The following is a 112781-nucleotide window of genomic DNA, read 5'->3' on the forward strand; positions in this document are numbered from 1 at the left end:
ATCTGGGCAGTCGAGTGGCGTCCACTCCGCAGAGCAATGCAAGCTCCTCTGACATTGCCTCCGCGCCCAAGGATCGTTCGGATCAGTCCAGCCCATCGCTTGGCGCAGTATCTGGCGAGAGCGAGCGGAGACGCGAAGGATCCGACCTAACAACTCTGCGCTAACCGATCCATGTGTCCTCGTTCAGACTGCTACCCAGAAAAGACAGGCCAGACCGAAGCCCCTCTCGCGTGATGGAGCCGCCGAGGCAGATGCGCAGATGTTCGTTCGGCGCGCCCGAAACGGTAAAGGCATCCGACGGCATCAGCCCGATCCCCCGCCCGTTCATGCGGCCCATGATCTCGGCCCGGCCCATGCCTGCGGGCACCGTGAGCCAAAGGTTAAAGGCATGGCGATCCGAGGTGAACTCAAACCCCTGCAAAAGACGCGCGGCGATATCCTGGCGGGCGGCGCTTTCGGCGCGGATGAAACGGCAGATTCGATCGGCCGTGCCATCCTCGATCCAACGCGTCACCAGCGCCATCGCAAGGGGAGAGGCCATGACATTGGCCACCCGCAGATTTTGGGCCAATTGAAACGCGGCCCGGCTGTCGGGCGCGATGGTGAAGGCCAAGCGCAGACCCGCGCCGATGCATTTGGCCAGCCCGGTGATATGCCATGTCAACTCGGGCACCAGCGTGGCAAAAGGCGCAGGGGCGTGGGGATGCACGAAACCGTAGGCATCATCCTCGATCAACGGCAGGCGATGGCGTTGCAGGGTTTCGGCGATCTCCATCCGGCGGGCGGCGGGGATCGTCAAGGTGGTGGGGTTGTGCAAGGTGGGGTTCAAATACAGCGCCTTGGGTTTGTGGCGCTGGATCGCGTCGGCAAGCGCATCGGGAAGGATGCCCTCCGCATCCATCGGCAACCCGACCAGCACCAGCCCAGCCCGCGCGGCGATGGCCCTGATGCCGGGATAGGTGATCGCCTCGCACAGGATCGTGTCGCCGGGGGCGGCCAGGATTTGCAGCACCGCCGCCATCGTGGCATGGGCGCCCGGCGTCACGGCGATGCGATCTAGGTTGGGCACCATCCCGCGCATCGACAGCCATGACAGCGCGGCCGAGCGGTCCATTTCCGACCCGACCGTGGATTGATAGCGCAACAGCGCCACCAGATTGGCACCCACCGTGTCCAGGCCCTGGCGCATCGCCGCCAGAAGCGCCGGATCGTCGGGTTCCGGCGGCAGGTTCATCGCCAGATCCTGTTCGCGCGCCCGTCGGGGGTCGGACACCGGCCCCGTGGCACCGGGGCGCGCACGCACAAAGGTGCCACGCCCGACATGGCTGTCGACCAGACCGCGCGACTGCGCCTCGGTATAGGCGCGGCTGACTGTGGTGAAATCCAGCCCCAGCACATCCGCCAGCCGCCGCTGCGGCGGCAGTTGTGCGCCCGCCTTCAAGACACCGCTACTGGCATCCCGCTCGATCGCGTCGGCGATTTCCAGATAGCGCGGCTTGCCGCTTGTGCTGAAGCTGGGCACCCAGGATGTCATTGCACACTCCGGTCATCACAAATTGACTGCATATGTATGCATCCCGGCAAAGGGCCGAAAGCGCAAGCCGATTCTCATGGGAACGTTGCAATAACCTAGGTCGATGCTGCATTTCCGTGCAATTCTGTGTGGATTTCGCCCAGCATTCCAGCGATCAGCAGAAATTGCCTGCTAAATTGTATGGATAATTGATTCAGATATTGGCTGCATGGCCCGCGCGAGCATCCTTCTCCCATATCCCATCCAGACAGGAGAGGCCGATGCCCACAGTCACCAAAGACGCCCACAAACCCGGCGACTATTTTGTCGATTACGAGAGCAAGGTTTTTGAGGATGTGAAGGCCGACCCGGGCGAAAAGGCGCTGGTGACCTTTCACACCATGGCCTTCGAAGGCTCCATCGGTCTGGTCAACATCCTGAACGCGATCCGGCTGAACAAGAAGGGCTATGAGACGTCGATCCTGCTCTATGGTCCCGGTGTTCTGCTGGGCGTACAGCGCGGCTTCCCCAAGATCGGCGACGAGGCCTTTCCCGGCCACCAGAACTTCAACAAGAACCTCGAACGGTTCATGGCTGAAGGCGGCAAGGTCTATGCCTGCCGTTTTGCGCTGCAGGCGCTTTATGGCAGCGGCGAACCCGCGCTGATCCCGGGGATCACCCCGATCATGCCGCAGGACGTGCTGGACTGCATCCTGCTGCACAAAAAGGCCAATGCGGTGATCATCGACACCTGGACAGTCTGACATCTCCGGCCTGCCCCCATCCCGGGGCAGGCCAATCCCCCGCACGCCGGAGAAGACCATGCCCGCCAAACCCGTTGTCCGCGCCGCCGCCGTGCAGATCGCACCCGACCTAACCTCGCGTGCGGGCACGATGGAACGGGTGCTGAACGCAGTCACCGAGGCGGCAGACAAAGGGGCGGAGTTCATCGTCTTCCCCGAAACCTTCGTGCCCTTCTACCCATATTTCAGCTTTGTCCTGCCCCCCGTGCAGCAGGGGCCGGAACATCTGCGCCTGTATGAAGAGGCGGTCACCATCCCCTCGTCAGAAACACGAGCCTTGGCCGAAGCGGCGCGCAAGCGCGGCGTCGTGCTGGTGGTGGGGGTCAACGAACGCGACCACGGCTCGCTTTACAACACGCAACTGATCTTTGATGCCGATGGCACGCTGGCGCTGAAACGGCGCAAGATCACGCCAACCTATCATGAGCGGATGATCTGGGGCCAAGGCGATGGTGCGGGGCTTAAGGTGGTCGATACCACCGTGGGCCGCGTGGGCGCGCTGGCCTGTTGGGAACATTACAACCCGCTGGCGCGCTATGCGCTGATGACCCAGCATGAGGAAATTCATGCGTCCCACTTCCCCGGCAGCCTTGTCGGGCCGATCTTTGGCGAACAGATCGAGGTGACGATGCGCCATCATGCGCTGGAGGCCGGGTGTTTTGTCGTCAACGCCACCGGCTGGCTGTCCGAAGATCAGATTGCGTCGATCCACTCCGACCCAAAGCTACAAAAAGGCCTGCGCGATGGCTGCATGACCTGCATCATCACGCCCGAAGGCCGACATGCCGCGCCGCCCCTGACCGGGGGGGAAGGCATGGTCATCGCAGACCTCGACATGAAGCTGATCACCAAACGCAAAAGGATGATGGACAGCGTGGGCCATTATGCCCGCCCCGAACTTCTTCGCCTGTTGCATGACACCCGCCCCGCCCAGCCCAGGCAAGATTGGGCCCCCGAACCGATAGACGTTGAGGAGCCGAGCGATGCTTGATGCAGACCTGATCAACGAGTTGCAGACGCGCGGCGCGCGGCTGGTGGACCCCTCGGTTGGGCATGAAAGCCGACGTGGCGGCGCGGGCCCGTCGGACCACAAGGCGATGACGCTGGCGGGGCAGACGGTGATGGTGCCCGTGCACACCGCCCCCGCCTTTGACAGCCCCTATGTGATCGACGCGCCCGACGGCACAAAGGGCGAGGCGCGCGTGCTGCGCGACGGGGCCGAGGTAGGGCGCATCAGCTTTCCCACGCGGCCCAAATTCTATGACCTGACCACCGCCGATGGCACCCCCTATTCAAAGATCGCTGTGCTGCATGGCCGCGATGTGCTGGCAACGACGGTGTTGCAGACATGCATCCGTTACGAGTCCCGCAAGAAGACCTGCCAGTTCTGCGCCATCGGCCAAAGCCTTGCCGCCGGGCGCACGATTGCCCACAAGACACCCGCTCAACTGGCCGAGGTGGCCAAGGCGGCGGTCGAATTGGACGGCGTCAAGCATATGGTCCTGACCACCGGCACACCCAAAGGGTCGGACCGTGGGGCCGCCGTGCTGGCCGACAGTGCGCGCGCCATCAAGGCGGCGGTCGATCTTCCCATCCAGGCGCAATGCGAGCCGCCCGAGGATGACGTCTGGCACCAACGCATGTTCGACGCGGGCGTCGACACGCTTGGGATGCATCTGGAGGCCGTGACGCCAGAGGTGCGCGCCCGGATCATGCCGGGCAAGGCGACGGTGCCGCTTGAGAAGTACTTCTCCAGCTTCGCGGCGGCGGTCCGGGTCTTCGGGCGCGGGCAGGTATCGACCTATATCCTGGCAGGTCTGGGCGATACCGCCGAGGCGATCCTTGAAATGTCGGAAAAGCTTGTGGCCATCGGGGTCTATCCCTTTGTCGTGCCCTTCGTCCCGATCTCGGGCACCCCATTGGAAAGCCATCCGGCCCCGTCATCGGCCTTCATGGCGTCGATCCTGAACCCGCTGTCTCGGATGACGGTCAGCGGCGGCATGCAGGCCAGCCACATCAAGGCCGGCTGCGGCAAATGCGGCGCATGCTCGGCCCTGTCCACCTACGAAAAGCTGAGGCAGGCATGACCCACCAGACATCCGAGGCGCGGTTCCTGCAAAGCTATCGCATCTGCGCGGCGCAGGGTGAATGGATGAACCAGGGCGCTGCGCGGTTGCGTGCACAGGTCTTCGTGCAGGAACAGGGCGTGTTTGCGGGCCATGACCGCGACGCGATAGACGCGGTTGCGCTGCCCCTCGTGGCGATTGCCGAGGATGCAACGGGCGGGCCGCGCGTGGTGGGCACGGTCCGCATCCATGAGGCGGAGCCGGGCGTCTGGTGGGGATCGCGCCTCGCCGTAGCGCCAGAATGGCGGCGGGTCGGAAAACTGGGATCGGAACTGATCCGGCTGGCCGTCGGCACGGCGCGGGCACGGGGCGCGGTGGAATTTCACGCCCATGTGCAGCGCCAAAACGTGCCGCTGTTTCGCCGCCTCCATTGGGCCACGACGGCCGAGGTTGAACTGCACGGCCGTCCCCATGCGCATATGCTGGCCAGTCTTGTGCATTATGCCCCGATCGCCGACCCGACGACTGGCTGGCAGGTGCAGGCCCCCGGCGCCGTGGAGGACGGGGCATGAGCCTTCAGGCCTTGGCGGCAGGCCTTGCGGTGCATCCGTCGATCCTGGGCAAGCTGGACATTGCGCAAGCGACGCGTGCCCTGCAGCTGACCGGGGACAGCACCGGCCAGCCCGGCGATGATGCCGCTGCCCTGCCAAGGCCTGACGGCGGCTGGGATCTGTTTGCTGCCGAAGGCTTCATCCCCGGCTTTGTTGGGGATGATCCGTGGTTCGCTGGCTGGTGCGGGGTCATGGTCAACCTGTCTGACATCGCCGCGATGGGCGGGCGCGCCACCGCCATCACCGACATGATCTGGGCCCCCGATGCCGACTGCGCCGCCCCCATGCTGGCCGGGCTGAAACAGGCCGCACAAGCTTATGGCGTGCCCATTGTGGGCGGGCATACGAACCTGCACGCGCCGGCGCTGAACCTTGCCGTGGCGGTGACAGGGCGGGCGGACGCCCTGATTTCCAGCTTTGACGCTCAGCCCGGTGATGCCTTGATCGCGGCGGTCGATCTGCGCGGCGCGTGGCGCCCCCGGTTCGACAACTGGTTTGCCGCCGCTGACGCGCCCCCGTCCCGCTTGCAGGGCGATCTAGCCCTGTTGGCCGATCTGGCGGAAGCGGGACTTGTGCGCGCCGGTAAAGACATCAGCCAAGGCGGTATCGTCGGCACCAGCCTGATGCTGGCCGAATGCTCCGCCTGCGGGTTCGAGATTGACCTTGCCGCCGTGCCAATGCCTCCAGGCACGGACCCCGCCCGCTGGCTGCGCGCTTTCCCCAGTTTCGGCTTTCTGCTGTCGGTCGCTCCCGACAGGGCTGCCGAGGTTTGCGCCCGTTTCGCCGCGCGCGATCTGGCGGCTGCGATCATCGGCCATGCCACCGGGACACCTGCCATCGACCTGCGCCAAGGCACCGACCGTGCCCGATTCTGGGATTGGCAGGCCCAGCCCTATCTGGGCCTGCACGCCAAGGCGGTGGCCCATGCCTGAGGTGATCTTTCACATCCGCTGGCCCGATGGCGTGGAAGAACGCTGCTATTCGCCCTCGACAATCATCCATGACCATCTGACCGCCGGGCATAGCTATCCGCTGCCGGATTTTGTCGCCCGTGCCCGCGCGGGCCTGAACGCCGCATCTGACCGGGTCGCCGCCCGTTATGGCTATGCCTGTTCCAGTGCGATGGACCAACTGGCCCGGATCGAGGCCACCGCGAAACGCCACAGCGCTGACGGCCCGCCGGTCGTCTGCCTGTCCCTGTCATGAAAGCGATCCCCATGCCGCAGAGCCAATCATCCCATGTGTCGGTCGTCATCATCGGTGGTGGGCAAGCGGGCCTATCGGTCAGCTGGTATCTGACCCGAGACGGCATCGACCATGTGGTGCTGGAACGCCACCGCGCCTTTCATTCCTGGCGCGAAAACCGCTGGGACAGCTTCTGCCTCGTCACTCCGAACTGGCAGTGCCGCCTGCCGGGCCACCCTTATCAGGGCAACGATCCCGACGGGTTCATGCTGCGCAACGAAATCGTGGACTATCTGGACGGCTTCGCCGCCAGCTTTGACCCGCCCCTGCGCGAAGGCGTGTCGGTTACCCGCGTCAGCCCGATGCCGGGCGGCTACCGCGTGGAGAGCACTGCCGGGGTCTGGACCTGCGAACAAGTGGTGGTGGCGACGGGCGGCTATGACCAGCCCATCGTGCCGCCCTATGCCGGTGCTATTGCACCGGATGTAATGCAGATGCATTCGGCCCAATATCGCCGCCCCGCACAACTGCCCGCGGGCGGCACGCTGATTGTAGGCACCGGCCAGTCAGGCGTGCAGATCATGGAGGATCTGCACCGCGATGGCCGCGACGTGCATCTGGCGGTTGGCCCGGCCCCGCGCAGCCCGCGCAAGTATCGCGGGCGCGATGCCACCGACTGGCTTTATGACATGGGCCATTACGCCATCACCATCGACCGCCACCCCGACCCGATCAAGGCGCTGACCCAGACCAATCACTACATGTCCGGCCGTGATGGCGGCAAAGAGATAGACCTGCGCCGCTTTGCGCTGGACGGCGTGCACCTTTATGGATCGCTTTCGGGGGCAGAGGGCACGCGGCTGCGCTTCCTGCCCGATCTGGAAAAGAACCTCGATGATGCTGACCGCAGCTATTGCGGCATCCGCGACCAGATCGACGCCTGGATCGCAGCCCAAGGCATCGACGCCCCGCCTGCCCCGATTTTCCACAAAGTCTGGCGACCAGAGGCAGAGGTGACCGAGATCGACTGCGCCGCGCTTGGCATTACCTCCATCGTCTGGGCCATCGGCTTCCGGCCCGATTATAGCTGGCTAGAGGTTGATTGCTTTGATGCCCAGGGCCGCCCGCTGTATCGGCGCGGTGTGACGGATGTGCCGGGCGTCTACTTCATCGGTCTGGGCTGGCTGAACACTTGGGGATCAGGCCGGTTCCTCGCCGTGGCGGATGATGCGCGTCACCTTGCCGAACAGATCGTGCAACGCACCCACGCCGGGGCTCAGGCGGCCGAATGAAGCACGAATCCTTCTCCAACGCCCCGCGTGTGGCCCAGCATCGGTTGGGCATGGCCGAATGCGGCTGGCGCGGCCTGTCAGAAGGCTGGCTCTTGCGGCATCTGGGCGATGTGCACTGGTCCCAGATCGCGCAGGCCATGGGCCAGCCCGTCGCGGTGTTTCGAGATGAAGCGGGCGCTCCGGTCTACGCCGCCTTTTGCGCCATCGGGATCGACATTGCACAGCCCTTGGCGGCGCAACCCGGCGTGGTCCTGACGATCGCCTCCCGCTTGCAGCGCCTGTCGACCACGCGGCTGATCTCTTTCCACGACCTGTCCGTGGAGGATGCCACCTTCGGCAAGGTAACGATGATCACCACCTTCGTGCGCCATGATCCGACAGGGCGCAATGCCCAGATCCAGAGGGTGCAGCCGCGCGGCGTTCTGACCGTGCCGATGATGGACCCCGATGCCGATGCCGGCTTGGTCGATGAGGCAACGCGCCTCGCGCGCCAGACACCCGACCGCAAAGCCGGACTTCAGGCTGACGTAACCCCCTGCCCCACAACCGATTTCAACGCCGCAGGGCTTCTTTATTGCGCAAGCTACCCGGCCCTTGCCGACCGTGCCGAATGGGCGCTGTCGCGCGCTTCGGCGCAAGGTTTTCTCACCCGTCGTCGGATCGTCTTTCTGGGCAATGTCGATGCGGCAGAACCCGTCACCGCGCGGCTGTGGCACGACACGGCACAGGTGGGGCAGCATCACATCACCCTGTCCTCCCGCGACCGCCTGATTGCACAGATCACAACGCAGAAGCGGGTCTGAGGGTGGCGCCACGGCAAGCCCGGCCCTCTCTGACGCGCGCCCTCTAACGCGATTGTGATGACGCAAATCCCCTAGACCAAAGCCGCATCGACGCGCGGCACATAGGGCAGTAACCCCTTTGCTGCTCTGATCCACAGCGGGTTGCTCACCTTTCGTCCAACCCGCCCACCCGCAGCGCGAAGGGAAGGCAAAGACAGACCCATCGTTGATCGACACCCCCGTTGCGCTAATTGACCATCCTCAAAATGACATAAGGCATATCATGAACCCGAACTTCTCTCGCCGCACCGCGCTGTTCGGCGGCGCTCTTGCCCTCGGCGCACCGCTTCTAAACGCGCGCGTCGCCATCGCGCAGGAAAGCGAAACACCCAAGGTCGCCTTGCCCAGCTTCTATGACCGGATGGTTGGCGATCTGCGGGTGACGGCGCTGGTGGACGGGTATTTCGATCTTGGCCGTCCCCTGATCACCAACGCGACGGCCGAACAGATCGACACGGGCATGGCACAGGCATACCTCCCCCCCGGCGACTTGATCCGCCTGCCCATCAGCATCCATCTTGTGCACGGCCCGGACGGCATCACCATGATCGACGCCGGATCGGGCAGCGCCTTTGGCCCCACCGCCGGGCGGGTTGCAGGTGCGCTTACCGCCATGGGCATCGACCCCGCCAGCGTGACCCGCATCGTCCTGACGCATATGCATCCCGATCACATTGGCGGTCTTCTCGCTGCGGATGGGGCAGCGGCCTTCACAGGCGCCTCCCTGCATGTCCACGAGGCCGATTTGAAGTTCTGGACGGATGAGTCCATCGCCGCCTCCGTCCCGGACGATTCAAAGCCTTTCTTCGGATTGGCACGCGGCGTCGCAGCCGCCTATGGCGGGCGCTTGGCGCCGTTCTCCGGTGCCGCCGATCTTGGCGGTGGACTTTCCACCCTTGAGGCGTTCGGGCACACCCCAGGGCATTCGGCGGTGCGCGTGTCCAGCGGGTCGGATCAACTCATGATCCTTGGTGACGCGGTGGCCATCGCGGCCGTGCAATTCGCGCATCCGGACGCCGGAATTGCGTTTGATGCTGACGGCGCGCAGGCGGCGGTGACGCGCAAGGCGATCTTTGACATGGTCTCGGCCGATAAGATCGCTGTGGCCGCCACCCATCTTCCGTTCCCGGGTGTCGGGCATGTGGAAAAGAAGGATGGTGCCTATGCCTGGGTGCCAGAACATTGGCAGGTGATGTGAAGATACTTTGAAAATCAAGCTGGGCGGCACCAGTCGCCCAGCTTTTGCGGTTATGTTTCCGAACGGCGCTGCATCTGATGCAATGTAATCCGTCGGATGACTCCAGAATCCGCAGAACAGGGATTTGTTCAATTCAGTGACAAACCTATGGGGCTGGTTGGTCAGAAGATCTCCACTCTTCCGGTCAAGAGAACACGCTTTCCACCTCGAAGCCGCTTCCACTGCGGAAATCAGCGAATGACTGCTCTTCCGCCCTCTCGGACGCTCCCGCTACAGGCTTCTTTCGGCCCAGAGCGGGCAGTCGCACGAGGCCTGGGTCATCCGTGTGTCTTGCCCTAAAAGAGAAACAAGATACCTCTGGCCGCCACCAGAACAGGTTAGCCGAGATGCAGACGGCGGCCGTCCAGGAACACGCATAGACGATTTGTCGGCACGGCTATCGAAACTGCCTCGCCAATACGGGCCGGGCTTGTGCCGCTGACGCGCACCTTAACGCGATGGGCGTTCCAATCGATACCCAAAACCTCGTCCGCCCCCTCGAACCAGATCCGGGTTACCTTGCCCTCCAGATCGCCAGCCATTGGGCTAAGCGTGGCGTGTTCCGGGCGGAATCCGATTTTCAGATTGCCCTGAGGCAAGGCTGCAGGGGCGGCGACGGATAGATCGGTGCCTGGCACGATGATCCGATCCTTTTCAAGCAAAGCCGGCAGGAAATTCATGGCGGGTGATCCGATGAACCAGCCGACATGCTCGGTTTCTGGGCGTTCGAACAATTCGGTCGGGCTGCCCATCTGCACCACTTCGCCGTGGTTCATCACCACGATCTCTTCGGCGAATGTCAGCGCTTCGGTCTGGTCATGGGTGACCAGCACCATGGTCAAGCGGAATTCCTCGTTGATTTCCTTGAGGATACGGCGCAGGTCGAACTTTAGCTGCGGGTCGATCACCGTCAGCGGCTCGTCGAGCAGGATGGCCGCCACATCCTCGCGCACCAGCCCGCGGCCCAGCGACACCAGCTGTTTCAGATCCGCCGTCAGCGCGTTGGCGGGTTTCGACAGGATCGGCGCAAGGCCAAGGCGCTCAGCCACAGCCTCCACCCGCGCCTTGATCTTGGCGGCAGGCGCGCCGCGGCACACTAGCGGAAAGCCCAGGTTTTCGCCCACTGTCATCGACTTGTAGATCACCGGCACCTGAAACACCTGCGCGATGTTGCGCACGCCGGTATCAAGCGCTGTCACGTCGCGCCCGTCGAACAGCACCCGCCCCTCGGACGGGCGGAGCAGCCCCGAGATGATGTTGAGCATGGTGGATTTGCCGCAGCCGGACGGCCCCAGCAGCGCATAGGTGCCGCCGTTGCGCCATGTCAGCTGAAGGGGCTTCAGCGCATAGGGCGCGCCCGGCGCATAGGCATGGGCAAGACGTTCCAGCACGATTTCAGCCATGAACCGGCTCCTTTTCGATCAGACGGCCATGGGGGTCGAAGATCAGCGCATCATCCAGATGCAGGGCCAGATGCAGAGTGCTGCCGATGGCATGGTTGGTCACCGTGCGTTCCAGCATCACCAGCGCCTGACCCGCGGCCTGCAAGTGCGTGACTGTTTCCGACCCCGACACCTCGGACAGTGCCACGCGGGCCGGGAGGGTGCCGCCCTGGCGCAGGCAATGGGCGCGCAGGCCCAGCGTATAGCGGCCCGGCGGCAGATCGCGCCCCAGGGCCGTGCGCGGCAGATCGGCCAGCCGCTCAAGGCGCAGCGCGTCCCCGGTCACCTCCAGCCCGATCAGATTTATCGGTGGGTCGCTGACCACCTCGGCCGCGCGGGTGGTGGCAGGGTGGGCATAGACGGTCTGCGGCACGCCGGACTGGATCGCCCTGCCCTCGGCCATCAGGATGATGTCATCCCCCATCTGAAGCGCCTCTCGCGGGTCGGTCGAGGCATAGATCACGATGGTGTCACGCTCGGCCTGCAACAGGTCGATCAGTTCCTCGCGCAGGCCTTCGCGCAGCTTGTAGTCCAGATTGACGAAGGGCTCATCGAGCAGGACCACGGGGGCTTTTTTCACCAGAGCGCGGGCGATGGCGACGCGCTGTTGCTGGCCGCCCGACAGCTGGCTGGGGCGGCGGTCGACCATCGCGGCAAGGCCGACCCGGCCCAGCATGTCGCGCGCTGCCTCACGCGCGCGGTCTTGCGGGACGTTTCGGCGCACCAGCGGGAAGGCCACGTTATCCAGCACCGACAGATGCGGATAGTTGATGAACTGCTGCGTCACCATCGCAACCGGGCGCTGCCACGGCGCCAGCCGCGACCAATCGGCCCCGTCCAGCCGCACCTGGCCTGCATCGGGCAGCGCCAGCCCCGCGATGATACGCATCAGCGTGGTCTTGCCCGCGCCGGTGCGACCCAACAGCGTGGTCAGCCGCCCCTTGGCAAAACGCACCGACACATCGGCCAGATGTGGCACGCGGCCTTCGGTCAGGGAAATTCCAGTCAGTTCAAGCATCAGCGCACCGCCCCGGCCAGACCGCCGCGCGACAGGAACCGCTCGACCACAAAGGCCAGCACCGCCAGCGGCGCGACAGAGACAATCGCCGCTGCCGACAGCGACCACCACGGCGTGACGGATGAATTCAACGCCACGATGGAGACGGGCAGCAATTGCACCTCGGTAAACGTCATGGTGAAGGCAAAGAAAAAGTCGTTCCAGCCAAAGATCACGCAGAACATCGCCGCCACCACCAGCCCCGGCACCGCATTGGGCAGGATTACCCGCACAAAGGTGGTGACCGGCGCGCAGCCATCCATCCACGCCATCTCGTCAAGGCCCCGCGGCACCGAGTTGAAAAAATCAACCATCACCCAGACCGCAATCGGCATCAGCATCGCCACATAGATCAGGATCAGCCCCGGCAGCGTGTCGAGAAGCCCGAGGAAGCGCAGCATCAGAAAGAACGGGATCGCCAGCACGATTGGCGGCATGATCCGCTGGCTGATGAAGAAGAATGTGATGTCGCCATTGCCCAACGGCCCCGCCTTGAACGTGAACCGCGACAGCCCGTAGGCCGCCAGCGTGCCCAGCACCAGCGCAATGGCCGACCCTGACAGGGTGACGATGCCGGAATTGAGATAAGGCTTGACGATGTTGATCCCGCCTACCCCACCAAACAGTGATTGCCAGCCGGCCAGCGACGGCTCGAACTGCACCCAAGGCAGCCATTTCGCCCCCGCCGTCACCGCATTGGCGGTCTTAAAGCTGGTAGACAGCATCCACAGGAACGGAAAGATAACGAAGGCCGACCACAGAACAACGGCAAGGTATTTGAGGGAAAGGTAAAAGGTTCTCATGTCCGGTCCTTCACCATAAGACGGATCAGCGCCTTGGCGATCAGCGTCAGGGCCACGCTCATCACGATCAGGTAGGTCAGCGACAGCGAGGCCGAATAGCCGATCTGAAAGTCGCGCATCCCGCGGATGTAGATGTAATAGCTGGTGGTTTCGGTCGCGGTCCCTGGCCCGCCCGAGGTCAGCACATAGACCGTCTCCATCAGCTTTGACGCCTCGATCAGCCGGATCAGGATGGCCCCGACCGAGATCGCCCCCATCATCGGTAATGTGACTGACAGAAAGGTGCGGATCGGCCCCGCGCCGTCGATCCTCGCGGCCAGAAATGGCTCGTTCGGCAAGGACAGCAGGCCCGCAAGAAGCAGAAGGAACATGAAGGGGGTCCATTGCCAGACCTCGACGATCATCACCGCCGCCAGCGCAAAGCCTGCATCGCTCAGCCAGGGCTGCGCATCGATGCCGATGGCCTCGAGGATCGGGTTCAGGGGGCCGAGGCTTTCATGAAAGATCGTGCGCCAGATCACCGACATCACCACCGGCGTGGTCATCATTGGCACAAGAAACAGCACACGGAAAAACCGCCGCGCCGCGATGTCGCGCCACACGAGAAGCGCCAGCGCAAAGCCGAGCGTATATTGCAGCGTCACTGTGGCCACAGTCAGAAAGGTCAGCCGGATCAACGCCTCCCAATAGCGGGCGTCCTCCCACAGGCGGGCGTAATTCTCGCCGCCGATCCAGTTCAGGCCGGGGTTGTAAACATCCCAGGACGAAAAGCTGACACGGATGGTGAACAGCAGCGGAAACAGGATAATCGCCACAAGGACCAACAGGCCCGGCAGCAGGAAGATGTATTTCTGGCGATACATGGGGCCCCCCAAGGCAAGGGGGCCGCGTGATGGCGGCCCCCCTGATGCGGTCAGGATCAGTTGTCTTCGAGTGCGACCACGTTGGCATAAGCCTCGCGCACACGGTCGACGCCGATACGGTCGACAATCGCCTTCCACTCGGCGGCAACACCGTCGAGTGCCTCTTGCGCCGAGGCCTCGCCCGATTGCGCCCGCGCCACACCGGCGGCCAGCGACGACATGAACTCGCCCACACCCGGCACGCGCAGGTCAAAGACCTGGTTCTGGCCGCCATCAATGGCTTTCAGCGTGTCGGTGTAGGTGGTCGCCACATTCGCATCCCAGCCCAGCTCAGTCTGATAGAACGCCGGGTCGAAATGCGCCTCGCGGTAGGGGTTCACGCCGAACCGGCCGATCTGCAGGTCAGCCAGCGTGTTGGCCTCGTTCGAGAAGAAACACAGGTAGTCGAACGCCATGTCCTGATTTTGCGACCCGGCCGCCACCGCCGACGACCAGCCCCAGGTGACATAAGGCGCGGTGTTGGGCGTCTCGAACGTATCCCACTGGCCGGTGGTGCGGTTCCAGACCTCGCGCGCGCCGGGCAAGGGGGCTGCGGCCACCTTGTTACGGATCGGGCTGTCAGCCTGCATCGCCTGGATGAACGCGTCATCCCAGCTGTAGGACATCAGGGTCTGCCCACCGCCGAACGAAAAGATCTCGTCGCCCAGACCAAAGGACGTACCACCCGGCGGCATCGAGGCTTGGGCCGCCACGAATAGCTCCAGCCCGCGCACCCAGCCAGGGGTGTTGACGAGGGGTTCCATCGTTTCAAGGTCAAAGAAGAAGCCGCCCTTCACGTCCGGGTGCTTGGCATAGGGTGCGACCCGGCTGATGAAGGCCGAGAACATCAGGTCGTCGCGTTTGGTGACCTCGGCGGTGCCGAAGTTTGGCGCGCCGTCGCCGTCCCAGTCCATGTTGTTGAACACGGCGGCAACCTCGTTGTATTCCTCCCACGTGGCGGGAACGGTTAGGTCGCGCCCGGTCTTTTCCTTGAACAGCGCCTGCATCTCGGGGTTGTCGAACACATCCGAGCGGAACTTCAGGTAATGGCGGTCGCCGTCCATCGTGTAGTTAAGCATCTTGCCGTTCCAGCTGGCGACGCCCTTGTAGGTGGGGGTCACCGACTGCATGCCCGACACCTCTTGATAGGCCTGCGGCACCTCGGCGAGGTAGGCATTGAAATCCCCCAGCCAGAGCGAGGCGAAGAACAGCACATCATAGGCCTGCTGCCCGGTCTGGAACGGGATCATGATGCGCTGGAACAGATCGCCAAAGGGCACATGCACCACATTCACCGTCGCCCCGGTCAGTTCCTGGAACTGCTGGGCGTGCAGCGCGGTCGGCTCACCGATCACCGGGATCGCATGGGTGATGATGTTCAGTGTGCGGCCCGAATAATCCTTGGCATCAATCGAGGCAAAGGAGCACGCGCCCGGCACATCCTCCTTGATGCCAAAACGGGTGTAATCCTCGGCGAGTGCCGCGCCCGCCGAGATCAGGATGGCCGACGTGGTCAGCATGGCCCCCCGAAGGGTGGTCTTGGTCTTCATTCTCTCTCCTCCCAAGTCTGTCTTTTCAGTGATGGTCTGTCAGGGGTCAGCCTCAGGGCACGAGAACCGCGCGCCCCTTGATCAGCCCGTTATGCAGGTCTTTCAGCGCCTGATTGGCATCGGCCAGCGCATAGTGCTTGGTGTGCAGCTCCACGAGGCCACGGTCGGCCAGCGCCATCAGCTCGGTCAGCTCGGCCCAGGTGCCGACAAGGTTGCCGATGATGTTCTTTTCGGTGATCACCATGTCGACAGTGGGCACCTGGATGTCTTCGCCGTAGCCGATGACGTAATAGCTGCCCGCGGACCGGGTCATGTCGATGCCCTTCTTCGTGGTGCCCTTTTCGCCCACGAAATCCAGCACCGCCTCGGCGCCCTTGCCGCCCGTCAGCGCCTTGACCGCCTCGACCTCGCCGCCGTCCGCCTTGACCAGATGATCCGCCCCGCCCATGGCCGCCAGCTCCAGCGCCTTGTCCGAGATATCGACGACGATGATGCGCGCGGCACACATCGCCCGCAGCACCTGAATGCCGATATGGCCAAGGCCGCCCGCACCGATCACCACCGCCGACTGGTCGGGCAGCAATTGCTGGGCGGCCTTTTTCGCCGCGCGATAGGCCGTCAAGCCCGCATCGGCATAGGGTGCCACATCCTTAGGCGCCAGCGTCTTTGGCAGCGCGATCAGGTTGCGCGACGCGGTGTGCAGATATTCGGCATAACCGCCATGCGAGTCGAGGCCCGGAAACTTGCCGTCGCCATGCATGTCATGGCCCCGGCGGCAGGCGATGCAGGTTCCGCCCGTCACCTTGGGGTGCACGATCACCGGATCGCCCTTCTTGAAGCCTTCGACCTCGGGGCCAATCTCTTCGATCCAGCCCGCGTTTTCATGCCCCATGATCAGCGGCAAGAGCGCGCTGCCGGTCGGGTCGGTGTGCGGCCGCCAGATGCCTTCGATGATGTGCAGGTCGGTGCGGCACACGCCCGCGCCACCGATCCGCACGATCACGTCGGTCGATTTGTGGATTTTGGGGTCAGCCACATCCTGCATCGTCACCCAGGTTGGTGCGGTCAGGGCGGGATCGTAATGGTGAAGAACCTGTGCTTTCATCGTCATGCGCCTTGGATAGACCGCCCCGAACCGGCGGCACGGCGGCTGGTATGGCCCAGGGTGCCGCGATCCCAAACGCCGCGCCGCAGCATAGGCCGCGCGCGCACAATCGCTGGACAGAGGCCTGCGCGCGGTGTTCAGAAAGCGGACAGCCATGCCATCGCCCGGCCCGCGCCCGGCCCGCGCGCGGCGTTCTGCGACCCGACTGTCCAGTTTCTGAACAGATCGTCCGCGAATCAGCCCGCGCATTGACTTTGGCCCGCAAACCGCCACCTTCCCCGCACGGCCGAGGATCGGGGAGGTGACTTGGCATGGAAGTCCGCACCACCGCGCTGATGCGCGCGCGTCACATGCTGGAAAGCCAAGGCCGGTTTCCCGGCGGCGCGCTGCCCGGCGATATTTCGGACAGCTGGCTGCGCAGCCTGTCGCACGGGCTTGACCCTCTGGCCCGCCACGAGGCGATGACGCTGACCGATACCGAGTTTCGCCTCTCGCAGGACCGGCATGCCGATCTGATCCGCTTTGCACGGCCCGAACTGGAGCTGCTCTTTGACCAGATCGCCGGGTCGAATTTCATGATCGCGCTCGGTTCGCCCGAGGGCGTGGTGCTGGAAACACTGGTCGACACGCAATTTGCCGACAGCGATGCGGGCAAGGCGGTGGTGCCCGCATCGGTCTGGACCGAGGAGTTGCGTGGCACCAATGCGCTGGGTCTGTGCATCTCGACCCGCCGTCCGGCGCAGGTTTACGGCGGCGAGCATTTCCTGCGCGCGCATTCCGACGTGTCGTGCATCAGCGCCCCGATCTTTGACGGGCGCGGCGGGCTGGCGGGGGTGCTCGATGCGTCCTCGCGGTCCACGGTGCGCCAGCAGCACACGGCGGCGCTGGTGCAGATGTCGGCCAGCAATATCGAGAACTGCCTGATCCGGTCGGCGCATGACCGGCGGATCGTGCTGCAATTTCACCCGCGCCCCGAATACCTTGGCACCCTGTCGGTGGGCATGCTCGTGCTGGAAGATGACGGCGCGGTGCATGCGGTCAACCGCAAGGGCGAGATGTTTCTGGCTGGCATCCGCAACTTGATCGGCACCGGGTTCAACGCGATCTTCGAACAGCGGTTCGAGGATGTGGCGCTGCGTCTGGCGCAGGGCGAAACCTTGCGGGTGCGCGATCGCATGGGGTCGGCGGTGTCGATGCGCTGCGTGGCCAACCGCGCCAGTTTTGCGCTGGCGGTGCGGCTGTTCTCGGCCGCCAACCTGCCACAGGCGCGCCCCACCCCGTCTCACCCGCCCGAGACGAGGAACCTGTTTCGCGATGTGGTGATCGAGGACGAAGAGCTGATCCGCCGCCTGCGCCCCCTGCCAAAGGTCGCCACCACCGGCACGCCGATCTTCATCATGGGCGAGACCGGGACCGGCAAAGAGATCACGGCGCGCCTTGCGCATGCGGCCTCGGGGCGCAGCGGTCCCTTTGTGGCGGTCGATGCCCGCACCCTTGGGGCCGAGGCCGAGGCGGCGCTGCTCGGCCGTCCGAATGGCGCAAAAGGGCTGCTGGAGCAGGCCGCATCCGGCACGTTGTGTATCGACGAGGTGTCATGGCTGCCGCATCCGGCCCAGGCCACGCTGTTGCAGGTGCTCGATCACGGGTCCTTCCGCCACCCCGCCGATGGACGAGAGATCCGCTGCCCTCTGTTTTTCATCAGCACCTCGGTCAGCAGCCTGACCGAGGCGGTGGCGTCAGGGCGGCTGCTTCCGGCACTGCGGTTCCGGATCGAAGGCTTCTCGATCCAACTGCCACCTTTGCGTGACCGCAGCGATATGGACGCGCTGGCGCGGCGGTTTGTGCGGGCACAGGATGATCGCGCCGACATTGATGCCGACGCGCTTTACCTGCTGGGACGGCATGACTGGCCCGGCAATCTGCACGAGCTGCGCTCGGTGATCGCGCAAGCGGTCCTGCGGGCCAGCGGGCTTTGTCTTACGGTCGAGGATTTTGGGGGGCTGGTCCCGGTCGCGGCCGAGCCCCTCGCGCATGCGGCGGCCTGCCCGCAGTGTGCGGGCGTCCCGTGGAAGGAAAGCCAGTGCCGTTCCATCCGCGATACGGTGCGCCAAAGCGGCGGCATTGCGCAGGCTGCCCGCACCCTGGGCATCTCGCGGACGACGATCTACAAACACCTTCTGGCGCAAGCCTGAGAAAGGGAAATAGTCACAATCATGAGGCTCCAGACTCATGGATCGTCAAAGCCAGAACAGGACGGTAGCGGCCAGGGCGACGGCGGATAGGAAGGTCTTCGCGCACCTGTCATAGCCTGTGGCGATGTCGAGCCATTGTGGCGCCATTGGTTCAAGCCCAATGGCGAGGGCCAGTCCTTCAACCTGCCGAACATGATCTCGATGCGGTTGCGGCGTTTGTTGCGGCGCTTGTCGTAGCGGACGGCCTTGCCGCGAGACTTCCGGCCTGGGGTGAAGGGCGATCAGATTTGATCCAGTGGATCAAATCAGCCCTGAACGGGCTCTATCCCTCTGTCTTTCGAAGACTCCCTGAACCAGTCGGCATCGTAGCCCCGGTCGGCAATCCGCCATTCGGCAGCCGGCAGGCTGCCCAGCAGGGCGGCGGCACCGGTGTAGTCATTGACCGCGCCCGCCGTCATGAAGAACCGCAACGGGCGGCCATCGCGTCGGTCACGGCGTGCAGCTTGGCATTCAACCCGCCCTTGGTCCGCCCGATGAGGCGGCCGCGCTTGTCGTCGGGCCCCCCTTTTTACCAACAGGTTTGAGGCCGTGCGGTGCGCCTTCAAATACGTCGCGTCTATCATGACGACCTTCTCCCCGCCGCCTTCGGAGGCCAGCCCCTCCATCATCCGAGCGAAGACCCCCATATCGCCCCACCGCTTCCATCGGTTATAGAGCGTCTTTGGGGGGCCATACTCACGGGGCGCATCACACCACCGCAACCCATTGCCATTGATGAAGATTATGCCGCTCAAAACGCGCCGGTCATCCACCCGCGGCTTGCCATGGCTCTTCGGGAAGGACGGCTTCAACCGCTGCATCTGTTCGTCGGCAAGCCAGAAAAGGATGCACATCTTCACCCCCGTCAGTTCACGGGCTTGAATCACGCAGGCCGGGCAGCCTCAACCAGATGAATGGGTCCTGACCCTAGGGGCCTGCGACAGGCATTTTTTCCTTCACCAAGTCTGCAAGCTTTCGATCAACCTCAGTACACCCCTCATCATACCGACGGAAATACTCCATATCCCGTACATGTTCGTGCCTTGGCGTTGCCGCATCACCTCGGGTCATCTTGACCGAGGTGAAGAAACTCAAGCTCTGTATTGGATAATGGTTCAATTGAAATCGAGTGATGTCAGACACCGTGCGGCTCGAATCGGCTCCTTTGACCTTATGTATGCCAACTGAGGATTGACGCTTCAGAACGCTGGTCCGGCACATATACTTCGTATTGATATGCCAGTTCACTCCCGGCTTTCGCAACACAAAGGACATCCTGACACTTTCTGGCTGCTCAACAAAACCACCGCTTCCAAACATCACCCAATTGGAATAAATCACGTCGAAATTGCTAAACTCCCGCAAAGCATCTGGGATGCTATCACCACTTGGACAGAACCAGTACTCGTCAAGATCAGCGACCAGCAACCAATCACAGTTTTGCTTGATTTTGAAATGCTTTATTGCAGTCCAATAATGCTGAGTCTGTTTATACTTTTCGGGCAACTCAATTACGCGAACACGACCGCCTTTCTCCCATTGCCGTGCTTTCTGCAAAGTATCGTCTGTGCTTCCGTTGTCGATGAGATAAATCATGTGAGCACCAACCCAGAGGTAGTGCTCAATCCATTCATCAATACTGATGGATTCATTCTTCATAATTGCCAAGACGCCAAATTTAATTGGACGCGCTAAAGTTTCTTCGCGCCTCTTAGCGAGCCATTCACGTCTCCGCCTCTTTGCATAAGAAATAAGTCCTTGAAGCAAAATATTTCTCCAGCTTCCTTTGAACGACTACGCACTTATCAGATAGATTAGTTGGGGTACTGAGTGGTTAACATGCGGCGCAACCCACCGAAGAACTAAGTGTTGATGACGTAAACAGTGTTCTCTGCGATTCGACAAGTTTAGGATAGCTTGTCGCCAAGCTAATTGGATCGGGCCAGTTTAAAAAGCGCTTTTCGCCCCGAGCGCCCTCGGTATCCTTGCAACCAACTGCATTCGGAGGATTCAACCGTACTTCCGAAAAAATCTCACACGGCATGCCATCTTTTCACAGCGCAGAACAACTCCATGCGGCTACTATTACCTGTAGGAACTAGTTTGCCAAACGGCAATCAAAATGACCCGCGTAAATTTGACAAAGCAGACAAAAGTCCCACGTAACCGCCGCTTTGGGCGCGGCGGGGATACACGCTAACCTGACCTGTTCGGGGTAGGCCGGGGGGTGGGGGTGGCCCCGCCCCTGCCGGACCAGCCCCGCGTCCGGTGTCTACGTCCGCAGCCGAGACGCCACCGTTGGCTAGCCCAGCCACGTTCGCGCCCCTCCCCGGCGCGGCAGCCGTCCGAGGAGGGGGAAATAGCCTTAACCGGGCAACGTCCGGGGAATGACAAGGCCGCCCCTGCCGGATAGCGTGGAGGGATAGTCAGGAGGAAATTGGATGCTGCGCCGGTTGATCGCCCCCGCCTTGGCCCTTGACCTTCTGCCCGGCATGGGCGCTGCCAGCGAAGAAGGCGCGAAGGCCCCGCGGGCGATGTGGACGGCTTTTGAGTGCGGCACCTATGCTGAGTTGGCAAGGAAGGCAGATCGAGCCAGTGACCACTACGCGACCGGGCTAGACGCCGGGCGGCGGTTCTATGCTGCCTTGGAAGCTGGGACGATCACCGACGAAGAACTCAGCCAGCATGCCCCCATGATCCTCGGTTCTCTCAACGCCGGGCCTTCGGTGGACTTCATCCTGGGCAGAGTGTTCCATTATGCGACGGACGCAGCACGATCCGACGTGTCGCAAGAAGACCAACACGGGCTTCCACTGCCAATCAAAGACTGGCTTCTTGAGCCGGAACTGATCGCTACGAAAGCGAACATGCTCTACAGCGCGGGCAACTGCGACCTTCTCTGACGGCCCGGCAGTGCGCCCAGATCGGGCCGGGCTGCCCAACTGCCCCTGCCGGGGAAAGGTGCGACAGCCTGCCACACCCAAGCCCAGAGCCGCCCGACACGGCAGACACGGCCCAGCGCATGCGCCTTTAGTGCCCATTTAGTGCCCCTAGCGGGAAGCGCCAAATTTCTCAATCATTTCGATAGTATTGGCGGACAGTGAGGGATTCGAACCCTCGAGACGGTTCCCCGCCTACACACTTTCCAGGCGTGCGCCTTCGACCACTCGGCCAACTGTCCTTGCGGCACTCCTTAAGCGGTGAAACTTGGCGGCGCAAGGGGCTCGACGGATCAATCCATCAAGGTGATCGACACGCGGCGGTTCTGGCGGCCTTTCTTTTCGATCCGGCCAATCTCCACCCGGCCGATTTCGGCCGTGCGGGCGACATGGGTTCCGCCGCAGGGTTGCAGGTCCACCTGCGTCGCGCCCTCGCCGATCCGCACCAGCCTGACCCGCCCCTGCCCCATCGGCGGCTGGACCGACATGGTCTTCACCAATCCCGGATTCCTCAGCAACTCGTCATCACTGATCCAGCTGTCGGTCACCGGCAGATCCAGCCCGATCAGCGCATTCAGCCGATCCTCCAGCATCTGCACATCCGCCGGCGGATCAGGCATATCGAAATCCAGCCGTCCCCGTTCCGTTCCGATCTGTCCACCTGTCACGGGCAGCGGGATCACGACCGACAGGAGGTGCAGCGCCGTGTGCACGCGCATGTGGCGATGACGGCGGTCCCAATCCAGGATCTGGGTCACGATCGCGCCCATAGGCGGCATGCCCGCCGGTTCGGCCGGCACCAGCGCGATGCGGCCGCCCTCGGCCTTGACGGCGGTCGCGATGGGCAAGCGCCCGCCCTCCCAGACCAACCAGCCGGAATCTCCCGGCTGCCCCCCGCCGGTGGCGTAAAAGAGGCTGCGGTCGCAGATTACGCCGCCCTCGGCGGTATGGGCGATCACCGTCGCCTTGGCCTCGCGCAGATAGGCGTCGCTGCGAAACAACGGCTCGGTCATCCTGCGGCCTCCTCACTCCCGCTGTCGCGCGCCCGGGTGGCGGTGCGTGGCATCGGATCCCCGGCCTCTTGCGCCGGCGAGGCAGGTGCCAACCCGCGCAGTGCGCGACCCAGGGCATCCACGTTGCGCAGGTAAACCTCGGTCTGCGCGAAGGGGATCTCGATCCCTTCTTCTTCGAAACGCTTGACGATCTGGTGGTTCACCTCGGTGCGCACCGACAGCGAGAAGTTCACATCCCGCAGGATCATGCGGATTTCGAAATTCATCGCATCGGCGCCAAATCCCATGAAGGCCACCAGTGGCGGCGGGTTCAGCACGGCCAGTGGTTGCGCCTCGGCAATCTCGCGCAGGACACGCTCCACCTTGCGGGTGTCGGTCCCGAAAGCCACCGAAACGGGCACGATCAGCCGCCCGGAAAGGTTGAACCTTGTCCAGTTCGTCACCTGCTGCGTCACCAGATCGGCATTGGGTACGATGACATCCGAACGGTCGAAGGTCTGGATCCGCGTGGAACGGACCGAGATGGATTTCACCGTCCCCTGAACCTGCCCGACCTCGATCCAGTCGCCTTCGCTGACGGGGCGTTCGATCAGAAGGATGATGCCCGACACAAAGTTCGACACGATGTTCTGCAGGCCGAAACCGATGCCCACAGACAGCGCACCGGCAACGATGGCAAGGCCCGACAGATCAATCCCGGCAAAGTTGATGGCGATGAGCGCGGCAAGGAAAATGCCGATATAGCCCACCCCCGACACGATCGCATTCTGCCCGCCCTGATCCAGCGTCGTGCGGGGCAGCACCGATCCGCGAAGCGCCCCCTGGAACAGCCGCGTCACGGCATAGCCCACGGCGAAGATCACGGCAAAGATCAGGAAATCGGTGGGCGAGACGCGCGTCTGGCCGATCTGGAACCCGTTCAGGAAGCGCTGCCACAACTCGGTGATATCGGCCAGCCGCGCCCCCCAGACCAGCGCGAACAAAGGCAGCGATGCCAGCGTCATCGCAAAGCCGATCAGCACGGGGATCAGCCCGTCCTGATCCGCGGCATCGGATTTGGTGACCAAGCCGTAAAGATCGCCCACCAGACGTTGGGCTACGAACAAAAGCGCCACCAGACCCAGCGAGATCACCGAAGGGAAAACAAGCGCGGTCGCGGCTGCAATATAGCCGATCGCCCCCAGCACCACGCCGGCAAGGCCCGTCAGCATCACCCCCCGCGCCAAGAGGCCCAGCACGCGCAGGCCGATGCTCGGCCCTTCTTCCCCGGCCGCCACGCTGCGCACATGGCGGCGCAACAGCTGCCCCATGCGGAAGATCAGCACCGCCATCGTGGCAAGCAACGGAAAACCCAGCACCGCATTCGCGGTATCGCTGGCCCGCAACTCGGCCATGACAACCTGCAAGACAGCCTCAACCCCCAGCACAAGGCCAATGGTGCGGGCCAGAAACCGCCCCTCGGCCCTGCGCTCGGGCACCTCGATGCCGGACAGGTCGATCCCGTCATCGAAGGGAAAGATCGTGGTGCCCAGCCAGTTCGCCGCCACCATCGTGAAGACGACGCCCGGCAGCAGGACGGCCAGTTCCGATCCGACCCGCCCGAACAGCCCGGTCAAAAGCAAGGCCTGGCTCAGGGCAATCGCGCCAAGCGTGGGCAGTACGACCTGCATCATAGAAAGAAGCAGCAGCACGACCCGCCGCCCGCGCGCCGTGCGCGGCAGGGGCAATCTGCGCTGCAACGGCGCCAGCACGCGCCGCGATTGCGAGATGAGGGCAAGGCCAAGCGCACCCAGCAGCACGATCAGCGGCAGATTGTCCACCAGCGCCTCGCGCCCATCCCCTTGCGTCCAGCGCGAGCTTGTCTCGGTCCATAGCGCCACGGTCGCATCGCGCAGGAACGCCAGCCCGGCCGGCCAGTTCGCCGGATTGATGGGCGAAGGCCAAAGCTGCAAAAGCTGGCTCGCCTGCCGCTCGCGCAGCACACGGTCCACTTCGCCGATCAGGCCATCGGCGCGGCGATAGGCCTCTTCCGCGGCAATGCCCGGCGCCTGCAATCGGACAAGCTGATCGGAAAGCTGCTGCCTTCGCGTCGCGATTTCGGCCGCCTCCGTTTCGCCCTCGGCGGGCGCAGGGCCAAGGGCGGCGATCTGGTCGCGCAGGGTGGCGATGCGGGTGGAGTTGGTGTTCTGCGCCACCAGAAAGGCGGCGCGCCAATCCACGATCTGCGTGCGCAGGTTATCAAGGATCCGGCTGTCGACATCGGGATTTGCCAGCACCGACTCGGCCCGCTCGGCCGCACGTTCCCATGCCGCGTAATCAAGCGTCGAACCGCTGCGCCCCTGCCCCTTGGACACTACCACGGTGGTGCCCTGCGGCGTGACGGTGACGGTCGGTGCGGCTGCCGGGGGGCTCTGGGCGGGAGCTTGCCCCGTGGGTGTCTCTGCCGTGGCGCCGGGCTGTGCGCTGTCGTCCTGCGCCGCAGGGGCATCCGCAGGGGCCTCCTGCTGCGCAAGGGCGGGCAGCGCGGGGCCAAGCGCCACAGCCATCACCATGACCGCCAGCCATGACCGCCACCCGGCAAGGGCCTTGCGTCCGGCCTCGTGCCTCAGGTCCCGGGGCGCGCGCCCATCGCGCAGGTCCTGCGCTGTCATGCGTCCTCGAACACCGTGGGGATCGCCCGCGGCGCACGGTCAAGCCAGGCCGGAACCGGCAGGCCTTTTTCCTTCAGGAACGCGGGGTTGTAGAGCTTTGACTGATAGCGGTTGCCGTAGTCGCACAGGATCGTCACGATCGTGTGGCCCGGCCCCATGTCGCGCGCCATGCGGATCGCGCCCGCGATGTTGATGCCCGACGATCCGCCAAGGCAGATGCCTTCTTCCTGCAACATGTCAAAGACAAGGGGCAGCGCCTCGGCATCCGGGATGCGATAGCTGAAATCCGGCTTGAACCCTTCGAGGTTCGCCGTGATGCGCCCCTGCCCGATCCCTTCGGTGATCGACGTGCCGGGGCTTTCCAACACGCCCGTGGTGTAGAAGGAATGCAGCGCCGCGCCCTCGGGATCGGCCAACCCGATCTTCACGCCCCGGGGTTGCAACGCCATGCCGACACCGGCAAGCGTGCCGCCCGATCCCACCGCGCAGATGAAGCCATCCACCTTGCCCCCGGTCTGATCCCAGATTTCCGGCCCCGTCGTTTCGATATGCGCCTGACGGTTGGCCACGTTGTCGAACTGGTTCGCCCAGATCGCCCCGTTCGGCTCTGTCCGTGCCAGAGCCTCGGCCAGACGGCCGGAATAGCGGACATAGTTGTTGGGGTTCTTGTAGGGCGCGGCCGGCACCTGCACCAGTTCCGCCCCGGCCAGCCGCAGCATGTCTTTCTTTTCCTGGCTTTGCGTTTCGGGGATCACGATCACCGTGCGGAACCCCATCGACGCCCCCACCAGCGCCAGCCCGATGCCGGTATTGCCTGCTGTCCCCTCGACGATCGTGCCACCGGGCTTCAACGCGCCCCGCGCCACCGCGTCCCGGATGATGTAAAGCGCGGCGCGATCCTTCACCGATTGCCCCGGATTGAGAAACTCGCACTTGCCCAGAATGGTGCAGCCCGTCATTTCGCTGGCATGCTTCAGCTTGATCAGGGGCGTGTTGCCGATCGTCTCGGCCAGATCGCTGTAAATCCGCATCGGGGCTGTCCTTCACCTTTTGCCCAACGTGTAGGCGCAGGCGGCGGGAATCTCAAGCCATGCAGGGCAATCGAGCGGTTTCACCCCACGCTTCCCGCCCAAACAGTTTCAAATAATTTCAGTGAGCGGATGCTGACAGCCGGCCCTATCGTGCACGGCTACCGAAAGCCCGGCGAAAAGACCGGGCGCACTAACCGGACCGCTCGCCCGAGGGGGGCCGCGGAGACGGCGCGAAGAACAGCACCCCTCAGGGAAAGGAACGAAACGCATGACCCAGGCGGTCCATCCGGTAGACGAGGTTCTACCAACCCCCAAGCTCTTCACCCTTGGTCTTCAGCATGTGCTTGTGATGTATGCCGGCGCCGTTGCGGTGCCCCTGATCATCGGACGCGCGCTGAAACTGGAACCGGCCGATGTGGCCTTCCTGATTTCGGCCGATCTCTTTGTCTGCGGCCTTGTCACGCTGATCCAATCGCTGGGCGCGACGCAATGGTTCGGCATCCGCCTGCCGGTGATGATGGGCGTGACCTTTGCGGCCGTAGGGCCGATGGTGGCCATGGCGAACACGAATGGCGGGCCAGAAGGCGCGCGGGCGATCTTTGGCGCGATCATGGCAGCGGGCGTCATTTCCATACTCGTCGCGCCCTTCATCAGCCGGATGCTGCGCTACTTTCCGCCAGTCGTGACGGGGACGATCATCCTTGTGATCGGCGTCAGCCTGATGCGGATTGGCATCAACTGGATCTTCGGAAACCCCGTCGGCCCCACCGCGCCGCAGATCGTGAACCCGGCCCATGCGGCGTGGCTCTCTTCCGTGACAGAAGGGCTGGCCGCTGGAAGCGCGACGGGCATCGCCCCGCCACCGGAAGGGCTGGCGCTGGCGGCACGGATGGACAATCCTGCCTACGCGCCCTTGGGCAACATCGCCGTGTCCACGGTCGTGCTGCTATCAATCCTTCTGATCGCCCGCTTCGGCAAAGGCTTCGTGGCAAACATCTCGGTCCTCCTCGGGATCGTCGTCGGGGCGGTGATTGCGGTGGCGACGGGCGCCATGACCTTTGACAAGGTGGGAGAAGCAGCATGGTTCGGGCTGATCACGCCGTTCCACTTCGGGGCGCCGATCTTTGATCCCGTGATGATCCTGACCATGGTTCTGGTGATGATCGTGGTGATGATCGAATCAACCGGCATGTTCCTTGCGTTGGGCGACATGACGGGACGGAAGGTCAGCCAGCCGATGCTGTCGGCCGGGTTGCGAACCGATGGTCTGGGCACGTTGATCGGGGGCATCTTCAACACCTTCCCCTACACTTCCTTCTCGCAAAACGTGGGGTTGGTGGGCGTCACGGGGGTGCGGTCGCGCTATGTCTGCGTGGCCGGGGGCATCATCCTGATCGTGCTGGGCCTTGTGCCGAAGATGGGTGCGCTGGTGGAAAGCGTGCCGACCATGGTGCTGGGCGGTGCGGGGCTGGTGATGTTCGGCATGGTCGCGGCGACCGGCATCCGCATCCTTGCGGGCGTCGATTTCGCCCGGAACCGAAACAACCTGTTCGTCGTGGCGGTCAGCCTTGGCTTCGGGATGATCCCGCTGATCGCCCCCAACTTCAAGATGTGGATGCCCCATGCGATCCACCCGCTGATCGAAAGCGGCATTCTGCTTGCCTCTGTCGCGGCGGTGCTGCTGAACGCCTTCTTCAATGGCGCGACCCTGAACGAAGACGACATCAAGGCCGCTGCCGCCGCCGCCGATCATTGAGACAAGGCAAACAAAAGGGCGGCGATCCCTGATCGCCGCCCTTTTTTCATTTTCTTACAATGGCTTATTCGGCCTTGGCGACAAGCAATCCGTCCGCCTTCAGCCCGGCATAGCTTTCATCCAGCGACTTCTTCGCCCGTTCGATCAGGGTATCAATCTCGCCCGGCGTGATGACCAGCGGCGGCGCGATGATCATGCGGTCGCCCACATGGCGCATGATCAGGTTGTTGGCAAAGCACCGCTCGCGCGTGCGCAGGCCGACAGTGCCCGCCTCGGAGGCGAATTTCGCGCGCTTGGCCTTGTCGGGCGTCAGCGCGATGGAACCCATCAGACCCACGAGTTTCGCTTCACCCACCAGCGGGTGGTCGGCCAGCGCGTCCCAGCGTTCCTTGAGGTAGGGGTGCGCCACATCGCGGACATGGTCGACGATGCCCTCTTCCTGAATGATCCGCAGGTTTTCCAGCGCGACCGCCGCGGCCACGGGGTGGCCGGAATAGGTGTAGCCGTGGAAGAATTCGCCCCCTTCCGCCACGACCGCCGCCACCTCGTCGCAGACGATGGAGCCACCGATGGGCTGATAGCCCGAGGACAGGCCCTTGGCGATCGTCATGATATGCGGCTTGATCCCGAAGGTTTGCGAACCGAACCAGTTGCCGGTGCGGCCAAAGCCGGTGATGACCTCATCCGCGATCAGAAGGATGCCGTATTTGTCGCAAATCCGTTGGATTTCAGGCCAGTAGGTAGCGGGCGGGACGATCACGCCACCTGCGCCCTGAATGGGTTCACCGATGAAGGCCGCGACGTTTTCGACGCCGAGTTCGAGGATCTTGTCCTCCAACTGCTTGGCGCGTTCGATGCCGAAATCGGCCTCGGTCATCGCGCCGCCCTCACCCCACCAATAGGGCTGGTCGATATGGACGATGCCGTCGATCTTGCCGCCATGGGCATGGATCGGGGCCATGCCGCCCAGGCTGCCGCCGCCCATGGTGGAGCCGTGATAGCCGTTCTTGCGGGCGATGATGATGCGCTTGTCGGGCTGGCCCTTGACCTGCCAATAGCGGCGGACAAGGCGGATGTTGGTATCATTCGCCTCGGACCCCGAACCGGCAAAGAAGACGTGGTTCAGATCGCCGGGCGCGATCTCAGCCAGTTTGGCGGCCAGCGCGATGGCGGGGACGTGGGTCGTCTGGAAGAAGGTGTTGTAATAGGCCAGTTCTTCCATCTGGCGCGCCGCCACCTCGGCCAGTTCGCGGCGGCCATAGCCGATATTGACGCACCACAGGCCCGCCATGCCGTCGATGATCTGCTTGCCTTCGCTGTCGGTCAGCCAGACACCCTTGCCGCGGGTGATCACCCGCGCGCCCTTGGCCGCCAGACCGTTGGAATCGGTGAAGGGGTGCATGTGATGCGCGGCGTCGAGCGCCTGAAGTTCGGCGGTCGGCAGGTGGTTGGTGATCATGTTCATGGCAGGGCCTCGCGGAATCAACGGCCCGCCGGGACGACAGGCATTAGGGTGAGCATAGGGTCAAATCGGCGCACACTCAAGAAATTTGATCAAATTCCGGCGCATTGCAGTCCTGCCTGCGGAAAAGCGTGCCTTTCCAAGGATCTGGCAAAAATCGGCGTGCAGCAACGCGTTCAACACCGCGTGCAGACAAGCGTATGCCAAAACGCGCGCCGCTTCGGCCCGGACGCCGGGTCAGACCCCGCCTTCGGCCTGCGCCTGACGGATCTGGTCGATCCCCTGCTGGATGTCGTTCTCGATGGCGCGCGCCAGCGCGGCCCGGTCGCCCGCCCGCATGGCGGCGAGCGCCTCTTCATGCCGGTCAGGCAGCGCCGCCGCGCCGTAGCGGGCGCAAACCACGCGCAGCGACGGCCCGAAACGCAGCCAGAGCCCGCGCGCGATATCGACAAGGATCGGCGCATCCGATGCCTCATACAGCGCGAAGTGGAAGGCGTGGTTGGAGCCAAGGTATTCCGACACCGACCCCGCGCGGATGGCGCGGTCCACGTGATCGTCGATGGCCTCCAGCCGGTCGATCAGCGCGGGGGTGAGATGCGCCCCGGCCAGTTCGGCCAGTTTCGGCTCGACCGTCAGGCGCACGAAGGCCAGCTGATCGAGAAGCGCGGGCGTAAGCTGCGGCACGGCCACGCGGCGGTTGCCCTGCGGCATCAGCGCGCCTTCCGCCGTCAGGCGTCGGATCGCCTCGCGCACAGGTGTCATCCCGGCATCGAGGTCGCGGATCAACCCCTGGATCGTGACAGGCTGGCCGGGCAGCAGGTGGCCGAACAGGATCATGTCGCGCAGGCGGCCATAGGTCACCTCGTGCGATGGTATCTTCCGCGTGTCGTCGTCCATGCGCCCCGCCCTGCCTGACCAGCGACACCTAACCCCGGCGCCTGCATTTGATCAAGTTGCAATGCTCTGGAAGGGCCCGGCGTCTATGTCACAGCCCGGCGCGCAGGCGGGCGCGTTCGCGCTGAAGCCAGAGCGCGGTCAGGATCAGGGGGGAATTCGCGATCTCGCCGCTGGCGACAAGCTCCATCATGTGGTCGAAGGCGATCAGGTGGCCGCGGATATCCTCGGCCTCATCCGCCTGCCCGAAGACCCCGGCGATGCCGTCGGGCAGATCGGCCAGACCCACATAGGAGTAGAGGTATTCGGTCAGGATGCCCGGGCTGGGGTAATAGGATGCGGCGGGCAGCAGCGGGCCCAAGGTGAGACCCGCCTCCTCCACCGCCTCGCGGCGCGCGGCCTCTTCCGGCGTCTCGCCCGCGTCGATGCGCCCGGCGATGGCCTCAAGCTGCCATGCGGCGGCATCGCCCCGCGCCATCGGCCCCGCGCGGAACTGTTCGATCAGAAGCACACGGTCGCGGACCGGATCATAAGGCAGCACCGTCACGGCGTCGCAGCTGACAAAGACCGCCCGATCCACGGGCGCGTTCATCGCGCCGTCGAACTGCCGCCAGCCGACGCGCCATTCCTCGACCGCGAAGAAACGGGCATAGGGCACCTCGCGCGCGGTGACGTGCAGGTCATCCGCGCGGGGCGCGCGGCGCAGCGTGGCCGGTTGCGGCGCGGCGGCGCGCAGGCGGCTGGCCCCGCGCACCAGCATCGCGCCATAGCGCGCGGCAAGGGCCGAGGCCGGCAGCTTGCCGCGCAGGGCCATGAAATCCTGCGCTGTGGCCACGGCGGTGGGGCCATAGCGCCCCGCCCAATCGGCAAGGCGCCACGCCTGCCCCGGCTGCCACAGGCCCGGGCGCGGCAGGTAGACGCGCGCCTCGACCGGGCCGTTATCCGTCTCCACCCGCAGCGTCCGCGCGTCATAGCCGAAGCCGCCTTCATAGAAATCGAGCCGCGCCGCGTCTTCCCCGCTCAGCCCCTCGCACAGCAGCCCCTCGGCGGTGCCATCCGGCGCTGGGAAGATCAGCGGGAATGCCGCCCCTTCCGCCCATGCCACGCTGTGGCCCGCCAGCCGGGCGGGCCGCGTTGCCGCCGCCCGTCCAAGCACCGTCTCCAGAAGCGGGGGGTGGCACAGCGTGCCGTAGAAAAAGAAGGCCACCATCATCCCGTCCTTGCTGCGCGGCCATTAGCGCCAGCGCCGCCCTGCCCATTCCGTCATCATACCCGCCACCGCGCCACCCACGAAAATCGCGATCACGACGGGGGCATGAACCAGCAGCAGGCCGAATTTTATGAACTGGTTGACGATGTCGAGAAGCGCATCCATCGGCCCCGGATAGATGCCGCGCATGGACACCTGCAGCATGGTGGCCACGGCAAAGGCAAACAGCGCCGCCAGCACGGCGGTCATGGCCGTGCGAACACCGGTCGAGGCCGCGTCGATATATCCTGACCGTTTGGCCGCGCCCGAGATGAACCACCCCGCCAGCGCCGCGATCGCGATCGACACGGGGTAGAGGCGCCCCACGCGTTGGGCTTCGGGCAGGACGCCCTCGATCACGATGCACACCACCCAGGCCAGAAAGGCAAAGCTCAACGCGGCAACCAGCTTTGCGGCAGTGGGCATGGGCGTGGCCTCAATTCGGGCGGGTGACGGTAATCTGTGTTACGTCGCAGTTTCCGCCCTGAAACGCCCCGGCGCAAGAGGTGAGATAGAAGTTCCACATCCGGCGGAAGCGTTCGTCAAAGCCGATGCGGGCCACGTCATCCCAATGGGCGTTGAAGGTTTCGTGCCAGCGCCGCAGGGTCAGGCTGTAGCTTTCCCCGAATTCGATCGACCCCTTTACCTTGAGCCCGGCCTTCTCCACCTCGGCCCGCAGCACGGCGGGCGAGGGCAGCATACCGCCCGGGAAGATGTATTTCTGAATGAAATCAACGCCTTTGCGATAGACTTCCCAGCGCTTGTCGGCGATGGTGATGATCTGCAGCGTGGCGTTGCGGCCGGGTTTGAGGCGTTCGCGCAGCGTGTCGAAATAGACCGGCCAATAGCGTTCGCCCACGGCTTCGAACATCTCGATTGAGGCGATGCCGTCATAGGTGCCGCGTTCGTCGCGGTAATCCTGCAGCTTGATTTCCACCCGGTCGGACAGGCCCGCGCGTTCCATGCGCGCCACGGCGTAATCATATTGCGCCTGGCTGATGGTCAGGCCCGTCACCTTCAGCCCGCGCTCGCGGGCGGCATATTCGGCAAAGCCACCCCAGCCGCAGCCGATTTCCAGCACATGTTCGCCGGGGCGCGCGCCCATCTGATCGACCATGGATTTGTATTTTTCCGTTTGCGCGGCCTCGAGGCTTTCCTGCCCCGTGCGGAAGATCGCGCTGGAATAGGTCATCGTGTCGTCAAGCCAGAGGCGGTAGAAATCATTGCCCAGATCGTAGTGATGGCTGATGTTCTTCTTCGCCTGTGCCTTGCTGTTCGACTGCATCCAGAAGCGCAGCCGTTCGAACAGGCGCAAAAGGCCCATGCCGGGAAAGCCGTCGTTGATCGGGTCATTTTCGGGCAGTTGCACAAGGTCCATCAGCGCCTGCAAATCGGGCGAGGACCACCAGCCTTCGAGATAGGCATCGCAGAAGCCAAGATCGCCTTCCCGGATCAGGCGGGCAAAGACATCGGGGTTGTGGATCATCACCTCGCCCACCGGGCCGGGCTTTGGGCCGTCGATGCGGAAGCGGCGGCCATCGGGCAGGACAAAGTCCAGCCGCCCCCGCCCCATCCGTTTCAGCACGTCAAAGGCCGAGGCAAAGTAGCGCGGCAGGCCCGACTGGCCCTTGATGGTGGTCAATACGTCCATGGACTCCCCACGTTTCTTGTTTTTGGCGCAACAGTCACAGATACGCGCGATGCACTCAAGGGTTTCATCTCGTTCGGATTGGCCGTTTCACGGGCCATCGCCAGCCTGACCTAGCGTCAATCGCCCTGCCCTCCGCGCGCAGCATAGGCGGCAAGGGCGCGGGCGCGGCCTTCGGCCAGATCGACGATGGGCGCCGGATAGCGCCGCGCGGGATCAAGGCCCCAGGCGCGCGGGACGGCATCGAAGAAGGACAGCGCCTCAGGGCCGGGCTGGCGGCTGAGTTCGGCGATGAAGCGGCGGCGGTACTGGCCTTTGGGATCGAACTTTTCCACCTGCGTGGCCGGGTTGAAGATGCGGAAATAGGGCGCGGCATCGGGGCCGGACCCTGCCGCCCATTGCCAGCCCATCGCATTGGCGGCGGGGTCCCAGTCGATCAGGCAATCGGCGAACCAGTCCAGACCGATCGTCCAATGCGTCATCAGATGTTTGGTCAGGTAAGAGGCGACGATCATCCGCCCCCGGTTGTGCATCGTGCCGGTCACATACATCTCGCGCATGGCGGTATCGACGAAAGCCTCGCCAGTCATGCCGCGCCGCCAGGCTTCGGCCTGCGGGCCGTCGCCCTGCCACGGGAAGGCATCCCATTCCGGTTTCCAGTTGGCATGGGTGATGTGCGGCGTGTGGTGCATCAGGTGATACGAGAATTCGCGCCAGACGAGTTCCTTCAGAAAGGTCTCGGCCCCCGGGCGGCCCTGATCAAAGGCCATCAGCGCGGCATGCCAGACGCGGCGGATGCCGATCTCGCCATAGGTGAGGTTTTCGGACAGGCGCGATGTGCCGGGTTCCGCAGGCAGATCGCGCGCCTCGGCATAGCGGTCAACGGGGCCGGAGAGAAAGGCATCAAGCCGCGCCCGCGCCGCCTGTTCGCCCACCCGGACATGGGCCGCAACGACCGCCGCGCCGCGCCGCATGGCGGCGCCCGTCTGCCAGTCCTCCAGCCGGTCGGAGGCGGGCCAGTGATCGGGCGCGGGCAGGCGGGCGGGCGCGGCCTCGGGCGCGGCCACATCGCGCCCCCGCACCGCGCGCCAATAGGGGGTATAGACGCGGTAGAACCCGCCCTGCCCCGTCTCGACCGTCCAGGGTTCGTGCATCAGGTGCCCCGCATGGCTTTCAACGCGCAGCCCGCGCGCTTTCAGCGCGGCCTTCACCTCGGTATCCCGGACCTTGGACGCCGGATCGTAGAGCCGCGACCAGAACACGCCCGTGGCCCCGGTCTCGGCCACCAGCGCCTCGAGCACGGCCAGCGCGGGCCCGCGTCGCAGGATAAGACGCGACCCCGCCGCCGCCAGCGTCTGGGCAAAGGCGTCGATCCCCAGCCCCAGGCGCCATTTCGGCGCCGCACCCAGCGCCTCGGTTTCCGGATCAAGGATGAAGACAGGGATCAGGGGCTGCCCGCTTGCCACGGCAGCGGACAGCATCGGCAGGTCATCCAGCCGCAGGTCGCGGCGGAACCAGAGGATCAGGGGAGAGAGGGTCATGCGCGCCAGTCTTGCCTTTTCCCTGATACGACGCGGCCTTGTAGGCGGATCACAAGACCGCGTCGAGGGCCGCGATCAGGCGATCCACATCGCCCGCGCTGGTGTAATGCACCGCGCTCATCCGCAGGACGCCTTTTTCAAGGTCCACCCCCATCGCCGTCAGCGGGCGGACGGCATAGAAATCGCCCGCCCAGCAGGCGATGCCGCGGCGGCCCAGTTCCTCGGACACCGGTTCCGCCGCGCGGCCCAGATCGACGGCAACCGTGGGCGCGCGCCGGGCCGCATCGCGCGGCCCGATCAGGCGCAGGTCATTGCGCCCGGCAAGGTAGTCAAGAAGCGGCGCGATCACCGCCACCTCCTGCGCGCGCATCAGATCATGCACCCCGCGATTGCGCGCCGCCGGATCGCCTGCGATGCCGTGATGGGCGGCCAGCGCGTCGATCAGATCGGCCATGCCCGCACAGGCGGCGATCTGGGCATGATCGGGGCCGGCCGGGGTGAAGCGCTTGTAAAGCGTGCCGTTGTTGAAGAAATGCGCCTGCCCCGGCAGTTCCATGCCAAAGCCCTCGCGGATCACCATGATCCCCTGATGCGGGCCATATGTCTTGTAGGCCGAGAAGAGATAGACATCGCATCCCAGCGCCGGGATGTCGGGAAAGCCGTGCGGGGCATAGCTCACCCCATCCACCACCGTGCGCGCCCCCGCCGCGCGGGCCAGCGCGCAGATCGCGGCCACATCGTTGATTTCCGCCACCACGTTGGAGCAATGCGGAAAACAGATCAACCGCACCTTGCCGTCGGCGAGCAGCGCCTCCAGCGCCGCAGGGTCCAGCGATCCTGTCGCCGGGTCCAGCCGCCATTCGCGAACCTCGATCCCCTCATCCGCCAGGCGCCGCCAGACACCGGAATTCGCCTCGTGGTCCTGATCGGTGACGACGATGGCCAGATCGCGGCCCGACAGCCATTTGCGCACCGCTTGGGCCAGGACATAGGTATTGGCACTGGTCGAGGGGCCGAAGGCGACCTCGTGCCGCGCCACACCCATCATCGCGGCCAGCCTTTCGCGGGCCTCGTCCATCTCTGCCCCGCCCGCCTGCGCGCCGGGATAGGGGGCATAGGGCTGCACCTTGCGGTCGGTATAGAAGCGGTGCAGGCGATCTACCACCTGACGGCAGGGAAAGCTGCCGCCTGCGTTTTCAAAGAAGGCATGGGTGGACAGGACCGGCGAGGCAAAGGCCGGAAATTGCGCGCGGACGAAGGTGAGGTCGAGGGCGGTCATGGTGTCGGGGTCTTTCCTTACAGCGTTTCCAGTCGGACCCGGGCAGCCCCGCACGGGCGGGGCCATCCCGTTCCGTGGCAGGTCTTCCAGCCGGGCCGCCGGGATGGCTCCCCCGTCGGCAGAGGCGCGGCGCAGGCGCCGATCCTCAGGTCCCGTGATACCGGGCCTGCGGGCGCGCGTCAAACCGCCTCAACGCCGGACATCCACCACAACGCGGCCGCGGATGCCGCCGCCAAGGATCGCCCGCCCCAGTTCCGGCAGATTGGCCAGACCGCAGTTCTGCACCATCGGCTCCAGCCGGTCCATCGGCAGATCCGAGGCGATGCGGTTCCATGCCATGACGCGCTGGATATAGGGGACATCGACCGAGTGGATGCCAAGAAGGTTCACCCCCCGCAGCAGGAAGGGCGTGATCTTGAGCGGCACCTCGGCCCCACCGGCAAGGCCCACCGCCGCGACCGATGCATGTGCCCGCATCTGCCCCAGAAGACGGGCCAGCATGGCGCCCCCCACATTGTCGATACAGCCCGCCCAGCGTTCGGATTCAAGCGGTTTGGCCACCGTCCCGGCCAGTTCCGCACGCGGCACGATCCGCGCCGCGCCCAAGGCGCGCAGGTAATCCCCGGCCTCTGGCCGCCCGGTCACCGCCGCCACCTCATAGCCCTGCCCGGCCAGAAGCGCCGTCGCGACCGAACCCACGCCGCCTGCCGCGCCGGTGACCAGCACCTCGCCCTGACCGGGGTGCAGACCATGCGCCTCAAGCGCGATGAGCGCGAGCATGGCCGTGAACCCGGCGGTGCCCACGGCCATGGCCTGGCGCGTGGTCATGCCTGCGGGCAGCGGCACCAGCCAATCAGCCTGAACACGCGCCAATTCGGCATAACCGCCCCAGCGCGCCTCGCCCACGCGCCAGCCGGTCAGGATCACCCGGTCGCCCGCTGCGTAGCGCGGATCGTCGGACTGTTCGACGACGCCTGCAAAATCAATCCCCGGCACATGGGGCCAGACGCGCACCATGCCGCCCCCCGACCCCATGCACAGCGCATCCTTGTAATTCAGCGTGGAGAATTCGACCGCCACGGTCACCGCGCCGGGGGGCAGCTGCGTGGCGGCGATATCCTGCACCGACGCCTGCGTCGCGCCATCCTGCGTCTTCTCAACCACCAGTGCCCGCGCCATCCGCCCCCCCATTCCTGCCGTCACCTGCCCCAGAGAACCGATCGCCCGTCGCAACCGGGCGCCGGATTTCGCCGCTGACGCCGCCTTTTCAGGCGAATGCGCCAGAAAATGCGGCAAGACCGCCCCCGAACCCTTGCCCCCACGGCAGGGAATTCCAATCTCGTGGGGGGCTTGAGACAGGGCCACGCCTAAACTAGCGTAAAACCGCTATTCTGTCGCAATGGGAAATGGCGACGGAATACCCAGCAGAGAGGAAGATGTATGACCCGGACGAGAATGCTGCTTGCCACCGCCGCGACCTTGATCGTGATGACGGGGGCTGCGCGCGCCGCTGATCCCGAAATGACAGTTTTCGACTGGGCGGGATGGGAAATCGAAGGCGTCCTGACCGACTATGTCGCCAAGCATGGCGCGAACCCCACCTACTCGTTCTACGCCGATGATGATGAGGCGTTCCAGAAGGTCAGCTCTGGCTTCAAGTCCGACGTGACGCATCCCTGCGTGGCCAGCCTGCCGCGCTACAAGGATGCCGGTCTGATCGAACCGTGGGACACCAGCAAGATCCCGGAATTCGCCAATATCAACCCGGTCCTGATGAACTCCACCTATGTGCAGGACGATGGCGGCGTTTGGTTCATCCCGACCGATTACGCCTATACCGCTGTGGCCTATAACACGACCGAAGTCCCGGCCGAGGATGTGGCGACGCTGCAGGTCTTTGCCGATCCGAAATATGCAGGGCGCATCTCGCTGCCCGACAACTCGGATGACATCTGGGCGCTGGCCTTCCTCGCCACGGGGGTGACGAACTGGGACAACGTGACGGACGAGCAGTTCCAGGCCGCGGCGGATTGGCTGCGCTCGGTGCATCCGAATGTGCGCGCCTATTGGGCGGACCCGGCGGAACTGTCGCAACTGATGGCGACGGGCGAGGTGCTGGTCGCCTGGTCGTGGAATGACGGCGTGGCGCTCCTGCAGGCCGAGAATTTCCCCGTGGGCTTCAACCGCGCCCCGGCGGAAGGCGCCTCCACCTGGTATTGCGGCTATGTGAACATGAAGGACGCGCCCGGATCGGAAGACAAGGCCTATGACTTCATCAACTCGCTGCTCGCCCATGGGTCGGCCCGCGCGCTGTTGGATGAGCTGGGCTATGCCCATTCGAACAACGCCGCCATGGCCGAAATCCCGGTCGAAGAACTGCAGGCGGCCTTCGTCGATCCGGTGACCACCACGCTTCTGGCGCAGACCCCGGTCACGGCCGAGTTCCGCGAGAAGATGATTCAGGAGTTCGAGAACATCAAGGCGGGCTTCTGATCCCTGACATGCCCTCTGCGCCGCCCGGATCCCACCGATCCGGGCGGCGTTTCTTTGCCATCGCCCCGCCCTGCGCGCACGGGGTCCCGTGCAGCGGCCTGACCGACGCGGCGAGAAAGCCCCCCGCAACTGGCCCCAACTCGCTCTTGTGACCCACACCGCCCGCGCCTATATTCATCTTGTCCGGGGTAACCCGGACTATGGCGATAAACGCACCTGTAATAGACGGCTCGGACCCGGGGGCGGTACCCGGCGGCTCCACCAATCCACCCGGTCATTGCGGGGGTTCGGGGCCGAAACAGGATCGACGAACGTTCAAAGAGGCCAGCTTTCGCTCGGTGAGGTACCACCGTTATCGGTCCAAGATCACAGTTGCCAATGACAACCGTGCTCCGGTGGCGCTGGCTGCGTAAGCGGCTCGCAATACCAAATCTAAGCCCTTGCGCTTAGCCGCGTAAGGCGGGGTTCGCAGGTACCTGGCAACAGAAACCTGCACTTTCCCCCCTCCCGCGCCCGAAGATTTTCCATAGAAAATCTTCTTCCCCTGAAAATCTTTCTGCGAAAGATTTTCAGGCTGCGCCCGCGCAGCCAAGACCCGAGAATTTTCTAGAAAATTCTCGGCCCCCTAAGCTTGCCGCAGCACAGCGCCGGGGTTGAGGATACCCATGGGATCCAGCGCGGTCTTGACCGCGCGCATCGCCGCCAGTTTGCCCGGATCGCCGTATTTCTCCAGATCGCGGACCTTCAGCCGCCCGATCCCGTGCTCGGCGCTGACCGATCCGCCCATCTCATGCACCAGATCGTGGACACAGGTCTTGATCGCGTCCCGTTCATGTTCGTGATCCTTGCGGCTGCGGCCCGGCACCGGGAAGACGTTGTAATGCAGATTGCCGTCGCCCATATGGCCAAAGCAGTTGATCCGCCACTCCCCCAGCCGCGCCAGCGCGGCATCGGCGCGGAGGATGAATTCGGGCACGGCCGACAGCGGAACCGAGATGTCATGCGACGACACCGCACCGATGCGGCGGTTCGCCTCGGGGATCGATTCGCGGATGCGCCACAGCGCCGTGCGCTGCGCCTCGGACACGGCGATCACGCCATCCTGCACCAGCCCCGCCTCTTCCGCCTCGGCGTAAAGGGTGGCCATCACCTCTTCCGCCTCGAACACCGAAGGCAGGCCCAGTTCCAACAGCACACACCATGCGGGGTGGCTGGCAAAGGGGATCGTCACCTCGGGCATCTTCTCCGCCAGAAAGTCGAGGCCCATGCGCCCGATCAGTTCAAAGGCCGACACCATCCCCGGCACCCGGGTCTGGCACAGCGTCAGCAGGCGCAGCGCAGCGGCGGGATCCGGCACGACAAGCAGCGCCGTGACCTCTGCCGCCGGGCGCGGCACCAGCCGCAGCGCGGCGGCCGTGATGATGCCCAGCGTGCCTTCCGCCCCGATCAGCAGATGGCGCAGGTCATAGCCGGAATTGTCCTTCCGCAGACGTTTCAGCCCGCCCAGAATGGACCCGTCTGCCAGCACCGCCTCGACCCCGAGGCACAGGTCGCGGGCATTGCCATAGCGCAGCACGCCGATCCCGCCCGCATTGGTGGCCAGCACGCCCCCCACGCGCGCCGTCCCCTCGCTGGCCAGCGACAGGGGGAACTGCCGCCCTGCCGCGGTGGCGGCCTCCTGCGCGGCGGCAAGGGTCATGCCCGCCTCGGCGATCAGGACGTTCTCTTCGGGCCAGAGGCCGCGCAGCGCGGCCATGCGTTCCAGCGACAGGATTACGGGCGCCGGACCTTCGGGCATGATCTGCCCGCCCACCAGACCCGTCCCCCCGCCCCAGGGCAGGATGCCCACCCGCGCGTCAGCACAGGCGCGCACGACCGCCTGCACCTCTTCGGTGCGGCGCGGATAGACCACCGCCCCCGCCTGCCCCGCCCATCGCCCGCGCGGTTCTTCCACGTAGCGGGGTTCCGCTTCGCGCACGGCGCCTTCGGGCAAAAGCACGGCGAGGCGGGCGACAAAGGCGGCATCGGCGGGGTTCAGCATGGGCATGTCTCCTTCGGCGCGGGTCCTAGCCCAGCCACAGGGCAGAGGAAAGGTTCAGAACGGAAAGTAGCGCGGTGTCAGGACCATGACCGTCATTTCGCCGGGCAGGATGGCCGCCGACAGGTCGATCTGCGGCGACGACGTCAGGACGACGGGAAACTCCCGTTCGAACTGCGCCATGACCTGCGCGAGCGTCTCGTAGGTGTTCCAATGCACCGGGATTACCACCCGAACCTGCAGATGGCGCAGCAGCGCGATCATCTGATCGGTGGGAAGCAGGTTCGGCCCTTCCACAGCGATGATCGCCACATCCAACCGGCCGATGCGGGCCAGTTGATCGGCATTCGGCATCACCTGCAACAATCCGAAATGAGCGACGCACAGCCCTTCCGTTTCAAAGATGAAGATGGAGTTACCGCCCACGCGCATCCCCTGCCCGGCCGTGCCACGGGTGTTGGTGGTGACATTGCGCACCAGCATGCCGCCAACGTGCAGGTCATGGGCGGCGGGTCGGCCCTGCGCATCCGGCCAGCCTTGCAGGATATGGGGGATCCGCGCATCCGGGGTGTCGGTCTTCTGGGTGGGAAGCGTGTCGTTCATGGTGATCACATCCGGCACCAGCGTCGTGATGCCGGGAATGTCGTTGTAATCGGTCGCGGCGATCGTGCCGTCCGATGCGATGATCACCACACCGCCATGCCCGCTGAAATGCAGCCGCACCTCGCCGGGGTTGATCGGGCCCGGATCCGGAGACCTCGGAAAAAGCCGGGGCGGCTCTGGCAGGTTGGGCGCGGGTTGTGGGGCCAATTGGGCGTGCCAGAGCCGATCCATCCCGTCGAGGCGCGACACCGCAGAACAGGATCCCGCGGCCTGCACCGGCGCTGTCAGCGGCAGAAGGGCCAGACAGGCGGCGGCAATCACGCGGGCAAGTCGGGGCAAGGGGAACGGCAATCGGGCTATCGCTTCAATAAGGCTAAAGAAAAAGGCGTGGGCTCAAGGCATGGCCTTGCCCCGACGGTAGCCTTGGACGGGCGCGCTGGGAAGGGGTTTCAGGGGATATAGGCCGGCTCCAGCACCATGATGGTGGGGCGCCCCGGCAGATCCTGCAGGGACAGGTCAAGATCGGCCCCCCCGGTTTCCACCACATCGAACTGGCCTTCCATTTCGTCGAGGAAGGTCACCAGCGACGCGCCCGAAAACCAGTGCATCGGGATCACGACCGACGCGCGCAGACGGCTGACGACTTCGGCCATGGCCTCGGTGCTCATGGTATAGCCGCCATCGACAGGGACCATGACCACGTCAAGCCGCCCGATCGCGGCGTATTGCGCATCATCGGGGATCTGATGCAGATGCCCAAGATGGCCGATGCACAGGCCGCCCGCTTCGAAGACGAAGATGGAATTGCCATCCGCCCGCGCGCCTTCGCCAAAGGGGCCGCGCGTATCGGTGGTCACGTTGCGCACCAGCATGGAACCGAGGTCAAGCTCGTGAAAGGCGGGTTGGTCGTCCGTGGGCCAGCCGGGCAGGACATGGGGGATGCGCGGATCAGGGTTCGCGGTCCAATGGGTGGAATGGGCGTTGTTCATCGTCACCACGTCGGGCACCACATCCGCGTTGCCGATATAGCCGGTGTAATCCGTCACGGCGAGGGTGCCATCCTCGGCCTCGATCGCGAAACTGGCATGGTGGATGTAACGGATGCGGACATGGCCTTCGGCCAAGGGCGTGCCGATGGAGGCATGCCAGAGCCGCTCGCCCCCCGGGGCATGGGCGAGCGCAAAGCAGTTCGACGGGATGCGCTCCTGCGCCATCCCCGGCAGGACAGCCAGACCCGCCACAAGACCCGCTGTCACAAGGATTGCCCGACCTGTCTGCCCGTTCATCGCGACCGCCCCCATTGCTCTGTGCCAAGGCAATTAGCCTGCCATCGGCACAGGCTAGCGTGGCATCACGCTTTTGTCAGGGGGGCAGGTTTTCCACAGGAAAGCGACAGGTCAGCCCACATCGGTGCGCCCGCGCCGATCCAGCCGGAGCGAGGCATAGAGCACATGGTTACGCCAGCGCCCGGCGATCTGCAGGTAGCTTTGCGCCACGCCTTCATATTTGAAGCCGCATTTCTCCAGCACCCCGCGCGAGGCGGCGTTCTCCGGCAGGCAGGCGGCCTCGATCCGGCTCAGGTCCAGCACGGTGAAGGCATGGTGGACCACGGCCTGTATCGCCTCGCGCATGTATCCCTGCCGGCTGAACCGCGCGCCGATCCAGTATCCGAGCGTGCCGGATTGCGACGGCCCGCGCCGGATATTGTCCAGCGTGATCGCCCCGAGCAGCGCCTGATCCTCGCGCCGGATCATCAAGAGCGGCAGCGCGGTGCCCTGCGCCTCGGCCCGGGCGGCCCAATAGACGCGGTTGGTGAAGGCGCGGCGGGTGAGGTGGTCGCCCGCCCAGACCGGCTCCCACGGGATCAGGAAATCGGCGCTTTCTTCCCGCAGCGCGGCCCATTGGTTCCAGTCGCCATGCGTGGGCAGGCGCAAGGTCATCCGCTCCGTCTCGACCCGGACCTTGCGGCGGAAGGTCAGCATCACGCGGCCAGCCTTGCGCGGATCGCCTCCAGATCGGGCGCGTCCGCGACCGGGCCATACAGCGCGACCGCCGCCTTGGCCCCCACCAGCCCCGCCCCATAGGCGCGCACATCGCCGGTGGAGACGGCGTCGATCTTGGCCACGGTTTCGGCCACATCCGGCACCCTTCCCCAGATGGCCAGAAGGCGCGCGTTGCGCTCGGCCCGGCTGGAGGGGCTTTCCAGCCCCATCAGGAGCCCGGCCTTGAGCTGGGCGCGCGCGCGGTTCACCTCGGCCTCGGTCATATCATCGGCGGCGCGCTTCAATTCATCGACCGTCAGACCGACGAGATCGCCGATCTCATCCTCGGACGTGCCGGCATAGACGGTGATCTGGCCGGTATCTTCATAGGCCCCGCTTTGCGCGAAGATGGAATAGCACAGGCCCCGCTCTTCGCGGATCTTCTGGAACAGGCGCGAGGACATGCCGCCCCCCATCGCCGTGGCATAGACCTGCGCGGCATAGACATCCCCCGCGCGGTAACCCGGACCCTCAAAAGCCAGCGCGAAATGGACCTGTTCCAGATCCTTGACCTCGCGCCGTTCGCCCCCGCCAAAGCGCGCCGGTTGCAGCGCGGCCTTGCCCACGGGTTTCAGCCCGCCGAAGATCGCCTCGGCCTGCGCGACGATGGCCTCATGATCCACCCGCCCCGCGGCCGCAAGGATCATCTGGTCCGGCCCGTAATGTTCGCCCACGAAACGGCGCAGGTCATCACGGCCGAAGGCCTGCACACGCTCGCTCGGGCCAAGGATGGTGCGGCCAAAGGGTTGATCGGGGTAGGATACTTCCTGCAGCCAGTCAAAGATGATGTCATCGGGCGTATCCAGCGCCTGCCCGATCTCTTGCAGGATCACGTGGCGCTCGGTCTCGATATCATCGGTGTTGAAGACGGGGTTCAGCACGATGTCGGAAATCACATCCAGCGCCAGCCCGACATCGGGGGCAAGGACGCGCGCGTAATAGGCCGTCATCTCGCGGCTGGTATAGGCGTTGATATAGCCGCCCACATCCTCGATCTCTTCGGCGATGCGCAGGGCGCTGCGCCGCTCGGTGCCCTTGAAGGCCATGTGCTCCAGAAAATGCGCGATGCCGTTCTGTTCGGCCCGCTCATGCCGCCCACCCGCCGTGACCCAGATCCCCGCCGAGGCCGACAGAAGGCCCGGCATGTCTTCGGTCACGATGCGGAAACCATTGGGAAGCGTGGTGATCTTCAGGCTCAATGCCCGGTCCTTTCGCGGATGAGGGCCTGCAAGGCGGCCAAGTCATTGGCCACGCGCGTCACACGCTCGGGCCGGGAGTAAAGGTCGCCCATGCGGGGCGGCAAGGCCGGACGCAGGCCCATCGCGCCTTCCACGGCATCGGGGAACTTGGCGGGATGGGCGGTGGCCAGCGTGATCATCGGGGTGGGGCCGAGGTTTTCCTCGGCCACCTTCACGCCCACGGCGGAATGGGGGCAAAGCACCTCGCCCGTGGCGGCATGGGCCGCGCGGATGGTGGCCGTCGTTTCCTCTTCCGAGCAGCGGCCCGAGGCAAAGGTCGCGCGCAGCATCTCAAGCGCGCCCTGGCTGATGTGGAAGCCGCCCGCCTTGAGTTCGGCCATCAGCTGCGCCACCGCCGCGCCGTCGCGGCCATAGGCATCGAAAAGGGCACGCTCGAAGTTGGACGACACCTGAATATCCATGGACGGGCTGATGGACGGCTTCACCCCATCAGTCACATAGGCGCCCGACCGCAGCGCGCGGTCAAGGATATCGTTCTGATTGGTGGCGATCACCAGCTTCTCGATGGGCAGGCCCATCTGGCGGGCGATATAGCCTGCAAAGATATCGCCGAAATTGCCGGTGGGCACCGTGAAGCTGACCGCGCGATGCGGCGCACCGAGGGCGACGGCAGAGAAGAAGTAATAGACAACCTGCGCCAGAACCCGCGCCCAGTTGATGGAATTCACCCCCGCCAGCCGCACGCCATCGCGGAAGGCGAAATCGTTGAACATGTCCTTAACGCGCGCCTGGCAATCGTCGAAATCGCCATCCATGGCCAGCGCGTGGACATTTGCCTCGACCGGCGTGGTCATCTGGCGGCGCTGCACCTCTGACACGCGGCCATGCGGGTAAAGGATGAACAGATCCACATTGCCAAGGCCCCGGAAGGCCTCCATCGCCGCCGACCCGGTATCGCCCGAGGTGGCGCCCACGATGGTGATGCGCTGGCCCGATTTCTCCAACGCCGCCTGCATCATCTGCCCGATGAGCTGCATGGCGAAATCCTTGAAGGCCAGCGTCGGCCCGTGGAACAGTTCCAGCAGGAAATGGTTGGGGGCAAGCTGCACCAGCGGCGCGCGGGCGGCATGGCCAAAGCCCGCATAGGCGCGGGCGATCAGGCCACGGAATTCGTCATCCCCGAACGTATCGCCAAGGAAGGGGCGCATCACGCGGAAGGCCGTCTCCTCATAGCTTTGCCCGGCCAGCGCGGCGATGGCGTCCTTGCTCATCACCGGCACGGCCTCGGGGACGTAAAGGCCACCGTCACGCGCAAGGCCTGTCATCATCGCCTCGCCGAAGTTCAAAACCGGCGCCGCCCCACGGGTCGAGATGTATTTCATCGCTTTGCCTTCAAACCGTCCGCTGCCTGATACGCCACAGAAGATACGCTGTCATCCCCAGCCAGACGGCCGCCAGCGAAAACCATGTGATGGCGTAGCTCAGATGATCATTGGGAATACCCGATGTATCGACGGGCATCGGTTCGATCGCGCCACCGGTTGGCCTGCGCGCGACAATTAATGTCGCCTCTGTATCCAGCGCGGCCGCCATGGCGGGCACGTCACGGGCAAACCACAGGCCGGTGGTCGGGTCGGGCGGCGGGGTGAAACCATCCACCTCATCGGGCCAGTGCAGGTTTCCCTCCACCACGGCGGGGCCAGAGACGCGCGGATCGTCGCGCGCATCCTGCGGCAGGAACCCGCGATCCACCATGATGCGGCGGCCCGAGGTGGTTTCAAACACCTCGATCACGCGCAGTCCGGGGCCGATCTGCTTGCGGCTGACCAGCACATCCAGATGCTCGCCCGTGAAGCGGCCATCGACCGCCACGGGAAGGTAACGATCCGCCTGCGGATCGGGCGTGACAGGCAGCGCCACCGGCGCATCCGTGATGCGCGCGGCGATATCGGCCAGCACGCCCTGCTTCCACGACAGGCGCTGCACCTGCCAGACGCCCAGCGACAGCAGAACAGCCGCACCGACAAGGCCGATCAGAAGGGGCACGATCATGCGGCGGGTCATGGTTTTCTCCGGCTCAAAAGGAAAGGCGCGCATCCGGCCCCGGATCCGCGCCTTGCTGCAGGGGTCGGGGGGCGGGGCGCCGCCCCCCGGGTCTCCGATCAGGCGGGATCAGCGACCCCAGACATAGATCGAAGCAAAGAGGAACAGCCAGACCACATCGACAAAGTGCCAGTACCATGCCGCCGCCTCGAACCCGATATGCTTTTCGGGGGTGAAATGCCCCTTCATCGCCCGGATCAGGCACACGAGCAGGAAGATCGTGCCGATAATGACGTGAAAGCCGTGGAAGCCCGTCGCCATGAAGAAGTTGGCGCCATAGATGTTGCCCGCAAAGCCGAAGGCCGCATGGCTGTATTCATAGGCCTGAAAGCCCGTGAAGATCACACCCAGCGCGATGGCAAGGATCAGGCCGTTGATCAGGTCTTTGCGGTTGTTCTCATGCACCAACGCATGGTGCGCCCAGGTCGCCGCCGCACCCGAGCAGAGCAGGATCAGCGTGTTGATCAGCGGCAGGTGCCACGGATCAAATGTCTCGATCCCCGCGGGCGGCCAGACGCCATCAATGGCCGGGCTTTGCGGCCCCATCGGATAGAGCGCGTGCTTGAAGAAGGACCAGAACCACGCCGCGAAGAACATCACTTCCGACATGATGAACATGATGAAGCCGTAGCGCAGGCCGATGCGCACCACAGGCGTGTGATCGCCGACCTGGCTTTCTTTCACCACATCCGCCCACCAGCCGAACATCACGTAAAGGACGCCGACAAAGCCGATCAGGCCAAGCCACGGCCCCTGCCCGTGCATCCACAGCACCGCGCCGAACAGCATGACAAACGCCGCGACCGCGCTCAGGAAGGGCCAGATCGACGGCGGCAGGATATGGTAATCGTGGTTCTTGGCGTGTGCCATTCCGGTTCCCTCGTGTTTTATTCTCAGTTTACCGCTTCGCCCGCGGGCGCGGCAAGGGCGGCCTGCTCTTCGGGCAGGTCGATCTCATAGAAGGTGTAGGACAGCGTGATCTCTTTCACGAACTGGCCTTCGGGGTCCTTGACCATCTCGGGGTCCACGAAAAAGCTGACCGGCATTTCCACCCGTTCGCCCGGCTGCAGCACCTGTTCGGTAAAGCAGAAGCAGGCGATCTTGTCGAAATAGCCCCCCGCCGCCTCGGGCGCGACGTTGAAGCTGGCGGTGCCGGCCACCACGCGATCCGTGGGATTGTAGGCCTCGTAGAAGGCCAGTGCGTTCTCGCCGATCCGCACCGTCATTTCGCGCTGCACGGGGCGGAATTGCCACGGCATCCCGCGTTCGATCGAGGCGTCGAATTTCACCACCACGGTCTGGTCAAGGATCGTGTCGGGTGCGCTTTCCGCCACGCCCGTGGTGCCGCCAAAGCCGGTGACACGGCAGAACCAGTCATAAAACGGGACCGCCGCGAAAGACAGCGACGCCATCAGAACGACCACGCCCCCCAGATAGGCCGCCGTCCGCTGCTGCCCCGACAAGCGCTGTGTCATTCCCCCGCCCCTCCTTCGACTGCCATTTCAGGGCGGACCGTATGGTCAAAGCCCTGCATCGGATCGCCCCGCGTGACCTTCACCACCGTCAGGGCAAAGACCAGCAGGATGAACAGGCCAAGCGTCACCGCCACCCCGACATTCCGCCCAAGGCGGCGCTTGTGAAGTTCATGTTCCGGCTTGAACACCATCACCACCCCCCAAGCCCGTAGGGCTTTAGCGTCGCTTCGGCGAGGAAGGCCGCGAAATGGAGGAAGAGGTAATAGAGCGAGAAGCGGAAGACCGCCTTCTCCACCGCATAGCCATCCGCCTCGGCCACGCCCTCATCCCGCCGCCAGATCCGCCACGCGCCGATCAGGAACCACGCGTTCAGCGCCAGTGCCACGGCAAGGTAGACGGGGCCGCCGATGGAGGTGAAGGCCGCACCCACGGCCACGGGGGCCAAGAGGATCGTGTAGATCAGCACATGGTTGCGCGTCGCCCGGCGGCCATGGGTCACCGTCAGCATCGGCACGCCGGCCTTGGAATAGTCATCCTTCATGAACAGCGCCAGCGCCCAGAAATGCGGCGGAGTCCACATGAAGATCAGCGCGAACATCAGCAGGCTTTCCACGGACACCCCGCCCGTGGCGCAGGCCCAGCCGATCATGGGCGGAAAGGCCCCCGCCGCGCCACCGATGACGATGTTCTGCGGCGTGGATCGTTTCAGCCACATCGAATAGACGACGGCATAGAAAAAGATCGTGAAGGCCAGAAGCGCCGCCGCCAGCCAATTCGCCGCCAGCCCCAGCATGATCACGGACAGGCCCGAAAGCCCCAAACCCACGCCCAGCGCCTCGCCCGCCTCCACCTTCCCGGCAGGAACCGGGCGGCCCCGCGTGCGCCGCATCACGGCGTCGATATCCGCATCCCACCACATGTTCAGCGCACCCGATGCGCCCGCGCCCAGCGCGATGAACAGAATGGATGCAAAGGCGATCACGGGATGCACGCCGACCGGCGCCACCAACAGGCCCACCAGCGCGGTAAAAATCACAAGCGACATGACGCGCGGCTTCAGAAGCTGCACATAATCGCCGAAACTGGCGTCGCCGTTTTGGTCGAGGGCGCGGATATCGCTCATGCCCGTACTTCTTCCTCCAGGTGGGTCAATGGCCCCGGCGCTTGCGGGGCCACCCCTGCCTCAATCTGCCGCGATCAATCTGCCGCGAACCGTCTGCCGCGATCAGTTCGACGCCAGATCGACCGGCGCGGCCAGATCCGCATCCGACAGCAGAACGTCACCCGTGCTGCGCGCCTTGGCGACCCATGCGGCATAGGCCTCTTCCGACACCACCTTCACGGTGATGGGCATATAGGCATGGTCCTTCCCGCAAAGCTCCGAGCACTGGCCAAAGTAGATGCCTTCACGCTCGGCGCTGAACCACAGCTGCGCCAGACGGCCCGGCACCGCATCCTGCATCACGCCAAAGGCCGGGATCTTCCACGAATGGATCACATCCGCCGCCGTCACGTTCATCACAACCGTCTTGCCCACGGGCACGACAACCGCCGTATCGGTGGCCAGAAGATACTGGTTCGGCTCATAGCCATATTGCGCCAGCTGGTCGCGCTGCAGCAAGAAGCTGTCAAAGGCGATCGGATCCGCCGCCTCATCCGCCGTCACGCCATCGTCGGTATATTCATAGGACCAGTACCACTGCGCGCCCGTCACCTTGATGGTCACATCCGCCACCGGGATTTCCTGCTGCTTGAACAGCACGGGCAGCGAGAAGGCCCCGATGAAGAACAGGATCAGGATCGGCACCACCGTCCACGCCACTTCAAGCGGCGTGTTGTGCGTGAAGGTGGAGGGCGACTTGTTCGCCTTCTGGTTGAAACGGATCATCACCCAGATGAGCAGCGCGGTCACAAAGATCGTGATGACCGTGATGATGATGAGCAGGAGATGATCAAGCCCCTGCAGATCGCGGGCGAGTTCCGTCGCCGCGGGCTGAAAGCCCGTCTGCTGCGGCAGCGGTTGGCCCACCACCTCCAGCCCCTGCGCGAAGGCCGCGCCTGACAGGAACATGCCGGAAGCGGCCGCCGTCAGAGCTTTCATCTTGGTCATAAGACGCATGTTCGTATCCCGTTCGCGTGCGCGGCTTTTCGCCGCTGCCGTTTTGCCCACGTGCCGCCCGCAACAGGCATGCCCGCAGAATCCCGTTGTTTCCGCCTTGCTTGAAACCATATTAGGGCCAGCACGGCAAGCCAAACCGTTGCGGCAAAAGCGCGCCGTTTGACCCAGATCAAGGAATTCCCCGATGAGTGATGCCCCCTTCCGCCCCTTCGAGACGGCGCTGGACGAAGGCACCGCGCTTGCCATCCTGCGCGCGGCCACGGCGGGCGCCGATGACGGCGAGCTGTTCCTTGAACGCAAGCGGTCCGAGGCGATCGTGATCGACGACGGGCGGATCAAGACCGCATCCTACGACGCCTCCGAAGGCTTTGGCCTGCGCGCCGTGCGGGGCGAAGTGGCGGGATATGCCCATTCCACCGAAATTTCCGAACGCGCGCTGCGGCGGGCCAGCGAAACCGCGCGCCTCGCCGTGGGTGATGGCGGCGGGGTGCTTGCGGCGGCGCCGATGGGCACGAATCTGCGGCTCTACAGCGATGCCGATCCGATGGCGGATGCGACATTCGCCGGCAAGCTTGACCTGCTGAAAGAGATCGACGCCTATGCCCGCGCTCTCGACCCCCGGGTGGTGCAGGTCTCGGCCACCCTCTCGGCGGGCCTGCAAGAGGTGGAAATCCTGCGCCCCGAAGGCCTGCGCCTTGCCGATATCCGCCCGATGGCCCGGCTGAACGTATCGGTGATCGTCGAACAGGGCGGGCGGCGCGAACAGGGCGGGATGGGCAGCGGGGGCCGGATCGGCCTGGCCGCGCTGATGGACCCCGGCCGCTGGAAACCCATGGTGCACGAGGCGCTGCGCATTGCCGTGGTCAACCTTGACGCCGTGCCTGCACCTGCGGGGGTGATGGATGTGGTCCTCGGCCCGGGCTGGCCCGGCATCCTGCTGCACGAGGCGATCGGGCACGGGCTCGAGGGCGATTTCAACCGCAAGCAAACCTCGGCCTTTGCCGGGCTGATGGGGCAGCGCATCGCCGCGCCGGGCGTGACGGTGCTGGATGACGGCACCATCCCCGACCGGCGCGGCTCCATCAGCGTGGATGACGAAGGCACCCCGTCGGGCAAGAACGTGCTGATCGAGGACGGCATCCTCGTGGGCTACATGCAGGATCGGCAGAACGCGCGGCTGATGGGGGTGGCGCCCACGGGGAACGGGCGGCGCGAAAGCTTCGCCCATATCCCCATGCCGCGCATGACGAACACCTACATGCTCGCCGGGCCGGACGATCCGGCCGCGATCCTCGCCGATCTGAAGGACGGGATCTACGCCGTTGGCTTCGGCGGCGGCCAGGTGGACATCACCAATGGCAAATTCGTCTTCAGCTGCACCGAGGCCTACCGCGTCCAGAACGGGCGCGTCGGCGCGCCGGTCAAGGGCGCCACGCTGATCGGCGACGGGGCCACCGCGCTCAAGGGCATCCGCGCCATCGGCAATGATCTCGCGCTGGATCCCGGCATCGGCAATTGCGGCAAGGCCGGGCAATGGGTGCCGGTCGGGGTGGGACAGCCCACACTTATGATCGGCGGCCTCACCGTCGGCGGCAGCGCGGCCTGACGGCCAGGCTTCAGGCGTAGAAGAGGGGGGCTATCTGCCCCCCGGCGCGTGCCGCGCCCCCCCGAGGATATTTGCACAACGGGGAACGGGCGGGGAGAGGGCGGGACAGTGATGGGGAGCCGACAATCCAGAAAGGGTTCCAGCCCCTGCCCAGCGATCCAACCCCGTCAGAGGCGATAAAGGCAGGGGCCTTCCCCGTTGACGGTCATCGGCGTCCCCGCCTGTACCGTGGCTGAAGGATAGCCCGGCCTGATGAACAAAACCTTAAGCCCAAAAGCCATGCTGCTTCCCCGTTGGAAAAATATCCTCGGGGGTGAATGGGCGCGCGCCCCGCGCCCAGAGGGGGCAGACAGCCCCCTTCCCCTTTTCACCGCAAAGCCCCGCCGCGCCGTCAGCGCCCGAACTTGCCTTTCAGCGCATCGGCAAAGGCGTTGCCACCGCCACCGGCCTTTGGGGCCGAGGACATGAGGCCACGCACGGGCTGGCCTTTCGCGGGGGCGGCGCGGCGGTCCTGCGCGGCCTCGCGCGCCTCGCCCGACTGCGATTTCATCGTCAGCCCGATCCGTTTGCGCGGCACGTCCACCTCGACCACGCGCACCCGCACCACATCGCCCGCCTTCACCACCTCATGCGGGTCCTTCACGAACCGGTCGGCCAGCTGGCTGACATGCACCAGCCCGTCCTGATGCACCCCGATATCCACAAAGGCGCCAAAGGCCGCCACGTTGGTCACCGTCCCCTCCAGCAGCATCCCTGGCTTCAGGTCCGAGATTTCATTCACCCCTTCCGTGAAGGTCGCGGTGCGGAAGCTGGGGCGCGGGTCGCGGCCGGGCTTTTCCAGTTCCGCCAGAATGTCCTTGACCGTGGGCAGGCCGAAACGGTCATCCACGAATTGCCGGGGATCCACCGCCTTCAGCGCCGCCGCATCGCCCATCAGGGCGCGGATGTCGCGCCCGCAGGCGACCACGATCCGGCGCGCCACATCATAGGCCTCGGGGTGGACAGATGAGGCATCCAGCGGCTCGGCCCCGCCGGGGATGCGCAGGAAACCTGCCGCCTGTTCAAAGGCCTTGGGTCCCAGCCGCGCAACCTTCAAAAGGTCGCGCCGGGTGCGGAAAGGGCCGTTCGCATCGCGATGGGCGACGATGGCCTCGGCCAGCGACGGCCCCACGCCCGACACGCGCGCCAGCAGCGGGGCAGAAGCCGTGTTCAGATCCACCCCCACGGCGTTCACCGCATCCTCGACCACCGCCTCCAGCGACCGACCCAGACGGTGCTGGTCCACATCATGCTGATACTGGCCCACGCCGATGCTCTTTGGTTCGATCTTCACAAGTTCGGCGAGGGGATCCTGCAACCTGCGGGCAATCGACACGGCCCCGCGGATCGAAACGTCCAAATGCGGGAATTCCTTCGCCGCCAGTTCCGACGCCGAATAGACCGATGCGCCCGCCTCGCTGACGATCACCTTGACCGGCTTTTCCGCCCCCGGCAGCACGGCCAGCATATCGGCCACCATCTTTTCCGTCTCGCGGCTGGCGGTGCCGTTGCCGATGGCGATCAGCTTCACCCCGTGCTTGCCGATCAGCTGCGCCAGCGTCACCTGCGCCCCGCGCAGGTCGTTCTTGGGCTGGAAAGGATAGACGGTGTCATGGGCCAGCACCTTGCCCGTGGCATCCACGACCGCCACCTTCACCCCCGTGCGGATCCCCGGGTCCAGCCCCATCGTGGCCTTGCCCCCGGCGGGGGCGGCAAGGAGCAGATCCTTGAGGTTGCGGGCAAAGACGCGGATCGCCTCTTCCTCGGCCCTCTCCCGCATCTCGCCCATCAGATCGAGCGTCAGCGAGGTGCGGATCTTCACCCGCCAGGCCCAGGCCGCGGCCTCGCGCAGCCACGCATCGCCCGGGCCGCGCCCGCCTGCCGCCAGCACCGCGCCGCAGGCGCGCTCGGCCGGGCTGTCGCCCTTGGGCGCATCGGCATCCACCTCCAGATCCAGCGTCAGGATGCCCTCATTCCGGCCCCGCAGCATGGCCAGCACGCGGTGCGAGGGCGCACCCGCCCAGCCTTCGCTATGGGCGAAGTAATCGGCGAACTTGGCGCCCTCGGCCTCTTTGCCCTCCACCACCTTGGCGGTGAGCTTGGCCACCTGCTTCATGTGGCCGCGCAGGCGGCCCAGCAGATCGGCATTCTCGGCCAGCCCTTCGGCCACGATGTCGCGCGCGCCGTCCAGCGCGGCCTTGGCATCAGGCACGGCTTCGGACAGATAGCCTTGCGCAAGGCCGGCCGGATCGGCCAATCGGTCGGCAAGGATCGCCTCGACCAGCGGGCCAAGGCCGTTTTCCCGCGCGATCATGGCGCGCGTGCGCCGCTTGGGTTTGTAGGGCAGATAGATGTCTTCCAGTTCGGCCTTGGTCGTGGCCTTCACGATCGCGCCCTGCAGCGCATCGGTCATCTTGCCCTGTTCGGTGATCGACGACAGGATCGCCGCACGCCGCGCCTCCAATTCGCGCAAGTAGGCCAGCCGGTCGGCCAGCGTGCGCAGCTGCGTGTCATCAAGTCCCCCCGTCACCTCCTTGCGATAGCGCGCCACGAAAGGCACGGTCGCGCCTTCGTCCAGCAGGCCGATGGCCGCAGCCACCTGCGCGGCTTGCGCGCCGATCTCGGCGGCGATGATCTGGGGGATGCGGCGGGCAGTATCGGGGGTCATGGAATTCCTTTGCGGCGGTCCTGTGTCGCGAAGCGTGACCATAGCCGCGCCGCGCGGCGCATCCAAGACCTGCGGGCGGATTGGGGCCGCCCCTGCGCAAGACCCCTGCACAACCCCGCCCGCCTTGCCTAGATTGGGGGGATGACGCAACGCCCCCCCTCCGCCCATCCGCCTGCGCCGCTGCGCGTGGCGACATGGAACATCCACAAGGGCGTGGGCGCCGACCGCCGCCGCGACCTGCGCCGCACCGCCGCCGTGATCGCCGAGATCACGCCCGACGTGATGGCCCTGCAAGAGGCCGACCGTCGCTTCGGCACGCGGGCAGGGCTTCTGGACCTTGATCACCTGCATGACCTGACGGGGATGCGCCCGCTGCCGACCGGGCTCGACGGCCCGTCGCATGGCTGGCACGGAAACCTGATCCTGTTCCGCCGGGCGCGGGTGACCGACCACCGCCGCCTGTCCCTGCCGGGGCTGGAGCCGCGCGGGGCGCTGATCACCGATCTGCATCTGGACCACGGCCCCCTGCGGGTGGTGGCCGCGCATCTGGGCCTTGTGCGCGCCTCGCGCCGGGCGCAGGCCCGCGCGATCCTTGACGCGCTGGAACGGCTGCCGCCGCTGCCCACCCTGCTGATGGGCGATCTGAACGAATGGCGTGACGGGCCGGGCAGCCCGCTGCATGAATTCGGGCGCCGGTTCAGGCTGCCCGCGCCGGTTTCCAGCTTTCCCGCCCGCCGCCCGTTCCTGCCGCTGGACCGGATGATGGCGACGCCAGAGGGGCGGATCACGGATGTGGCCCTCCATGACACGCCGCTCGCGCGCCGTGCCTCGGACCATCTTCCGCTGACCGCGCGGCTGCATCTGCCGGGGGATGGCGCGTGATCCTGACGCTGGTCATCGGCATGGCGGGCGTTCTGGTGCTGGTCCTGATGGCGGCATCCCTGCTGGCGATGCGGTCCTACAACCGCTTTGCCGCGCGCGCCCGGGGGGCGCCCAGCACCCATCTGCCGCCCGGCGGCGGGCGGGACACCCCGCTTGACCGCCTGCTCGGCCCGCCCGCCGCCGCGCATCCGGGGCGATGCGGCCTCGCGAACCTGCTCGATCCCATGGATGCCTTCGCCGCGCGCAGCCTTTCGGCCGCAGAGGCGGGGCGCAGCCTCGATCTGATCTACTACATCTGGCGCACCGATACCTCGGGCAGCCTGCTGATGGCCGATCTCCTGGCCGCGGCCGACCGTGGGGTGCGGGTGCGGCTCCTCCTCGATGATGTGAATGTTCAGGGCTTCGATCTGGCCTTTCTCGGCCTAACGCACCACCCCAATATCGAGGTGCGCCTGTTCAACCCCGTGCGCAACCGGGGCCACCGCCTGCGCCGGGCGGTGGAATTCGTGCTTGGCCTGTCGCGCTTCAATCGCCGGATGCACAGCAAGTTGTGGATCGCGGATGGCCGTCTGGCGATCCTTGGCGGGCGCAATGTGGGGGATACCTATTTCGGCGTTCCCGGCACGGCCAAGCGTCTGGCCCATGACGCAGACATCCTGCTGGCCGGGCCACTGGTTCAGGATGCGGCCCGGATCTTCGATCAGTTCTGGAACCTCGGCCTGTCCTTGCCGCTGGTCACGCTCTGGCCGGGCCTGCGGCGGAATGACGACCGCTTCCGCAGCCGCCTTGCACGGCGCAACGCCGCGCCGGCGGCCCGCCACTACCGCGACCGCGCCATCGCGGGGCGCGCGGCGCCCGATCTGCTGGCCACCCCCCTGCGCTGGATCGAGGATGTGGCCCTGCTGTCCGATCCGCCGGGCAAAGCACTGGGCCGGCAAGACGGACCGTGGCTGTCGGACCATATCGCCGATCTGCTGCGCGGCGCGCGGGCCGAGCTGCGGCTGACCACGCCCTATTTCGTCCCCGGCGCGGCGGGGCTGGCGCTGATCACCGGGCTGGCGCGGCGGGGCGTGGCCGTGAAGGTGCTGACCAATTCGCTCTCCACCACCGATGTGGCCGGGGTGCACGCCGCCTATGCGCATTACCGCCAGCCCTTGCTGGAATCGGGCGCGGCCTTGTGGGAATTCGCACCCGAACGCCCCCCGCGCGCGGGCCTGCCGCAGGCTGTCCGCGGCAGCCGCGACCGTCTGCATGCCAAGATCTTTCTGGTGGACGGGACCGAGGCGCTGGTCGGGTCGCATAATTTCGACATGCGCTCCGCCCATCTGAACACCGAAATCGGGCTGCGCTTCCGCGATCCCGCGCTGGTGGCCGAACTGGAAAATCTCTTCGACCGCCAGACCGCGCCCGCCTCGGCCTTCTCGGTGACGCTGGAAAACGGTGCGCTGCACTGGAACGTGGTCGCAGGCGGACGCGCGGGCAAAGAGCGGGCCGAGCCTGAGGCCACCATCTGGCGCCGCATTGCCGCCCTCGCGATGGCGCGCCTGCCGCATGACTGGCTCTAGCCCGCCTCACCCCGGCGGCAGGATCAGCAAGGCCCGGAAATCGTTCACATTGGTCAGCGTCGGCCCTGTGATGACCTGATCGCCCAGCGCGGCAAAGAAGCGGTGCGCGTCATTGGCCGCCAGCGCCGCGGCCGCGTCCCACCCGACCGTCGCCGCGCGCTGCAACGTATCGGGGGCGACGATGGCGCCCGCCACCTCGGCCGCGCCATCGACGCCGTCGGTGTCACAGGCGATGGCATGGACGCGGGGCTGGCCCTGCAGGGCCAGCGCAAGGGCAAGGCAGAACTCCGCATTCGGCCCGCCGATCCCGTCGCCGCGCCGGGTGACCGTCAACTCCCCGCCCGACAGGATCAGCACAGACCGATCCCCCGGCGCCAAACCCGCCGCCACCTCGCGCGCAAGCGCGGCCTGCGCGGCGGCCACCTCGCGCGCCTCGCCTTCCAGCGCGTCACCCAGATGCCGCACCTCCACCCCGGGCAGCAGCGCCGCTGCCTGCTCTGCCGCGGCCTGCAACGATTGGCGCGGCGCGGCGTAGATCACGTTCTCCACCCGTGCCAGCCGCGCATCGCCGGGCGGCACCACACCCGACCCCTGCGCCAGCGCCGCACGCACGGCATCCGGCACCGCCACGCCCCAGCGCGCCAGCACCGCCTGCGCATCGGCCGGGGTAGAGGCATCGCCCACCGTCGGCCCCGATCCGATGAAGGCCGGATCATCGCCCGGTACGTCGGAAATCATCAGGGCCAGCATCCGCGCCGGATGGGCCACCGCCGCCAATTGCCCACCCTTCACCCGGCTCAGATGCTTGCGCACCGTGTTCATCCGGTCGATCGGCGCGCCGGAGGCAAGCAGCGCCGAATTCACCGCCTGCTTCTCGGCCAGCGTCACACCCGCGACCGGCGCCACCAGCAGGGCCGACGCCCCGCCCGAGATCAGCGCCAGCACGAAATCCCCTTCCCCCAGCCCCGACAGCAGGTCGATCATCCGCGCCGTGGCCGCCGCGCCCGCCGCATCCGGCACGGGATGGGCGGCCTCCACGATCTCGATCCCCCGGCAGGGGCGGGCATAGCCGTAGCGGGTGATCACCAGCCCCTCGCAGGGGCCCCAGACAGCCTCGACCGCCTCGGCCATGCGGGCGCTGGCCTTGCCAGCCCCCACCACGACAACCCGGCCCGGTGGTTTCGGCGGCAGGAACCGCGCCAGCGACCGCATCGGATCGGCCACCTCCACCGCCCGGTCGAACACTGCGCGCAAGACCGCCGCCGCCTGATCCGCCGTCATATCCCCTCCCCTCCTGCCGGGATCATGCCCGGCCCAGCCGCCGCGCCAGCGCCGCCGCCCGCAGCCGCACCATCGCCACCGCCTGTTCGGGCGTGACTGCGCGGAACCTCACCACCGCATGTGGCCGCAACTGCGCGAAGCCGTCCAGTTCGGAACCGACCAGCGTGGCAATCTTCGGATAGCCGCCCGTCGTCTGATGATCGGCCATCAGCACCGTGGCCACCCCGTCCCCCGCCACCTGCACCGCGCCGCGCAGCACAGGCTCGGACGGGATGGCAAGCGCCCCGTCCGGCGCCAGTGACGGGCCGCGCAGGCGCACCCCCATCCGGTCATAGGCATCGCTCAGCCGGAAGGGCGCCCCCAGCAGCACCTCGATCCGGTCCGCGCCGAAGAACCGCTCCTGCGGCCCGAGGACCAGCGCCACCGGATCACCGGGCGCGCGCGCCCAGACCGGGCAGGGAATCGCGGCCTCGGGCAGCAGCCGGGCGTCTTCGATCACCAGCCGCCGCCCGGCGGTCAGCGCGCCCCCGCCCAAGCCCGACAGCGCATGGGTAGCCACATGGCCCAGCCACGCCTCCGCCTGCAGCACCCCGGCAAAGGCGATGCAGCACCACGCCCCCCAAGGCCCGCGCCGCACGGCCAGCCGGTCGCCCTCTTGGAGGGTGACGACAGACCACGATCCCAGCCGCCGCCCCCCCGCCTCGACCATGAAACCGCCACCGGCGACGGCCACCGACAGCCGCCCCTCTTCCAGTTGCAGCACGATCCCGCCCAGCGATACCTCGGCCACCGCCGCGCCGGGCGGATTGCCCAGCGCGTGATGGGCCAGCGCCATCGCCACACGGTCCATCGGCCCCGACACCGGCACGCCAAAGCGCATCATCCCCGCCCGCCCCGCATCTTGCAGCGAACAATGCGGCCCCGCCTCCAGCACCCGCAACACGGCCCTCGGCATCACGCCCCCCCCGGCGCGGGCAGCGCCCCGGATTGCGTTCCGGCCAGCGCGTCCACCCCGACGCGGCGAAACCGCACGCGATCGCCCACAGCAAACAGGAAGGGTCGCGCGGGATCACCCGTCAGGATGGGCGTGGGCGACCGTCCGATCACCCACCAGCCCGTGGGCATCGTCAGCGTCGTCACCAGACATTGGCCCGCCGCGATGATGACACTGCCCGCAGGCACCCCCCGCACGGGCGCAGGCTTGCGCGGCAGGCGGATCGGCTCTGGCACCCCGGTCAGATAGGCATAACCCGGGGCAAAGCCATACATCGCCACATGGTACTCTCCCGCCAGATGCGCCGCGATGACCGCCTCGACGCTGCACCCGGCCTGTGCCGCCACCGCCGCCAGATCGCGCCCGAACGCGCCGTCATAGCAGACCGGCACTTCATGCACGGCGCCCTGTCCGGCCTCCGGCACAAGGTCTGCCAAACGCGACGCCAGCGCCGCCCGCACTGCGGCGTGATCCGTGACCAGCGGATCAAAGACCACAAGAAGGTTCACCATCGCAGGCACCACTTCCACCTGCCCCGGCACCGGATCGGCCCCAAGCGCGCGGTCCAGCGCCAGAACCGCGGCATGGACCGCCGCGTCCACCACGGTGCCGAACTCCACCAGCACGGCGCGCTCGGCCACAGGGGTCAGGCGGGGAGGCGTCATCTCAGCCCCCGGCAAAGGGCCGGATCGCCACGCCCGCGCCCTCCAGCCGCTTGCGCAGGGCGCGCGCCATGGCCACCGCGCCGGGGCTGTCGCCATGCACGCAGACCGACCGCGCCGCCAGCGCCACCTCGCCCCCGCCCAGCACCGGCATGCGCCCCGTCTCGGCAAAGCGCAGCATCCGCGCGGCCACCTCTTCGGGGTCGTGCAGCACGGCGCCCGGCACTTCGCGCGGCACCAGCCGCCCGTCCGCGCGATAGGCGCGGTCGGCAAAGACCTCGGCCACCACGGGAAGACCCGCCTTGCGCCCCTGCACCTCCAGCTCCGTCCCCGAAATGGCAAGCAGCGCCAGCCTGCCCGGCAGGTCGCGCACCGCCACGGCGATGGCGGCGGCCACCTCGGCCCGGTCGGCGGCGAGGTTCGCCAAGGCGCCATGCGCCTTGACATAGCGCACCTCCACCCCCGCCAGCGCCGCCACGCCCTGCAGGGCACCCACCTGCGCCGCCACCATCCGCGCGATCGCGTCGGGCGGCATGGGGATCACGCGGCGGCCAAATCCTTCGCGATCCGCATAGCCCGGATGCGCGCCCACCACGACACCCCGCGCCGCGGCCTGCCGCAGGCTGGCAAACATCACCTCTGCATCGCCCGCATGGCCACCGCAGGCAAGGTTGGCACTGCTAACGATGTCCAGCATCGCGGCATCATCGCCCATCGTCCAAGGGCCGAACCCTTCGCCCAGATCGGCGTTCAGGTCGATCTCGCGCATCATGCCGCCCGCCCCCCTCGATTCGTGCCACTGCGGCCCTGATCCTGCCCGCCCGCGCGCCCGTGGAAAACCCGCAAAAGCCCCGGACCGGGCGCACATTTTTCCTCTTGCGCCGGGATTTGCCCTTCGTTAGACCGCCCGTCATCCACCGTGGCCCGTTCGTCTATCGGTTAGGACACCAGGTTTTCAACCTGGGAAGAGGGGTTCGACTCCCCTACGGGCTGCCACTCCCCCCTGAACCTGCCAGCCGACGCGCAGACAGCGCCCCGCCGATCATGGCGCGCCCGGCCTCACGGCGCTTGCGTCAAGGCCGGGCTTGCCTATCCTGTGGGCGATTGTTCCCTCGCTCTGGTGTTCCATGATCCGCAAAAGCCCGCGCTTCGCCGCCCGCTCGCTTGCCCTGCCTTTTTTCCTGCTCTTGCCCGCCCTCGCCCAAGCTGCGCCCTGCTCTGACACCGGCGCGCAATACGAGGCGTGGAAACCCGTCATGGCGGCCGAGGCCGAGGCCGCAGGTGTCGGCCCGCGCGGGATTGATGCGCTGATGGCCACCTCCTATTCCAAGGCCACCATCGGCGCCGACCGCAACCAGAAAAGCTTTCGCTACAGCCTCGACAAGTTTCTCGAGGTGCGGGGCGCTAGCGCGATCATCTCGCAGGGGCGCAAACGCAAGGCGCAGAACCCCGATTTCTACGCCGCCCTCGAACGGCAATATGGCGTGCCGGCGGGGGTGCTGATCGCCATCCACGGGATGGAGACGGGCTTTGGCAATTTCATGGGCGACACCAATGTCGTCTCGGCCATCGCGACGCTGGCTTATGACTGCCGCCGGTCGGATTTCTTCACCCCGCATCTGATCGGCGCGTTGAAGCTGATCGACGCGGGCGCCATCAGCCCGCAGACGCGTGGCGCCAAGCATGGCGAACTGGGCCATACCCAGTTCCTGCCCGGCAACGCGCTGACCTATGGCGTGGACGGCAATGGCGACGGGCGCGTGGATCTGACCGATCTGGTCGATGCCATGGCCTCGACAGCCAATTTCCTGCGCCAGAAAGGCTGGCGCCCGGGCGTGGGCTATCAGCAGGGCGAGCCGAACTTTGCCGTGATCGAGGCATGGAACGCCGCCACCGTCTATCAGCAGGCCATCGCGCTGATGGCCGCGCAGATCGACAGCTGACCGCTTCCCTGCAACAGTCCGGGGGGGATCCTCCCCCCCGGCTAAACAGTCGGGCCGCGCCCTCGTTCTCAAAGGAAATGAGGGAGGTGTCGCCATGACCGAAAGAACAGCCTGCTATCGCCTGTCGCACTGTCCCGCCGATGGCGCGCGTCCGTGCCCGGGCTGCACCGCCCGGCCTGCCGCAGTGCCGCGCACGGGCCAACAGACTGGCCAGCAGACGGCCCCGCGCATGACGCTTGCGGAAGATGCGGTAATGGCCATGGCGGCCTCCGTCACCTTCGCCACCGTCTTCATCGCGGTTGCCTTTTGGCTCGCGTGACGCGCGCCCGCCGCAGCGTGGTGATCTTGGGGGATGGTACCGCCTCCCCGGCTCGAACGGGGGACCCCCAGATCCACAATCTGGTGCTCTAACCAACTGAGCTAAGGCGGCACTTGGCGGGCCGTTTACCCCCCAAGCTTGGCGATTGCAAGGGGATGATTGGCCGATCATCGCTGCGGGCCGTCCCGACTTGCGCCGCCCGCGCCAGCGCCGGGGTTGCCCGCGCACGGCTTGCCACCACTTGCATCCCGCGCTAGGCGAAAGGCGTGTCAGAAACGGGGATGCACCATGGGGATCGACAAGCAAAGCGACATCGCGGCCAATATCCAGATCGGCCCCACCGATCAGGGCATGGTGCGCATCTATGTCGAGGCCGAGGGCGGCATCGAACTGCCGCTCGATTTCGATCCGGATGAGGCCGAGGAGATCGCCGAGGAACTCCGCGCCGCCGCCGAGGCCGCCCGCGCCATCGGCTCCGCCCCGTCCAAGGGCAAGCCCGGGCGGCGCTGAGCGGCCATCACAGCGCTACCACACCGCGCCCGCGCCCGGATCGCGCAGCGATTGCAGGCGCAGCGCAGCGTGGCGCGCGAATTTCTGCATCATCACCTTGCGCCGCGCCGGTGCCAGCGGGACCTCCGGCCCCATGCGCAGGATTTCCGCATCATAGGCATCGGCAAGGATCAGGCCCGTCCCTTCGGGCAACAGATCCACCGGAAACTCGGCATCCACGGCCCAGAAGAACCGGTCGCACCATTCCAGATAGCCCTGCCACTTGCGGTCGGCCCGGTAATCGGCCCGGCCGGACTTGCATTCCACCACCCAGATCTCGCCCTTCGGCCCCACCGCCATCACATCCACCCGCAGCCCCGGCGCTGGCACCAATTCCTCGACAGTCACGAAATCCATCGCCAGAAGGCCCCGGCACACCCCGCGCTGCAGGCGCTGGCCGGGGAGCAGGGTCAGGGGATCATCCATCCGGTTCATGCCGCCAACCATGAACCAAACGTGAACATTTTTCAAGCCACCCGCATGGCAGAACCGCGCCGCCCCGGCCCCCGCCCGCATCGCCGCCCTTGCCCTGCCCCGCACGGGCGCCTAAGTCTGGGGATGGCGGGTGCTGCTCTTCGCGTGAGAGGCTCTTTTCCAGTGGCCGATAAGCAACCGATTGGGGGCTGGCTCTGGCAGGATCCTGGTCTTGCTAACTGGCTCCCACCTGAGACCTCTGGCTCTCGGGAAACCATGCCGTCCACGGTCGCTGCGGGCCCGCCACCCAATCCTCGGACAACGTCAGACACGAAAAAAGGGGTGCGATCTCTCGCACCCCCAGGCTTCAGGCACAGGCAGGAACAGTGTCAGAAGCCAAACACCAGCGACACGCCCAGCTTGTTGTCGGTGCGGATCGCCCGGTTGTCGTTGTACTCGGTCAGATAGCTGATCCGGGTCGACACGGCGTCGGTCACGCGGAAGTTCACGCCAAGGTCGTTGTTCACCCGCAGCGCCGAATCCGACGACAGAACGTCGGTATCGTTCGTCATGAACATGCTGTCGCTGATCTTGGCATAGAAGCGCGACCCCGCCAGATAGCCCGTCTCGGTGACCGAGTTGCGCGCGCCATCCTCAAGATAGCTCACCCCGATACCGGCCTGCACGCGCCAGGTCATGTCCGGCGTGTTGATCACGCGGTAACCCGGACCAAAGCCCACGAAACCGTCGCGGCGCACCTCATCGGCCGTATCGGCCAGACCGTCGGCCTCAAGCCGCGCCAGCGCAAAACCGTAGAAGCTCTGGTCAAAGTAATAGTTGGCGTCATAGACGGCGAGGATGTCTTCCTTCGTCTTGGCCGTGCTGTCCTCGGCAAAGTCCACCGCCGCGCCGATCGTCTGCACGAAATTGCCCTGCGCATAAGACAGGCGCACACCACCCGAGAATTCCTGGCTCTCGTTATTGCCGGTCTTGCCCGAATAGCCGATCGAGGCGCTGCCCGACAGGCCCTGCCGCGATTCCGGCGCGCCGAAGCGGGCGGCGTCCTCGGCCCGTTCCATGTCTTCAGCCACGACCTCGTTGATGTCGTCGATCCGGTCATTCACGTCGCGGATGCCGGTGATGTTGGTCTGCGCCAGCACGGGCGCCGCCATCATCATCGCCAGAACCGAGGCACCTGCCGTCTTGGTAATCGTCTTCATCTCATGTCCTTTCCTGCAAGGAGCGGCCCGCACGGGCCACCGAACTTGTCACGAACGCTGAGATAACCGATTGATTTCAGATGAAAATTTAAATTATTCTCAAGCCTGACCCAAGAATTTCTCGTATCCCTTTCCCCTTGAATTCGTCCCCGCGCGCGCCCAGCGCCGCGCCGGGCGGCGATTTTCACGGCGTTTCAGGGGCTTGCGCGGCGGTCAGACGTCGCCCAGCAGGTCGGCCACCTCGGCCTGCACCTGCGCAATTGCCGCCCCAAGGCTGTCGCGCGCCACTTCACGAAGGGTTGACTCGATATCCGTGCGCCAGACGGCCCAGATTTCCTGCGCAAAACTGGGGGCATCGTCCACCGGGAACAGCTGCCCCGCATCCACATAGCTGCGCACCGACCGCGCCGGAACATAGGCCGCAAGGGGCCGCGTCGCGATATAGCGCAGAATCAGCGTCCCCAGCGCCATCTGCACCTCGGGGATCGGCAGTTCCGGCAGCGCCGCCTCGTGAAAGCGCAGGAAATCCTGCCCCCAATCCGCCAGAACATAGCGCCCGCGGACATCCGACAGCTGCGCATCCTCCCATGGCGAGACGAGGATCAGCTCATCCTCCATCAGCATCTCGCAATCCAGACCCGACCGCACCGCCGGGCTATAGGTCAGCGCGGCCTGCAAGGTGCCCTCGGCCAGCCGCCGCATCAGCGCGTCAGGCCCGTCCACCTCGCTTCGCAGGGCGATCTTGGGTTCATGCGCAGCCAGCCCGTCCAGCCAGCGGAACCCCAGCCGCGACCACAGCGACACCTCAGCCCCGATGGCCAGACTGCTCACCGCGCCCTCGGTGCCGCCTACCTGCATCCGCGCCTGTTCCCAACTGCGCAGGATCGCCGCCGCGTGGCGGCGAAACTCGCGCCCCGCCGTGGTGGGCGTCACCCCGGTCTTGCCGCGGTTGAACAGCGGGCGGCCCAACTGCCCCTCCAGCCGGTTGATGCGCAAGGACACCGCCGATTGCGTCACGCGCAGCCGATCCGCCGCCGCCGCAAAAGAGCCCGTGTCGATCACATCCAGAAACGTGCGCAAAAGCTGCATATCCATCGAAAAATACCCCTGACATCAATGCGCCGCGCCCATGGGCGCGGCGGCAACAAAGACCATATGAAAAAGGCCCCTTCCCATCGGGAAGAAGCCTAGCACAGCGCCGTCAGGCGCCAAGGGCCATGCGGCCGGATCAGCGCCGCCCGCGGCGCAGCTGTTTTCCGCGTGCCTCCACCCGCACCGGGATCGGCACCAGATGCTGGCGCAACCCGCCGCGCGGGGCGTCGTCATCCTCGGCCAGGCGCGAGATGGCGATGGCAAACTGAACGCCCGAAAACACGATGCCGTTGAACACCACCAGCATCACCGCCGCCACCAGCCCCGATGACGACCCAAGGATCAACCCCCGAAGGCCCGCCACATCCATCGCAAGCACCGCCCCCAGAAACACCAGCGAAAGCGCAAAGCCCGTGGCGATGCTGGCAACATACAGGCGGATCAATCTGGGCATCGTGGCACTCCTCTACCGACAGAGGGGAGCCTAGCCCCTTGCCGCCGGACGTCCAGCACCAATTTGACGCAGCCCGCGCTTTGCCGCCCCATGCGCGCCATTTCGCCCGGGCGCGGATCAGAACGCGGCGGGTTTCTCCTCGCGCGCCATGTGGTCGAGCACGGCATTCACGAACTTGGCCTCCTTGCCTTCGGGAAAGAAGGCCTTGGCCACATCCACATATTCGTTGATCACCACCTTGGGCGGGGTGTCCATCGACACCAGCTCCCCCCCCGCGGCGCGGAACAGGGCGCGCAGCACCGGATCAATCCGGTCGATGGGCCATTTCGCCACCAGCGCGCGATCCGTCATTTGGTCGATCTTGGCCTGCCAGTCCACGGCAGCATCCACCACCTTGCGGAAATGGTCGGGGTCGCCCTCGGCCATCTCGCCCTCGTCCAGCACTTCGCCGAACCGATGCGTCTCGAACTCACGCACGATCTTTTCGACCGTCTGGCCGCTCGTTTCCATCTGGAACAGCGCCTGCACGGCAAACAGCCGTGCGGCCGATCTCATCTGCTTCTTGTCAGGCGCGGTCATGCCCGGAATCCGATCCCCTTGGTCTGGCCGGCCCAGTTGCGCGAAAGCGCGATCAGATGCAAGGCCGCCGCCGCCGCCCCGCCGCCCTTGTTCTGCCCGGCAGGATCGGCCCGCACCACCGCCTGCGCGCGGTTCTCCACCGTCAGGATACCGTTGCCAATGGCCGCCCCCTGCAATCCCAGCAGGCTGATCGCGCGGCTCGAATCGTTGCACACCGTATCGTAATGCGTCGTCTCGCCCCGGATCACGCAGCCCAGCGCGACATAGCCATCATATTTGGCCAGCCGCTCGGCCATGGCGATCGCCGTCGGCACCTCCAGCGCGCCCGGCACCTCCACCAGATCGACCTCGGCCCCGCAGGCCGCCGCCGTGGCGCGCGCGCCCGCCACCAGATCATCGGTGATGTCCTTGTAATAGGGCGCCACCACGATCAACAGCTTCACCGGCCGGTCAAAGCTGGGCAGCGCCAGCGTGTAATGCGTCTCGCTTCCCGCCATGGCTCAGACCTCCCGCAAGGGGCGCGTGCCGGCGATGGACAGGCCATAGGCCTCCAGCCCCACCACCTTCGGCGCCGCCGAATTCGTCACCAGCGTGATCTGCGACAGGCCCAGCGCCGACAGGATCTGCGCCCCCAGCCCGTATTGCCGCAGCGTCTGGGGCGAATGTTCGCCCCCCTCCACCATCTTCATCGACGTGTCCCGCAAAAGAACCACCACCCCGCGCCCTTCGGCCGCAATCAGCCGCATCGCGGCGGGCAGGTCGCCACCCCCGCCGATGCCCAGCACATCCTCCAATGGGTTCAGCGAATGGACGCGCACCAGAACCGGCGCCTCGCCCGTCAGATCGCCCTTGGTCAGCACCACATGTTCGGCGCCTTGCGTCTCATCGGCATAGACGCGCATCAGCCAGTCGCCGCCATGCACTGACTGCACCGCCTTCACGGCTTTTTCATTCACCAGATTGTCGTGCCGACGCCGATAGGCGATCAGGTCGCTGATCGTGCCGATCTTCAGCCCATGCTTCTGGGCAAAGCTGATCAGGTCAGGCAGCCGCGCCATGGTGCCGTCATCATTCATGATCTCGCAGATCACGCCCGACGGGTTCAGCCCCGCCAGCCGCGCCACATCCACCGCCGCCTCGGTATGGCCCGCCCGCACCAGCACGCCGCCGTCGCGCGCCCGCAACGGGAAGATATGGCCGGGCGAGGCGATGTCGGACGCGCCCTTGGTCGGGTCGATGGCCACCGAAACGGTCCGCGCCCGATCCGCCGCCGAAATGCCCGTGGCGATGCCCTCCACCGCCTCGATCGACAGGGTGAAGGCCGAGGAATGGCGCGACGAATTCTTGCGATCCATCAGCTGCAGGCCCAGCTGATCCACCCGAGCCGCCGTCAGCGCCAGACAGATCAGCCCGCGCCCATGCGTCGCCATGAAGTTGATGGCATTGGGCGTGCACATCTGCGCGGGGATCACCAGATCCCCTTCGTTCTCGCGGTCCTCGTGATCGACAAGGATAAACATCCGCCCGTTGCGGGCATCCTCGATGATCTCCTCGACCGAGGAGATGGCATCCGAGAAATCGGTCTTGGCGTCGGTCATGGTGCAGGCCCTCGCAGCTCTCGCCAGCGTCCTAACGCGCAGCGCGGCCAAAGGCCAGTGCCCGTGCGACGCACAAGCGCTGTGCATCGACATGCCCCACCCTGGGCGCCCCCGCCGGGCCCCGATTTCTGGGTCAGAGATCGCCGCGAAATCTGTGTCAGATTTCGCCCGCCCCGCCGCCGAAATACCGCTCGGCCGGAAGATAGCCCGCCAGCCGCCCCGCCGCGCACCAGTCGCGCTCCAGCGCCATGTCGCCCACAAGGATCACCCGGTCCCCCGGCACCGGCCCCAGCGCGGCGCGGATCGCCGCGCCCGCGGCACGCCACGGCCCCATCAGCGGCGGCGCCGGATGGGCCGCGTCGATCACCGCCCCCGCCGCCGCCAGCACCGCGCCGGGCGTCAGCGGCGGCAGGGCCAGCGCCACCCGACCGCACCCCGTCACCGCCGCCAGCTTGGCCGCCCGCTCCGCCGGCAGCACAGGCAGGGGCGCCAGCATCCGCAGCGCATTGGACGAAAACAGGAAGGCCACCACATCATGCCCCGTCGCCGCCCGGACCGAGGCATAGGTGCGATAGTCCAGCCCCAGTTCCGCCGCCCGCCGCACCCGCAGGCGCACCACCTCGATGGGCAGGGTGGGCAACAGCCGCGCCCGGGCCGCCGTCCAGCAATGCCGCCGCCAGCCGAACCCCGGCTCCAGCGTCGGGCCGCCGTTATGGCCGATCCCGCGCACGGATCCCGTCACGGACCCCGTCACTGGCCCCACTCGCGCAGCCGCGCGACATAGCGCGCCATTGTGTCCACCTCCAGGTTGACCCGGTCGCCGACGGCGACCCTGCCCCAGGTCGTGGCCTTCTGCGTGTGCGGGATGAAGTTGATGCCGAAATCCGTGCCATCGACCTCGTTCACCGTCAGCGACGTGCCGTTCAGCGCGACCGATCCCTTCGGCGCGATGAACCCGGCCAGCGCATGGGGCGCGCGGAATGTCACCCGCACCGAATCGCCCTCGGGCGCCACGCGCACCACCTCCGCGATGCCATCGACATGGCCCGAAACGATATGCCCCCCCAATTCGTCGCCCACCTTCAGCGCGCGTTCCAGATTGATCCGCGTGCCGGGCGCCCAGCCGTCGATATTCGTCTTCGACAGCGATTCCGCGCTGATCTCCACGTCAAACCAGTTACGCGGGCTGGTCCCCAGCGCGATCACCGTCAGACAGACGCCGTCGCAGGCGATCGAGGCGCCGATGTCGATCCCGCCCACATCATAGCCCGTGCCGATCCGCGCCCGCAGATCGCCCCGCCGTTCCGTTTCCAGCACCTCGCCGATGTCGGTGACAATCCCGGTGAACATGGCCGCCTTCTCCTTCGTGGTCCGCCCCTAGACCTAGCCCTGCGCGCCGCCATCGGCAATGCGTCCCGCGCCGCCCTAATTTTGCCGTCTGCTGCGGGCAGTCTGGCCCGCGTAACGATTTCTGCCTACCTTGCAGCCATGCCCGCGGGCAGATGCGGGGGGGCCGTCCAGTTGGGGCGCAACATGCGAGTATCCGGCACAGGCCGCAGTTTCCTCTTCCTGCAGGGGCCCCATGGCCCCTTCTTCCACCGTCTGGGCCGCATGCTGCAGGCCGCAGGCGCCGCCGTGCACCGGGTGGGCTTCAACCGCGGGGATCAGGCCTTCTGGCCCGATCGCGCGACCTACATCCCCTATCGCGGCACGCCCGAGGATTGGCCCGCCACGCTGGCCGCCCTTCTCGACCGCCACGCGGTGACGGATATCGTCCTTTACGGCGACACCCGCCCGATCCACGCCGCCGCAGTCGCCGCCGCCCGCAGCCGCGGCCTGACGCTGCATGTCTTCGAAGAAGGCTACCTCCGCCCCTATTGGGTGACCTATGAACGCGGCGGGTCCAACGGCCATTCCCGGCTCATGCGCCTGTCGGTCGCCGACATGCGCGCCGCGCTGGCCCGCAGCACCGCGGATCAGCCCGACGCCCCCACCGCCTGGGGCGACATGCGCCAGCACATCTTCTGGGGCGCGCTCTACCACTGGTACGTCTTCGCCGGCAGCGCCGCCTATCCGCGCTTCCGCCCGCACCGCGCCCTGACCGTCTGGCAAGAGGCCAATCTGCACCTGCGCCGCCTCCTCGCGCAGCCCGTCCATCGATGGGAGCGCATCCTGAAAACCGCCGCGATCCGCCAGAGCGGGCATCCCTTCCACCTCGTGCTGCTGCAACTGGAACACGATGCCAGCTTCCGCACCCATTCCCCCTTCCAAACCATGACCGAATTCCTCGCCGTGGTGATGGAGGGCTTCGCCGCAGGCGCGCCGCCGCATCACCACCTCGTCTTCAAGGCGCATCCGCTGGAAGATGGCCGTGTCCCCCTGCGCGCCGAAATCCGCCGCCTCGCCGCGCAGCACGGGGTGACGCAGCGGGTGCATTTCATCCCCGGCGGCAAGCTCGGCCCGCTCCTGAACCTCGCCCGCTCCGCCGTCACGGTGAACTCCACCGCCGGTCAGCAGGTGCTCTGGCGCGGCCTGCCGCTGCGCACCTTCGGCGAGGCGGTCTATGCCAAGCCCGAATTCGTCTCCGATCAGCCGCTGCCCGAATTCTTTGCCCGCCCCACCCGGCCCGATCTGCGCGCCTATCGCGATTATCGGCGCTATCTCCTTGAAACCTCACAGGTTCCGGGCGGGTTTTACTCGGCCCGCGGGCGCCGGGAACTGCTGCGCCATGTCACCGACATGATGCTTTCGCCCGAAGATCCCTATGATGCGCTGCGCCTGGGATGCGCGGCGCATCGGCAACAGTTGCACCCTGCGGACTGATCCCTGAACAGAGTGTTTGGCAAATTACCCCATCCTCCTGTAGGTTTACTGACAAAACTTGAGGCAAACTCCACCCAAGGAGCCCGAGCAGTGAGAATGTCAGTATCCAAAGGGGCCAGGTCCATGGCCCTCGTCGTGCTTGTCGGTGCGGTCGCAGCCTGCGGCCTGCCGCGCAGTGGCCCGAACAAGAACGAGATCTTCGCAGGCTCCGTCCTGCGCGAAGGTGACGCCTTCGTGGTGACGGTGAACAGCCGCGTCACGCAGGCCACGGCGGTGACGCCGTCGCTCGGCTTTTCCAACAGCTTCCTCTCCGCCGGGCGGATCGGGTCTGACGTAATCGCCCCCGGCGACCGGCTGACGATCACGGTCTATGAAAACGTCAAGGATGATCCGCTCTTGGGCAATTCCGGGCAGCGCCTGTCGCAGCTCACCGAATTGCAGGTCGATGGCGAAGGCTTCATTTTCATCCCCTATGCCGGTCGCGTCCGCGCCGCCGGCGCCTCGCCCGAAGACCTGCGCAACGAGATCGCGCAGAAGCTCGACCCGCAGACGCCCGACCCGCAGGTGATCGTGCAGCGTGTCGCAGGCGACGGCTCCACCGTCACCATCTCCGGCTCGGCCGGGGCGCAGGGCGTCTATCCGATCGAGCGGCCCACCCGCACCCTCGCCTCTATGATCGCGCGGGCCGGCGGTGTGACCATCGACCCCGAAACCGCCATCGTCCGGGTCACGCGCAACGGCCATACCGGCAAAGTCTGGCTGCTTGACCTGTATGAAAATCCCCAGCTCGACATCGCGCTGCGGGCGGGCGACCAGATCGTGATCGAAGAGGACACCCGCGCCTTCGTCGCCCTCGGCGCGACCGGGGCGCAGAACCGCGTGCCGTTTGAGAGCCAGAACCTTTCGGCGATCGAGGCGCTGGCCATCGTCGGCGGCCTGAACACCAGCCTTGCCGATCCGACAGGCGTCTTCGTCTTCCGCAACGAACCGGCCGAGGTGGCCAATGTCGTTCTGGGCCGCAACGATCTGACCGGGGCGCAGCGGATGATCTATGTGCTCGACCTGACCCAGCCCACGGGGATGTTCGAGGCGCGCGATTTCCTGATCCGCGACGGCGACACCGTCTATGTGACCGAGGCGCCCTATGTGCAGTGGCAAAAGACCATCGGCGCGCTGACAGGCACGGCGACGGCGGCGGATTCGCTGGCCAACGCGGCCGGCAACTGATCGGCCATGGCCGATCCGGCCAGCCGTCGCGATGCGGCAGGCGCCGCCGGGGCCATTCCCCGGCGGTTGCGCTTTCTCAACGGCGGCTTCCTGAACGGCGCACTGCGGCGCATCCTGGCCGCCGCAGGGCATGAGTTGCGCCCCGGCCTGCCCCGCGCGGGCGAGGGCGTCATCGTCTGGGGGCGGTCGCCCACCGCCTGGCGGGGCGAGGCGGCAGCAGCCCGCCACGGCGCGCCGCTGATCCGGGTCGAGGATGCCTTCTTGCGTTCGCTCCGGCCGGGCCGCATGGGGGATGCGCCGCTCGGCCTTCTGATGGATCCGCTGGGCGTGCATTTCGATGCCGCCGCGCCTTCGTGGATCGAACATCTGCTGACCACCGATCCACTGGACGATTCGAACCTTCTGTCCCGCGCGCGGGACGGTATCGCCCGGCTGATCGCCAGCGACTTGTCGAAATACAACATCCATGATCCTGACCTGCGGCCACCGCCAGCCGGCTATGTGCTGCTGATCGACCAGACCCGCGGCGACGCCTCGATCCGCCATGCGGGCGCCACCGACACCACCTTCCAGACGATGCTCGCCACCGCGCTGGAGGACCACCCCCGCGCGCGCATCCTGATCAAGACCCATCCCGAAACGCGGCTCGGCCTGCGACCGGGGCATTTCGACCCGGCCGCCCTGCCGCCGAATGTCACGCTGCTGACCGATGCCGTCTCGCCCTGGCGGCTGCTGGAAGGGGCGATCGCCGTCTACACCGTCTCGTCCCAGATGGGGTTCGAGGCCATCCTCGCGGGGCATCGCCCCCGTGTCTTCGGCCAGCCCTTCTATGCGGGATGGGGCCTCACGCTGGATGAACAGCCCATCCCGCGCCGCCGCCGCACCCTGACCCGCGCGCAGCTGTTCGCGGGGGCGATGATCCTTGCCCCCACTTGGTTTGATCCCTGTCGTGGCCGGATCTGCCGTTTCGAAGAGGCCGTCGATCAGCTGGAGGCCGACACGCGCGCCTGGCGTGCGGACCGGGCGGGTTATGTCGCCTTCGGGATGCGCCTGTGGAAACGCAGGCCCCTGCAACAGGTGTTCGGCCGCCACCGCCCCGTGCTCTTTGCCCGCACGCCGGATCAGGCCGTCGCGCAGGCGCAACGGACCGGGCGCCGCCTCATGGTCTGGGCCGGAAAGGCGCCCGATCCCGCCCCGCCCGACCTGCCGCTTCTGCGCGTCGAAGACGGTTTCCTGCGGTCGCGCGGGCTCGGGGCCGAACTGGTGCCACCCCTGTCGCTGGTCACCGATGATCTGGGCATCTACTACGATCCCCTCCGGGAAAGCCGTCTGGAACGCCTGATCCTTGCGCCGCCGCCCCCCGGGGGCCTTGACCGCGCGGAACGGCTGATGGCGCGCATCACGACGCTCGGCCTGTCGAAATACAACCTGCCCGCCACGGCACTGCCCGATCTGCCGCCGGGTCACCGCATCCTCGTGCCCGGGCAGGTGGAGGATGACGCCTCCATCCGTCTGGGCGCGGGCGACGTCCGCACCAACCTTGCGCTCCTGCAGGCCGTCCGCGCCGCCCATCCCGATGCGGTGATCCTCTACAAGCCCCACCCGGATGTCGAGGCGGGCCTGCGCCCCGGCGCGGTTGCCGCCGCCGATCTGGCCCGGCTGGCCGATGCGGTTCTGCACCATGCCGACCCGCTCGCCCTGATCGCGGCCTGCGACGCGGTCTGGACCATGACCTCCACCCTCGGGTTCGAGGCGCTGTTGCGCGGCAAGCCCGTCACCACGCTGGGCGCGCCCTTCTATGCCGGCTGGGGGCTCACCCGCGACCTCGGCCCCGTGCCGCCGCGTCGCCTTCGCCGCCCCGATGGCAGCCTGCAGCCCCGCCCGTCGCTGGCCGCCCTCGCCCATGCCGCGCTGATCGCCTATCCGCGCTACTTCGATCCCGTCACGCGCCGCCCCTGCCCGCCCGAGGTGGCGCTGGACCGACTGGCGCAGGGCGGCGGCCCATCGCCGGGCCCATTCAACCGCGGCCTGTCCAAGCTTCAGGGCCTGTTCGCCGGTCATGCGCATCTTTGGCGGCGCTGACATCAATAGATATAGCGGATCTGTTCCATCCAGAACCGTTCCGTCCGGCGCAGGCCTTGCGCGATCTGGTCCAGCCCCGCTGCATCCACCATCCCGCGCCGGTGCATCAGCCCGGCATGGCGGGCAAACAGATCGGCGATCGTCGCGCGCAGCCGGCGCCCCTTCTCGGTCAGCTTCACGCGCACCGAACGGCGGTCCACATCCGACCGCTGGTGGTGCATATAGCCTGCCTCCACCAACTTCTTCAGGTTGTAGCTGACATTCGACCCCTGATAGAAGCCGCGGCTTTTCAATTCGCCCGCGCTCACCTCATTCTCGCCGATGTTGAACAGCAAAAGCCCCTGCACCGGGTTCACCTCGACGATGCCCAGCCGTTCGAATTCATCCTTGATCACATCCAGAAGCAGCCTGTGCAGCCGCTCCACCAGACCCAGCATTTCCAGATACCCGGCGTGGAAGGCCCGATCAGACCCATCCAGCACCGCTTCCTGCACCGACATCGCAACCCTCCGTCCGATCCTGACATCCGGCAGAATCGACGAAGAATCCCAACATCCGGTAAAAGCCCGCGACCGGCCCGAGGTGTTTGATCCCACGGTTCAATGGTGCGATCCCGTCGCCGGGAAGGGAGGAAGCACTATGGGACAGGTTCGTCACGGGAGCGCCACGACCACGTTCGCCGTCAGCGCTGCAATACAGCGATCGCAAGCTTCGCGCACGCAACTGAGCCAGGGGTTGGGGATCAATCCGAAGACGGTGGCGAAGTGGCGGCAGCGGGCGACGGTCGAGGATATGAAGACCGGGCCTTCGGAACCGAGGTCCGCGTCTTATCCGAGGCCCGCCAAGCGACGGCCGTGGCATTTCGAAGGCACACGCTCCTGCCACTGGACGACTCTCTCCATGCTCTCCACCCCTCTATCCCGCACCTGACACGGTCGGCGCTGCATCGCTGCCTGCAGCGTCACGGCATCTCGCGTCTTCCCGATGTCGCGGGAGATAAACCCCGGCGGCAGAGGTTCACGCGCTACCCCATTGGCTTCTTTCGCTGCGCGGACCTGCGGTTCAATTCGACAGCGCGGAAGTGCAGACCGCCGAGGGCAAGCACTTCCTCTTCGTCGGCATCGACCGCACTGCAAAGTTCGCTGTCGCTCAACCCGTTGCGATAGCTGACCGAAAGACAGCTTGGGCGTTCCTGCAGCACATGCTCGAAGCCGTGCCCTACCAGATCCACACGGTTTTCGCCGACAACAGGATCCCGGTCGCAGAGCAGCCGTGGAACCGGAACACCATCTACTCTCACCCGATGCGCTTCGACATGATCTGCGAGGCCAACGGGATCGAGCACCGGCTGACCAAGCCAAGCCACCCGAGGACCAACAGTCAGGTCGGGCGCATGCACCGGACGATCAAGGACGCGACAGTCAAGCGCTTCCACTGCGATAACCACGACCAGTTGCGAACGCACCTCACGGACGTCATGGCGGCCTGCAACTGCGCGCGTCGCCTCAAGCCGCTCGGAGGCCTCACGCGCGACGAAAACATCTGCAAAATCCCCACATCAGAGCCGGATCGACATATCTTCGATCCGATCCGCCCGATGCCGGGACTGAAAACCCAATCCAGACGTTGTTTGCGGGACCATCACTCACACATCCAACTCCTCCACAAACCGCGCGTTCTCCTGAATATACTGGAAGCGCAGTTCCGGCTTCTTGCCCATCAGGCGTTCCACCAGGTCGCCGGTCATGCCGGGTTCGTCCTCGTCGATGCTGACGCGGATCAGCTTGCGGCTTTTCGGGTCCATCGTCGTGTCCTTAAGGTCCTTGGCATCCATCTCGCCCAGACCCTTGAAGCGCTGCACGTCGATCTTGCCCTTGCCGCCCAACCCCTTGGCGAGCCACTCCTCCTTCTCGGCATCGGACGCCACATAAAGCCGCTTCGCCCCTTGTGTCAGGCGGTAGAGGGGCGGGCAGGCGAGGTAGAGGTGGCCCTTGTCGATCAGCGGGCGCATCTGGGTGAAGAAGAAGGTCATCAGGAGCGAGGCGATATGCGCGCCGTCGACATCGGCATCGGTCATGATGATGATCTTTTCATAGCGCAGATCGTCGATCTTGAACTTCGTCCCCATGCCCACGCCGAGGGCTTCGCAGATGTCGCGGATTTCGCTGTTCTCATGCAGCTTGGACGAGGCCGCGCCGAGGACGTTCAGGATCTTGCCCTTGAGCGGGAGGAGCGCCTGCGTCTCGCGGTCGCGCGCGCCCTTGGCCGAGCCGCCGGCGCTGTCGCCTTCGACGATGAAAAGCTCCGTCCCCTCGCGGGTTTTCGACGAGCAGTCGGTAAGCTTGCCGGGCAGGCGCAGCTTTTTCGTCGCCGTCTTTCGGGCGGTTTCCTTTTCCATCCGGCGCCGCAGCCGTTCCTCGGCCCGCAGGACGAGGAAATCGAGGATGGCGCCTGCAGATTTCGTGTCATTGGCAAGCCAGTTGTCGAAATGGTCGCGCACCGCGCCTTCGACCCATTTGGCGGCCTCTTCCGTGGCGAGGCGGTCCTTTGTCTGGCCCACGAATTGCGGTTCGCGGATGAAGCAGGACACCAGCGCGCAGCCCCCGGCGATCAGGTCGTCGCGGGTGATGAGTTCGGCCTTGCGGTTCTTGACCAGATCGCCATAGGCGCGGATGCCTTTCAGGATCGCCGCCCAGAAGCCCCCCTCATGCGTGCCGCCTTCGGGCGTGGGAACGGTGTTGCAGTAGGACTGGATGAAGCCATCCCGCGCGGGCGTCCAGTTGATGGCCCATTCGACAGAGCCGGGGACATTGTATTTCTCGGTAAAGTTCACCTTTCCCGCGAAGGGGCGGTCGGCATAGGTGGAGGTTTTCGCCAGTTGATCCGACAGATAGTCGGCCAGGCCGCCGGGGAAGTGGAACACCGCCTCCAGTGGGGTTTCGCCATCGTTGATGGCGGATTTCCAGCGGATTTCGACGCCCGAGAAGAGATAGGCCTTGGAGCGGACCATCTTGAGCAGGCGCGCGGGCTTGAAGGTCTGGGAGCCGAAGATTTCATGATCGGCATGGAAGGTGACGGAGGTGCCGCGCCGGTTCGGGGCGGGGCCTACCTTTTCCACCGGGCCCTTGGGGATGCCGCGCGAGAATTCCTGGGCGAACAGTTCGCGGTTGCGGGCGACCTCTACCCGCATGTGATCGGACAGCGCGTTGACGACGGACGCGCCGACGCCATGCAGGCCGCCGGAGGTGGCATAGGCATCGCCGCCGAACTTGCCGCCCGCGTGCAGGGTGCAGAGGATGACTTCCAGCGCGGATTTGCCGGGGAATTTCGGGTGCGGGTCGATGGGGATGCCGCGGCCATTGTCGCGGATGGTGATGGCGTAATCGGCGTGAAGCTCCACCTCGATCCGCGTGGCGTGGCCGGCAACGGCCTCGTCCATCGAGTTGTCGAGGATTTCCGCTACGAGGTGGTGCAGCGCGCGTTCATCCGTGCCGCCGATATACATGCCGGGGCGTTTGCGGACAGGCTCCAGCCCTTCCAGCACCTCGATGGAGGCGGCGTTGTAGCTCTGGTCCCCGGAGGAGAGGAGGTCGTTGGCCATGCGCTGTGCTCGATTCTTTATGGGTGCGATGTAGCGCGGGATTAGAGCATCGCAGGGGGGCCGGGCGCAAGATGTGGGGGTTGCCCTGCCGGGCCTGCGGGCTATCCCTGTGGCGGAGCAAACAACGGAGAGGCATGATGCGGGTTTTGTTCACGGGTGGATCGGGGAAGGCGGGCAAGCATGTGGTGGCCTATCTTGCCGCGGCGGGGCATCGGGTGGTGAACGTGGACCGGGTGCCCTTGGGCCATGCAGGGGTGCATGATTTCATCGCCGACATCACCGATGCCGGGCAGATGTTTTCGGTCCTGTCGGGCCATGCCGGATATGACGAGTTGGACGCGGGTCCGGCCAGGCCTTTTGACGCCGTGGTGCATTTCGCGGCCATCCCGCGGCTGATGATGATGCCGGACACCGAGACCTATCGCGTCAATGTGGTGGGGACCTACAATGTGATCGAGGCGGCGGTGAAGCTGGGTATCCGCAAGATCATCATCGCGTCGAGCGAGACCACCTATGGGGTATGTTTCAGCGAAGGGGTGGTGGATCCCAAGGTCCTGCCTCTGGAAGAGGATTACGACATTGATCCGATGGACAGCTATGGCATGTCCAAGAAGGTGAACGAGGTGACGGCGCGCAGTTTCCAGCGGCGGTCGGGGGCGGATATCTATGCGCTGCGGATCGGCAACGTGATCGAGCCGCAGGAATATGCGACGCTCTTCCCGCCACTGAAAGAGGATCCCGGCCTGCGGCGGCGGATCACGTTCAGCTATATCGATGCGCGGGATCTGGGGCAGATCGTGGATCTGTGCCTGAAAAAGGATGGCTTGGGCTGGCAGGTGTTCAACGCGGTCAATGACAGCAATGCCGTGCCGCAGCCGAATGACGAATTGCTGGCGCGGTTCTTCCCCAACGTGCCCCTGTCGCGCCCGCTGGAGCCGCATGAGGGGCTTTTGTCCAACCGCAAGATCCGCGAGGTGCTGGGTTTCAGGGAGCAGCACGACTGGCGGAAATACGTGGGCTGAGCCGGGGTAGGATGGGCAGTCCTGCCCATCCTACGCGGCGGGCGGCGCGCACTTCCGGATAAGGCGTTGCAGGCGTGGCTTTTCCCGGACGTGCCCCGGTCGCGCGGGCGGGAGCCGCATGAGGGCCTTCTGCCCAACCCCCGGACCCGCGAGGTGCCGGGTTTCAAGGAGCAGCGCGACGGGCGGACATATGTGGGCCGACCTTGAGGTAGGATGGGCAGTCCTGCCCATCCTACGCGGCGGGCGGCGGGCTATTCCGGCTCGGCCAGCCGCGCCTCCCACATCTTGCGGAAGGCGGGACGGGATTGTGCGGCGCCCAGCCAGCGCGCCACATCGGGGAATTCGGCGATCAGGGCGGCATGGCCCTGCGCATAGCGCAGGCATTCGGCCGTATTGATGTCGGCCACGGTGAAGCGGTTGCCCACCAGCCAATCCCGCCCGGCGAGATGGGCGTTCAGTCGCCCCAAGGGGCGGCGCAGCTTTTCTGCCGCGATCCGGAGGATGCCCTCGCCCGTGGCCCCTGCCGGGGCCTGCAGGATTTCCAGCGCCGGGCCTTCCACGGCGGTTGCGGCAAACAGCGCCCATTGTTCCATCAGCGCGGCCTCGGCATCGTCCTGGGGGCCGAGCTGGCCGCCGTAGCGGCGCGCGAGGTAGAGCGCGATGGCAAGGCTTTCGGTCAGGACCAGATCGCCATCCTGCATCGCCGGGATCTGCCCCTGCGGATTGACGCGCAGGAAATCGGGCGAGGTCGTGTTGATCTGCGCCCCCGGCGCGGCGGGATCGGGCAGGCGGTAGGCCTGGATCACCGGGATATGGGTGAAGGCTGTCCCCGTCTCCAGCAGCACCCAGAGCGGGCGCGTCGCGCGCGAGCGGTAGACGCCATATAGCGTGATCATGGCCGTTCTCCTGTAGCGTTCCGGCGGCGACCCTAGGCCGTGGCGCGGCGACTGGGAAGGGCCTTCGGATGCGGCCTGCTGCCGATGCGGCGCGCGCCGCCCGTGCCGCCCGCGCCACGCTGGGCGGCCTGCCGCCGAGGGCGGTTGCACCCGGGCGGGTTGCGGCCTACCTGTGGCGGCAGGACGGGTGCGGGGGTGGCGCGATGCGGCAGGCGCTGGCAGTGGTGGCCGGGATCGGGGCGGCGGCTGTGATAGCCGCGCCGGTGCTGGCGCATCCCCATGTCTTCATGGATACCGCGCTGGAGGTGATCCGCGATGAGGCCGGACGCGCAGAGGCACTGCGTGTGACATGGACCTATGATCCGTTCTTCTCGCTCGTCCTGATCACCGAACGGGGCCTGGACCCGGATGGCGACGGCGTGTTGACCGAGGCCGAGACCGCCGCCCTGCAGGGCTTTGACATGAACTGGACCCCCGGCTTTCCGGGCGACACCTATGCCTTTGCCGGGACGCGGGCCGTGGCCCTGTCTGGCCCGCGCGACGGGGTGGCGCGCTATGAAGGGGGGCGGATCATCTCGTCCCATATCCGCGATCTGGCAGAGCCGGTGGCGGGGCTTCTGGTCGTGAAGAATTACGACCCGACCTATTACACCGAATACACCATCCGCGAGGTGCGGGCCGAGGGCTGCGGGACCGAGATCATCGCGCCCGAGATTTCCCAAGCAGAGCAGGAATTGCAGGCCGCGCTGGCCGAGATTCCGGCGGATGTGGACATCGAGATGGGCTTTCCCGAGGTGGGCGCCCTCTTCGCGCAGGAGGTGCGGGTCACATGCGGCGCGAGCTGACGCTGGCGGGGCTGGCGCTGGCCTTGGGGCTGGGGCTGGTCTGGGCCTTGGGCGGGATGGACCTGCTGGCGCGCTGGGCCGCCGAGACGCAGCGCGCCTTGCAGGCGCCGCTGGCCGGGGCCGTGCGGGCCGTGCAGGCGGGCGAGCCTGCGGCCTGGGGCGGGCTTCTGGCGGTGTGTTTCGGCTATGGCGTGGTGCATGCGGCGGGACCGGGGCATGGCAAGTTCCTGATCGGCGGCTATGGCGTCGCCCGGCGGGTGCGGCTGATGCCGCTGGCGGGGGTGGCGCTGGCGGCGTCGCTGGCGCAGGCGGCGGTGGCGGTGGGTCTGGTCTATGCCGGAGTGCTGGCACTGGGCTGGACGCGTGAGCGCATGGTGGGGCTGGCCGAAGGTGCGCTGGCGGCGGCCAGTTGGGCCGCCATCGCGGGCATCGGGCTGTGGCTGATGTGGCGGGGCGGTCGCGGGCTGGGCCGGGCGCTGCGGTCGGATCAGGCGCGGTCGCAGGGGGAGGTCGGACATGATCACGGTCACCATCACACCCAGGATCACGCCCACGCCCATACCCATGGTCCTGATTGCGGCTGCGGCCATGCGCATGGGCCGACGCTGGCTCAGGTGGCGGGGCTGGCCGGATGGCGCGACACGGCGGCGCTGATCTTCGGTGTGGCGGTACGGCCCTGTTCGGGGGCGTTGTTCCTGTTGATCCTGACCTTCCAGATGGGGATCGGCGCGGCGGGCGTGGCGGGGGCCTTTGCGATGGGGCTGGGCGTGGCGGTGGTGACCATCGGCGTGGCCGTGCTGGCCGTCTGGTCGCGCGAGGGCGCGTTGGAGGGGCTGGGCGAGGCGCGGGTCTGGCGGGTGCTGCCGGTGTTGGAACTGTTGGCGGGGCTCGTGGTGGCGACACTCGCGCTGGGGATGCTGGCCACGGTGATCTGAGCGCGCGCCGTCGTCTGAGACAGAAACTGGGTCGGCCGGGGGATCGGCACGGGGGCCAACCTTGCGCCGTGGGCAAGCCCTGGGGCGCAGTGCCTTTGTCCCGCGCGCAACGGCGCGGTTCGGGCGGGGGCGGAAGATGGGTCATTTTCCGGCGCGTTTTCTGTGTCAGAAAACGCTCTCCGTCGCGCGACTTGCGCCGCGCTGCGGCGAGGGTGGTGTCTTGTGGGCGCCATGCGGCGCGGCTAAGCCGGAGCCATGACACAGTCCCTGACCCATGCCGGACATGCGCGGGCAACGCTTGCGCTGGGCCTGCCCCTGATCGGCAGCCATCTGGCGCAGATGGCGCTGCACGTTGCCGATACCGTGATGATGGGATGGTATGGCGTGACGGAACTGGCGGCGACGGTGCTGGGCGCGTCGAGCTTCTTCGTGATCTTCATCCTCGGTTCCGGCTTCGCGCAGGCGGTGATGCCGATGGTGGCGGCGGCCTTGGCCGAGGGGGACGAGGCGCAGGTGCGGCGCGACACGCGGATGGGGCTGTGGCTGTCGATCCTGTTCGGGCTGGGGTGCTATCCGCTGTTCTGGTGGTCGGGCGACATCCTGCTGGCGTTGGGCCAGCAGGCAGAGGTGGCCGCGCTGGGGCAGGATTACCTGCGCGTGGCAGGGCTGGGGATGATCCCGGCGCTGATGGTGATGGCGCTGAAGAGCTATCTGTCCGCACTGGGGCGGACGCAGGTGGTGCTCTGGGTCACGTTGGGGGCGGTCGGGCTGAACGTGGCGATGAACTGGGCCTTCATCTTCGGCAACTGGGGCGCGCCGGAATTGGGCGTGGTGGGCGCGGCGCTGGCCACGCTGTCGGTGCAGGTGGCAAGCTTTGTGGCCATGGCGGTCTATGCCGGTTGGGTGCCGCAGTTGCGCCGGTTCCGGCTGTGGCAGCGGTTCTGGCGGGCGGATTGGGTGGCCATGGGCCGGGTGTTCCGGCTGGGCTGGCCCATCGGGATCACCGGGCTGGCCGAGAGCGGGCTGTTTCAGGCCAGCGCCCTGATGATGGGCTGGATCGGCACGGTGGAACTGGCCGCCCATGGCATCGCGATGGAGGTGGCGGCGCTGACCTTCATGGTGCATCTGGGCCTGTCGAACGCGGTGACGATCCGCACCGCCCATGCCGATGGCAGCGGCGACCGGCCGGGGATGCGGGACGGGGCGCTGGTGGGCATCGCGCTGTCGGCGCTGTTCGGGCTGGCGATGGTGGTGGTGTTCCTGACGCTGCCCGAGCCGATCATCGTGCTGTTTCTGGACATGGCGAAGCCCGAGAGCGCGCAGATCGTGGCCTTCGGGACGGTGCTGCTGGCGCTGGCGGCGCTGTTCCAACTGGCCGATGCGATGCAGGTGATCGCGCTGGGCCTTCTGCGCGGGGTGCAGGACACGCGGGTGCCCATGGTGCTGGCGGCGGTGAGCTATTGGATGATCGGCATCCCTGCCAGCTACGTGCTGGCCTTCCCCTTGGGCTATGGCGCGGTGGGGCTGTGGCTGGGGCTGGTGGCGGGGCTTGCGGTGGCAGCGGCCACGCTGATGTGGCGCTTCTGGGCGCGGTTCCGGCGGATGGGCGTGACGGCGGGGGCGTAAGGCGGGGGCTATTCCGCCGCCTTCGGCCCCTTCAGCAGACGGTCTGCCTTGCGCTTGATCAGCACGGTGCGCAGATCGTGCATGGCGAGGAGAAGGGCATCCGTCACCTCGTCCAGTTCGGCCTCGGTCGCGCGGGTCTGCGCCCAATGCGCGGTGAGGTTCAGGTGATCCACCGCGCGGTGGATGTCGTCGAGGTCGCGCCGTGCAAGCTGGGCGCTGCGCCGTTCCATCCAGTCGCGGATCAGTGCGGTTTCCTGCGCCGTCAGCGTGTGATCGCCATGCGGCTTGATGTTGCCGTTCCTGAGGTTGATCGTCGCGATCTCATCCAGTTCGATGCGGCGCTGGCGGTTTTCGGTATCCACCTTGAACAGGATGGCGCCGTTGTCGCGGATGCGGAAATAGTAGTCGGGCAGATCACCGGCCATGCGTTTCCTCCCCTGTATCGCGGTTGTCCATCACGCGCAGAAGCGATCCGTCGGGATCAATCAGCGCAAACATGCGCGGGGCCGTGCCGGGCCGGAAGAAGCCGGTCAGGCGGGGGATCGCCGCCCCGTCCGCAGGCAGGCCGAGCGCGCCCCATTCGGCATGGAGCGCATCGGGATCATCCACGCGCAGGCAGGCAGAGAACCAGCTTGTCGCGGGGTCAAGACCGGGATGGGGAAAGAACTCCAGCGTCATCTCCCCACGGTCAAGGATCATCCACCCGTCATCGCGATAGGCGGTGACAAAGCCCAGACGTGTGTAGAAAGCCTCGGTCGCCCCGAGGTCGCGCGCGGGCAGATTGGCGGTGATCCTGTCGGCCATGATCCCCTGTCGCACGCTCCTCACTAGATGCGCACGCGCCCCCCCCGGGTCACGCGGCGCTTCACACGCCCACAGCCACCGCTGCGCCGTCAGACGAGGGCGGCGCAGAATTTCTGGATGCGGGTGCAGGCCTCGGCCAGCACCGCATCCGAAGTAGCGTAGCTGACGCGGAAGTTCGGGGAAAGACCGAAGGCGGCCCCGAAGACGACGGCGACGCCCGTTTCCTCAAGCAATGCCTCGGCGAAGACCTCGTCATTGGTGATGATCGTGCCGGACGGCGTGGCGCGGCCGATGCAGCCCGAAATGTCGGGATAGACGTAGAAGGCGCCTTCCGGCGTGGGGCAGGTGATGCCGGGGGCCTTGTTCAGCATCGACACCACCAGATCGCGGCGGCGCTGGAAGAGGGTACGGTTCTCGGCCAGGAAATCCTGCGGGCCGGTCAGCGCCTCGACCGCCGCATATTGCGCAACGGATGAGGGGTTGGAGGTGGATTGCGACTGGATCGTTCCCATCGCCTTGATCAGCGCGACGGGACCGGCGGCATAGCCGATGCGCCAGCCGGTCATCGCATAGGCCTTGGACACGCCGTTGCAGGTAAGGGTGCGGTCGTAGAGACCCGGCTCGATTTCGGCCGGGGTGCAGAATTTGAAATCGTCGAAGACGAGGTGTTCGTACATGTCGTCCGACATGATCCACACATGGGGGTGGCGCATCAGCACATCGGTCAGCGCCTTCAGCTCATCCCGCGTATAGCCCGCCCCGGTGGGGTTGGAGGGCGAGTTGAAGATGAACCATTTGGTGCGCGGCGTGATCGCGGCCTCAAGCTGGGCAGGGGTGAGTTTGAACTGCGTGTCGATCCCGGCCACGACGGGGACGGGCGTGCCGCCCGCCAGAAGCACCATGTCGGGATAGCTGACCCAGTAAGGGGCGGGGATGATCACCTCGTCGCCGGGGTTCAGCGTGGCCATCAGCGCGTTGTAGAGGATCTGCTTGCCGCCCGTGCCGACAGTGACCTGCGCAGGCGTGTAGGTCAGGCCGTTTTCGCGCAGGAATTTGGCGCAGATCGCGGCCTTGAGTTCCGGGATCCCATCGACAGCGGTGTATTTCGTCTTGCCTGCATCAATCGCGCGCTTCGCCGCATCCTTGATGTTCTGCGGCGTGTCGAAATCGGGCTCGCCCGCGCCCAGACCGATGATGTCGCGCCCCGCGGCCGCCAATTCGCGCGCCTTGTTGGTGACGGCGATGGTGGGCGACGGCTTCACACGGGCAAGCGTGTCGGACAGGAAGGCCATGATCGGGGAACCTTTATCGGGTGGAGGGTTTGTCTTTTCGGCTGTCAGCCTTTAGGGTCGGCCCCCCCTGCAATCAAGCGATATCAGAAGAAGGAGAGGCAAGATGGCGGAACATGGCGAGACGATGCTGGAATTCACCGACGACGTGGCAACCTTTGGCGACCGGCTGACGCATGCGCGCGAGGCGGCGGGTCTGACAGTGGCGGGGCTGGCGCGGCGGCTGGGCGTGCGCCGCCCGCTGGTCGAGGCGTGGGAGGCCGATCAGCGCGAGCCGCGCGCCAACCAGTTGCAGATGATGGCGGGCCTCTTTGGCGTGTCGCTGCGCTGGCTGATGACGGGAAGCGGCGGGCGGGACGAGGCCCCGCCCGAGGGTGGACCGCTGCCGGAACAGGCGCGCCGCGCGATGGGCGAGTTGTCGCAGCTGCGTGCAGAGCTTCTTGCGCTCGCGGGCCGGATGGGCGAGTTGGAGGCCCGGTTGAGGGCGGATCTGGATGCGGGGCAGGCATGACCGAAACATCGGAAGCGCGGCTGAAGCGGATGACGATGCGCAGCTGGCGGCGTGGCACCAAGGAGATGGATCTGGTGCTGGGACCTTGGGCGGATGCCCATCTGGCCGGTCTGGATGAAGGGCGGCTGGCGGTCTATGACCGCCTGCTTGAGGAAAACGACCAAGACCTGATGGCGTGGATCCTTGGGCAGGGCCAGGCCCCTGCGCCCATCGCGCCGCTGCTGGCCGAGATCGCCGCCTTCGCCCGCGCGCGGCTGGCGGCGCGGGGGTAGGTGTTTGATCCCACAGTTTGATGGTGCGATCCTTTCGCCGGGATGGAAGGAAGCATCATGGGACAGGTTCGTCACCGCGGCGCCACGACCACGTTCGCCGTCAGCGCTGCAATACAGCGATCGCAACCCTCGCTCGCGCAACTGAGCCGGGAGTAGGGGATCAATCCGAAGACGGTGGCCTCAGGAAGCTGTGTGTCGCCCGCGACGGCGGCGGCAAAAGCGGCGGCTACTGATCCATCCACTTCTACGCGCCGGGGCGTGGCCTGCCGGTCTTCCTCCTCACCGTCTTCGCCAAGAACAAAAAGGACAACCTGACCCCGACCGAAGCCACACAGATGCAAGCCTGCGGCGGCCGGATTGCCAGAACCTACGGAAGACGATCATGAGCGAAGCCTTCGACCGCATCATGCAACGCCTCAAAGAGGCCGAGGCCTACCTCAACGGCCAAACCTCTGGCTCTAACACCCACCATATCGACGTCCCCACCCCCGACGTCCGCGCCATCCGCGCCAGCACCGGCCTCAGCCAGGCCGACTTCGCCCGCTCCATCGGCGTCAGCAAAGGCACACTCCTGAACTGGGAACAGTCCCGCCGCACCATCGACGGCCCGCCTGCGCCCTCCTCGCGCTCATCGCCAAGAAACCCGGCATCGTTCGTGCAGTGGATGCTCCACCCTTAACCCCACCTTAACCCTCCCCACCCCACACTCCCCCTTGCCCGGCAACTTAATGTATGCATATAAATGTGGGACTGGGACGAGACCAAGCGCCAGCACAACCTGCGCAAGCACGGCATCGACTTCGCCGCGCTGGATGGGTTCGATTGGTCCACCGCAACCCATGAGGCAGACACAAGAACCGATTACGGCGAAGCGCGGATCGTCACCACGGGCTATATCGGCGACAGGCTCCACATCCTCGCCTGGGCACCCCGCCACGGCCGCATCCGCATCATCAGCTTGAGGAAGGCAAATGACCGCGAACAGAAAGCATGGCACAGCCTCCGCGCCCCTCACTGACAGGCAGGGCGAGGTCCGCGAACTCACCGCCGCCGATTTCGCACGCCAGCGCCCCACCGCCGATTTCCCCGAACTCGTCGAAATCCTCGAAGCCCATGGCAAACTCGGCCGCCCGCCCCTGCCCGCTTCCGAGCGCAAGCAACGCGTCACCCTGCACCTTGATCCCGATGTCCTGACAGCCCTCAAGGCCGAGGGGCGCGGCTGGCAGACCCGTGCGAATGCGGCCCTGCGCCGCGCGTTGAACCTGCCTGCCACCAAGTCCTGACCAAAACGTGATATCCTTGGCCCCGCATCCGTCCTATCGTTTGCGGATGCGGCACTGGCTCCTCCCCCTCGCCTTCCTTGCCACGCCCCTCCACGCGCAGGAGGTGGATCTGGAGCTTGTCCTTCTCGCCGATGCCTCCGGCTCCATCGACCAGGCCGAGATCGACTTTCAGCGGCAGGGCTATGCGCAGGCCATCACCCATCCCGATGTGCTCTATGCCATCTCCTCCACCCTGACCGGCTCCATCGCCGTCACCTATGTGGAATGGGCCGCCAATCAGGCCGTGGTGGTGGACTGGACCGTGATCGCCAACCCACAGGATGCCGAGGCCTTCGCCGCCAACCTGCTCGTCCCGCCCCGCCTTGCCTCGGGCCGCAATGCCATCGGCGCGGCGCTTCTGGAAGGCAAGCGCCTGATCGAAGAGAACAGCATCACCGGCCTGCGCCGCGTGATCGACTTTTCCGGCGACAGCGCGAACAACTGGTCCGGCCCCAGCATCGTGGAGGCGCGCGATCAGGTGGTGGCAGCGGGCATCACGATCAACGCCCTGCCCATCCTGCGCGACGGCGTGTCCGAGGTCAGCGGCGAGAACCTGATCGAGCTTTACACCGACCGCGTAATCGGCGGCCCCGGCGCCTTCATCGTGGCGGCCGAAAGCGGGGCCAGCTTCACCGCCGCCGTGCGGCGCAAGCTGATCCTCGAAATCGCGGGCAGCCCGCCCGCGGTGATCCCCACCTCCGCCCCCTAAGGGCAGTGTTCACCCCGCCGCATCCGTTAGCAACCCGTCACCCCACCGCCCGCTGCGTGCATACGCCCGTCTGCACTGCCGTGCTGCACCGCCTGCTGCCCTAGTTCTGCAGCGTCTTCAGATGCTCGGCCAGTTCCACCAGACGGATCGGCGTCGGCGTCATGATCCCGTCGCCCCCGTCATAAGGCACCAGCGCCCCATCCAGCAGCGCGCTGAATTGCGGCATCACCCGGCCCCCGTCCCGCCCGCCGGTATAGCCCCAGATCTGCGCCATCACCCGCGTTGTCGGGAAGGTGCCGCCATTGCGCGCGGCCAGTTGCGTCAGGTCCGCCGGGCGCTGCGGCAGGCCTGCCGCCATCTCGCCATCCCCTTTGCCGCCCGGCCCGTGGCAGCCCGCACAGAAGGCTGCATAATCCCCCGCGCCGGTCGTCTGCCCGGCCCGCTCCGCGCCGGGCAGCACACAGGCCGCCAGAAGGAAAAGGGAAATCATCCCAATGGGATAGAGGTATACGCGCCGCATCTTTGCCCCCGTTCATTCTTATTGATGAACAGTGAAGCACGATCCCGCCCGCGCATCAACGCCCGTCCCGCCCCCCCGGGCTACAGGCCAACAATCCGCCCCTGATCCAGCCGCACCACCCGATCCATCTGCGCGGCAAGGTCAAGGTTGTGCGTCGCGATCAGCGCCGAAAGCCCCGTCTCGCGCACCAGGTCCATCAGCGCGCCGAAGACCTGATCCGAGGTCGCGGGATCAAGGTTCCCCGTCGGCTCATCCGCCAGCAACAGCTTGGGCTGATTGGCCAGCGCCCGGCAGAAGGCCACCCGCTGCTGCTCGCCCCCCGACAGTTGCGCCGGGCGATGCGCCGCCCGCCCCGCCACCCCCACCCGGGCCAGCAGATCGCGCGCCCGCGCCTCGGCAACACTTGCCGAAACGCCATTGGCCAGTTGCGGCAAGACGATGTTTTCCAAGGCAGAAAACTCCGGCAGCAGGTGGTGGAACTGGTAGATGAAGCCCACATCCGCCCGCCGCGCCTCGGTCCGCGCCCGGTCGCTCAGGCCGCCCATATCCCGCCCGCCATGCGCCACCCGGCCCCCATCCGCCGTGTCCAGAAGGCCCGCGATATGCAGCAGCGTCGATTTCCCCGCACCCGACGGCGCGACCAGCGCCACCACCTCACCCCGGGCGACGGCAATGCTTGCCCCGCGCAGCACGATCACCTCGGACGGCTTGCCGCGGTTATAGCCCTTCTCGATCCCGTCCAGCGCCAGCACCGCCTCACTCATAGCGCAGCGCCTCCACCGGGTTCATCCGCGCCGCGCGGCGGGCGGGAAACAGCGTCACGACAAAGGACAAGAACAGCGACAACCCCACCGCCGACAGCACATCCTGCAGCTGCAGCTTCGCCGGCAGCGCATAGATCCCCCGGATCGACGGATCCCAGACCCCGCCCCCCGCAAGGTAGTTCACGAAGGAAAAGATCGGGTCGATATAGATGGCAAACAAGCAACCCAACACCACCCCTAGTGCCGTGCCCACCAGCCCGGTTGACGCCCCGCACAGGAAGAACACCCGCAGCACCGCCCCCTCGGTCAGCCCCATGGTGCGCAGGATGCCGATATCGCGGCCCTTGTTCTTCACCAGCATGATCAGGCCCGAAATGATGTTCATCGACGCGATCAGCACAAGTATCGACAGGATGACGAACATGATGTTGTCCTCCACATCCAGCGCGCGCAGGAAGGCGCCCGAACTGTCGCGCCACGTCCAGAGCATCCCCTCCGCCCCGGCAGCCGCCAGCAGCGCGGGCGCAAGGTCATCCACCCGCTCGGGATCCGCCACCATCACCTCGATCTCGTCCGCCATGCCTTCCTTGTTGAAATAGGACTGCGCCTCCTCAAAAGGCATGTAGATGCGGGTGCGGTCGATGTCATAGCGTCCGGCGGTGAAGATATAGACCACCTCATAGGCGTTCACGCGCGGGCTGGTGCCAAAGGCCGTCTTCACCCCCGATGGCGCGATCACGCGCAGCCTGTCGCCCAGCCCGACGCCCAACTCGCGCGCGATGCCCGATCCGATGGCGATGCCTTCGGGATAGCGGGCAAGGTCGCCCTCGGCATTGGCACCGCGCCCCACCCGCGGCAGCGCCTCAAGATCGGCGGCGCGCATCCCGTACACCTCGGCCCCGGTCGTGCCCTCGCCCGCCGTCACCATCACCTGCCCCTTCACCAAGGGCGCGGCGCGGGTCACGCCCGGCACCTCGGCCACACGGGTGGCGATGGCGTCATAATCTGTGAAGCCGCGCTGCAACTGGCCCGTCTCGGTCACGCGGCCCGCGGAATAGACGGTGACATGGGCATTGGCGCCAAGGATAGTGTCCACGAATTCCGCCCGGAACCCTGCCCGCACCGCCAGCGTCGCGATCAGCGCAAAGACCGCCAGCGTGATGCCGACAAGGCTGATCCAGGTCATCACCGACACGCCGCCCTCGGCCCGGCGCGCGCGCAGGTAGCGCCACGCGATCATCCATTCAAAGGGTGCAAAAGGGGGGGTACTCGCCATGTTCTGCCCGTTATCCGGCCCGCTTCGGGCTTTGGCGCGGACAGTGTCGGCAAGACCCGCCCGCGTCAAGCCACGCCCCCGTGAAAGGCGCCCCACCGCCAAGGCGCCCCCCGGATGTCCCCGTGGCTACTGCGCAGTGTCAGGTGGCCACGGCGATGGCCACGGCGGCGAAATGCAGCCCCGCCGCCACGGCCACGCACAGATGCCAGATCGCGTTGTGGAACTTCAGCCGGTGCCAGCGATAGAAGGCCACGCCCGCCACATAGGTGACCCCCCCGAGAACCAGCAGCACGAGCGACGGCCCCGGCAGGGCGGCACGGGCAGGGCCGATCGCGGCGATCCCAACCATGCCCAGCGCGATATAGGCCACCACCGCCAGACCATCGAGACGGCCGGGCCAGACCAGCTTCACCACCGCGCCAAGGATGGCACCGGTCCAGACGATGCCCGCCAGAACGGCCGCGAAGAGCACATTCTCGAAATGCACCACCACGGCCGTGTAGGTCCCCGCAATCATCAGGTAGATGGCGGAATGGTCGAACCGCCGCAGCACCCATTTGATCGGTGACGGCGGAACCATGTTATAGGCCAGCGAAAAGCCGAACATCGCGAAATACCCCGCCGCATAGACGGCCAGCGCGGCAAAGGTGCCAAGATGCCCGGCGCCAAGGACATGGGCAAGAAGGATGGAAAAGGCGATCATCCCCGCCACCAGCGCCACCGCATGCACGATGCCATCGGCCAGCAATTCGCCCGGCGTGAAGGGGCGCTTCGTCAGGCGGGGATGATTGGCAGGCAGGGTCATGGCTGGCTCCGCAGATGTGCCGCCGCAGGATGCGCCACGCCCCCGTACAGTCAATCCGCCCTTAGGTCGCATGACGCCACGTCAGAGGTCGCCCACCGCCCCAAACAGAAAGGGGGGAGCCCCGGCCTCCCCCCCGATTTTTCGAAGGAAAATCGCCACCCCCGCCCGATCAGCGCCCGGCGTAGATCTGCGCGATGCGGTCCACCGCCGCCTCGGGCGACATCTCCTCGCTCTCGCCCGTGCGGCGCGAGGTCAGTTCCACCACCCCATTGGCAAGGCCGCGCGGCCCCACCGTGATCCGCCAGGGCAGGCCGATCAGGTCCATCGTGGCGAATTTCGCCCCGGCGCGTTCGTCGCGGTCGTCATACAGCGCCTCAAGGCCCCGCGCCGCCAGCGCCTTGTAGATCCCCTCGCAGGCGGCGTCCGCCGCGCCGTCGCCCTGTTTCAGGTTGACGATCCCCACCGGGAAGGGCGTCACGCCTTCCGGCCAGATGATGCCCTTGTCATCATGGCTGGCCTCGATGATCGCGCCCAGAAGGCGGCTCACCCCGATGCCATGCGACCCCATCTCCACCGGCACGCGGCTGCCATCGGGTGTCACCACGGTGGCCCCCATCGCCTCGGAATATTTGGTGCCGAAATAGAAGATCTGCCCCACCTCGATGCCCCGGCCCACCTTGCGATGCGCCTCGGGCACGGCCTCGAACACCGCCGCGTCATGTGTTTCGTCCGTGCGGGCATAAAGCGTGGTGAATTCTTCACAGACCTTGGCCACTTGCGCGCGGTCGTCATAGTCGATGTCGCGCGCGCCCAGTTTCAGGCCCGTCACCCGGTCGTCGTAGAACACTTCCGACTCGCCCGTCTGCGCCAGCACAAGGAATTCATGCGTGTTGTCCCCACCGATCGGGCCGCTCGCCGCCCGCATCGGGATGGCCGTCAGACCCATGCGCTCATAGGTGCGCAGATAGCTGACCATGTGGCGGTTATAGGCGTGGATCGCGGCGTCACGGTCGAGGTCAAAATTGTAGCCGTCCTTCATCAGGAACTCGCGCCCCCGCATCACGCCGAAGCGCGGGCGCATCTCGTCGCGGAACTTCCACTGAATGTGATACAGCGTCAGCGGCAGGTCCTTGTAGCTGTTCACATGCGCGCGGAAGATGTCGGTGATCATCTCCTCATTCGTCGGCCCGTACAGCATCTCGCGCTTCTGCCGGTCGGTGATGCGCAGCATTTCCTGCCCGTAATCGTCATAGCGCCCGCTTTCGCGCCACAGGTCTGCCGGTTGCAGCGTGGGCATCAAGAGCGGGATATGGCCCGCGCGGATCTGTTCCTGATGCACGATCTCCTCGATCCGCTTCAGCACACGATAGCCCAGCGGCAGCCAGGAATAGATGCCCGCCGCCTGCTGCTTGATCATGCCCGCGCGCAGCATGTAGCGATGGCTCACGATCTGCGCCTCGGCGGGGTTTTCCTTCAGGACGGGCAGGAAGTAACGGGTCAAGCGCATGGGGCGTCTCCAGTCGATGCGCGCTTGGCTTACGCAATTGAAACAATCCCCGCAAGCCGATCACGCCGGATAACGCCTTTGCCAAGATCGTGAAACGAAGTGATCGTTCACACATCTTGCGGCGTAAGCGGTCCGACAAGGCAGTGACGCCTGTCGTACCAATGGGGACTTTCATGAAACTGAAGCTTGCACTGGCCGCTCTGGCCCTCTCCGCCGCCACCGCTCAGGCGCAGTCGATCGTCGACATCGCCGCCGGGGATGAGCGGTTCACCACGCTCGTCGCCGCCGTCACCGCCGCAGGCCTTGCCGAAACGCTGGCCGGTCCCGGCCCCTTCACCGTCTACGCCCCGGTGAATGATGCCTTCGCCGCCCTGCCCGCCGGCACGGTGGACAACCTGCTCAAGCCGGAAAACAAGGGCCAGTTGACGGATATCCTTCTCTACCACGTCGATGACCGCAACCTTCCCGCAGCCGCCATCCCGGCCGGTTCGACCTATTTCAAGCCGCTGCTGACGTCGCAGCGCCTCTGCATCACCAAGGGTGACGCGGGCGTGACCATCGCCGACGGCACGGGCGAGGTGGCCAATGTCATCATCGCCGACATCAAGGCCGACAACGGCGTGATCCATGTGATCGACAAGGTGCTCCTGCCCGGCCAGCGCCCCGCCTGCCACTGATCCGGTCAGGCCTGATCCGATCGCACAAGCCCTGGGGAAGGCCCGGCTGCCATGTGGGGGCAGCCGGGCCTTCCTGCTGTTTGCGGCCCAACTTCCGCCCCGCGCCACGGTGGTTTCGGCCCCGCCCCTTGCGCCGCGTCGCGGCAGGCGTGATATGTTGCTCTTATTGCACCCGGAGGCGACCATGGCCCTGCCCGTTCGGCAACAGCTTCTTTACTGGGGGATCGCGGCGGCGGTCTTTTTCCTGCTGCTCTGGCTGCTTGGGAATGTGATGCTGCCCTTCCTCGTGGGCGGGGCGATTGCCTATTTCCTCGATCCTGTCGCCGACCGGCTGGAACGCGCCGGGCTGTCGCGTGTGGGGGCGACCGTCACCATCTCCCTGATCGCGCTTCTGATCGCGGTGCTCTTGATCCTCGCCATCATCCCCACGCTGATCCAGCAGCTGACGGGCCTGATCAACGCCGCCCCCGAAATCGCCCAGCGTCTGCAGGCCTTCCTCGTGGAACGCTTCCCCGAGCTGAGCGACAACACCTCCACCATGCGCCAGACCCTTGCCCAGATCGCCCAGACGATCCAATCCAAAGGCGGCGAGCTGGCCGAAACCCTGCTCTCCTCGGCCATGAGCCTTGTGTCAGCGGTCATCTTCATCGTCGTGGTGCCGGTTGTGGCCTTCTACATGCTGCTGGACTGGGATCACATGGTCGCCCGTGTCGACAGCCTGCTGCCCCGCGACCATGCCCCCACGATCCGCCGCATCGGGAACGAGATCAACGCCGTCCTTGCGGGCTTCGTGCGCGGGCAACTGTCGGTCTGCGTGCTCTTGGGCAGCTTCTACGCCATCGCCCTGATGGTCGCGGGGCTGCAATTCGGCCTGATCGTGGGCGCCATCGCCGGGGCCATCACCTTCATCCCCTATGTCGGTTCGCTGGTGGGCGGCACGCTCGCCATCGGCCTTGCGCTGTTTCAGTTCTGGGGCGACTGGTTCTCCATCGCCATGATCGCCGCCATCTTCGGCGTGGGACAGTTCGTCGAAGGCAACATCCTGACGCCCAAGCTGGTGGGCAATTCGGTGGGCCTGCACCCGGTCTGGCTGCTCTTTGCGCTGTCGGCCTTCGGGTCGCTCTTCGGCTTTGTGGGCATGCTGGTCGCCGTGCCGGTGGCCGCCGCCTTCGGCGTGATCACCCGGTTCGGGATCGAGAAATACCACGCCAGCCTTCTCTACAAGGGCTATGCCGCCTCCGACAAACACCAGCCCAAGGACGAGGCGGCGGAGTGATCCGCCAACTGGCCTTCGACCTGCCCACACGGCAAGGCTATCGGCGGGAAGATTTCTTCGTCTCGCCCGCCAATGCCGTGGCGCTGGCCGCCGTGGATGACTGGCGCAACTGGCCCGGGGGCAAGCTGATGCTGGTCGGCCCGCCGGGCAGCGGCAAGACCCATATCGCGCGCCTCTGGGCGGCCGAGACCGGGGCCACCTGCCTGCCCGCATCCGATCTTGCCACGGCCGACCTGCCCGCGCTGGCCGCGGCCGGGGCGGTTGCGGTCGAAGATGCCCAGACGATCGCCGGGCAACCCGCGGCAGAGGCGGCCCTGTTCCACCTGCACAACCTTGTCACGCCGGGCGGGCGGCTGCTGGTCACCGCCGCAAGCCCGCCGCGCGACTGGGGGCTCACGCTGCCCGATCTGGCCAGCCGCCTGCAGGCCGCCCCTGTCGCCCGGATCGAGCCGCCGGATGATGCCCTTCTCTCTGCCGTGCTGATCAAGCTCTTTGCCGACCGTCAGGTCACGGTCCCCCCGACGCTGATCGCCTATCTCGTGCAGCGGATGGAACGCTCCATCGACGCGGCGCGCGATCTGGTGGCGCGGCTTGACGCGCTGGCGCTGGCAGCGGGGCGCCCCATCACCCGCCAGCTGGCCGCCGATCTGCTGGGCCGCGCGGATTGACCGCCCCCCGCCCCGGCATTTCGGCCAAAGCCAGGCGCGCGCGCTGGACAGGGCCCCGCAGCGATGATCATCTGTCACACAGTTGTTGTCATTCGTCCTTACGGCTTTGCGCACCATGACCCATGCCGATTTCCTGAAGTCCCCGTTCCCCGCCCCTGTGACCCTGCCCGAGGCGGAACGCACAGGCCCGCGCCGTTTCTTCAACCGCGAGCTTTCGTGGCTGGCCTTCAACTGGCGCGTGCTGGACGAGGCGTCAAATCCCAAGGTTCCGCTGCTCGAAAGGCTGCGCTTCCTGTCGATCTCGGCCACCAACCTTGACGAATTCTACACCGTCCGCGTCGCGGGCCTGCGGGCGCTGGTGCGCAACGGCAATGCCAGCCTGTCCGAGGATGGGCGCAGCCCGATGGAACAGCTGGAACTGATCCACGCCGATGCGCGCCGCCTCATGCAGACGCAGCAGACCGTGTTCAACAAGCTCAAGAAGGAAATGGAAGCAGAGGGGATCATCATCCTCACCCGGTCCAAGCTGACCGCGCGCGATCTGAAGCATCTGGAAGAGCACTTCCTGAACAAGGTCTTCCCGGTCCTGTCGCCACTGGCGATCGACCCGGCCCATCCCTTCCCCTTCATCCCCAATACCGGCTTCTCGCTCGCGCTTGAACTGGAACGCGAAACCGACCACCGCACGCTTCAGGCGCTGCTGCCCATCCCCCAGCAGATCGCCCGCTTCGTGGCCCTGCCGGGCAAGCCCGGGGAAAACCGCTTCCTGCCACTGGAGGAGTTGCTGCTTCTGCATCTCGACATGCTGTTTCCCGGCTATACCGACCGGGGCCACTGCATCTTCCGCGTGCTGCGCGACAGCGATCTGGAAGTCGAGGACGAGGCCGAGGATCTGGTGCGCGAATTCGAGGTGGCGCTGAAACGCCGCCGCCGGGGCGAGGTGATCCGCCTGAAACTGTCCGCCGGCGCGCCGCCGGAACTGCGCGCGCTGATCATGGACGAACTGGCCGTGACCGAGGACATGGTGGTCGAGGTGCGCGGCCTGCTGGGCGTGGCAGACCTCAAGGAACTGGTGCTCTCTTCCCGCCCTGATCTTCTGTGGCCCCCCTTCACCTCGCGCATCCCCGAACGGGTGCAGGATCATGACGGCGATCTCTTCGCCGCGATCCGGCAGAAGGACATGCTCCTTCACCACCCGTATGAGACCTTCGATCAGGTCATCCGCTTTCTCGAACAGGCGGCGCGCGATCCGAACGTGCTGGCGATCAAGCAGACGCTCTACCGCACGTCGTGGGACAGCCCCATCGTCTCTGCCCTGTGCGAGGCGGCCGAGGCCGGGAAATCCGTCACCGCGCTGGTCGAACTCAAGGCCCGCTTCGACGAGGCCGCGAACATCCGCCAATCCCGCCGCCTGGAACGCGCGGGCGCGCATGTCGTCTATGGGTTCATGCACCTCAAGACACATGCCAAGATCAGCACCGTCGTCCGGCGCGAGGGCGACCAATTGGTCACCTACACCCATTACGGCACGGGGAACTATCACCCGATCACGGCGCGCATCTATACTGACCTGTCCTTCTTCACCTGCGATGCGGCGCTGGGACGTGACGCGACCAAGGTGTTCAACTACCTGTCCGGCTATGTGCAGCCCGAGGGGCTCGAAAACCTCGCCATCTCGCCCATCACGCTGAAACCCCGCCTGCTGGAACGGATCGCGCAAGAGGCCGATCACGCCCGCGCCGGGCGGCCTGCCGAAATCTGGGCCAAGATGAACAGCCTCACCGATCCCGAGGTGATCGACGCACTCTATGCCGCCAGCCAGGCCGGGGTGCGGATCAGCCTGATCGTGCGCGGCATCTGCGGGGTGCGCCCCGGTGTGCAGGGCCTGTCAGAGAACATCCGCGTGAAATCCATCGTTGGGCGTTTCCTTGAACATTCGCGCATCGTCTGCTTCGGCTCCGGCCACGGGCTGCCCTCGCAAAAGGCCAAGGTCTACATCTCTTCGGCCGACTGGATGGGGCGCAACCTGAACCGCCGGGTGGAGACACTGGTGGACATCAGCAACCCCACTGTGAAGGCGCAGATCGTCAGCCAGATCATGGCCGCCAATCTCGCGGACGAGGCGCAAAGCTGGGTGCTGCGCCCCGACGGCACCTATCACCGCGAATTGCAGCCCGCCGATGGCAACCTGTTCAACTGCCACCGCTTCTTCATGGAAAATCCCTCGCTCTCCGGGCGCGGGACGGCGGGCGCGAAGGATGTGCCGAAACTGGCGCAACTGCGGGATGAAGCCCAGACCGGCGCACTGGACGGCTGAGGCATCGCCAAGGCGGCGCCCCGCCGCCGCCCCATCGTGGCGCGACACAGGCCGCGCGCGGCCCGGAACCTTGCGTCAACCATCTTGACCGCGCAGGTCATCCGCGCCACCTTCCCCGCGCCAGACGAAGGACTGCCAGAATGAACGAGACCGCCCCCGCCGCCGAACCCGGCAGTGATGATGATTGGGGCCCTTTTGGCCGACCGCTGTTCGATGATCCTTCCGTGCGCGCGCTGTCGCGCGTGGGCGTGGTCGATGTCGGCTCCAACTCCGTGCGGATGGTGGTGTTTGACGGCGCCGCCCGCAGCCCGGCCTATTTCTACAACGAAAAGATCATGTGCGGCCTTGGCAAGGGTCTGGCCGAGACGGGCCGACTGAACCCGAATGGCCGCCTCCGCGCCCTTGCCGCGCTGAAGCGTTTTGCCCTGCTGGCCGAAGGCATGGGCGCGGCCCCCCTGACCGTCGTCGCCACCGCCGCCACGCGCGAGGCCGAGGATGGCCCCGATTTTCAGGCCGAGGTGCTGCGCGAGACCGGCCTCAGGATGTGGGTGATCGACGGCGATGAAGAGGCCCGCCTGTCGGCCCAGGGCGTGCTTCTGGGCTGGCCCGAAGCCAAGGGTCTGGTCTGCGATATCGGCGGCAATTCCATGGAACTGGCCCGCATCGGCGCGGGCGAGGTGGGCAAGCGCCTGTCCACGCCGCTCGGCCCCTTCCGCCTGCAACAGGTGACGGGCGGGGATGACAAGCGCCGCGCCCTGATCGAACGCATCCTGAAAACCGCCCAATCCAAGCTGAAATCGACGGGCGAGCGGATCTACCTCGTCGGCGGTTCGTGGCGCGTGATCGCGCGGCTTGACATGGAACGCCGCAACTATCCGCTGACCGTGCTGCACGAATACCGGATGACGCCAGAGGGCCTGATCGACACGCTCGACTGGATCGCCGCCAGCGACCTTGCCGTGCTGCGGGGCCGCACCGGCACCTCGTCGGAACGGATGGAGCTTGTCCCGCTGGCCTGCGAGGTGCTGCGCGAACTGGTGCGCATCTTCAAACCGTCCGAAATCGACGTATCGGCCTACGGTATCCGCGAAGGCCTGCTCTACGAACAGATGCCCCCCCGCCTGCGCGCCCGCGACCCGCTGATCGAGGCCGCCCGCATGGCCGAGATGACATCGGCCCGCGTGCCGGGCTTCGGCAAAAAACTGTATGAATTCCTGCTGCCCCTGTTCAAGGATGCCGACAAGGAACGCCTGCGCCTGATCAAGGCCGCCTGCCTGCTGCACGACACCACATGGCGCGCCCATCCCGATTACCGGGCCGAAGTCTGCTTCGACAATGCCACCCGCGCCAACCTTGGCGGGCTCGATCATCCGGGCCGCGTGTTCCTTGGCCTGTCGCTGCTGCACCGCTACAAGAATTCGCGCTCCGGCTCGCGTCTGGAACCGCTGTTCCGGCTGCTCTCCGAACAGCAGATGCAAGAGGCCGAGGTGCTGGGCAAAGCCATGCGCTTCGGCGCGATGTTCTCGGTCGCCGATCCGGCCGAGGCGGGCAAACTGCACTGGAGCCCGAAGAAGCGCATCCTCGAACTGGACCTGACCGAACATGGCCGCGACCTGTTCGGCGAGGTGGCGCAGGCCCGCTTCGCCTCGCTCGCGCTGGCGCTGAAGGCAAAGACCACCGTCAACAGCGTCTGACCCTATGCTCACGCTCGATCACCTCGCCATCTCGGCCCGCACGCTGGACGAAGGCACCGCCGCTGTCGAAGCGGCGCTCGGCGTGCCGCTGGCACCGGGGGGCCAGCATCCGCACATGGCCACGCATAACCGCCTGCTGTCGCTCGGCCCCGATCTGTATCTCGAGGTGATCGCCGCCGATCCGGCCCAGCCCCGCCCGGCTTGGCCGCGCTGGTTCGATCTGGATCGCTTCACCGGCCCCCCGCGCCTGACGAACTGGATCTGCCGCTGCGATGATCTGGATGCCGCGCTGGCCATGTCGCCCCCCGGCACCGGCACGCCCGTCGCGCTGGCGCGTGGCGATTTCCGCTGGCGCATGGCGGTGCCGGACACGGGCATCCTGCCCTATGACAACACCTTCCCCGCGCTGATCGAATGGCAGGGCGCCGCCCATCCCGCGCCGCGCCTGCCCGATTTGGGGGTGCGTCTGATCGGGTTGGAGATCACCCATCCCGATGCCGATGGGCTGCGCCATGCGCTCAAAGGGTGCCTCGCCGATCCGCGCCCCACCGATCCGTGGCTGACCATCAGCGCCGGGCCGCCCGGAATGCGGGCGCGGCTTTCCACCCCGCAGGGGGAAAGGCTCCTCGCATGATCCGCGACGCAACCGTTGCCGATGCTCCGGGCATCGCCGCGATCTGGAACCCGATCATCCGCGACACCGCCATCACCTTCAACGCGGCCGAGAAAACACCTGCCGATATCGCCACCCTGATCACCGACCGGCAAGCCGCCGGTCATGCCTTCCTTGTGGCCGAACGCGCGGGGTATGTTGCGGGCTTTGCCACCTATGCCCAGTTCCGGGGCGGTGTGGGCTACGCTCGCACGATGGAGCACACCATCCTGCTGGCCCCCACGGCGCAGGGCGGCGGTCTGGGCCGCGCCCTGATGACCGCGATCGAAGATCACGCCCACCGCGCCGGGGCAATCAGCCTTTTTGCGGGCGTCAGCGCCGAAAACCCCGCCGGGCGTGCCTTTCACGCCCGTCTGGGCTTTGCCGAGGTGGCTATCCTGCAACGGGTCGGCTTCAAGTTCGGCCGCGCCATGGATCTGGTCCTGATGCAGAAGTTCCTCTCCTGACTTCTGCAAACAACCGGTCTATGATCTGAATATGTCTATCTGGACTCGCATCGCCGAAGCGCTATCCGCCCTCGCGCAAGGCGAGCCGCTTTCCGTTGTCTTCGAAAAACTGCAGGGCCGCGTCGACAATCACCCCGAACTCACCGTGGGCTTCACCATCGCCGTCATCGCGCTGGGGGCCAAGATCGCCAAGGCCGACGGTCAGGTGACGCGGGACGAAGTCACCGCCTTCCGCCGCGTCTTCACGATTGACGAGGCCGAGGCCACCAATGCCGCCCGCGTCTTCAACCTCGCCCGGCAGGATGTGGCGGGCTTTGATTCCTATGCCCGCAAGATCGCCGCGATGTTCGGCGAAGGTCACCGCGACGTGCTGGAAGACGTGATGGAGGGGCTTTTCCTCATCGCGCTGGCCGATGGCGCCTATCACCCCGGCGAGGATGACTTCCTGCGCGAGGTGGCCCGCATCTTCGGCCTGACAGAGAGCTGTTTCCGCGCATTGCGGGCCAGTTTCGTCGAAGGCGCGCCGCGCGATCCCTATGATGTGCTGGGCGTTCCCCCCGGCACGCCCATCGAAGAGGTCCGCGCCGCGTGGAAGGCCGCCGTCCGCGAACACCATCCCGACCGCCTGATCGCGCGCGGCGTGCCGGAAGAGGCGGTGAAACTCTCCGAACGCCGCCTGATCGCGCTGAACGCCGCGTGGGAGGAAATCTCGGCCAAGGAAGCGGCCTGATCCGATGGCCGATGGTCCAGTCAAGGATGGGCTGGCCAAAACTGGGCTGGCCAGGCGCGGGCTGCGGCTGGCCACCTACAATGTCGAATGGTTCAACGCGCTCTTTGATGACCAAGGCCACCCCTTGGCCGACCAGCACCCCGCCCAACGCTACGGCCTCAGCCGCGGGCGCCAGTTGGCCGCGCTGCGCACGGTCTTTGCCGCGCTGGATGCCGATGGCATCATGGTGATCGAGGCGCCCGATACAGGCTCGCGCCGGTCCACCACCCGCGCGCTCGAACATTTTGCCGCCGGGGCAGGCCTGCGCGCGCGCCGGGCGATCATCGGCTATCCTTCGGACACCGAACAGGAAATCGCCTTCCTCTTTGACCCCGACCATCTTGCCGCGCGGCATGATCCGCAAGGCGCGCCCGCGCCCCGGCACGGGGCCGGCGATGCCCCCCGCTTCGACACCGCCTTCCGCTACGATCTGGATGCCGATGGCGTGGGCGAGGTGATCCGCTTCTCCAAGCCGCCCCTCGAACTGGCCGTCACCCATGCGGGCGGGGCGCTGCGCCTGATCGGGGTCCATGCCAAATCCAAGGCCCCGCATGGCGCGCAGGATGGCGCGGAACTGACCCGGATCGCCATCGACAACCGCCGCAAGCAGCTTGCCCAATGCCTCTGGCTGCGCCAGCGCGTCATGGCCCATCTCGGCGCGGGCGACAGCCTGATCGTCATGGGCGACCTGAACGATGGCCCGGGGCTGGATGATTACGAGAAACTTTTCGGCCATTCCGGCGTAGAGATCGTGCTGGGCCATGACGGCCCCGCCGATCTGCGCCTGCATGACCCGCATGCCATGATGGCCCTCACCCAGCGCCTTGGCGTGGCCCCGTCCACGGCGCGCTTCTTCATCGCGCCGCAGGACCGCTGGTTCGATGCGCTTCTGGATTTCATCATGGTGTCGCCCGATCTCTGCGCCCGCGCGCCGCGCTGGCGCATCTGGCACCCGCATGACGACCCCGCCATCGCCGCCAACCCCACCCTGCAGGCGGCGCTTCTGGACGCCTCGGATCATTTCCCGGTCACGCTGGACCTTGCCCCCGTTGAAACCGGCGCCCGCGTCCCCATCTAGGGCGCATGAAACACGCAGCCCTCATCATCGCCCTAGCCCTCGCCCCCCTGCCCGCCCTCACGCAGCCCGCCCTGGCGCAAGAGGCCGCGCCCGCCGAACCTGAGGCGGCCGAGGAAGGCCCCAGCCTGATGGAGCGCGGCCTTGCGCTTTTCTTCGAAGGGTTCCAGCAGGAAATGGAACCCGCGCTGGATGAGATGGGCCGCGCGCTGGAACAGTTCGGCCCCGCCGTCGCCCCGGCCTTGGAACGGCTGATGGCCATGGTGGATGACATGACCAATTATGAACTGCCCGAGATGATGGAAAACGGCGACATCATCATCCGCCGCAAACCCGACGCCCCGCCCGTAGAGCCGCCCGCCGAGGGATCAGCCGAGGGCGAGGTCGAACTCTGACAAAGAAAAAGGGGGGCTGTCTGCCCCCCTCTTGGCCTGCGGCCAATTCACCCGCCCCAAGGATACTTCGGCAACGGGGAATGGGCAAAACGCCCCCTCAGCCCCGCGCCGCGCGGATCAGTTTCAGGATATCGCGCGCGGCTTCCGGGATGTTCGTCCCCGGCCCGAAGATCGCCTTGACCCCGGCATCGTAAAGGAACTGGTAATCCTGCTGCGGGATCACGCCGCCGCAGATCACCAGAATATCCTCGGCCCCCGCCGCCTTCAGCGCCTCCACCAGCTTGGGCGCCAGCGTCTTGTGCCCCGCCGCCTGGCTGGAGATGCCCACGACATGCACATCATTGTCGATGGCGTCCTGCGCCGCCTCTTCCGGCGTCTGGAACAGCGGCCCCACATCCACGTCGAACCCGATATCGGCGAAGGCCGTGGCGATCACCTTCGCGCCCCGGTCATGCCCGTCCTGCCCCATCTTGACGACCAGCATCCGCGGGCGCCGTCCTTCCGCCTCGGCAAAGGCCTCCACGTCCTTCTGGATCTGGGCAAAGCCCTGATCCCCCTCATAGGCCGCGCCATAGACACCTGCCAAAGTCTTCACCTCGGCCCGATGCCGCCCGAACACCTTTTCCATCGCCATGCTGATCTCTCCAACCGTGGCCCGGGCGCGGGCTGCAACGACCGCCGCCTCCAGAAGATTGCCGCCCTCTCCCGCGCGGCGCGTCACCTCGTCCAGCGCGGCCTGACAGGCCGCCTCGTCGCGCCCGGCGCGGGTCGCCTGCAACCGGGCGATCTGCGCCTCGCGCACCGCGACATTGTCGATATCCAGAATGTCGATCGGGTCTTCCTTGTCCTTGCGGTACTTGTTCACCCCGACGATCACCTCTTCGCCCCGGTCGATCATCGCCTGCCGCCGCGCCGCCGACTCCTCGATCCGCAGCTTGGGCATGCCAGAGGCGACGGCCTTGGTCATGCCGCCCATTGCCTCCACCTCTTCCATCAGCTTCCACGCCTCGTCGGCCAGTTGCGCCGTCAGCGCCTCCACGTAATAGGACCCGGCCAAGGGATCGACGACCTTCGTCACCCCCGTCTCTTCCTGCAGGATCAGCTGGGTGTTCCGCGCGATCCGGGCGCTGAATTCCGTGGGCAGGGCAATCGCCTCGTCCAGCGCATTGGTATGCAGCGACTGCGTCCCCCCCAGCACCGCCGCCAAGGCCTCATAGGCCGTGCGCACCACGTTGTTGTAGGGGTCCTGCTCCTGCAGGCTGACGCCCGATGTCTGGCAATGCGTCCGCAGCATCAGACTGGAGACCTTCTTCGCCCCGAAGCCTTCCATGATCCGGTGCCACAGCATCCGCGCCGCGCGCAGCTTTGCCGCCTCCATGAAGAAATTCATGCCAATCGCGAAAAAGAACGACAGCCGCCCGGCGAAATCGTCCACATCCATGCCCCGCGCCAGCGCGGCGCGCACATATTCCCGCCCGTCGGCCAGCGTGAAGGCCAATTCCTGCACAAGGTTCGCCCCCGCCTCCTGCATGTGATAACCGGAGATCGAGATGGAGTTGAACTTGGGCATCTCCCGCGACGTGTATTCGATGATGTCCGCGATGATCCGCATGCTGGGCTCGGGCGGATAGACATAGGTGTTGCGGACCATGAACTCCTTCAGGATGTCGTTCTGGATCGTCCCCGACAGATCGGCCCGCGAAACCCCCTGCTCCTCGCCCGTCACGATGAAATTGGCAAGGATCGGGATAACGGCCCCGTTCATCGTCATCGACACGCTGATCTTTTCCAAGGGGATGCCGTCGAACAGCACCTTCATGTCCTCGACACTGTCGATGGCCACGCCCGCCTTGCCCACATCGCCCACCACGCGGGGATGGTCGCTGTCATAGCCGCGATGGGTGGCCAGATCGAAGGCGACCGACACGCCCTGCTGCCCTGCCGCCAGCGCCTTGCGGTAAAAGGCGTTGCTTTCCTCGGCGGTGGAGAAGCCCGCATATTGCCGGATCGTCCAGGGGCGGCCTGCATACATGGTAGCCCGCACCCCCCGCGTGAACGGCGCCACCCCGGGCAATTCGCCCATCTGCGGCAGACCCGCCACATCGGCGGCGGTATAGAGCGGCTTGACCGCGATCCCCTCCAGCGTGTTCCACGTCAGGCTGTCGGGATCCGCGCCCTTCAACTCCTTGGCCGCCAGCGCCCGCCATTTTGCCAGATTGTCCGACATCTCGCTTCCTTCCAATTTTCCGGCCATCACAGCGCCTTGTTCAGGCCCCGCCGACACCGGCATATCCCTTGGGTTTTCAGACCCCTGCGCTATATTCAGACGCAAAGGGGAACCGCATGAACCTGCTCCGCATCGCGCTTGTCGCTGCCTTCCTTCCACTCTCGGCCGTCGCGCAGGATGCGCCCGCGCCGCCCACGGCCATCGCGCCCGTGGCGGCGGCCGAGGTGGTGTGGAACGATCTGCTCTATCTCAAGCGCCCGGTCGTCGTTTTTGCCGACAGCCCGAACGACCCCAACTTCATCCGCCAGATGGAACTCATCGCCCGCGACCGCGGCCAGTTGGCGGCCCGCGATGTCATCCTCATCATCGACAGCGATCCCGCCGCCCGCAGCGAGGTGCGCCAGAAACTGCGCCCGCGCGGCTTTTCCCTCGTGCTCTTGGACAAGGACCTGCGCCCCGTGATCCGCAAACCCCTGCCCTGGGACGTGCGCGAGATCACGAATGCCATCGACAAGTTCCCCCTGCGCCGGCAGGAAATCCAGCAGGGCGCAGGCCGGGGGCTGGGGGGCTAGACCCCTCTCCCCGACCCTCTCCCCCCCGACCCTCTCCCCACGGGGGAGAGGGAGATGCGCCCAGACGCCCCCACGCTGCCTCTGCCCTGCCGGGCGCCCTTCCCTCTCCCCCGCGGGGGAGAGGGTCAGGGAGAGGGGGCGCCCTCCAGAGGCACCGCAGCAGAGCAGGACGCGCACCGCCATCGGCCTATTCGAACTCCATGATCACGTCGTCCACCTTCAGGCTGGCCCCTGCCGCCGCGTTGATCTTCTTGACCACGCCCTTGCGCTCGGCCTTCAGGATGTTCTCCATCTTCATGGCCTCCACCGTGGCCAGCGCCTGCCCCTCCTGCACCTCGTCGCCCTCGGCCACGTTGATCTTCACCACCAGACCCGGCATCGGACACAGCAGGAATTTCGACGTATCCGGCGGCATCTTCTCGGGCATCAGCAGCGAAAGCTCGTGCTGGCGCGGCGTGCGGACGAAGCACTTCACCTCGGCCCCCCGCACCCGCAGGCGAAAGCCCATCGGCACCTTGCCCACCTTCAACACCAGGGGCGTGCCGTCCACCGTCAGCCGCGCCAAGGGCTGCCCCGGCGTCCAGTCGCTTTCCACGCGCAGCTTCGCGCCATCCGCAAAGCGGACCGTCGATCCGGCCCTGTCCGCCGCGATGGTCACGGGAAACGCCTCGCCCTGCAAGGACACGACCCAATCATCCCCCACCCGGCGCTGGTGGTTGTCCATGGTCCCGGTGATCTTCGTGCGCCGGATCTCGGCCACCCGGTTCATCGCCGCCGCCGCCGCCGCCACGCGGCGCAGCATCGGCGCATCCAGCGTCACCCCTTGGAAGCCTTCGGGATATTCCTCGGCGATGAAGGCCGTGGTGATGTTGCCGGACACGAAGCGCGGATGCTCCATCACCGCCGAACAGAAGGGCAGGTTATGCCCGATCCCTTCCACCTCGAACGTATCCAAGGCCAGCCGCATCTCTTCGATGGCCGCTTCCCGCGTCTCGCCCCATGTGCACAGTTTGGCGATCATCGGATCGTAATACATGCTGATCTCGCCGCCCTCGAACACGCCGGTATCGTTGCGCACAATCCCGCCGCCCGCCGTCTTGCCCTCGACAGGCGGGCGATACCGCGTCAGGCGCCCGATGGAGGGCAGGAAGTTCCGATACGGATCCTCGGCATACAACCGGCTTTCCATCGCCCAGCCGTTGATCTTCAGATCCTCCTGCCGGAACGGCAAAGGCTCCCCCGCCGCCACGCGGATCATCTGTTCCACCAGATCGACCCCGGTGATCAGTTCCGTCACCGGATGCTCCACCTGCAGGCGCGTGTTCATCTCGAGGAAATAGAAATTCCGGCTGCCATCCACGATGAATTCCACCGTCCCGGCACTGGTATAGCCCACCGCGCGCGCCAGGGCGCAGGCCTGTTCCCCCATCGCCTTGCGCGTCGCGGCATCGAGGAAAGGCGACGGCGCCTCTTCGATCACCTTCTGGTTCCGCCGCTGGATCGAACATTCCCGCTCATGCAGATAGACACAATTGCCGTGCTTGTCGGCCAGCACCTGAATCTCGATATGGCGCGGCTGGGTGACGAATTTCTCGATGAAGATGCGGTCATCGCCAAAACTCGCCGCCGCCTCGTTCTTCGATGACTGGAACCCCTCGGCGGCCTCGGCATCGTTCCACGCGATCCGCATCCCCTTGCCGCCGCCCCCGGCGCTGGCCTTGATCATCACCGGATAGCCGATCTGCCCGGAAATCCGCACCGCCTCATCCGCATCCGCGATCAGGCCCATATAGCCCGGCACGGTGGACACGCCCGCCTCCTGCGCCAGCTTCTTTGAGGTGATCTTATCCCCCATCGCCTCGATCGCCGGGCTGGGGGGCCCGATGAACACCACACCCTCACGCTCCAGCGCGGCGGCGAAATCCATCCGCTCGGACAGAAAGCCGTAACCGGGATGCACCGCCTCGGCTCCCGTGGCGCGGATCGCCTCCATGATCCGGTCGATCACGATATAGGACTGGTTCGCCGGGGGCGGGCCGATATGCACCGCCTCATCCGCCATCTTCACATGCAGCGCGTTGCGGTCGGCATCGGAATAGACGGCCACCGTCTGGATGCCCATCTTGCGCGCGGTCTTGATGACGCGGCAGGCGATCTCGCCCCGGTTGGCGATCAGGATTTTCTTGAACATCTCTCTCCCCTTGCGCCGCGCCCGGGCCGGGGCGCGGAAATGCCAAAGGCCACCCGGGCATCATGCCCGGATGGCCTTTGGTGCGTTGTCAGATGCCGCCCGAAGGCGGCGGTCACATCAATAGCGGGTGCAGGGCGGCAGGCCCGGCAGGCCGCAAGACGCAGCGCCGACAAGGCCGCCCAGCGCGGCGCCGGCAACCATGTTCTCGTCCGTGGCGTCCGCAATGGCCGCACCGGCCACAGCGCCGGCCAGACCGCGCTCGGTCGGCGTGGCAAGACAGCCGGACAGGCTGGTCGTTGCAAGGACAAGGATGACAAAATACTTCCGCATGGCTCGTTGCCTCTCAGGGTTGTTATTGACACGCAGTTTATCCTGTTTGCCGCGCTGCGAAACAAAAAACCGCGTGCTGCAGGCTGCCGCAGCACCGCATCGGCAGAAGCGCGCCCATCACGGAAAAGAAAGTCCGGCCACCCAAGCTGCTGGGCGGACCGGACTCCAGGGGAAGGGGTACAGTCTAGGCAGAGACGGGGCACAAAGCTTTGCCGCCCCGCATGAGTGCCAGACTGGCCGACCCTGCCGCGCTTGGCAAACGCCAAGACCGCCCCGCCCCGCCCCTGTGCGGAACCTTGCCGGAATGCGCTGGGGATCGGCAAAGCCATGCCTAGTCATCCCCCCCGTCATCGTCCCAACCATCGGAATCGAACCCGAAATCGGGCGCATCCTTGGCAAAGACCTCGGGGAAACTCGCCTCGGCACGCTTCACGTCGATCCGCAGCAGCGCCTCATACGAACAGGGATCGAACGGATCCTCCGCCGGCACCACCTCACGCCCGAAAAGCCATGACAGCCGCCCGGCATCCAGATTGCCCCGCTCGAACGGTTCTTCCCCGAACTGCGCCCAGAGCGCCGCCATGAAGCCCTGATCGGCCATGCGGTCGGCATATTTGCGATCCTTGAACCGCTCGCGCCTGACGATCTTTGTCGGGCCTTCCTTGCGGTTCTCGCGCCGGATGACGAACTGGAAATCTGTCCCGGGCAGGCGCCCCGGAAAGCCGCGATGCTTCAGCATGTTCCGCCCCTTTCTGTGCCAAGGGGCGCGTCATGCCGGATCAGGCGGCCAAGGTCAAATCCGGCCCCGCCAAGGCAGGGGCCAGACAGAATCGGGGCGGGCCAGGGCCAAACGGCCCCTCTGGCCCGCCCGGATGTCTTACTTGTACTTGCCGGTGTAGGTCGGCTCGGTCGAAACGGGGGTATCCACGTAAACGACTTCTTCTTCTTTGGCGGCGCAAGCCGCGACAAATGCAACCATGGCCAGGGCCAGCAGGGTTTTCGTGCTCTTCGACATCCTCTACTCCTATGTTCTTGGAGGGTCGGCCCGAACACAATGCTGGACCGCCCCCGATGCGAGGCATAGGCCGCTTGGGTTCGGCCTGATTGTACCTTATCCGAAAAATCAGAGAAAGCACACGCAGACATGTCCAAGTTGTCAGCCTGTGGCCGTGCTACATCAGGCGCCCCCCTGCGGGCAAGATGCATCATGCGCGGATCGGCGGACATCAGAACATCTCCCACACGCAAAGACCGTCTTCGATGCGGTAGGATTCAAAGAATTGCGTGGCCTCGGGCGCGGCTTCGCCAAAGGGGACCGGCACATCCGACAGCGAGATGATCACCTGCTGCGGCACCGGCACCTGATCAGCCAGACGCGGCAAGGCATAGGTGTCGCACAGATGCTGCATGTCCGCGCTGGCCGTCTCGAAATCCACACCGCCCGCCGGGGCGATCCCGGGCGCGACGAAGCGGAACCGCATCGTCGCCCCATCGGGGCCGCGCGCGTTCCAGATCACATCCTGCAAGGTCACCGCCTGCCCCGACGGCACCGCGATGGCCGCGCCATCGCCCGGCTCCACCCGCGCCCCGGCCGCATCGTCCTGCGCAGCCGCAGGCAGCGCCGCAAGGGCGGCCAGCAGCAGGGCGGTCAAGGGGCAAGCGCGCATCGGTCAGGGCCTCAGGCAGGTGTCACAGCGGGATGTTGTCGTGCTTCTTCCACGGGTTTGCCTGCTTTTTCCCGCGCAGGCTGGCAAAGGCCCGCGCCACGCGGCGGCGGGTGGAATGGGGCATGATCACCTCGTCGATGAACCCCTTTTCCGCCGCCACGAAAGGATTGGCGAAGCGGTCCTCGTAATCTTTCACCCGGCCTGCGATCTTGTCCTTATCGGCCAACTCGCTGCGATAAAGGATCTCCACCGCCCCCTTGGCCCCCATCACGGCCACCTCGGCCGTGGGCCAGGCATAGTTGAAATCGCCCCGCAGATGCTTGGACGACATCACGACATAGGCCCCGCCATAGGTCTTGCGCGTGACCACCGTCACCTTGGGCACCGTCGCCTCGCCATAGGCGAACAGAAGCTTGGCCCCGTGCTTGATCACCCCCGCATATTCCTGCCCCGTCCCAGGCAGGAAGCCCGGCACATCGACCAGCGTCAGGATCGGGATTTCGAACGCATCGCAAAAGCGCACAAAGCGCGCGGCCTTGCGGCTGGCGTCGATATCAAGGCATCCGGCCAGAACCATCGGCTGGTTCGCCACCACGCCCACCGTCTGCCCCTCCAGCCGGATGAAGCCGGTGATGATATTGGCCGCGAAATCCTTCTGGATCTCGAAGAAATCGCCCTCGTCCGCGATCTTGGTGATCAGTTCCTTCATGTCATAGGGCTGGTTGGGATTGTCCGGCACCAGCGTGTCAAGGCTCATCTCCACCCGCGCCGGATCGTCGAAGAAGGGCCGTACAGGGGCCTTCTCGCGATTGTTCAGCGGCAGGAAATCGAACAGACGCCGTGTTTCCGCGATCAGTTCGACATCGTTCTCATAGGCCCCATCGGCGACCGAGGATTTCTTCGTATGCGTCGTGGCCCCGCCCAGCTCTTCCGCCGTCACCACCTCATTCGTGACCGTCTTCACCACATCCGGCCCGGTGACGAACATGTAGGACGAATCCTTCACCATGAAGATGAAGTCGGTCATCGCGGGGGAATAGACCGCGCCGCCCGCGCACGGCCCCATGATCAGGCTGATCTGCGGCACCACGCCGCTCGCCATGATGTTGCGCTGGAACACCTCGCCATAGGCGGCAAGCGAAGACACGCCTTCCTGAATCCGCGCCCCGCCGGAATCGTTCATCCCGATCACCGGCGCGCCGTTCTGGATGGCCATATCCATGATCTTGCAGATCTTCGCGGCATGGGTCTCCGACACCGACCCGCCCAGCACCGTGAAATCCTGCGAAAACACATAGACCATGCGGCCGTTGATCGTGCCCCAGCCCGTCACCACGCCATCGCCGGGATGCTTTGTCTCTTCCATCCCAAAATCGGTGCAGCGATGCTGCACGAACATGTCAAACTCTTCGAAACTGCCCTCGTCGAGCAGCAGCTCCACCCGTTCCCGCGCGGTCAGCTTGCCCTTGGCGTGCTGCGCCTCCACCCGGCGCGCGCCCCCGCCTGCCCGGGCCACGGCGCGGCGGTCCTCCAGTTCCTGCAGGATATCCTTCATCGGCGCTCTCCCCCCGAACATCACGCGTGACGCCGGACCATAGCCGCCCGCGCGCAGGGCGCAAAACGAAGTTTCGCAAATTTGCAAATTATTGGCAGAAATTACCTTGCGAAACGCATATCTGCTAACCCCTCGCCTTCCGCCCCCGCAAGGCGTAACCCATCCCCCACCGCAATCCACGACCCGAGGGCCCCATGCTCAACCTCCCCGTTCCCGTCGTCACCATCGGCCTGCTGATCGCCTCGAACATCTTCATGACCTTCGCATGGTATGGCCATCTGAAGTACAAATCCGCCTCGCTCGTGCTGGTCATCCTTGCCTCATGGCTGATCGCGCTGCCCGAATATGCGCTGCAGGTGCCCGCCAACCGCATCGGCCATGGCCATTTCTCGGCTGCCGAACTGAAAACGATGCAAGAGGTGATCACCCTTACCGTCTTTGCCATCTTCTCGGTCTTCTACCTGAAAGAGCCGCTCACCTGGAACCATGCGGTGGGCTTTGCCTTCATCGCGCTCGGCGCTTTCTTCATCTTCCACAAATGGGGCTGATCCGCCCCCTGCCCCCACACACAGGCCCCGAACACAGGCCCCGCATACAGGCCCCGCACACAAGCCTGTGCATTCCGGCCCATGGACAGCGCGCAGCGCGAAGCATAGGCCGGGCAGGCAATGACAGGCTCCCGCTTCCTTGACCGGCGCACGCCGCCGCATATCGCCACGCTCATCCTGATGGCGGGGCTGTCGGCGCTGGCGATGAACATCTTCCTGCCCTCCCTGCCCGGCATGGCCGCCTGGTTCGACGCGCCCTATGCGCTGATGCAACTCTCTGTCGCGCTCTACCTCGCGCTTTCGGCCGTCCTGCAGATCCTGATCGGCCCGATCTCTGACCGCTTCGGTCGCCGCAAGGTCCTGCTCGGCGCGATCTCCCTGTTCCTCATCGCCACCGTCGGCACCCTTCTGGCCACCGATGCCACCACCTTCCTTGTCTTCCGCATGGCGCAGGCCGTGGTGGCGGCGGGCATGGTCCTGTCGCGCGCCGTGGTCCGCGACATGGTCCCGGATGCCGAAGCCGCCAGCATGATCGGCTATGTCACCATGGGCATGTCCATCGTTCCCATGATCGGCCCCGTGATCGGCGGCGTGCTGGACGAAACCTTCGGCTGGCAGGCCAACTTCGCGCTCCTCCTCGGCCTTGGCCTTGTCACGCTGGCGCTGGTCTGGGCCGATCTGGGCGAAACCGCCACGATCCGGCGCGTGTCGCTGATGGATCAGATCCGCACCTATCCGGGCCTTTTGCGCTCGCGCCGGTTCTGGGGCTATGTGGGCTGCGCTTCCTTCACCTCGGGCTCCTTCTTCGCCTATCTCGGCGGCGCGC

Annotated in this window: 109 protein-coding genes, 3 tRNA genes, 1 other RNA gene and 3 pseudogenes (2 of these 116 only partly in view); 48 read left to right on the top strand and 68 right to left on the bottom strand. The window is 66.0% G+C overall.

Annotated features, from left to right (window positions below):
- Together GU920_RS01110 and GU920_RS01115 are read right to left on the bottom strand one after the other, a co-directional pair.
- A pseudogene (locus GU920_RS01110) lies at positions 1-2 on the bottom strand (IS6 family transposase) (it extends 706 nt beyond the left edge of the window).
- Between the two features lie 158 nt (positions 3-160).
- On the bottom strand, positions 161-1534 hold the full coding sequence (locus GU920_RS01115) for an aminotransferase-like domain-containing protein (RefSeq protein ID WP_161765087.1): 1374 nt from the start codon (positions 1532-1534) through the stop codon (positions 161-163).
- Positions 1535-1794: 260 nt separating this feature from the next.
- Here GU920_RS01115 and GU920_RS01120 point away from each other — a divergent pair, with 260 nt between their 5' ends.
- The 9 genes from GU920_RS01120 to GU920_RS01160 all read left to right on the top strand — a co-directional run bounded on the left by GU920_RS01120 (position 1795) and on the right by GU920_RS01160 (position 9510).
- Positions 1795-2277 (top strand): MSMEG_0572/Sll0783 family nitrogen starvation response protein, encoded by a 483-nt coding sequence (locus GU920_RS01120; RefSeq protein ID WP_161765089.1) that lies wholly within the window; start codon positions 1795-1797, stop codon positions 2275-2277.
- Positions 2278-2335: 58 nt separating this feature from the next.
- Positions 2336-3307: a Nit6803 family nitrilase gene (locus GU920_RS01125; protein ID WP_161765090.1), complete on the top strand. Its 972-nt coding sequence runs from the start codon at positions 2336-2338 to the stop codon at positions 3305-3307.
- Positions 3300-4403 carry an MSMEG_0568 family radical SAM protein gene (locus GU920_RS01130; RefSeq protein WP_161765092.1) on the top strand — a complete coding sequence of 368 codons (1104 nt, stop codon included), beginning with the start codon at positions 3300-3302 and terminating at the stop codon, positions 4401-4403. Before GU920_RS01125 ends, GU920_RS01130 begins: the two co-directional genes overlap by 8 nt.
- Positions 4400-4954: an MSMEG_0567/Sll0786 family nitrogen starvation N-acetyltransferase gene (locus GU920_RS01135; RefSeq protein WP_161765094.1), complete on the top strand. Its 555-nt coding sequence runs from the start codon at positions 4400-4402 to the stop codon at positions 4952-4954. Before GU920_RS01130 ends, GU920_RS01135 begins: the two co-directional genes overlap by 4 nt.
- Positions 4951-5925, top strand: a complete 975-nt coding sequence (locus GU920_RS01140; RefSeq protein ID WP_161765096.1) for a sll0787 family AIR synthase-like protein — start codon at positions 4951-4953, stop codon at positions 5923-5925. Before GU920_RS01135 ends, GU920_RS01140 begins: the two co-directional genes overlap by 4 nt.
- The gene (locus tag GU920_RS01145) at positions 5918-6199 is read left to right on the top strand and encodes an MSMEG_0570 family nitrogen starvation response protein (RefSeq protein ID WP_161765098.1); all 282 of its coding nucleotides are present in this window, start codon (positions 5918-5920) and stop codon (positions 6197-6199) included. The genes GU920_RS01140 and GU920_RS01145 overlap by 8 nt, the downstream gene beginning before the upstream one ends.
- Complete coding sequence (locus GU920_RS01150) at positions 6196-7470, top strand: MSMEG_0569 family flavin-dependent oxidoreductase (protein WP_235932977.1); 1275 nt, start codon at positions 6196-6198, stop codon at positions 7468-7470. Before GU920_RS01145 ends, GU920_RS01150 begins: the two co-directional genes overlap by 4 nt.
- Complete coding sequence (locus GU920_RS01155; RefSeq protein ID WP_161765101.1) at positions 7467-8273, top strand: Pnap_2097 family protein; 807 nt, start codon at positions 7467-7469, stop codon at positions 8271-8273. Before GU920_RS01150 ends, GU920_RS01155 begins: the two co-directional genes overlap by 4 nt.
- A 262-nt stretch (positions 8274-8535) precedes the next feature.
- Positions 8536-9510 carry an MBL fold metallo-hydrolase gene (locus GU920_RS01160; protein ID WP_161765103.1) on the top strand — a complete coding sequence of 325 codons (975 nt, stop codon included), beginning with the start codon at positions 8536-8538 and terminating at the stop codon, positions 9508-9510.
- A gap of 377 nt (positions 9511-9887) precedes the next feature.
- Here GU920_RS01160 and GU920_RS01165 read toward each other — a convergent pair whose 3' ends face one another.
- From GU920_RS01165 to GU920_RS01190, 6 genes are read right to left on the bottom strand one after another with little or no spacing between them, the layout of a single operon-like run.
- Positions 9888-10952 (bottom strand): ABC transporter ATP-binding protein, encoded by a 1065-nt coding sequence (locus GU920_RS01165; protein ID WP_161765105.1) that lies wholly within the window; start codon positions 10950-10952, stop codon positions 9888-9890.
- The gene (locus GU920_RS01170) at positions 10945-12009 is read right to left on the bottom strand and encodes an ABC transporter ATP-binding protein (protein WP_161765106.1); all 1065 of its coding nucleotides are present in this window, start codon (positions 12007-12009) and stop codon (positions 10945-10947) included. Before GU920_RS01170 ends, GU920_RS01165 begins: the two co-directional genes overlap by 8 nt.
- On the bottom strand, positions 12009-12851 hold the full coding sequence (locus GU920_RS01175; RefSeq protein ID WP_161765108.1) for a carbohydrate ABC transporter permease: 843 nt from the start codon (positions 12849-12851) through the stop codon (positions 12009-12011). The genes GU920_RS01170 and GU920_RS01175 overlap by 1 nt, the downstream gene beginning before the upstream one ends.
- Positions 12848-13714: a carbohydrate ABC transporter permease gene (locus GU920_RS01180; RefSeq protein WP_161765110.1), complete on the bottom strand. Its 867-nt coding sequence runs from the start codon at positions 13712-13714 to the stop codon at positions 12848-12850. Before GU920_RS01180 ends, GU920_RS01175 begins: the two co-directional genes overlap by 4 nt.
- Before the next feature lie 56 nt (positions 13715-13770).
- Positions 13771-15303 carry an ABC transporter substrate-binding protein gene (locus tag GU920_RS01185; RefSeq protein WP_161765113.1) on the bottom strand — a complete coding sequence of 511 codons (1533 nt, stop codon included), beginning with the start codon at positions 15301-15303 and terminating at the stop codon, positions 13771-13773.
- Positions 15304-15355: 52 nt separating this feature from the next.
- Positions 15356-16408: an NAD(P)-dependent alcohol dehydrogenase gene (locus tag GU920_RS01190; RefSeq protein ID WP_161765115.1), complete on the bottom strand. Its 1053-nt coding sequence runs from the start codon at positions 16406-16408 to the stop codon at positions 15356-15358.
- 311 nt (positions 16409-16719) lie between these two features.
- Between GU920_RS01190 and GU920_RS01195 the strand changes: the two genes are divergently transcribed.
- Positions 16720-18600: a sigma-54-dependent Fis family transcriptional regulator gene (locus GU920_RS01195; RefSeq protein WP_161765117.1), complete on the top strand. Its 1881-nt coding sequence runs from the start codon at positions 16720-16722 to the stop codon at positions 18598-18600.
- A 45-nt stretch (positions 18601-18645) separates the two neighbouring features.
- Here GU920_RS01195 and GU920_RS19865 read toward each other — a convergent pair.
- The 3 genes and pseudogenes from GU920_RS19865 to GU920_RS01205 all read right to left on the bottom strand — a co-directional run.
- Positions 18646-18878: pseudogene (locus GU920_RS19865) on the bottom strand (hypothetical protein); the annotation flags it as partial.
- A 27-nt stretch (positions 18879-18905) separates the two neighbouring features.
- On the bottom strand, positions 18906-19493 hold the full coding sequence (locus tag GU920_RS01200; RefSeq protein ID WP_235932979.1) for an IS5 family transposase: 588 nt from the start codon (positions 19491-19493) through the stop codon (positions 18906-18908).
- A gap of 73 nt (positions 19494-19566) precedes the next feature.
- On the bottom strand, positions 19567-20298 hold the full coding sequence (locus GU920_RS01205) for a glycosyltransferase family 2 protein (RefSeq protein ID WP_161765120.1): 732 nt from the start codon (positions 20296-20298) through the stop codon (positions 19567-19569).
- 782 nt (positions 20299-21080) lie between these two features.
- Here GU920_RS01205 and GU920_RS01210 point away from each other — a divergent pair.
- Positions 21081-21542: a hypothetical protein gene (locus GU920_RS01210; protein ID WP_161765122.1), complete on the top strand. Its 462-nt coding sequence runs from the start codon at positions 21081-21083 to the stop codon at positions 21540-21542.
- 188 nt (positions 21543-21730) lie between these two features.
- Here the strand turns inward: GU920_RS01210 and GU920_RS01215 are convergent.
- The 4 genes from GU920_RS01215 to GU920_RS01230 form a co-directional block, all read right to left on the bottom strand.
- A tRNA-Ser gene (locus GU920_RS01215) sits at positions 21731-21820 on the bottom strand.
- 51 nt (positions 21821-21871) lie between these two features.
- Positions 21872-22591: an alanyl-tRNA editing protein gene (locus GU920_RS01220; RefSeq protein WP_161765124.1), complete on the bottom strand. Its 720-nt coding sequence runs from the start codon at positions 22589-22591 to the stop codon at positions 21872-21874.
- Entirely contained in the window at positions 22588-25242 is a 2655-nt protein-coding gene (locus GU920_RS01225) for a DUF3772 domain-containing protein (RefSeq protein WP_161765126.1), read from the bottom strand. Before GU920_RS01225 ends, GU920_RS01220 begins: the two co-directional genes overlap by 4 nt.
- Positions 25239-26273: a cysteine synthase A gene (locus GU920_RS01230; protein ID WP_161765128.1), complete on the bottom strand. Its 1035-nt coding sequence runs from the start codon at positions 26271-26273 to the stop codon at positions 25239-25241. The genes GU920_RS01225 and GU920_RS01230 overlap by 4 nt, the downstream gene beginning before the upstream one ends.
- 268 nt (positions 26274-26541) lie before the next feature.
- Between GU920_RS01230 and GU920_RS01235 the strand changes: the two genes are divergently transcribed.
- Positions 26542-28029 (top strand): nucleobase:cation symporter-2 family protein, encoded by a 1488-nt coding sequence (locus GU920_RS01235; RefSeq protein WP_161765129.1) that lies wholly within the window; start codon positions 26542-26544, stop codon positions 28027-28029.
- 64 nt (positions 28030-28093) lie between these two features.
- Here the strand turns inward: GU920_RS01235 and GU920_RS01240 are convergent, their stop codons facing one another.
- From GU920_RS01240 to GU920_RS01275, 8 genes are all read right to left on the bottom strand, one after another.
- A complete protein-coding gene (locus tag GU920_RS01240; RefSeq protein ID WP_161765131.1) occupies positions 28094-29494 on the bottom strand; it encodes an aspartate aminotransferase family protein in 1401 nt (466 codons plus the stop codon).
- A 234-nt stretch (positions 29495-29728) separates the two neighbouring features.
- Positions 29729-30388 carry a GntR family transcriptional regulator gene (locus tag GU920_RS01245; RefSeq protein ID WP_161765133.1) on the bottom strand — a complete coding sequence of 220 codons (660 nt, stop codon included), beginning with the start codon at positions 30386-30388 and terminating at the stop codon, positions 29729-29731.
- An 88-nt stretch (positions 30389-30476) separates the two neighbouring features.
- Positions 30477-31595, bottom strand: coding sequence for an NUDIX domain-containing protein (locus GU920_RS01250; RefSeq protein ID WP_161765135.1), 1119 nt, complete (start codon positions 31593-31595; stop codon positions 30477-30479).
- Between the two features lie 24 nt (positions 31596-31619).
- A complete protein-coding gene (locus tag GU920_RS01255; protein WP_161765137.1) occupies positions 31620-32060 on the bottom strand; it encodes a TrgA family protein in 441 nt (146 codons plus the stop codon).
- A 10-nt stretch (positions 32061-32070) separates the two neighbouring features.
- Positions 32071-33285, bottom strand: coding sequence for an SAM-dependent methyltransferase (locus tag GU920_RS01260; protein ID WP_161765139.1), 1215 nt, complete (start codon positions 33283-33285; stop codon positions 32071-32073).
- Between the two features lie 116 nt (positions 33286-33401).
- Entirely contained in the window at positions 33402-34823 is a 1422-nt protein-coding gene (locus GU920_RS01265; protein ID WP_161765141.1) for a cryptochrome/photolyase family protein, read from the bottom strand.
- Between the two features lie 49 nt (positions 34824-34872).
- On the bottom strand, positions 34873-36102 hold the full coding sequence (locus GU920_RS01270) for an aminotransferase class V-fold PLP-dependent enzyme (protein WP_161765143.1): 1230 nt from the start codon (positions 36100-36102) through the stop codon (positions 34873-34875).
- 189 nt (positions 36103-36291) lie between these two features.
- The gene (locus GU920_RS01275; protein ID WP_161765145.1) at positions 36292-37281 is read right to left on the bottom strand and encodes an MDR family oxidoreductase; all 990 of its coding nucleotides are present in this window, start codon (positions 37279-37281) and stop codon (positions 36292-36294) included.
- A gap of 261 nt (positions 37282-37542) precedes the next feature.
- On the opposite strand from GU920_RS01275, the gene GU920_RS01280 reads away from it, so the two are divergent.
- Both GU920_RS01280 and ssrA read left to right on the top strand, forming a co-directional pair.
- Entirely contained in the window at positions 37543-38595 is a 1053-nt protein-coding gene (locus GU920_RS01280) for an ABC transporter substrate-binding protein (RefSeq protein WP_161765147.1), read from the top strand.
- A gap of 142 nt (positions 38596-38737) precedes the next feature.
- Positions 38738-39092: a transfer-messenger RNA gene (ssrA, locus tag GU920_RS01285) on the top strand.
- 128 nt (positions 39093-39220) lie between these two features.
- On the opposite strand, the gene GU920_RS01290 is transcribed toward ssrA, so the two are convergent.
- From GU920_RS01290 to coxB, 12 genes are all read right to left on the bottom strand, one after another.
- Positions 39221-40642, bottom strand: coding sequence for an FAD-binding oxidoreductase (locus GU920_RS01290; RefSeq protein ID WP_161765149.1), 1422 nt, complete (start codon positions 40640-40642; stop codon positions 39221-39223).
- 48 nt (positions 40643-40690) lie between these two features.
- Positions 40691-41575, bottom strand: coding sequence for an MBL fold metallo-hydrolase (locus tag GU920_RS01295; RefSeq protein ID WP_161765151.1), 885 nt, complete (start codon positions 41573-41575; stop codon positions 40691-40693).
- Positions 41576-41685: 110 nt separating this feature from the next.
- Positions 41686-42498: an MBL fold metallo-hydrolase gene (locus GU920_RS01300; protein WP_394351544.1), complete on the bottom strand. Its 813-nt coding sequence runs from the start codon at positions 42496-42498 to the stop codon at positions 41686-41688.
- Between the two features lie 135 nt (positions 42499-42633).
- The gene (locus GU920_RS01305; RefSeq protein WP_161766468.1) at positions 42634-43218 is read right to left on the bottom strand and encodes a GNAT family N-acetyltransferase; all 585 of its coding nucleotides are present in this window, start codon (positions 43216-43218) and stop codon (positions 42634-42636) included.
- Positions 43218-44423: a M16 family metallopeptidase gene (locus GU920_RS01310; RefSeq protein ID WP_394351545.1), complete on the bottom strand. Its 1206-nt coding sequence runs from the start codon at positions 44421-44423 to the stop codon at positions 43218-43220. The genes GU920_RS01305 and GU920_RS01310 overlap by 1 nt, the downstream gene beginning before the upstream one ends.
- Positions 44424-44473: 50 nt before the next feature.
- A complete protein-coding gene (gene thrC, locus GU920_RS01315) occupies positions 44474-45859 on the bottom strand; it encodes a threonine synthase (RefSeq protein ID WP_161765156.1) in 1386 nt (461 codons plus the stop codon).
- Positions 45860-45869: 10 nt separating this feature from the next.
- Complete coding sequence (locus GU920_RS01320; protein ID WP_161765158.1) at positions 45870-46541, bottom strand: SURF1 family protein; 672 nt, start codon at positions 46539-46541, stop codon at positions 45870-45872.
- Between the two features lie 108 nt (positions 46542-46649).
- Positions 46650-47450, bottom strand: coding sequence for a cytochrome c oxidase subunit 3 (locus GU920_RS01325; protein ID WP_161765160.1), 801 nt, complete (start codon positions 47448-47450; stop codon positions 46650-46652).
- 23 nt (positions 47451-47473) lie between these two features.
- Entirely contained in the window at positions 47474-48055 is a 582-nt protein-coding gene (locus tag GU920_RS01330) for a cytochrome c oxidase assembly protein (protein WP_161765162.1), read from the bottom strand.
- Positions 48052-48246 (bottom strand): hypothetical protein, encoded by a 195-nt coding sequence (locus GU920_RS01335; RefSeq protein WP_161765164.1) that lies wholly within the window; start codon positions 48244-48246, stop codon positions 48052-48054. Before GU920_RS01335 ends, GU920_RS01330 begins: the two co-directional genes overlap by 4 nt.
- Positions 48246-49178, bottom strand: coding sequence for a heme o synthase (gene cyoE, locus GU920_RS01340; RefSeq protein ID WP_161765166.1), 933 nt, complete (start codon positions 49176-49178; stop codon positions 48246-48248). The genes GU920_RS01335 and cyoE overlap by 1 nt, the downstream gene beginning before the upstream one ends.
- A 102-nt stretch (positions 49179-49280) precedes the next feature.
- Positions 49281-50174 (bottom strand): cytochrome c oxidase subunit II, encoded by an 894-nt coding sequence (gene coxB, locus GU920_RS01345; RefSeq protein WP_394351518.1) that lies wholly within the window; start codon positions 50172-50174, stop codon positions 49281-49283.
- A 184-nt stretch (positions 50175-50358) separates the two neighbouring features.
- On the opposite strand from coxB, the gene tldD reads away from it, so the two are divergent.
- Positions 50359-51780: a metalloprotease TldD gene (gene tldD / locus GU920_RS01350; protein ID WP_161765168.1), complete on the top strand. Its 1422-nt coding sequence runs from the start codon at positions 50359-50361 to the stop codon at positions 51778-51780.
- Positions 51781-52171: 391 nt separating this feature from the next.
- On the opposite strand, the gene GU920_RS01355 is transcribed toward tldD, so the two are convergent.
- Positions 52172-54487, bottom strand: a complete 2316-nt coding sequence (locus tag GU920_RS01355; protein ID WP_161765169.1) for a Tex family protein — start codon at positions 54485-54487, stop codon at positions 52172-52174.
- Positions 54488-54628: 141 nt separating this feature from the next.
- Between GU920_RS01355 and GU920_RS01360 the strand changes: the two genes are divergently transcribed.
- Together GU920_RS01360 and GU920_RS01365 are read left to right on the top strand one after the other, a co-directional pair.
- A complete protein-coding gene (locus GU920_RS01360) occupies positions 54629-55369 on the top strand; it encodes an endonuclease/exonuclease/phosphatase family protein (RefSeq protein WP_161765171.1) in 741 nt (246 codons plus the stop codon).
- Positions 55366-56934: a phospholipase D family protein gene (locus GU920_RS01365; protein ID WP_161765173.1), complete on the top strand. Its 1569-nt coding sequence runs from the start codon at positions 55366-55368 to the stop codon at positions 56932-56934. Before GU920_RS01360 ends, GU920_RS01365 begins: the two co-directional genes overlap by 4 nt.
- A 6-nt stretch (positions 56935-56940) precedes the next feature.
- Here the strand turns inward: GU920_RS01365 and GU920_RS01370 are convergent, their stop codons facing one another.
- Genes GU920_RS01370 through GU920_RS01385 form a run of 4 tightly spaced genes read right to left on the bottom strand, consistent with a single transcriptional unit; the run spans position 56941 to position 60643 of the window.
- Positions 56941-58215 carry a glycerate kinase type-2 family protein gene (locus GU920_RS01370; protein WP_161765175.1) on the bottom strand — a complete coding sequence of 425 codons (1275 nt, stop codon included), beginning with the start codon at positions 58213-58215 and terminating at the stop codon, positions 56941-56943.
- 22 nt (positions 58216-58237) lie between these two features.
- Positions 58238-59170, bottom strand: a complete 933-nt coding sequence (locus GU920_RS01375; RefSeq protein ID WP_161765177.1) for a 5-oxoprolinase subunit C family protein — start codon at positions 59168-59170, stop codon at positions 58238-58240.
- Entirely contained in the window at positions 59170-59874 is a 705-nt protein-coding gene (locus GU920_RS01380) for a 5-oxoprolinase subunit B family protein (RefSeq protein WP_161765179.1), read from the bottom strand. The genes GU920_RS01375 and GU920_RS01380 overlap by 1 nt, the downstream gene beginning before the upstream one ends.
- Before the next feature lies 1 nt (position 59875).
- The gene (locus GU920_RS01385; protein WP_235932981.1) at positions 59876-60643 is read right to left on the bottom strand and encodes a LamB/YcsF family protein; all 768 of its coding nucleotides are present in this window, start codon (positions 60641-60643) and stop codon (positions 59876-59878) included.
- Between the two features lie 149 nt (positions 60644-60792).
- On the opposite strand from GU920_RS01385, the gene GU920_RS01390 reads away from it, so the two are divergent.
- The 3 genes from GU920_RS01390 to GU920_RS01400 all read left to right on the top strand — a co-directional run bounded on the left by GU920_RS01390 (position 60793) and on the right by GU920_RS01400 (position 62133).
- Positions 60793-60867, top strand: a tRNA-Glu gene (locus tag GU920_RS01390).
- A 131-nt stretch (positions 60868-60998) separates the two neighbouring features.
- Positions 60999-61814: a lytic murein transglycosylase gene (locus GU920_RS01395; protein WP_161765180.1), complete on the top strand. Its 816-nt coding sequence runs from the start codon at positions 60999-61001 to the stop codon at positions 61812-61814.
- Positions 61815-61908: 94 nt separating this feature from the next.
- Positions 61909-62133 (top strand): hypothetical protein, encoded by a 225-nt coding sequence (locus GU920_RS01400; protein ID WP_161765182.1) that lies wholly within the window; start codon positions 61909-61911, stop codon positions 62131-62133.
- 34 nt (positions 62134-62167) lie between these two features.
- On the opposite strand, the gene GU920_RS01405 is transcribed toward GU920_RS01400, so the two are convergent.
- Positions 62168-62244: transfer RNA gene (locus tag GU920_RS01405), tRNA-His, on the bottom strand.
- Between the two features lie 177 nt (positions 62245-62421).
- On the opposite strand from GU920_RS01405, the gene GU920_RS01410 reads away from it, so the two are divergent.
- A complete protein-coding gene (locus GU920_RS01410) occupies positions 62422-62643 on the top strand; it encodes a DUF6324 family protein (RefSeq protein WP_161765184.1) in 222 nt (73 codons plus the stop codon).
- Positions 62644-62658: 15 nt separating this feature from the next.
- On the opposite strand, the gene GU920_RS01415 is transcribed toward GU920_RS01410, so the two are convergent.
- The 9 genes from GU920_RS01415 to GU920_RS01455 all read right to left on the bottom strand — a co-directional run bounded on the left by GU920_RS01415 (position 62659) and on the right by GU920_RS01455 (position 69389).
- Positions 62659-63117, bottom strand: a complete 459-nt coding sequence (locus tag GU920_RS01415) for an MmcB family DNA repair protein (RefSeq protein WP_394351519.1) — start codon at positions 63115-63117, stop codon at positions 62659-62661.
- 368 nt (positions 63118-63485) lie between these two features.
- Positions 63486-64316, bottom strand: a complete 831-nt coding sequence (locus GU920_RS01420; RefSeq protein WP_161765188.1) for a DUF481 domain-containing protein — start codon at positions 64314-64316, stop codon at positions 63486-63488.
- A 213-nt stretch (positions 64317-64529) separates the two neighbouring features.
- Positions 64530-65411 (bottom strand): LysR family transcriptional regulator, encoded by an 882-nt coding sequence (locus GU920_RS01425; RefSeq protein WP_161765189.1) that lies wholly within the window; start codon positions 65409-65411, stop codon positions 64530-64532.
- 133 nt (positions 65412-65544) lie between these two features.
- Positions 65545-65862 (bottom strand): hypothetical protein, encoded by a 318-nt coding sequence (locus tag GU920_RS01430; RefSeq protein WP_161765191.1) that lies wholly within the window; start codon positions 65860-65862, stop codon positions 65545-65547.
- A gap of 117 nt (positions 65863-65979) precedes the next feature.
- The gene (gene nusB / locus GU920_RS01435) at positions 65980-66441 is read right to left on the bottom strand and encodes a transcription antitermination factor NusB (protein WP_235932983.1); all 462 of its coding nucleotides are present in this window, start codon (positions 66439-66441) and stop codon (positions 65980-65982) included.
- Positions 66438-66938 carry a 6,7-dimethyl-8-ribityllumazine synthase gene (locus GU920_RS01440; protein ID WP_161765193.1) on the bottom strand — a complete coding sequence of 167 codons (501 nt, stop codon included), beginning with the start codon at positions 66936-66938 and terminating at the stop codon, positions 66438-66440. Before GU920_RS01440 ends, nusB begins: the two co-directional genes overlap by 4 nt.
- 3 nt (positions 66939-66941) lie before the next feature.
- Complete coding sequence (gene ribB / locus GU920_RS01445) at positions 66942-68039, bottom strand: 3,4-dihydroxy-2-butanone-4-phosphate synthase (RefSeq protein WP_161765195.1); 1098 nt, start codon at positions 68037-68039, stop codon at positions 66942-66944.
- 157 nt (positions 68040-68196) lie between these two features.
- Positions 68197-68781 (bottom strand): hypothetical protein, encoded by a 585-nt coding sequence (locus GU920_RS01450; protein ID WP_161765199.1) that lies wholly within the window; start codon positions 68779-68781, stop codon positions 68197-68199.
- A gap of 8 nt (positions 68782-68789) precedes the next feature.
- Positions 68790-69389 carry a riboflavin synthase gene (locus tag GU920_RS01455; protein ID WP_161765201.1) on the bottom strand — a complete coding sequence of 200 codons (600 nt, stop codon included), beginning with the start codon at positions 69387-69389 and terminating at the stop codon, positions 68790-68792.
- Positions 69390-69572: 183 nt separating this feature from the next.
- Here GU920_RS01455 and GU920_RS01460 point away from each other — a divergent pair, with 183 nt between their 5' ends.
- From GU920_RS01460 to GU920_RS01470, 3 genes are all read left to right on the top strand, one after another.
- The gene (locus GU920_RS01460) at positions 69573-70862 is read left to right on the top strand and encodes a capsule biosynthesis protein (RefSeq protein WP_161765202.1); all 1290 of its coding nucleotides are present in this window, start codon (positions 69573-69575) and stop codon (positions 70860-70862) included.
- A gap of 123 nt (positions 70863-70985) precedes the next feature.
- A complete protein-coding gene (locus tag GU920_RS01465) occupies positions 70986-72089 on the top strand; it encodes a polysaccharide biosynthesis/export family protein (RefSeq protein WP_235932985.1) in 1104 nt (367 codons plus the stop codon).
- Positions 72090-72095: 6 nt separating this feature from the next.
- The gene (locus GU920_RS01470; protein ID WP_161765206.1) at positions 72096-74171 is read left to right on the top strand and encodes a capsular polysaccharide biosynthesis protein; all 2076 of its coding nucleotides are present in this window, start codon (positions 72096-72098) and stop codon (positions 74169-74171) included.
- A 2-nt stretch (positions 74172-74173) separates the two neighbouring features.
- Here GU920_RS01470 and GU920_RS01475 read toward each other — a convergent pair whose 3' ends face one another.
- Positions 74174-74671 carry a MarR family winged helix-turn-helix transcriptional regulator gene (locus GU920_RS01475; RefSeq protein WP_161765208.1) on the bottom strand — a complete coding sequence of 166 codons (498 nt, stop codon included), beginning with the start codon at positions 74669-74671 and terminating at the stop codon, positions 74174-74176.
- Between the two features lie 139 nt (positions 74672-74810).
- Between GU920_RS01475 and GU920_RS01480 the strand changes: the two are divergent.
- Positions 74811-75777: pseudogene (locus GU920_RS01480) on the top strand (IS481 family transposase); the annotation flags it as partial.
- 39 nt (positions 75778-75816) lie between these two features.
- On the opposite strand, the gene parE reads toward GU920_RS01480, so the two are convergent.
- Positions 75817-77772, bottom strand: a complete 1956-nt coding sequence (parE, locus tag GU920_RS01485; protein ID WP_161765210.1) for a DNA topoisomerase IV subunit B — start codon at positions 77770-77772, stop codon at positions 75817-75819.
- Positions 77773-77909: 137 nt separating this feature from the next.
- On the opposite strand from parE, the gene GU920_RS01490 reads away from it, so the two are divergent.
- Positions 77910-78794, top strand: coding sequence for an NAD-dependent epimerase/dehydratase family protein (locus GU920_RS01490; protein ID WP_161766472.1), 885 nt, complete (start codon positions 77910-77912; stop codon positions 78792-78794).
- A 251-nt stretch (positions 78795-79045) separates the two neighbouring features.
- Here GU920_RS01490 and GU920_RS01495 read toward each other — a convergent pair whose 3' ends face one another.
- Positions 79046-79690: a glutathione S-transferase family protein gene (locus GU920_RS01495; RefSeq protein WP_161765212.1), complete on the bottom strand. Its 645-nt coding sequence runs from the start codon at positions 79688-79690 to the stop codon at positions 79046-79048.
- 68 nt (positions 79691-79758) lie between these two features.
- Here GU920_RS01495 and GU920_RS01500 point away from each other — a divergent pair, with 68 nt between their 5' ends.
- The 3 genes from GU920_RS01500 to GU920_RS01510 all read left to right on the top strand — a co-directional run bounded on the left by GU920_RS01500 (position 79759) and on the right by GU920_RS01510 (position 83096).
- Complete coding sequence (locus tag GU920_RS01500) at positions 79759-80535, top strand: DUF1007 family protein (protein WP_235932986.1); 777 nt, start codon at positions 79759-79761, stop codon at positions 80533-80535.
- Positions 80520-81470: a nickel/cobalt transporter gene (locus GU920_RS01505; RefSeq protein ID WP_161765213.1), complete on the top strand. Its 951-nt coding sequence runs from the start codon at positions 80520-80522 to the stop codon at positions 81468-81470. Before GU920_RS01500 ends, GU920_RS01505 begins: the two co-directional genes overlap by 16 nt.
- Before the next feature lie 255 nt (positions 81471-81725).
- Complete coding sequence (locus GU920_RS01510) at positions 81726-83096, top strand: MATE family efflux transporter (RefSeq protein WP_161765215.1); 1371 nt, start codon at positions 81726-81728, stop codon at positions 83094-83096.
- Between the two features lie 8 nt (positions 83097-83104).
- On the opposite strand, the gene GU920_RS01515 is transcribed toward GU920_RS01510, so the two are convergent.
- From GU920_RS01515 to GU920_RS01525, 3 genes are all read right to left on the bottom strand, one after another.
- Positions 83105-83521 carry a hypothetical protein gene (locus GU920_RS01515; protein ID WP_161765217.1) on the bottom strand — a complete coding sequence of 139 codons (417 nt, stop codon included), beginning with the start codon at positions 83519-83521 and terminating at the stop codon, positions 83105-83107.
- Positions 83511-83900, bottom strand: a complete 390-nt coding sequence (locus tag GU920_RS01520) for a bleomycin resistance protein (RefSeq protein ID WP_161765219.1) — start codon at positions 83898-83900, stop codon at positions 83511-83513. The genes GU920_RS01515 and GU920_RS01520 overlap by 11 nt, the downstream gene beginning before the upstream one ends.
- An 89-nt stretch (positions 83901-83989) precedes the next feature.
- A complete protein-coding gene (locus GU920_RS01525; protein WP_161765221.1) occupies positions 83990-85192 on the bottom strand; it encodes a pyridoxal phosphate-dependent aminotransferase in 1203 nt (400 codons plus the stop codon).
- Positions 85193-85295: 103 nt separating this feature from the next.
- On the opposite strand from GU920_RS01525, the gene GU920_RS01530 reads away from it, so the two are divergent.
- The 6 genes from GU920_RS01530 to GU920_RS01560 all read left to right on the top strand — a co-directional run bounded on the left by GU920_RS01530 (position 85296) and on the right by GU920_RS01560 (position 88003).
- Entirely contained in the window at positions 85296-85700 is a 405-nt protein-coding gene (locus tag GU920_RS01530; RefSeq protein ID WP_161765223.1) for a helix-turn-helix domain-containing protein, read from the top strand.
- Positions 85697-85972 carry an FAD assembly factor SdhE gene (locus tag GU920_RS01535; RefSeq protein ID WP_161765225.1) on the top strand — a complete coding sequence of 92 codons (276 nt, stop codon included), beginning with the start codon at positions 85697-85699 and terminating at the stop codon, positions 85970-85972. Before GU920_RS01530 ends, GU920_RS01535 begins: the two co-directional genes overlap by 4 nt.
- Before the next feature lie 382 nt (positions 85973-86354).
- Complete coding sequence (locus GU920_RS01545) at positions 86355-86651, top strand: helix-turn-helix domain-containing protein (RefSeq protein WP_235932988.1); 297 nt, start codon at positions 86355-86357, stop codon at positions 86649-86651.
- A 63-nt stretch (positions 86652-86714) separates the two neighbouring features.
- Positions 86715-86990, top strand: coding sequence for a BrnT family toxin (locus GU920_RS01550; RefSeq protein WP_161765227.1), 276 nt, complete (start codon positions 86715-86717; stop codon positions 86988-86990).
- Positions 86944-87255, top strand: a complete 312-nt coding sequence (locus GU920_RS01555) for a BrnA antitoxin family protein (protein ID WP_161765228.1) — start codon at positions 86944-86946, stop codon at positions 87253-87255. The genes GU920_RS01550 and GU920_RS01555 overlap by 47 nt, the downstream gene beginning before the upstream one ends.
- A gap of 46 nt (positions 87256-87301) precedes the next feature.
- A complete protein-coding gene (locus GU920_RS01560; RefSeq protein WP_161766474.1) occupies positions 87302-88003 on the top strand; it encodes a DUF1194 domain-containing protein in 702 nt (233 codons plus the stop codon).
- Between the two features lie 100 nt (positions 88004-88103).
- On the opposite strand, the gene GU920_RS01565 is transcribed toward GU920_RS01560, so the two are convergent.
- The 5 genes from GU920_RS01565 to proS form a co-directional block, all read right to left on the bottom strand.
- The gene (locus GU920_RS01565) at positions 88104-88523 is read right to left on the bottom strand and encodes a c-type cytochrome (protein WP_161765229.1); all 420 of its coding nucleotides are present in this window, start codon (positions 88521-88523) and stop codon (positions 88104-88106) included.
- Between the two features lie 80 nt (positions 88524-88603).
- A complete protein-coding gene (locus GU920_RS01570) occupies positions 88604-89287 on the bottom strand; it encodes an ABC transporter ATP-binding protein (RefSeq protein WP_161765230.1) in 684 nt (227 codons plus the stop codon).
- The gene (locus GU920_RS01575; RefSeq protein ID WP_161765231.1) at positions 89280-90563 is read right to left on the bottom strand and encodes a lipoprotein-releasing ABC transporter permease subunit; all 1284 of its coding nucleotides are present in this window, start codon (positions 90561-90563) and stop codon (positions 89280-89282) included. The genes GU920_RS01570 and GU920_RS01575 overlap by 8 nt, the downstream gene beginning before the upstream one ends.
- A gap of 139 nt (positions 90564-90702) precedes the next feature.
- Positions 90703-91368 carry a PAQR family membrane homeostasis protein TrhA gene (gene trhA, locus GU920_RS01580; RefSeq protein WP_161765232.1) on the bottom strand — a complete coding sequence of 222 codons (666 nt, stop codon included), beginning with the start codon at positions 91366-91368 and terminating at the stop codon, positions 90703-90705.
- A 169-nt stretch (positions 91369-91537) separates the two neighbouring features.
- Positions 91538-92875, bottom strand: coding sequence for a proline--tRNA ligase (gene proS, locus GU920_RS01585; RefSeq protein WP_161765233.1), 1338 nt, complete (start codon positions 92873-92875; stop codon positions 91538-91540).
- A gap of 173 nt (positions 92876-93048) precedes the next feature.
- Between proS and GU920_RS01590 the strand changes: the two genes are divergently transcribed.
- From GU920_RS01590 to GU920_RS01635, 10 genes are all read left to right on the top strand, one after another.
- Complete coding sequence (locus GU920_RS01590) at positions 93049-93552, top strand: fasciclin domain-containing protein (RefSeq protein WP_201743949.1); 504 nt, start codon at positions 93049-93051, stop codon at positions 93550-93552.
- A gap of 184 nt (positions 93553-93736) precedes the next feature.
- The gene (locus GU920_RS01595; RefSeq protein ID WP_161765235.1) at positions 93737-94828 is read left to right on the top strand and encodes an AI-2E family transporter; all 1092 of its coding nucleotides are present in this window, start codon (positions 93737-93739) and stop codon (positions 94826-94828) included.
- Entirely contained in the window at positions 94825-95496 is a 672-nt protein-coding gene (locus GU920_RS01600) for a DnaA ATPase domain-containing protein (RefSeq protein WP_161765236.1), read from the top strand. The genes GU920_RS01595 and GU920_RS01600 overlap by 4 nt, the downstream gene beginning before the upstream one ends.
- Positions 95497-95611: 115 nt before the next feature.
- On the top strand, positions 95612-97813 hold the full coding sequence (locus GU920_RS01605; protein WP_161765237.1) for an RNA degradosome polyphosphate kinase: 2202 nt from the start codon (positions 95612-95614) through the stop codon (positions 97811-97813).
- A 140-nt stretch (positions 97814-97953) separates the two neighbouring features.
- On the top strand, positions 97954-99507 hold the full coding sequence (locus tag GU920_RS01610; protein ID WP_161765238.1) for a Ppx/GppA family phosphatase: 1554 nt from the start codon (positions 97954-97956) through the stop codon (positions 99505-99507).
- 4 nt (positions 99508-99511) lie between these two features.
- Positions 99512-100141, top strand: a complete 630-nt coding sequence (locus tag GU920_RS01615; RefSeq protein WP_161765239.1) for a VOC family protein — start codon at positions 99512-99514, stop codon at positions 100139-100141.
- Positions 100138-100626 (top strand): GNAT family N-acetyltransferase, encoded by a 489-nt coding sequence (locus GU920_RS01620; protein ID WP_161765240.1) that lies wholly within the window; start codon positions 100138-100140, stop codon positions 100624-100626. The genes GU920_RS01615 and GU920_RS01620 overlap by 4 nt, the downstream gene beginning before the upstream one ends.
- A gap of 31 nt (positions 100627-100657) precedes the next feature.
- A complete protein-coding gene (locus tag GU920_RS01625) occupies positions 100658-101356 on the top strand; it encodes a molecular chaperone DjiA (protein ID WP_161765241.1) in 699 nt (232 codons plus the stop codon).
- A 4-nt stretch (positions 101357-101360) separates the two neighbouring features.
- Positions 101361-102473: an endonuclease/exonuclease/phosphatase family protein gene (locus tag GU920_RS01630; RefSeq protein ID WP_161765242.1), complete on the top strand. Its 1113-nt coding sequence runs from the start codon at positions 101361-101363 to the stop codon at positions 102471-102473.
- 5 nt (positions 102474-102478) lie between these two features.
- The gene (locus GU920_RS01635; protein WP_161765243.1) at positions 102479-102865 is read left to right on the top strand and encodes an AAA+ family ATPase; all 387 of its coding nucleotides are present in this window, start codon (positions 102479-102481) and stop codon (positions 102863-102865) included.
- 97 nt (positions 102866-102962) lie between these two features.
- Here GU920_RS01635 and scpA read toward each other — a convergent pair whose 3' ends face one another.
- Entirely contained in the window at positions 102963-105092 is a 2130-nt protein-coding gene (scpA, locus tag GU920_RS01640; RefSeq protein WP_161765244.1) for a methylmalonyl-CoA mutase, read from the bottom strand.
- 116 nt (positions 105093-105208) lie between these two features.
- Between scpA and GU920_RS01645 the strand changes: the two genes are divergently transcribed.
- On the top strand, positions 105209-105664 hold the full coding sequence (locus tag GU920_RS01645) for a DUF4174 domain-containing protein (RefSeq protein WP_161765245.1): 456 nt from the start codon (positions 105209-105211) through the stop codon (positions 105662-105664).
- Positions 105665-105851: 187 nt separating this feature from the next.
- On the opposite strand, the gene GU920_RS01650 is transcribed toward GU920_RS01645, so the two are convergent.
- The 6 genes from GU920_RS01650 to GU920_RS01675 all read right to left on the bottom strand — a co-directional run bounded on the left by GU920_RS01650 (position 105852) and on the right by GU920_RS01675 (position 111407).
- A complete protein-coding gene (locus GU920_RS01650) occupies positions 105852-107855 on the bottom strand; it encodes an acetyl-CoA carboxylase biotin carboxylase subunit (protein ID WP_161765246.1) in 2004 nt (667 codons plus the stop codon).
- 117 nt (positions 107856-107972) lie between these two features.
- Positions 107973-108185 carry a hypothetical protein gene (locus GU920_RS01655; RefSeq protein WP_161765247.1) on the bottom strand — a complete coding sequence of 71 codons (213 nt, stop codon included), beginning with the start codon at positions 108183-108185 and terminating at the stop codon, positions 107973-107975.
- 331 nt (positions 108186-108516) lie between these two features.
- Positions 108517-108924, bottom strand: a complete 408-nt coding sequence (locus tag GU920_RS01660) for a hypothetical protein (RefSeq protein WP_161765248.1) — start codon at positions 108922-108924, stop codon at positions 108517-108519.
- 138 nt (positions 108925-109062) lie between these two features.
- On the bottom strand, positions 109063-109200 hold the full coding sequence (locus GU920_RS01665; RefSeq protein ID WP_161765249.1) for a hypothetical protein: 138 nt from the start codon (positions 109198-109200) through the stop codon (positions 109063-109065).
- Positions 109201-109411: 211 nt separating this feature from the next.
- Positions 109412-109837, bottom strand: a complete 426-nt coding sequence (locus GU920_RS01670; protein WP_235932991.1) for a DUF6497 family protein — start codon at positions 109835-109837, stop codon at positions 109412-109414.
- A gap of 37 nt (positions 109838-109874) precedes the next feature.
- Positions 109875-111407: an acyl-CoA carboxylase subunit beta gene (locus GU920_RS01675; protein WP_161765250.1), complete on the bottom strand. Its 1533-nt coding sequence runs from the start codon at positions 111405-111407 to the stop codon at positions 109875-109877.
- A 194-nt stretch (positions 111408-111601) separates the two neighbouring features.
- Between GU920_RS01675 and GU920_RS01680 the strand changes: the two genes are divergently transcribed.
- Both GU920_RS01680 and GU920_RS01685 read left to right on the top strand, forming a co-directional pair.
- Positions 111602-111955, top strand: a complete 354-nt coding sequence (locus tag GU920_RS01680; RefSeq protein WP_161765251.1) for a DMT family protein — start codon at positions 111602-111604, stop codon at positions 111953-111955.
- Positions 111956-112075: 120 nt separating this feature from the next.
- Positions 112076-112781: the 5' portion of a multidrug effflux MFS transporter gene (locus GU920_RS01685; RefSeq protein ID WP_161765252.1), read on the top strand. The gene runs 506 nt beyond the window's last position; the window shows 706 of its 1212 coding nt (coding positions 1-706); it begins with the start codon at positions 112076-112078; the stop codon falls past the right edge of the window.

It is taken from the genome of Paragemmobacter ruber, assembly GCF_009908315.1.
In the GTDB taxonomy this organism is placed as follows: Bacteria; Pseudomonadota; Alphaproteobacteria; order Rhodobacterales; family Rhodobacteraceae; genus Paragemmobacter; species Paragemmobacter ruber.

Coding starts and splice junctions, on each gene's coding strand:
- GU920_RS01115 (WP_161765087.1), bottom strand. CDS start 1,534: ATGACATCCTGGGTGCCCAGCTTCAGCACAAGCGGCAAGCCGCGCTAT.
- GU920_RS01120 (WP_161765089.1), top strand. CDS start 1,795: ATGCCCACAGTCACCAAAGACGCCCACAAACCCGGCGACTATTTTGTC.
- GU920_RS01125 (WP_161765090.1), top strand. CDS start 2,336: ATGCCCGCCAAACCCGTTGTCCGCGCCGCCGCCGTGCAGATCGCACCC.
- GU920_RS01130 (WP_161765092.1), top strand. CDS start 3,300: ATGCTTGATGCAGACCTGATCAACGAGTTGCAGACGCGCGGCGCGCGG.
- GU920_RS01135 (WP_161765094.1), top strand. CDS start 4,400: ATGACCCACCAGACATCCGAGGCGCGGTTCCTGCAAAGCTATCGCATC.
- GU920_RS01140 (WP_161765096.1), top strand. CDS start 4,951: ATGAGCCTTCAGGCCTTGGCGGCAGGCCTTGCGGTGCATCCGTCGATC.
- GU920_RS01145 (WP_161765098.1), top strand. CDS start 5,918: ATGCCTGAGGTGATCTTTCACATCCGCTGGCCCGATGGCGTGGAAGAA.
- GU920_RS01150 (WP_235932977.1), top strand. CDS start 6,196: ATGAAAGCGATCCCCATGCCGCAGAGCCAATCATCCCATGTGTCGGTC.
- GU920_RS01155 (WP_161765101.1), top strand. CDS start 7,467: ATGAAGCACGAATCCTTCTCCAACGCCCCGCGTGTGGCCCAGCATCGG.
- GU920_RS01160 (WP_161765103.1), top strand. CDS start 8,536: ATGAACCCGAACTTCTCTCGCCGCACCGCGCTGTTCGGCGGCGCTCTT.
- GU920_RS01165 (WP_161765105.1), bottom strand. CDS start 10,952: ATGGCTGAAATCGTGCTGGAACGTCTTGCCCATGCCTATGCGCCGGGC.
- GU920_RS01170 (WP_161765106.1), bottom strand. CDS start 12,009: ATGCTTGAACTGACTGGAATTTCCCTGACCGAAGGCCGCGTGCCACAT.
- GU920_RS01175 (WP_161765108.1), bottom strand. CDS start 12,851: ATGAGAACCTTTTACCTTTCCCTCAAATACCTTGCCGTTGTTCTGTGG.
- GU920_RS01180 (WP_161765110.1), bottom strand. CDS start 13,714: ATGTATCGCCAGAAATACATCTTCCTGCTGCCGGGCCTGTTGGTCCTT.
- GU920_RS01185 (WP_161765113.1), bottom strand. CDS start 15,303: ATGAAGACCAAGACCACCCTTCGGGGGGCCATGCTGACCACGTCGGCC.
- GU920_RS01190 (WP_161765115.1), bottom strand. CDS start 16,408: ATGAAAGCACAGGTTCTTCACCATTACGATCCCGCCCTGACCGCACCA.
- GU920_RS01195 (WP_161765117.1), top strand. CDS start 16,720: ATGGAAGTCCGCACCACCGCGCTGATGCGCGCGCGTCACATGCTGGAA.
- GU920_RS01200 (WP_235932979.1), bottom strand. CDS start 19,493: ATGTGCATCCTTTTCTGGCTTGCCGACGAACAGATGCAGCGGTTGAAG.
- GU920_RS01205 (WP_161765120.1), bottom strand. CDS start 20,298: ATGAAGAATGAATCCATCAGTATTGATGAATGGATTGAGCACTACCTC.
- GU920_RS01210 (WP_161765122.1), top strand. CDS start 21,081: ATGCTGCGCCGGTTGATCGCCCCCGCCTTGGCCCTTGACCTTCTGCCC.
- GU920_RS01220 (WP_161765124.1), bottom strand. CDS start 22,591: ATGACCGAGCCGTTGTTTCGCAGCGACGCCTATCTGCGCGAGGCCAAG.
- GU920_RS01225 (WP_161765126.1), bottom strand. CDS start 25,242: ATGACAGCGCAGGACCTGCGCGATGGGCGCGCGCCCCGGGACCTGAGG.
- GU920_RS01230 (WP_161765128.1), bottom strand. CDS start 26,273: ATGCGGATTTACAGCGATCTGGCCGAGACGATCGGCAACACGCCCCTG.
- GU920_RS01235 (WP_161765129.1), top strand. CDS start 26,542: ATGACCCAGGCGGTCCATCCGGTAGACGAGGTTCTACCAACCCCCAAG.
- GU920_RS01240 (WP_161765131.1), bottom strand. CDS start 29,494: ATGAACATGATCACCAACCACCTGCCGACCGCCGAACTTCAGGCGCTC.
- GU920_RS01245 (WP_161765133.1), bottom strand. CDS start 30,388: ATGGACGACGACACGCGGAAGATACCATCGCACGAGGTGACCTATGGC.
- GU920_RS01250 (WP_161765135.1), bottom strand. CDS start 31,595: ATGGTGGCCTTCTTTTTCTACGGCACGCTGTGCCACCCCCCGCTTCTG.
- GU920_RS01255 (WP_161765137.1), bottom strand. CDS start 32,060: ATGCCCACTGCCGCAAAGCTGGTTGCCGCGTTGAGCTTTGCCTTTCTG.
- GU920_RS01260 (WP_161765139.1), bottom strand. CDS start 33,285: ATGGACGTATTGACCACCATCAAGGGCCAGTCGGGCCTGCCGCGCTAC.
- GU920_RS01265 (WP_161765141.1), bottom strand. CDS start 34,823: ATGACCCTCTCTCCCCTGATCCTCTGGTTCCGCCGCGACCTGCGGCTG.
- GU920_RS01270 (WP_161765143.1), bottom strand. CDS start 36,102: ATGACCGCCCTCGACCTCACCTTCGTCCGCGCGCAATTTCCGGCCTTT.
- GU920_RS01275 (WP_161765145.1), bottom strand. CDS start 37,281: ATGGCGCGGGCACTGGTGGTTGAGAAGACGCAGGATGGCGCGACGCAG.
- GU920_RS01280 (WP_161765147.1), top strand. CDS start 37,543: ATGACCCGGACGAGAATGCTGCTTGCCACCGCCGCGACCTTGATCGTG.
- GU920_RS01290 (WP_161765149.1), bottom strand. CDS start 40,642: ATGCCCATGCTGAACCCCGCCGATGCCGCCTTTGTCGCCCGCCTCGCC.
- GU920_RS01305 (WP_161766468.1), bottom strand. CDS start 43,218: ATGCTGACCTTCCGCCGCAAGGTCCGGGTCGAGACGGAGCGGATGACC.
- GU920_RS01310 (WP_394351545.1), bottom strand. CDS start 44,423: ATGCCGGGCCTTCTGTCGGCCTCGGCGGGGATCTGGGTCACGGCGGGT.
- thrC (WP_161765156.1), bottom strand. CDS start 45,859: ATGAAATACATCTCGACCCGTGGGGCGGCGCCGGTTTTGAACTTCGGC.
- GU920_RS01320 (WP_161765158.1), bottom strand. CDS start 46,541: ATGACCCGCCGCATGATCGTGCCCCTTCTGATCGGCCTTGTCGGTGCG.
- GU920_RS01325 (WP_161765160.1), bottom strand. CDS start 47,450: ATGGCACACGCCAAGAACCACGATTACCATATCCTGCCGCCGTCGATC.
- GU920_RS01330 (WP_161765162.1), bottom strand. CDS start 48,055: ATGACACAGCGCTTGTCGGGGCAGCAGCGGACGGCGGCCTATCTGGGG.
- GU920_RS01335 (WP_161765164.1), bottom strand. CDS start 48,246: ATGGTGTTCAAGCCGGAACATGAACTTCACAAGCGCCGCCTTGGGCGG.
- cyoE (WP_161765166.1), bottom strand. CDS start 49,178: ATGAGCGATATCCGCGCCCTCGACCAAAACGGCGACGCCAGTTTCGGC.
- coxB (WP_394351518.1), bottom strand. CDS start 50,174: ATGCGTCTTATGACCAAGATGAAAGCTCTGACGGCGGCCGCTTCCGGC.
- tldD (WP_161765168.1), top strand. CDS start 50,359: ATGAGTGATGCCCCCTTCCGCCCCTTCGAGACGGCGCTGGACGAAGGC.
- GU920_RS01355 (WP_161765169.1), bottom strand. CDS start 54,487: ATGACCCCCGATACTGCCCGCCGCATCCCCCAGATCATCGCCGCCGAG.
- GU920_RS01360 (WP_161765171.1), top strand. CDS start 54,629: ATGACGCAACGCCCCCCCTCCGCCCATCCGCCTGCGCCGCTGCGCGTG.
- GU920_RS01370 (WP_161765175.1), bottom strand. CDS start 58,215: ATGACGGCGGATCAGGCGGCGGCGGTCTTGCGCGCAGTGTTCGACCGG.
- GU920_RS01375 (WP_161765177.1), bottom strand. CDS start 59,170: ATGCCGAGGGCCGTGTTGCGGGTGCTGGAGGCGGGGCCGCATTGTTCG.
- GU920_RS01380 (WP_161765179.1), bottom strand. CDS start 59,874: ATGACGCCTCCCCGCCTGACCCCTGTGGCCGAGCGCGCCGTGCTGGTG.
- GU920_RS01385 (WP_235932981.1), bottom strand. CDS start 60,643: ATGATGCGCGAGATCGACCTGAACGCCGATCTGGGCGAAGGGTTCGGC.
- GU920_RS01395 (WP_161765180.1), top strand. CDS start 60,999: ATGATCCGCAAAAGCCCGCGCTTCGCCGCCCGCTCGCTTGCCCTGCCT.
- GU920_RS01400 (WP_161765182.1), top strand. CDS start 61,909: ATGACCGAAAGAACAGCCTGCTATCGCCTGTCGCACTGTCCCGCCGAT.
- GU920_RS01410 (WP_161765184.1), top strand. CDS start 62,422: ATGGGGATCGACAAGCAAAGCGACATCGCGGCCAATATCCAGATCGGC.
- GU920_RS01415 (WP_394351519.1), bottom strand. CDS start 63,117: ATGAACCGGATGGATGATCCCCTGACCCTGCTCCCCGGCCAGCGCCTG.
- GU920_RS01420 (WP_161765188.1), bottom strand. CDS start 64,316: ATGAAGACGATTACCAAGACGGCAGGTGCCTCGGTTCTGGCGATGATG.
- GU920_RS01425 (WP_161765189.1), bottom strand. CDS start 65,411: ATGGATATGCAGCTTTTGCGCACGTTTCTGGATGTGATCGACACGGGC.
- GU920_RS01430 (WP_161765191.1), bottom strand. CDS start 65,862: ATGCCCAGATTGATCCGCCTGTATGTTGCCAGCATCGCCACGGGCTTT.
- nusB (WP_235932983.1), bottom strand. CDS start 66,441: ATGACCGCGCCTGACAAGAAGCAGATGAGATCGGCCGCACGGCTGTTT.
- GU920_RS01440 (WP_161765193.1), bottom strand. CDS start 66,938: ATGGCGGGAAGCGAGACGCATTACACGCTGGCGCTGCCCAGCTTTGAC.
- ribB (WP_161765195.1), bottom strand. CDS start 68,039: ATGACCGACGCCAAGACCGATTTCTCGGATGCCATCTCCTCGGTCGAG.
- GU920_RS01455 (WP_161765201.1), bottom strand. CDS start 69,389: ATGTTCACCGGGATTGTCACCGACATCGGCGAGGTGCTGGAAACGGAA.
- GU920_RS01460 (WP_161765202.1), top strand. CDS start 69,573: ATGCGAGTATCCGGCACAGGCCGCAGTTTCCTCTTCCTGCAGGGGCCC.
- GU920_RS01465 (WP_235932985.1), top strand. CDS start 70,986: ATGGCCCTCGTCGTGCTTGTCGGTGCGGTCGCAGCCTGCGGCCTGCCG.
- GU920_RS01470 (WP_161765206.1), top strand. CDS start 72,096: ATGGCCGATCCGGCCAGCCGTCGCGATGCGGCAGGCGCCGCCGGGGCC.
- GU920_RS01475 (WP_161765208.1), bottom strand. CDS start 74,671: ATGTCGGTGCAGGAAGCGGTGCTGGATGGGTCTGATCGGGCCTTCCAC.
- parE (WP_161765210.1), bottom strand. CDS start 77,772: ATGGCCAACGACCTCCTCTCCTCCGGGGACCAGAGCTACAACGCCGCC.
- GU920_RS01490 (WP_161766472.1), top strand. CDS start 77,910: ATGCGGGTTTTGTTCACGGGTGGATCGGGGAAGGCGGGCAAGCATGTG.
- GU920_RS01495 (WP_161765212.1), bottom strand. CDS start 79,690: ATGATCACGCTATATGGCGTCTACCGCTCGCGCGCGACGCGCCCGCTC.
- GU920_RS01500 (WP_235932986.1), top strand. CDS start 79,759: ATGCGGCCTGCTGCCGATGCGGCGCGCGCCGCCCGTGCCGCCCGCGCC.
- GU920_RS01505 (WP_161765213.1), top strand. CDS start 80,520: ATGCGGCGCGAGCTGACGCTGGCGGGGCTGGCGCTGGCCTTGGGGCTG.
- GU920_RS01510 (WP_161765215.1), top strand. CDS start 81,726: ATGACACAGTCCCTGACCCATGCCGGACATGCGCGGGCAACGCTTGCG.
- GU920_RS01515 (WP_161765217.1), bottom strand. CDS start 83,521: ATGGCCGGTGATCTGCCCGACTACTATTTCCGCATCCGCGACAACGGC.
- GU920_RS01520 (WP_161765219.1), bottom strand. CDS start 83,900: ATGGCCGACAGGATCACCGCCAATCTGCCCGCGCGCGACCTCGGGGCG.
- GU920_RS01525 (WP_161765221.1), bottom strand. CDS start 85,192: ATGGCCTTCCTGTCCGACACGCTTGCCCGTGTGAAGCCGTCGCCCACC.
- GU920_RS01530 (WP_161765223.1), top strand. CDS start 85,296: ATGGCGGAACATGGCGAGACGATGCTGGAATTCACCGACGACGTGGCA.
- GU920_RS01535 (WP_161765225.1), top strand. CDS start 85,697: ATGACCGAAACATCGGAAGCGCGGCTGAAGCGGATGACGATGCGCAGC.
- GU920_RS01545 (WP_235932988.1), top strand. CDS start 86,355: ATGAGCGAAGCCTTCGACCGCATCATGCAACGCCTCAAAGAGGCCGAG.
- GU920_RS01550 (WP_161765227.1), top strand. CDS start 86,715: ATGTGGGACTGGGACGAGACCAAGCGCCAGCACAACCTGCGCAAGCAC.
- GU920_RS01555 (WP_161765228.1), top strand. CDS start 86,944: ATGACCGCGAACAGAAAGCATGGCACAGCCTCCGCGCCCCTCACTGAC.
- GU920_RS01560 (WP_161766474.1), top strand. CDS start 87,302: ATGCGGCACTGGCTCCTCCCCCTCGCCTTCCTTGCCACGCCCCTCCAC.
- GU920_RS01565 (WP_161765229.1), bottom strand. CDS start 88,523: ATGCGGCGCGTATACCTCTATCCCATTGGGATGATTTCCCTTTTCCTT.
- GU920_RS01570 (WP_161765230.1), bottom strand. CDS start 89,287: ATGAGTGAGGCGGTGCTGGCGCTGGACGGGATCGAGAAGGGCTATAAC.
- GU920_RS01575 (WP_161765231.1), bottom strand. CDS start 90,563: ATGGCGAGTACCCCCCCTTTTGCACCCTTTGAATGGATGATCGCGTGG.
- trhA (WP_161765232.1), bottom strand. CDS start 91,368: ATGACCCTGCCTGCCAATCATCCCCGCCTGACGAAGCGCCCCTTCACG.
- proS (WP_161765233.1), bottom strand. CDS start 92,875: ATGCGCTTGACCCGTTACTTCCTGCCCGTCCTGAAGGAAAACCCCGCC.
- GU920_RS01590 (WP_201743949.1), top strand. CDS start 93,049: ATGAAACTGAAGCTTGCACTGGCCGCTCTGGCCCTCTCCGCCGCCACC.
- GU920_RS01595 (WP_161765235.1), top strand. CDS start 93,737: ATGGCCCTGCCCGTTCGGCAACAGCTTCTTTACTGGGGGATCGCGGCG.
- GU920_RS01605 (WP_161765237.1), top strand. CDS start 95,612: ATGACCCATGCCGATTTCCTGAAGTCCCCGTTCCCCGCCCCTGTGACC.
- GU920_RS01610 (WP_161765238.1), top strand. CDS start 97,954: ATGAACGAGACCGCCCCCGCCGCCGAACCCGGCAGTGATGATGATTGG.
- GU920_RS01615 (WP_161765239.1), top strand. CDS start 99,512: ATGCTCACGCTCGATCACCTCGCCATCTCGGCCCGCACGCTGGACGAA.
- GU920_RS01620 (WP_161765240.1), top strand. CDS start 100,138: ATGATCCGCGACGCAACCGTTGCCGATGCTCCGGGCATCGCCGCGATC.
- GU920_RS01625 (WP_161765241.1), top strand. CDS start 100,658: ATGTCTATCTGGACTCGCATCGCCGAAGCGCTATCCGCCCTCGCGCAA.
- GU920_RS01630 (WP_161765242.1), top strand. CDS start 101,361: ATGGCCGATGGTCCAGTCAAGGATGGGCTGGCCAAAACTGGGCTGGCC.
- GU920_RS01635 (WP_161765243.1), top strand. CDS start 102,479: ATGAAACACGCAGCCCTCATCATCGCCCTAGCCCTCGCCCCCCTGCCC.
- scpA (WP_161765244.1), bottom strand. CDS start 105,092: ATGTCGGACAATCTGGCAAAATGGCGGGCGCTGGCGGCCAAGGAGTTG.
- GU920_RS01645 (WP_161765245.1), top strand. CDS start 105,209: ATGAACCTGCTCCGCATCGCGCTTGTCGCTGCCTTCCTTCCACTCTCG.
- GU920_RS01650 (WP_161765246.1), bottom strand. CDS start 107,855: ATGTTCAAGAAAATCCTGATCGCCAACCGGGGCGAGATCGCCTGCCGC.
- GU920_RS01655 (WP_161765247.1), bottom strand. CDS start 108,185: ATGCGGAAGTATTTTGTCATCCTTGTCCTTGCAACGACCAGCCTGTCC.
- GU920_RS01660 (WP_161765248.1), bottom strand. CDS start 108,924: ATGCTGAAGCATCGCGGCTTTCCGGGGCGCCTGCCCGGGACAGATTTC.
- GU920_RS01665 (WP_161765249.1), bottom strand. CDS start 109,200: ATGTCGAAGAGCACGAAAACCCTGCTGGCCCTGGCCATGGTTGCATTT.
- GU920_RS01675 (WP_161765250.1), bottom strand. CDS start 111,407: ATGAAGGATATCCTGCAGGAACTGGAGGACCGCCGCGCCGTGGCCCGG.
- GU920_RS01680 (WP_161765251.1), top strand. CDS start 111,602: ATGCTCAACCTCCCCGTTCCCGTCGTCACCATCGGCCTGCTGATCGCC.